119 protein-coding genes, 2 tRNA genes, 1 pseudogene and 1 riboswitch (1 of these 123 running past the window's edge) are annotated in these 112205 nt (G+C 68.2%); of the genes and pseudogenes, 45 read left to right on the top strand and 77 right to left on the bottom strand.

Annotated elements, in window-relative coordinates:
- Together BHE97_RS00995 and BHE97_RS00990 are read right to left on the bottom strand one after the other, a co-directional pair.
- Window positions 1–559 carry the 5' portion of a TIGR02206 family membrane protein gene (locus tag BHE97_RS00995; RefSeq protein WP_087622144.1) on the bottom strand. It extends 143 nt beyond the left edge of the window, so only the first 559 of its 702 coding nucleotides appear in the window; its start codon is at window positions 557–559; its stop codon lies off the left edge, out of view.
- A gap of 23 nt (window positions 560–582) precedes the next feature.
- Complete coding sequence (locus BHE97_RS00990; RefSeq protein ID WP_087622143.1) at window positions 583–2310, bottom strand: glycerol-3-phosphate dehydrogenase/oxidase; 1728 nt, start codon at window positions 2308–2310, stop codon at window positions 583–585.
- A 37-nt stretch (window positions 2311–2347) separates the two neighbouring features.
- On the opposite strand from BHE97_RS00990, the gene BHE97_RS00985 reads away from it, so the two are divergent.
- A complete protein-coding gene (locus BHE97_RS00985) occupies window positions 2348–3214 on the top strand; it encodes an alpha/beta hydrolase (RefSeq protein WP_236757465.1) in 867 nt (288 codons plus the stop codon).
- A 58-nt stretch (window positions 3215–3272) separates the two neighbouring features.
- Window positions 3273–3345, top strand: a tRNA-Lys gene (locus tag BHE97_RS00980).
- A 376-nt stretch (window positions 3346–3721) separates the two neighbouring features.
- Here BHE97_RS00980 and BHE97_RS00975 read toward each other — a convergent pair.
- A complete protein-coding gene (locus tag BHE97_RS00975) occupies window positions 3722–3928 on the bottom strand; it encodes a DUF378 domain-containing protein (RefSeq protein ID WP_087622141.1) in 207 nt (68 codons plus the stop codon).
- Window positions 3929–4403: 475 nt separating this feature from the next.
- Between BHE97_RS00975 and BHE97_RS00965 the strand changes: the two genes are divergently transcribed.
- Complete coding sequence (locus tag BHE97_RS00965) at window positions 4404–5513, top strand: N-acetylmuramoyl-L-alanine amidase (protein ID WP_087622140.1); 1110 nt, start codon at window positions 4404–4406, stop codon at window positions 5511–5513.
- Here the strand turns inward: BHE97_RS00965 and BHE97_RS00960 are convergent.
- Window positions 5510–5959: a PaaI family thioesterase gene (locus BHE97_RS00960; protein WP_087622139.1), complete on the bottom strand. Its 450-nt coding sequence runs from the start codon at window positions 5957–5959 to the stop codon at window positions 5510–5512. The genes BHE97_RS00965 and BHE97_RS00960 overlap by 4 nt on opposite strands.
- A 60-nt stretch (window positions 5960–6019) precedes the next feature.
- Between BHE97_RS00960 and BHE97_RS00955 the strand changes: the two genes are divergently transcribed.
- The 6 genes from BHE97_RS00955 to BHE97_RS00930 all read left to right on the top strand — a co-directional run bounded on the left by BHE97_RS00955 (window position 6020) and on the right by BHE97_RS00930 (window position 11518).
- Window positions 6020–6550 carry a TetR/AcrR family transcriptional regulator gene (locus BHE97_RS00955; RefSeq protein ID WP_087622138.1) on the top strand — a complete coding sequence of 177 codons (531 nt, stop codon included), beginning with the start codon at window positions 6020–6022 and terminating at the stop codon, window positions 6548–6550.
- A gap of 28 nt (window positions 6551–6578) precedes the next feature.
- Window positions 6579–7433, top strand: coding sequence for an NAD-dependent epimerase/dehydratase family protein (locus tag BHE97_RS00950; RefSeq protein ID WP_087622137.1), 855 nt, complete (start codon window positions 6579–6581; stop codon window positions 7431–7433).
- Window positions 7434–7539: 106 nt separating this feature from the next.
- Window positions 7540–7860, top strand: coding sequence for a DUF503 domain-containing protein (locus tag BHE97_RS00945; protein ID WP_087622136.1), 321 nt, complete (start codon window positions 7540–7542; stop codon window positions 7858–7860).
- A 59-nt stretch (window positions 7861–7919) separates the two neighbouring features.
- Entirely contained in the window at window positions 7920–9485 is a 1566-nt protein-coding gene (locus BHE97_RS00940; protein ID WP_087622135.1) for a DASS family sodium-coupled anion symporter, read from the top strand.
- Between the two features lie 82 nt (window positions 9486–9567).
- The gene (locus BHE97_RS00935; protein WP_087622134.1) at window positions 9568–10632 is read left to right on the top strand and encodes a CoA ester lyase; all 1065 of its coding nucleotides are present in this window, start codon (window positions 9568–9570) and stop codon (window positions 10630–10632) included.
- A gap of 10 nt (window positions 10633–10642) precedes the next feature.
- Window positions 10643–11518 (top strand): CoA ester lyase, encoded by an 876-nt coding sequence (locus BHE97_RS00930; protein ID WP_087622133.1) that lies wholly within the window; start codon window positions 10643–10645, stop codon window positions 11516–11518.
- Between the two features lie 15 nt (window positions 11519–11533).
- Here BHE97_RS00930 and BHE97_RS00925 read toward each other — a convergent pair whose 3' ends face one another.
- The 12 genes and pseudogenes from BHE97_RS00925 to BHE97_RS00875 all read right to left on the bottom strand — a co-directional run bounded on the left by BHE97_RS00925 (window position 11534) and on the right by BHE97_RS00875 (window position 20107).
- Entirely contained in the window at window positions 11534–12730 is a 1197-nt protein-coding gene (locus tag BHE97_RS00925; RefSeq protein WP_087622132.1) for an ABC transporter permease, read from the bottom strand.
- Window positions 12727–13647, bottom strand: a complete 921-nt coding sequence (locus BHE97_RS00920) for an ATP-binding cassette domain-containing protein (RefSeq protein ID WP_087622131.1) — start codon at window positions 13645–13647, stop codon at window positions 12727–12729. The genes BHE97_RS00925 and BHE97_RS00920 overlap by 4 nt, the downstream gene beginning before the upstream one ends.
- Before the next feature lie 29 nt (window positions 13648–13676).
- A complete protein-coding gene (locus tag BHE97_RS00915) occupies window positions 13677–14204 on the bottom strand; it encodes an ethanolamine ammonia-lyase light chain EutC (protein WP_272896886.1) in 528 nt (175 codons plus the stop codon).
- A gap of 73 nt (window positions 14205–14277) precedes the next feature.
- Window positions 14278–14385 (bottom strand): annotated as a pseudogene (locus tag BHE97_RS20930) (ethanolamine ammonia-lyase light chain EutC); the annotation flags it as partial.
- Window positions 14386–14399: 14 nt separating this feature from the next.
- Window positions 14400–15812 carry an ethanolamine ammonia-lyase subunit EutB gene (locus BHE97_RS00910; RefSeq protein ID WP_087622130.1) on the bottom strand — a complete coding sequence of 471 codons (1413 nt, stop codon included), beginning with the start codon at window positions 15810–15812 and terminating at the stop codon, window positions 14400–14402.
- 74 nt (window positions 15813–15886) lie between these two features.
- Window positions 15887–16162, bottom strand: a complete 276-nt coding sequence (locus BHE97_RS00905; protein WP_060747593.1) for a hypothetical protein — start codon at window positions 16160–16162, stop codon at window positions 15887–15889.
- Between the two features lie 279 nt (window positions 16163–16441).
- Window positions 16442–16801, bottom strand: a complete 360-nt coding sequence (locus BHE97_RS00900) for a hypothetical protein (protein ID WP_087622129.1) — start codon at window positions 16799–16801, stop codon at window positions 16442–16444.
- Window positions 16798–17868, bottom strand: a complete 1071-nt coding sequence (locus BHE97_RS00895; RefSeq protein ID WP_087622128.1) for a serine hydrolase domain-containing protein — start codon at window positions 17866–17868, stop codon at window positions 16798–16800. The genes BHE97_RS00900 and BHE97_RS00895 overlap by 4 nt, the downstream gene beginning before the upstream one ends.
- Window positions 17865–18353 (bottom strand): ArsR family transcriptional regulator, encoded by a 489-nt coding sequence (locus BHE97_RS00890; RefSeq protein ID WP_087622127.1) that lies wholly within the window; start codon window positions 18351–18353, stop codon window positions 17865–17867. Before BHE97_RS00890 ends, BHE97_RS00895 begins: the two co-directional genes overlap by 4 nt.
- A 43-nt stretch (window positions 18354–18396) precedes the next feature.
- Window positions 18397–19506: an FUSC family protein gene (locus BHE97_RS00885; protein ID WP_140399923.1), complete on the bottom strand. Its 1110-nt coding sequence runs from the start codon at window positions 19504–19506 to the stop codon at window positions 18397–18399.
- Entirely contained in the window at window positions 19503–19826 is a 324-nt protein-coding gene (locus BHE97_RS00880) for a co-chaperone GroES (protein WP_087622125.1), read from the bottom strand. The genes BHE97_RS00885 and BHE97_RS00880 overlap by 4 nt, the downstream gene beginning before the upstream one ends.
- Window positions 19827–19828: 2 nt before the next feature.
- Window positions 19829–20107: a DUF3618 domain-containing protein gene (locus BHE97_RS00875; RefSeq protein ID WP_087622124.1), complete on the bottom strand. Its 279-nt coding sequence runs from the start codon at window positions 20105–20107 to the stop codon at window positions 19829–19831.
- A gap of 17 nt (window positions 20108–20124) precedes the next feature.
- Between BHE97_RS00875 and bcp the strand changes: the two genes are divergently transcribed.
- Both bcp and BHE97_RS00865 read left to right on the top strand, forming a co-directional pair.
- The gene (gene bcp / locus BHE97_RS00870; protein WP_087622123.1) at window positions 20125–20595 is read left to right on the top strand and encodes a thioredoxin-dependent thiol peroxidase; all 471 of its coding nucleotides are present in this window, start codon (window positions 20125–20127) and stop codon (window positions 20593–20595) included.
- A gap of 167 nt (window positions 20596–20762) precedes the next feature.
- Window positions 20763–20844: transfer RNA gene (locus tag BHE97_RS00865), tRNA-Leu, on the top strand.
- Between the two features lie 153 nt (window positions 20845–20997).
- Here the strand turns inward: BHE97_RS00865 and BHE97_RS00860 are convergent.
- Window positions 20998–21915: a TetR/AcrR family transcriptional regulator gene (locus BHE97_RS00860; protein WP_087622122.1), complete on the bottom strand. Its 918-nt coding sequence runs from the start codon at window positions 21913–21915 to the stop codon at window positions 20998–21000.
- 85 nt (window positions 21916–22000) lie between these two features.
- On the opposite strand from BHE97_RS00860, the gene BHE97_RS00855 reads away from it, so the two are divergent.
- From BHE97_RS00855 to dapD, 4 genes are all read left to right on the top strand, one after another.
- Window positions 22001–22903 carry an ATP-binding cassette domain-containing protein gene (locus tag BHE97_RS00855; protein ID WP_236757464.1) on the top strand — a complete coding sequence of 301 codons (903 nt, stop codon included), beginning with the start codon at window positions 22001–22003 and terminating at the stop codon, window positions 22901–22903.
- Complete coding sequence (locus BHE97_RS00850; protein ID WP_087622121.1) at window positions 22900–23688, top strand: ABC transporter permease; 789 nt, start codon at window positions 22900–22902, stop codon at window positions 23686–23688. Before BHE97_RS00855 ends, BHE97_RS00850 begins: the two co-directional genes overlap by 4 nt.
- A gap of 16 nt (window positions 23689–23704) precedes the next feature.
- The gene (locus tag BHE97_RS00845) at window positions 23705–24166 is read left to right on the top strand and encodes a tRNA (cytidine(34)-2'-O)-methyltransferase (RefSeq protein ID WP_087622120.1); all 462 of its coding nucleotides are present in this window, start codon (window positions 23705–23707) and stop codon (window positions 24164–24166) included.
- A 96-nt stretch (window positions 24167–24262) separates the two neighbouring features.
- A complete protein-coding gene (gene dapD / locus BHE97_RS00840) occupies window positions 24263–25207 on the top strand; it encodes a 2,3,4,5-tetrahydropyridine-2,6-dicarboxylate N-succinyltransferase (RefSeq protein ID WP_087622119.1) in 945 nt (314 codons plus the stop codon).
- A 120-nt stretch (window positions 25208–25327) separates the two neighbouring features.
- On the opposite strand, the gene BHE97_RS00835 is transcribed toward dapD, so the two are convergent.
- From BHE97_RS00835 to fdxA, 5 genes are all read right to left on the bottom strand, one after another.
- Entirely contained in the window at window positions 25328–26152 is an 825-nt protein-coding gene (locus tag BHE97_RS00835) for an ABC transporter permease (RefSeq protein WP_087622118.1), read from the bottom strand.
- Window positions 26149–27060, bottom strand: coding sequence for an ABC transporter ATP-binding protein (locus BHE97_RS00830; RefSeq protein ID WP_087622117.1), 912 nt, complete (start codon window positions 27058–27060; stop codon window positions 26149–26151). The genes BHE97_RS00835 and BHE97_RS00830 overlap by 4 nt, the downstream gene beginning before the upstream one ends.
- 81 nt (window positions 27061–27141) lie before the next feature.
- Entirely contained in the window at window positions 27142–27357 is a 216-nt protein-coding gene (locus BHE97_RS00825; protein ID WP_087622116.1) for a hypothetical protein, read from the bottom strand.
- A gap of 42 nt (window positions 27358–27399) precedes the next feature.
- Window positions 27400–28497: a succinyldiaminopimelate transaminase gene (dapC, locus tag BHE97_RS00820; RefSeq protein ID WP_236757463.1), complete on the bottom strand. Its 1098-nt coding sequence runs from the start codon at window positions 28495–28497 to the stop codon at window positions 27400–27402.
- 7 nt (window positions 28498–28504) lie between these two features.
- Window positions 28505–28828 carry a ferredoxin gene (gene fdxA / locus BHE97_RS00815; protein ID WP_087622114.1) on the bottom strand — a complete coding sequence of 108 codons (324 nt, stop codon included), beginning with the start codon at window positions 28826–28828 and terminating at the stop codon, window positions 28505–28507.
- 117 nt (window positions 28829–28945) lie between these two features.
- On the opposite strand from fdxA, the gene BHE97_RS00810 reads away from it, so the two are divergent.
- Complete coding sequence (locus tag BHE97_RS00810) at window positions 28946–29896, top strand: GNAT family N-acetyltransferase (RefSeq protein WP_170931181.1); 951 nt, start codon at window positions 28946–28948, stop codon at window positions 29894–29896.
- A gap of 5 nt (window positions 29897–29901) precedes the next feature.
- On the opposite strand, the gene BHE97_RS00805 is transcribed toward BHE97_RS00810, so the two are convergent.
- The 4 genes from BHE97_RS00805 to mshB are packed head-to-tail and all read right to left on the bottom strand — an operon-like array spanning window position 29902 to window position 33428.
- The gene (locus tag BHE97_RS00805; RefSeq protein WP_087622112.1) at window positions 29902–31638 is read right to left on the bottom strand and encodes a VanW family protein; all 1737 of its coding nucleotides are present in this window, start codon (window positions 31636–31638) and stop codon (window positions 29902–29904) included.
- Window positions 31635–32168 (bottom strand): flavin reductase family protein, encoded by a 534-nt coding sequence (locus tag BHE97_RS00800; RefSeq protein ID WP_236757462.1) that lies wholly within the window; start codon window positions 32166–32168, stop codon window positions 31635–31637. Before BHE97_RS00800 ends, BHE97_RS00805 begins: the two co-directional genes overlap by 4 nt.
- Window positions 32169–32178: 10 nt before the next feature.
- Window positions 32179–32523, bottom strand: a complete 345-nt coding sequence (locus BHE97_RS00795; protein ID WP_087622110.1) for a hypothetical protein — start codon at window positions 32521–32523, stop codon at window positions 32179–32181.
- Window positions 32520–33428, bottom strand: a complete 909-nt coding sequence (gene mshB, locus BHE97_RS00790; RefSeq protein WP_087622109.1) for an N-acetyl-1-D-myo-inositol-2-amino-2-deoxy-alpha-D-glucopyranoside deacetylase — start codon at window positions 33426–33428, stop codon at window positions 32520–32522. Before mshB ends, BHE97_RS00795 begins: the two co-directional genes overlap by 4 nt.
- 122 nt (window positions 33429–33550) lie before the next feature.
- Here mshB and BHE97_RS00785 point away from each other — a divergent pair, with 122 nt between their 5' ends.
- Window positions 33551–35632 carry a prolyl oligopeptidase family serine peptidase gene (locus tag BHE97_RS00785; protein ID WP_087622108.1) on the top strand — a complete coding sequence of 694 codons (2082 nt, stop codon included), beginning with the start codon at window positions 33551–33553 and terminating at the stop codon, window positions 35630–35632.
- A gap of 100 nt (window positions 35633–35732) precedes the next feature.
- Here BHE97_RS00785 and BHE97_RS00780 read toward each other — a convergent pair whose 3' ends face one another.
- The 3 genes from BHE97_RS00780 to BHE97_RS20925 all read right to left on the bottom strand — a co-directional run bounded on the left by BHE97_RS00780 (window position 35733) and on the right by BHE97_RS20925 (window position 40660).
- Window positions 35733–36017, bottom strand: a complete 285-nt coding sequence (locus tag BHE97_RS00780) for a hypothetical protein (RefSeq protein ID WP_087622107.1) — start codon at window positions 36015–36017, stop codon at window positions 35733–35735.
- Window positions 36014–36424 carry a cupin domain-containing protein gene (locus tag BHE97_RS00775; RefSeq protein ID WP_087622106.1) on the bottom strand — a complete coding sequence of 137 codons (411 nt, stop codon included), beginning with the start codon at window positions 36422–36424 and terminating at the stop codon, window positions 36014–36016. Before BHE97_RS00775 ends, BHE97_RS00780 begins: the two co-directional genes overlap by 4 nt.
- A gap of 66 nt (window positions 36425–36490) precedes the next feature.
- A complete protein-coding gene (locus tag BHE97_RS20925; protein ID WP_087622105.1) occupies window positions 36491–40660 on the bottom strand; it encodes a lamin tail domain-containing protein in 4170 nt (1389 codons plus the stop codon).
- Between the two features lie 320 nt (window positions 40661–40980).
- Here BHE97_RS20925 and BHE97_RS00765 point away from each other — a divergent pair, with 320 nt between their 5' ends.
- Both BHE97_RS00765 and BHE97_RS00760 read left to right on the top strand, forming a co-directional pair.
- On the top strand, window positions 40981–42552 hold the full coding sequence (locus tag BHE97_RS00765) for an ABC-F family ATP-binding cassette domain-containing protein (protein WP_236757461.1): 1572 nt from the start codon (window positions 40981–40983) through the stop codon (window positions 42550–42552).
- A 3-nt stretch (window positions 42553–42555) separates the two neighbouring features.
- On the top strand, window positions 42556–42846 hold the full coding sequence (locus BHE97_RS00760) for a DUF2277 domain-containing protein (protein ID WP_087622103.1): 291 nt from the start codon (window positions 42556–42558) through the stop codon (window positions 42844–42846).
- Here BHE97_RS00760 and BHE97_RS00755 read toward each other — a convergent pair.
- Both BHE97_RS00755 and BHE97_RS00750 read right to left on the bottom strand, forming a co-directional pair.
- Entirely contained in the window at window positions 42791–43672 is an 882-nt protein-coding gene (locus BHE97_RS00755; protein ID WP_087622102.1) for a bile acid:sodium symporter family protein, read from the bottom strand. The two genes, BHE97_RS00760 and BHE97_RS00755, sit on opposite strands and share 56 nt — an antisense overlap.
- Before the next feature lie 52 nt (window positions 43673–43724).
- Window positions 43725–44492: a phosphotransferase gene (locus tag BHE97_RS00750; protein WP_236757460.1), complete on the bottom strand. Its 768-nt coding sequence runs from the start codon at window positions 44490–44492 to the stop codon at window positions 43725–43727.
- 9 nt (window positions 44493–44501) lie between these two features.
- On the opposite strand from BHE97_RS00750, the gene BHE97_RS00745 reads away from it, so the two are divergent.
- Window positions 44502–45758, top strand: a complete 1257-nt coding sequence (locus tag BHE97_RS00745; protein WP_087622100.1) for a YibE/F family protein — start codon at window positions 44502–44504, stop codon at window positions 45756–45758.
- 9 nt (window positions 45759–45767) lie between these two features.
- On the top strand, window positions 45768–47159 hold the full coding sequence (locus BHE97_RS00740; RefSeq protein WP_272896885.1) for an amino acid permease: 1392 nt from the start codon (window positions 45768–45770) through the stop codon (window positions 47157–47159).
- Between the two features lie 84 nt (window positions 47160–47243).
- Here BHE97_RS00740 and BHE97_RS00735 read toward each other — a convergent pair whose 3' ends face one another.
- On the bottom strand, window positions 47244–47648 hold the full coding sequence (locus BHE97_RS00735; RefSeq protein WP_087622099.1) for a DUF4870 domain-containing protein: 405 nt from the start codon (window positions 47646–47648) through the stop codon (window positions 47244–47246).
- Window positions 47645–48940, bottom strand: a complete 1296-nt coding sequence (locus BHE97_RS00730; RefSeq protein ID WP_140399922.1) for a peptide synthetase — start codon at window positions 48938–48940, stop codon at window positions 47645–47647. Before BHE97_RS00730 ends, BHE97_RS00735 begins: the two co-directional genes overlap by 4 nt.
- A 44-nt stretch (window positions 48941–48984) precedes the next feature.
- Here BHE97_RS00730 and BHE97_RS00725 point away from each other — a divergent pair, with 44 nt between their 5' ends.
- A complete protein-coding gene (locus BHE97_RS00725; RefSeq protein WP_087622098.1) occupies window positions 48985–49761 on the top strand; it encodes an alpha/beta fold hydrolase in 777 nt (258 codons plus the stop codon).
- Here BHE97_RS00725 and BHE97_RS00720 read toward each other — a convergent pair.
- The 4 genes from BHE97_RS00720 to thiO form a co-directional block, all read right to left on the bottom strand.
- Window positions 49758–50081 (bottom strand): YchJ family metal-binding protein, encoded by a 324-nt coding sequence (locus tag BHE97_RS00720; RefSeq protein ID WP_236757459.1) that lies wholly within the window; start codon window positions 50079–50081, stop codon window positions 49758–49760. The genes BHE97_RS00725 and BHE97_RS00720 overlap by 4 nt on opposite strands.
- Entirely contained in the window at window positions 50078–50851 is a 774-nt protein-coding gene (locus BHE97_RS00715; RefSeq protein WP_087622097.1) for a thiazole synthase, read from the bottom strand. Before BHE97_RS00715 ends, BHE97_RS00720 begins: the two co-directional genes overlap by 4 nt.
- Before the next feature lies 1 nt (window position 50852).
- Complete coding sequence (gene thiS, locus BHE97_RS00710) at window positions 50853–51104, bottom strand: sulfur carrier protein ThiS (RefSeq protein ID WP_087622096.1); 252 nt, start codon at window positions 51102–51104, stop codon at window positions 50853–50855.
- Window positions 51101–52252 carry a glycine oxidase ThiO gene (thiO, locus tag BHE97_RS00705; RefSeq protein WP_236757458.1) on the bottom strand — a complete coding sequence of 384 codons (1152 nt, stop codon included), beginning with the start codon at window positions 52250–52252 and terminating at the stop codon, window positions 51101–51103. Before thiO ends, thiS begins: the two co-directional genes overlap by 4 nt.
- Window positions 52220–52322, bottom strand: a riboswitch (TPP riboswitch). It overlaps the preceding gene by 33 nt.
- 12 nt (window positions 52323–52334) lie before the next feature.
- Here thiO and thiE point away from each other — a divergent pair.
- Window positions 52335–53018 carry a thiamine phosphate synthase gene (thiE, locus tag BHE97_RS00700; RefSeq protein WP_087622095.1) on the top strand — a complete coding sequence of 228 codons (684 nt, stop codon included), beginning with the start codon at window positions 52335–52337 and terminating at the stop codon, window positions 53016–53018.
- A gap of 6 nt (window positions 53019–53024) precedes the next feature.
- Here thiE and BHE97_RS00695 read toward each other — a convergent pair whose 3' ends face one another.
- From BHE97_RS00695 to BHE97_RS00605, 18 genes are all read right to left on the bottom strand, one after another.
- Complete coding sequence (locus tag BHE97_RS00695; RefSeq protein WP_236757457.1) at window positions 53025–53498, bottom strand: isoprenylcysteine carboxylmethyltransferase family protein; 474 nt, start codon at window positions 53496–53498, stop codon at window positions 53025–53027.
- Between the two features lie 87 nt (window positions 53499–53585).
- The gene (locus tag BHE97_RS00690) at window positions 53586–53957 is read right to left on the bottom strand and encodes a hypothetical protein (RefSeq protein WP_087622093.1); all 372 of its coding nucleotides are present in this window, start codon (window positions 53955–53957) and stop codon (window positions 53586–53588) included.
- Window positions 53958–54008: 51 nt separating this feature from the next.
- Window positions 54009–54368: a VOC family protein gene (locus BHE97_RS00685; RefSeq protein WP_087622092.1), complete on the bottom strand. Its 360-nt coding sequence runs from the start codon at window positions 54366–54368 to the stop codon at window positions 54009–54011.
- A 140-nt stretch (window positions 54369–54508) separates the two neighbouring features.
- Complete coding sequence (locus BHE97_RS00680; RefSeq protein WP_087622091.1) at window positions 54509–56062, bottom strand: long-chain fatty acid--CoA ligase; 1554 nt, start codon at window positions 56060–56062, stop codon at window positions 54509–54511.
- A 14-nt stretch (window positions 56063–56076) separates the two neighbouring features.
- On the bottom strand, window positions 56077–57513 hold the full coding sequence (locus tag BHE97_RS00675) for an MmgE/PrpD family protein (RefSeq protein ID WP_087622090.1): 1437 nt from the start codon (window positions 57511–57513) through the stop codon (window positions 56077–56079).
- Window positions 57510–58316 carry an ABC transporter permease subunit gene (locus BHE97_RS00670; RefSeq protein ID WP_087622089.1) on the bottom strand — a complete coding sequence of 269 codons (807 nt, stop codon included), beginning with the start codon at window positions 58314–58316 and terminating at the stop codon, window positions 57510–57512. The genes BHE97_RS00675 and BHE97_RS00670 overlap by 4 nt, the downstream gene beginning before the upstream one ends.
- Window positions 58313–59119 carry an ABC transporter permease gene (locus BHE97_RS00665; protein WP_236757456.1) on the bottom strand — a complete coding sequence of 269 codons (807 nt, stop codon included), beginning with the start codon at window positions 59117–59119 and terminating at the stop codon, window positions 58313–58315. Before BHE97_RS00665 ends, BHE97_RS00670 begins: the two co-directional genes overlap by 4 nt.
- Window positions 59116–59934: an ABC transporter ATP-binding protein gene (locus BHE97_RS00660; RefSeq protein WP_087622088.1), complete on the bottom strand. Its 819-nt coding sequence runs from the start codon at window positions 59932–59934 to the stop codon at window positions 59116–59118. Before BHE97_RS00660 ends, BHE97_RS00665 begins: the two co-directional genes overlap by 4 nt.
- 7 nt (window positions 59935–59941) lie before the next feature.
- The gene (locus BHE97_RS00655) at window positions 59942–60934 is read right to left on the bottom strand and encodes an ABC transporter substrate-binding protein (RefSeq protein ID WP_087622087.1); all 993 of its coding nucleotides are present in this window, start codon (window positions 60932–60934) and stop codon (window positions 59942–59944) included.
- Complete coding sequence (locus BHE97_RS00650; RefSeq protein ID WP_087622086.1) at window positions 60931–61470, bottom strand: 3-isopropylmalate dehydratase; 540 nt, start codon at window positions 61468–61470, stop codon at window positions 60931–60933. The genes BHE97_RS00655 and BHE97_RS00650 overlap by 4 nt, the downstream gene beginning before the upstream one ends.
- The gene (locus BHE97_RS00645) at window positions 61467–62729 is read right to left on the bottom strand and encodes an aconitase/3-isopropylmalate dehydratase large subunit family protein (protein WP_087622085.1); all 1263 of its coding nucleotides are present in this window, start codon (window positions 62727–62729) and stop codon (window positions 61467–61469) included. The genes BHE97_RS00650 and BHE97_RS00645 overlap by 4 nt, the downstream gene beginning before the upstream one ends.
- Entirely contained in the window at window positions 62722–63579 is an 858-nt protein-coding gene (locus BHE97_RS00640) for an isocitrate lyase/PEP mutase family protein (protein ID WP_087622084.1), read from the bottom strand. The genes BHE97_RS00645 and BHE97_RS00640 overlap by 8 nt, the downstream gene beginning before the upstream one ends.
- Window positions 63572–64345 carry an IclR family transcriptional regulator gene (locus BHE97_RS00635; RefSeq protein WP_087622083.1) on the bottom strand — a complete coding sequence of 258 codons (774 nt, stop codon included), beginning with the start codon at window positions 64343–64345 and terminating at the stop codon, window positions 63572–63574. The genes BHE97_RS00640 and BHE97_RS00635 overlap by 8 nt, the downstream gene beginning before the upstream one ends.
- 901 nt (window positions 64346–65246) lie before the next feature.
- Window positions 65247–66551 (bottom strand): APC family permease, encoded by a 1305-nt coding sequence (locus tag BHE97_RS00625; RefSeq protein WP_087622081.1) that lies wholly within the window; start codon window positions 66549–66551, stop codon window positions 65247–65249.
- A gap of 319 nt (window positions 66552–66870) precedes the next feature.
- Window positions 66871–67047, bottom strand: coding sequence for a HigA family addiction module antitoxin (locus tag BHE97_RS20305; protein WP_201791259.1), 177 nt, complete (start codon window positions 67045–67047; stop codon window positions 66871–66873).
- Window positions 67034–67174: a type II toxin-antitoxin system RelE/ParE family toxin gene (locus BHE97_RS00615; protein WP_236757455.1), complete on the bottom strand. Its 141-nt coding sequence runs from the start codon at window positions 67172–67174 to the stop codon at window positions 67034–67036. Before BHE97_RS00615 ends, BHE97_RS20305 begins: the two co-directional genes overlap by 14 nt.
- A 39-nt stretch (window positions 67175–67213) precedes the next feature.
- Window positions 67214–68302, bottom strand: coding sequence for a redox-regulated ATPase YchF (gene ychF / locus BHE97_RS00610; RefSeq protein WP_087622079.1), 1089 nt, complete (start codon window positions 68300–68302; stop codon window positions 67214–67216).
- Between the two features lie 11 nt (window positions 68303–68313).
- Window positions 68314–68856 (bottom strand): GNAT family N-acetyltransferase, encoded by a 543-nt coding sequence (locus BHE97_RS00605; protein WP_087622181.1) that lies wholly within the window; start codon window positions 68854–68856, stop codon window positions 68314–68316.
- A gap of 18 nt (window positions 68857–68874) precedes the next feature.
- Between BHE97_RS00605 and BHE97_RS00600 the strand changes: the two genes are divergently transcribed.
- The 5 genes from BHE97_RS00600 (at window position 68875) to BHE97_RS00580 (ending at window position 73007) form a co-directional block, all read left to right on the top strand.
- On the top strand, window positions 68875–69636 hold the full coding sequence (locus BHE97_RS00600) for a methyltransferase (protein WP_170931179.1): 762 nt from the start codon (window positions 68875–68877) through the stop codon (window positions 69634–69636).
- Window positions 69637–69741: 105 nt separating this feature from the next.
- Window positions 69742–70068 (top strand): antibiotic biosynthesis monooxygenase, encoded by a 327-nt coding sequence (locus BHE97_RS00595; RefSeq protein ID WP_087622077.1) that lies wholly within the window; start codon window positions 69742–69744, stop codon window positions 70066–70068.
- Between the two features lie 234 nt (window positions 70069–70302).
- Window positions 70303–71361, top strand: a complete 1059-nt coding sequence (locus BHE97_RS00590) for a DNA recombination protein RmuC (protein ID WP_087622076.1) — start codon at window positions 70303–70305, stop codon at window positions 71359–71361.
- A complete protein-coding gene (locus BHE97_RS00585; protein WP_140399920.1) occupies window positions 71358–71792 on the top strand; it encodes a DUF6542 domain-containing protein in 435 nt (144 codons plus the stop codon). Before BHE97_RS00590 ends, BHE97_RS00585 begins: the two co-directional genes overlap by 4 nt.
- A gap of 123 nt (window positions 71793–71915) precedes the next feature.
- The gene (locus tag BHE97_RS00580; RefSeq protein WP_087622074.1) at window positions 71916–73007 is read left to right on the top strand and encodes a hypothetical protein; all 1092 of its coding nucleotides are present in this window, start codon (window positions 71916–71918) and stop codon (window positions 73005–73007) included.
- A gap of 9 nt (window positions 73008–73016) precedes the next feature.
- Here the strand turns inward: BHE97_RS00580 and BHE97_RS00575 are convergent, their stop codons facing one another.
- Window positions 73017–74006, bottom strand: coding sequence for a 4-hydroxy-3-methylbut-2-enyl diphosphate reductase (locus BHE97_RS00575; protein ID WP_087622073.1), 990 nt, complete (start codon window positions 74004–74006; stop codon window positions 73017–73019).
- Window positions 74007–74130: 124 nt separating this feature from the next.
- Between BHE97_RS00575 and xseA the strand changes: the two genes are divergently transcribed.
- The gene (xseA, locus tag BHE97_RS00570) at window positions 74131–75357 is read left to right on the top strand and encodes an exodeoxyribonuclease VII large subunit (RefSeq protein WP_087622072.1); all 1227 of its coding nucleotides are present in this window, start codon (window positions 74131–74133) and stop codon (window positions 75355–75357) included.
- Entirely contained in the window at window positions 75347–75586 is a 240-nt protein-coding gene (locus tag BHE97_RS00565; protein ID WP_087622071.1) for an exodeoxyribonuclease VII small subunit, read from the top strand. The genes xseA and BHE97_RS00565 overlap by 11 nt, the downstream gene beginning before the upstream one ends.
- Here the strand turns inward: BHE97_RS00565 and BHE97_RS00560 are convergent.
- On the bottom strand, window positions 75529–76071 hold the full coding sequence (locus BHE97_RS00560; RefSeq protein WP_087622070.1) for a DUF4245 family protein: 543 nt from the start codon (window positions 76069–76071) through the stop codon (window positions 75529–75531). The genes BHE97_RS00565 and BHE97_RS00560 overlap by 58 nt on opposite strands.
- Window positions 76072–76143: 72 nt before the next feature.
- Here BHE97_RS00560 and glpX point away from each other — a divergent pair, with 72 nt between their 5' ends.
- Window positions 76144–77151, top strand: coding sequence for a class II fructose-bisphosphatase (gene glpX, locus BHE97_RS00555; protein ID WP_087622069.1), 1008 nt, complete (start codon window positions 76144–76146; stop codon window positions 77149–77151).
- Between the two features lie 25 nt (window positions 77152–77176).
- Complete coding sequence (locus BHE97_RS00550; RefSeq protein WP_087622068.1) at window positions 77177–77794, top strand: hypothetical protein; 618 nt, start codon at window positions 77177–77179, stop codon at window positions 77792–77794.
- Here the strand turns inward: BHE97_RS00550 and BHE97_RS00545 are convergent.
- A complete protein-coding gene (locus tag BHE97_RS00545; RefSeq protein ID WP_087622067.1) occupies window positions 77736–78665 on the bottom strand; it encodes a LysR family transcriptional regulator in 930 nt (309 codons plus the stop codon). The genes BHE97_RS00550 and BHE97_RS00545 overlap by 59 nt on opposite strands.
- 82 nt (window positions 78666–78747) lie before the next feature.
- Here BHE97_RS00545 and BHE97_RS00540 point away from each other — a divergent pair, with 82 nt between their 5' ends.
- From BHE97_RS00540 to BHE97_RS00530, 3 genes are all read left to right on the top strand, one after another.
- Window positions 78748–82161 (top strand): bifunctional proline dehydrogenase/L-glutamate gamma-semialdehyde dehydrogenase, encoded by a 3414-nt coding sequence (locus BHE97_RS00540; protein WP_087622066.1) that lies wholly within the window; start codon window positions 78748–78750, stop codon window positions 82159–82161.
- 79 nt (window positions 82162–82240) lie between these two features.
- Window positions 82241–82447, top strand: a complete 207-nt coding sequence (locus tag BHE97_RS00535) for a hypothetical protein (RefSeq protein WP_087622065.1) — start codon at window positions 82241–82243, stop codon at window positions 82445–82447.
- A gap of 9 nt (window positions 82448–82456) precedes the next feature.
- Complete coding sequence (locus BHE97_RS00530; RefSeq protein ID WP_087622064.1) at window positions 82457–83854, top strand: class II fumarate hydratase; 1398 nt, start codon at window positions 82457–82459, stop codon at window positions 83852–83854.
- Window positions 83855–83932: 78 nt separating this feature from the next.
- Here BHE97_RS00530 and BHE97_RS00525 read toward each other — a convergent pair whose 3' ends face one another.
- On the bottom strand, window positions 83933–85240 hold the full coding sequence (locus BHE97_RS00525; RefSeq protein ID WP_087622063.1) for a DUF2079 domain-containing protein: 1308 nt from the start codon (window positions 85238–85240) through the stop codon (window positions 83933–83935).
- Between the two features lie 69 nt (window positions 85241–85309).
- Between BHE97_RS00525 and BHE97_RS00520 the strand changes: the two genes are divergently transcribed.
- Window positions 85310–86776 (top strand): hypothetical protein, encoded by a 1467-nt coding sequence (locus BHE97_RS00520; protein WP_087622062.1) that lies wholly within the window; start codon window positions 85310–85312, stop codon window positions 86774–86776.
- 15 nt (window positions 86777–86791) lie between these two features.
- Here BHE97_RS00520 and BHE97_RS00515 read toward each other — a convergent pair whose 3' ends face one another.
- A complete protein-coding gene (locus tag BHE97_RS00515; protein ID WP_087622180.1) occupies window positions 86792–88102 on the bottom strand; it encodes a PhoH family protein in 1311 nt (436 codons plus the stop codon).
- Between the two features lie 206 nt (window positions 88103–88308).
- Complete coding sequence (locus BHE97_RS00510) at window positions 88309–89070, bottom strand: isoprenyl transferase (protein WP_087622061.1); 762 nt, start codon at window positions 89068–89070, stop codon at window positions 88309–88311.
- 90 nt (window positions 89071–89160) lie between these two features.
- Here BHE97_RS00510 and BHE97_RS00505 point away from each other — a divergent pair, with 90 nt between their 5' ends.
- The gene (locus BHE97_RS00505; RefSeq protein WP_087622060.1) at window positions 89161–89856 is read left to right on the top strand and encodes a hemolysin III family protein; all 696 of its coding nucleotides are present in this window, start codon (window positions 89161–89163) and stop codon (window positions 89854–89856) included.
- A 14-nt stretch (window positions 89857–89870) separates the two neighbouring features.
- Here BHE97_RS00505 and BHE97_RS00500 read toward each other — a convergent pair whose 3' ends face one another.
- The gene (locus BHE97_RS00500; protein ID WP_087622059.1) at window positions 89871–91829 is read right to left on the bottom strand and encodes a thioredoxin domain-containing protein; all 1959 of its coding nucleotides are present in this window, start codon (window positions 91827–91829) and stop codon (window positions 89871–89873) included.
- Between the two features lie 103 nt (window positions 91830–91932).
- Here BHE97_RS00500 and BHE97_RS00495 point away from each other — a divergent pair, with 103 nt between their 5' ends.
- Window positions 91933–92826, top strand: coding sequence for an exodeoxyribonuclease III (locus BHE97_RS00495; RefSeq protein ID WP_087622058.1), 894 nt, complete (start codon window positions 91933–91935; stop codon window positions 92824–92826).
- Between the two features lie 3 nt (window positions 92827–92829).
- Here the strand turns inward: BHE97_RS00495 and BHE97_RS00490 are convergent, their stop codons facing one another.
- The 3 genes from BHE97_RS00490 to BHE97_RS00480 are packed head-to-tail and all read right to left on the bottom strand — an operon-like array spanning window position 92830 to window position 94628.
- Window positions 92830–93654 carry a DUF1206 domain-containing protein gene (locus BHE97_RS00490; RefSeq protein WP_087622057.1) on the bottom strand — a complete coding sequence of 275 codons (825 nt, stop codon included), beginning with the start codon at window positions 93652–93654 and terminating at the stop codon, window positions 92830–92832.
- A 36-nt stretch (window positions 93655–93690) separates the two neighbouring features.
- A complete protein-coding gene (locus BHE97_RS00485; protein ID WP_087622056.1) occupies window positions 93691–94116 on the bottom strand; it encodes a rhodanese-like domain-containing protein in 426 nt (141 codons plus the stop codon).
- Window positions 94113–94628 (bottom strand): cysteine dioxygenase family protein, encoded by a 516-nt coding sequence (locus tag BHE97_RS00480; protein ID WP_087622055.1) that lies wholly within the window; start codon window positions 94626–94628, stop codon window positions 94113–94115. The genes BHE97_RS00485 and BHE97_RS00480 overlap by 4 nt, the downstream gene beginning before the upstream one ends.
- Window positions 94629–94755: 127 nt before the next feature.
- Between BHE97_RS00480 and BHE97_RS00475 the strand changes: the two genes are divergently transcribed.
- The gene (locus tag BHE97_RS00475; RefSeq protein ID WP_087622054.1) at window positions 94756–94983 is read left to right on the top strand and encodes a hypothetical protein; all 228 of its coding nucleotides are present in this window, start codon (window positions 94756–94758) and stop codon (window positions 94981–94983) included.
- Window positions 94980–95414 (top strand): ASCH domain-containing protein, encoded by a 435-nt coding sequence (locus BHE97_RS00470; protein ID WP_087622053.1) that lies wholly within the window; start codon window positions 94980–94982, stop codon window positions 95412–95414. Before BHE97_RS00475 ends, BHE97_RS00470 begins: the two co-directional genes overlap by 4 nt.
- A 3-nt stretch (window positions 95415–95417) precedes the next feature.
- Here BHE97_RS00470 and mca read toward each other — a convergent pair whose 3' ends face one another.
- Complete coding sequence (mca, locus tag BHE97_RS00465) at window positions 95418–96266, bottom strand: mycothiol conjugate amidase Mca (protein WP_236757471.1); 849 nt, start codon at window positions 96264–96266, stop codon at window positions 95418–95420.
- 85 nt (window positions 96267–96351) lie between these two features.
- On the opposite strand from mca, the gene BHE97_RS00460 reads away from it, so the two are divergent.
- On the top strand, window positions 96352–96729 hold the full coding sequence (locus BHE97_RS00460; protein ID WP_170931178.1) for a DUF4307 domain-containing protein: 378 nt from the start codon (window positions 96352–96354) through the stop codon (window positions 96727–96729).
- Window positions 96730–96795: 66 nt separating this feature from the next.
- Window positions 96796–97296, top strand: a complete 501-nt coding sequence (gene greA / locus BHE97_RS00455) for a transcription elongation factor GreA (RefSeq protein ID WP_087622051.1) — start codon at window positions 96796–96798, stop codon at window positions 97294–97296.
- 155 nt (window positions 97297–97451) lie between these two features.
- On the opposite strand, the gene ilvA is transcribed toward greA, so the two are convergent.
- The 5 genes from ilvA to BHE97_RS00430 all read right to left on the bottom strand — a co-directional run bounded on the left by ilvA (window position 97452) and on the right by BHE97_RS00430 (window position 103393).
- On the bottom strand, window positions 97452–98642 hold the full coding sequence (ilvA, locus tag BHE97_RS00450) for a threonine ammonia-lyase (protein ID WP_087622050.1): 1191 nt from the start codon (window positions 98640–98642) through the stop codon (window positions 97452–97454).
- Window positions 98643–98870: 228 nt separating this feature from the next.
- The gene (locus BHE97_RS00445) at window positions 98871–99779 is read right to left on the bottom strand and encodes a glycine betaine ABC transporter substrate-binding protein (protein WP_087622049.1); all 909 of its coding nucleotides are present in this window, start codon (window positions 99777–99779) and stop codon (window positions 98871–98873) included.
- Window positions 99780–99839: 60 nt separating this feature from the next.
- The gene (locus tag BHE97_RS00440) at window positions 99840–100784 is read right to left on the bottom strand and encodes an ABC transporter permease subunit (protein WP_236757454.1); all 945 of its coding nucleotides are present in this window, start codon (window positions 100782–100784) and stop codon (window positions 99840–99842) included.
- Window positions 100785–100854: 70 nt separating this feature from the next.
- Window positions 100855–102096, bottom strand: a complete 1242-nt coding sequence (locus tag BHE97_RS00435) for a betaine/proline/choline family ABC transporter ATP-binding protein (protein WP_170931177.1) — start codon at window positions 102094–102096, stop codon at window positions 100855–100857.
- Window positions 102097–102277: 181 nt separating this feature from the next.
- Window positions 102278–103393 carry an AI-2E family transporter gene (locus BHE97_RS00430; protein WP_087622046.1) on the bottom strand — a complete coding sequence of 372 codons (1116 nt, stop codon included), beginning with the start codon at window positions 103391–103393 and terminating at the stop codon, window positions 102278–102280.
- Window positions 103394–103666: 273 nt separating this feature from the next.
- Here BHE97_RS00430 and msrA point away from each other — a divergent pair, with 273 nt between their 5' ends.
- The 3 genes from msrA to BHE97_RS00415 all read left to right on the top strand — a co-directional run bounded on the left by msrA (window position 103667) and on the right by BHE97_RS00415 (window position 105407).
- A complete protein-coding gene (gene msrA, locus BHE97_RS00425; RefSeq protein WP_087622177.1) occupies window positions 103667–104302 on the top strand; it encodes a peptide-methionine (S)-S-oxide reductase MsrA in 636 nt (211 codons plus the stop codon).
- On the top strand, window positions 104299–104865 hold the full coding sequence (locus BHE97_RS00420) for a mismatch-specific DNA-glycosylase (protein ID WP_236757453.1): 567 nt from the start codon (window positions 104299–104301) through the stop codon (window positions 104863–104865). The genes msrA and BHE97_RS00420 overlap by 4 nt, the downstream gene beginning before the upstream one ends.
- An 86-nt stretch (window positions 104866–104951) precedes the next feature.
- Entirely contained in the window at window positions 104952–105407 is a 456-nt protein-coding gene (locus BHE97_RS00415; RefSeq protein WP_087622045.1) for an Hsp20/alpha crystallin family protein, read from the top strand.
- Between the two features lie 79 nt (window positions 105408–105486).
- Here the strand turns inward: BHE97_RS00415 and BHE97_RS00410 are convergent, their stop codons facing one another.
- The 6 genes from BHE97_RS00410 to BHE97_RS00385 form a co-directional block, all read right to left on the bottom strand.
- Window positions 105487–106449 (bottom strand): TIGR03885 family FMN-dependent LLM class oxidoreductase, encoded by a 963-nt coding sequence (locus tag BHE97_RS00410; RefSeq protein ID WP_087622044.1) that lies wholly within the window; start codon window positions 106447–106449, stop codon window positions 105487–105489.
- Window positions 106450–106451: 2 nt separating this feature from the next.
- A complete protein-coding gene (locus BHE97_RS00405; protein WP_087622043.1) occupies window positions 106452–108278 on the bottom strand; it encodes a glycoside hydrolase family 15 protein in 1827 nt (608 codons plus the stop codon).
- Window positions 108262–109722: a cytochrome P450 gene (locus BHE97_RS00400; RefSeq protein ID WP_087622042.1), complete on the bottom strand. Its 1461-nt coding sequence runs from the start codon at window positions 109720–109722 to the stop codon at window positions 108262–108264. Before BHE97_RS00400 ends, BHE97_RS00405 begins: the two co-directional genes overlap by 17 nt.
- Complete coding sequence (locus BHE97_RS00395) at window positions 109722–110540, bottom strand: SDR family NAD(P)-dependent oxidoreductase (RefSeq protein WP_087622041.1); 819 nt, start codon at window positions 110538–110540, stop codon at window positions 109722–109724. The genes BHE97_RS00400 and BHE97_RS00395 overlap by 1 nt, the downstream gene beginning before the upstream one ends.
- Window positions 110541–110619: 79 nt before the next feature.
- Window positions 110620–111516 carry a pirin family protein gene (locus tag BHE97_RS00390; RefSeq protein ID WP_087622040.1) on the bottom strand — a complete coding sequence of 299 codons (897 nt, stop codon included), beginning with the start codon at window positions 111514–111516 and terminating at the stop codon, window positions 110620–110622.
- On the bottom strand, window positions 111513–112193 hold the full coding sequence (locus tag BHE97_RS00385; protein ID WP_170931176.1) for a tyrosine-protein phosphatase: 681 nt from the start codon (window positions 112191–112193) through the stop codon (window positions 111513–111515). The genes BHE97_RS00390 and BHE97_RS00385 overlap by 4 nt, the downstream gene beginning before the upstream one ends.
- Between the last annotated feature and the right edge of the window lie 12 nt (window positions 112194–112205).

Raw genomic sequence — 112205 nt, 5'->3', positions numbered from 1 at the left:
GATAGCCGTAGTTCGTGCCGAGTACCGCATTGGCACCGGCCGTGACCACAGCCCAGACGATCGTCGCGGCCACCGTGATCGCATAGTCACGCCAGCGCGGCCGGATGCCGAGACCAAGCACCAGGAAGAGCCCGGCCCAGACGACGAGCCAATGCATGAGCCAGAACATGAGGAACCGGGGCTCAGGGAAAGGCGCCGCCAGGTCCGGCGTGATCATCGCCTGCGTGGTGAGCACGATCCCCCACAAGAAGGTGATAGCGGCCCACGTCCGGTGCCGCGTCCAGAGAGCCACGACGGCGACCACCCAACCGCTGTCGCACAGATGGAGCGGCAGCGAGGTCTGCAGGTCCCACTCGGCGGGGGTGAACTGCAGCAACTGGAGAGGGACTCCCAGCAGGAGAATCGTCACCGCTGCTGCGCGGCTGACCACGTCCTCGACTGGCCGTCCGCGCCATTGCCGACCGCACCAGACGACGGACAGCGCGCCGATCAGGAAGAGTGCTAAGGCGATCTGATGCTCCACGCCGAAGGGCTCGAAGCGGTGGGCCTCGGCTCCCATCGGACGAGCCAGCGTGTCAGCGGTCAGCGCTCGACGACCGGAACGACGTCGGGTGCGCCCTTGCGCGCGGCATCGGCCGTCTCGTCATCGGGCATCGTCTGACTCTCGCGCTCGGCCTCGACCCGCTTGACGTAGTGGTCGACCTCGCGCTCTCGCTGCTCGGCGCTCCAGCCGAGCTCCTCGCCCATGAGCTCGGCGACCTCTTCCGCGACCCCTGTGCCGCGGTCGAAGGTCTCGATCGACAACCGAGTACGACGCGCGATGATGTCGTCCAGGTGCCGGGCGCCCTCATGGGTGACCCCGTAGACGACCTCGGCCCGCAGATAGTCGTCGCCGCCGGTCAACGCCTGGCCGAGATCGGGCCGCTCGGCGATCAGGTCGAGGACCTCCAAAGTCAGCGACCCGTAGCGGTTCAACAAGTGCTCGATACGTCCGACGCCGATACCGTGTCGAGCGGCAAGCGCCGTGCGCTGGTTCCACATCGCCTCATAGCCGTCCGCCCCGAGCAGCGGCACGTCCTCGGTGCAGCTGGCGGGCACCTTGCGATCCAATTGCACCGCCATCGCATCGACCGCGGCGTCGACGGCGTCCTTCGCCATGACGCGATAGGTCGTGTACTTGCCGCCCGCGATGACGACGAGACCCTTGGTGGCGGTCGACACCGCATGCTCACGCGAGAGCTTGCTCGTAGCATCGGACTCGCCGGCCAACAGTGGGCGCAGGCCCGCGTAGACGCCCTCGACATCATCGTGAGTGAGCGGCTCGACCAGGACCCGGTTGACGTGCTCGAGCAGGTAGTCGATGTCCTTGGCGCTCGCGGCCGGATGGTCCTTGCTGAGGTCCCAGTCGGTATCGGTGGTGCCAATGATCCAGTGCCGTCCCCACGGGATGACGAAGAGCACCGAGGTCTCGGTGCGCAGGATCAACCCCGATTCGCCGCGGATGCGGTCGCGAGGCACCACGAGGTGGATGCCCTTGCTCGCCCGAACGTGGAACTGGCCGCGCTCCCCCGCCATGCCCTGGGTCTCGTCGGTCCACACACCGGTGGCGTTGATGATCTGCTTGGCGCGCGCCTCGTGCGTCTCGCCACTCTCCAGGTCCTTGATGTGAGCCCCCACAACCCGGTCACCCTCGCGTACGAGGTCGACTACGCGGGTCCGGCTGGCGACGTGCGCGCCGTAAGCCGCGGCCGTGCGGGAGAGGAACATGGTGTGCCGGGCATCGTCGACCTGGCCGTCGTAGTAGTGGAGGGCACCGACGAGCGCGTCCTTGCGCAGCGCGGGCATCCGCTTGCGGGCACCGCGCCGGGTCAGGTGGGTGTGGTGCGGCACGCCCCGCGAGCGGCCCGACAGCGCGGCCATCGAGTCGTACATGAGGACGCCGGTCCCCGCGTACACCCGCTCCCACACGTGATGCGTGAGCGGGTAGATGAAGGGCACGGGCTTGACCAGATGCGGCGCGAGACGCTCGATGAGCAGTCCTCGCTCCGCGAGCGCCTCAGCGACGAGGCGGAAGTCGAGCATCTCCAAGTAGCGCAGGCCGCCGTGGATGAGCTTGCTGGAACGGCTCGAGGTGCCGGAGGCGAAGTCGCGGGCCTCGACCAGGCCCACGCTCAGACCGCGAGTGGCGGCATCCAGGGCCGCACCGCCGCCGACGACACCTCCACCGATCACCAACACGTCCAGCGGTTCCTCCGCCATCGCGCGGATCGCATCACGTCGCTGCTGGGGGGACAAGGCAACCGATCGCATGCCCTCCAGTGAACCAGGAATCGGCTACTTTGTCGGTGTGAGCCCATTGACCTCCAGCTTTCTCTCCGATCAGGACGGCCTGCGGGTCGCCACCACCACGTGGACCACGGGGGCCGACCGGCCCCGCGGTGTGGTGCAGATCTCCCACGGACTCGCCGAACACGTGGCCCGCTACGGGCGATTCGCCGAGGCGCTCAACGCCGCCGGCTTCCATGTGGTCGGCTCCGATCACCGCGGACACGGACGCACCATCGCCGATGTGCCCGGTGACTTCGGCGAGGCGGGCTTCGAAGGGCTGTGGCGCGATGTCGTCCAGCTCGGTGAGGGCATCCGTGCGGAGTACACGGGGCTCCCGGTCTTCCTCTTCGGCCATTCGATGGGCTCCTTCGCCGGCCAGCACGTTCTCGTCGAACGCTCGGACCTGTACGACGGGGTCATCCTGTCGGGGTCGACCGCGATCGACGTGATCGCTGCCGGGATGGCCGGTGCTCCGGCGGGTGACCTCAGCGTCTTCAATGCCGCCTTCGAGCACCGCACCGGCTACGAGTGGCTGAGCCGTGACGAGGCGGAGGTCGACCTCTACGTGGCGGACCCGCTGTGCGGCTTCGATCTGCCTGAGACGACGGTGCCCGCGCTCTTCGCCGGTGGATCACACCTGGCCGATCCCGAGGTGCTCGGACACATCCGCCCGGACCTGCCGCTGCTCATCGCATCGGGCTCCGACGACCCCCTCGCGGGTGGCGGTGACCTCATCGAGCTGATCGGCTCCCGCTATCGCGAGGCAGGTCTCCAGGACGTCACCGTCATCCTCTATCCCGGTGCCCGACACGAGATCCTGAACGAGACCAATCGCGACGAAGTGACCCGCGACATCCTCGCGTGGCTGGACGATCACACGGGCTGACCCGATTGGCATGGCGTTGGCGCGATGCGGTAGTGTTCTATCTCGCGCACAGCGCACTGCACCCCTAGCTCAATTGGCAGAGCAGCTGACTCTTAATCAGCGGGTTCAGGGTTCGAGTCCCTGGGGGTGTACTCTCCATCCGGCCCCGGTCCATCGACCGGGGCCGTTCCCGTTTCAATGACCTCGACCGTGACCTGATGGTCTGGTGGCGGTGCTCCGCGAACGCCCACAGAACCTCGAGCCTGACCGATCCCCGATGACGTGGACGACCTGGAACGCGCCCGACGCACCTGGGTGAAGCTCTCGCAGGGGCGCGGCGGGCAGCTCCGCCCGACCGGGCGGCACGACCATGAGATCACCGGATGGACAGGACAGGCCTACAACGGCGCCGGCGACCGCACCAAGGTCCTCTGGTGCAACTTCCGCCCGGCGCGGGACGACCTATCACCGAAAAGGCGGAGTCCGATGAGTGACGAGCCGACCGGCTACCCGCCGACGCGTGAGCAGCTAGGCGCGCTCGCGCTCATCCACCACGAAGAGATTCCAGATCGCGATGACTGCGGAAATGCCGACGAGCACGTATACGGTCCGCGAGAGCGCGCTTCCCTCGCCAAAAAGCTCATCGACGAGATTCCACTCGAAAGCGCCCACGAGGCCCCAATTCAGGCCGCCGATGATCGTGAGGACGGTTGCAATGCGACGAATCCATAACATGACTGATTCCTCCAGATACGACTTTCCACCCTTCCTACCCCAACTCGACGCCCCCTGCACGATGAACAGGAAAAACCGCGCCGACCAACACGAGAGGCAGCAAGCATGAGTGACCTGCGCACGTGGGCGTCACCGGTCGTCCGCCACGCGATCCGCCGAGCGGTCGTGTCGGGTGCTCAAGCTCTCCCGCCAGCCTTACTACCGGTGGCTGGCGAATCCCCTCACCGACGCGCACCGAGATGAACCGGAGTTCGGGCATCGACTGCTGGCCGACGAGGCGTGGCGGATCGCATCGAGCAACGGCTGGTTCAGCGTGTTCGGGAGCCCATGCGCGGCACGGGCCGTCGGCACCGATCGAGTAGACGGACGAACCCGTCTCGGGACGGCACGAATTTGATCCGGGAGCCGAGGCGTGTCGCAGGGTCACACCGATCCTCGCGTGGACAGGAGCACGCGGACATTGTGGACTCAAGACATGCGTCCTGCCCGATCTCGCCTCTCGCCCACGACCTTCGCCATCGCCGCCTCGGCCGTGGCGCTGACCGCACCATTCGTCGCCGCCGGGCCGGCAGCGGCCGAGCCCACAGCCCCCGGCCCGCCCGCTGCGGAGCCGCTCACCGATGCCCGCTTCGGCGACGATGTCTCCGTCGAGCAGACCGACCTCGGAGCCGGCCTGACGGCCTACTCCGGCGAACCCACCGAGATCGAACAGACCGCGCTCAGCGCCTTCCACATGGCAGCCGTGACCTGGGAGGGCGAGTTCGATCCGGAGGCCGGGCTGGAACTGCGCCTCCGTACCGGCGACGGGTGGGGCGAATGGCAGCCGCTCGAACGGACCGATGGTGAGGACGCGCCGCGTTCGACCGAGCCGATGTGGTCCAGCGACGCCGCCGATGCCGTCGCCATCCGCCTCGGCTCGGGGCAGGCCGCGCCCGAGGGACTGAGGATCGTTACGGTCGATCCGGGCGAGTCATCCGAGCCACCCGGCGCGCAGTCGTATGCGGCCGGTCAACCCGACATCATTCCGCGCAGCGGCTGGGGCGCCGCGCCCGCGGAATCCTGCGATGCCACCATCGGCTCGATGCAGGGCGTTGTCCTGCATCACACGGCGGGAGCCAATTCCTACTCCAAGGAAGAGTCCGCTGGCATCGTCCGCTCCTATCAGACGATGCACATGGTCACCAACGACTGGTGCGATCTCGGTTACAACTTCCTGGTCGACAAGTACGGGCAGATCTTCGAGGGACGCGCCGGCAGCCTCGATGACCACGTCCGCGGCGCCCACGCGGGCGTACGCGAGGTCAACGACAACACCACCGGCGTCGCGATGATGGGCAATTTCGAGAGCTCGAACATCTGGAACACCGAGTGGGACACACTGCGCGATGCCACTACCCGACTCATCGCCTGGCGACTCGACGACTACGGCCTGCGCCCGCTGCAGACACTCGCCCTCAACGGGCAGACCGAGTTCCGCGTCTCCGGCCACCGCAACTGGCTCGCGACCGCATGCCCCGGCCAGTACGGCCAGGACTGGCTCGATGCCGGCAACGGCCTGCGCGCCGACCTCGACGCCATGCTCTAGCGGTAGATCATGCAGGTCGTGGTCGCGTGGGCAACGAGACGGCCCTCGGCGTCCACGACCTTCCCCTCGGCCGTCGCGACCTGACGTCCCACATGGATCGTGGTGCCGGTACCGCTCAGTCTCCGGCCGTCGACGGGCACGGTGCGGATGTAGTTGACCTTGAGCTCCAGCGTCCCGTAGCCCACCCCGGCGTCGAGCGTCGTGTGCACTGCGCAACCCATCACCGAGTCCAGCAGCGTGGCGCAGGTTCCACCGTGCAGCGAGCCGAGCGGATTCGCGAAGGCCGGGTCGGACGGCAAGGAGAACACGACCCGGCCGTGCTCGATCTCGTCGATCGAGAACTTGAACAGATCGCCGATGATCGGTGCGCGCTCGGCCGCCGGCAACGCCGTGGCATAGCGCAGGAGCTCCAGACCGGACATCTCGCGGGGATCGGTCGTGGTCATCACGGGGTCCTCTCGGATAGACTGAGGCCAATATAGACCGTTCGGTCTAGGGGAGGGATCATGGCCGCACCGGTTCGACAGCGCCTGCTGACCAGCACGATCGACCTGCTGCGTCGACACGGGGTCCACGGCACCGGCATCGCCGACGTGCTCCGGGAGTCGGGAGTCGCCCGTCAATCGATCTATCACCACTTCCCCGACGGCAAGGACGAGCTCGTCGCCGCCGCGACTCAGGCGGCCGGTGAGCATGTCCGGCGGGTCGCCCAGGGGGGTCACGTCGATGCACTCCTCGCGTGGTGGGAGCGCACACTGATCGAGCACGACTACGACATCGGCTGCCCGGTCGCCGCGGCCGCGTTGGCCGGTCCGGATTGTCCCGCCAGCACACGGGCCGCTCGGGAGGTGTTCGCCACCTGGCGCGAGGACCTGGCCTCCGCCCTGCGCCTCGACGGCGTCGCCGATCCCGAGCTGCTCGCGGGAGTGCTCGTGAGCGCCTTCGAGGGCGCGATCATGCAGGCCCGCGTGGAGCGTAGCGTCACTCCCCTGCGCGATGTCGCGATCGTCATGGGCCGGCTCATCGTGCCGGAATAGCACGACGACCTGACCACGTTAACCGGACATGCGCGTCTTGCTCACCGGAGGAACCGGTTTCATCGGAGCGGCCGTACTGCGCCGCCTGCGCGAGGCCGGCCACGAGGTGCTCGCGGTCGTGCGATCGCAGAGATCGGAACATGCCGTCACCGAGGCTGGCGCGACCGGCCTGCTCGGTGATCTCCGCGATGAGGACTGGCTGGTCGCGTCTCTACGCGGTGTCGATGCCGCCGTCCATGCCGCAGCTGCGGGCGACGGCACCGACCCCGCGATGAACACCGCGGTCGTCGATGCCGCCATAGAGGCCTTCGCCGGCACGGATAAGCCCTTCATCCTCACCGGCGGCATCTGGACCTATGGCGACAACACCGCCATCGTCGAGGACTCCCCCGACGATCCTCCGGCCCTCACCCGCTGGCGCGTGCCCTTGGAGCACCGGCTCCTTGATGACGCCGCACGGGGGATCGCGATCCGTCCCGGCATCGTCTACGGCCACGGCCAGGGGATCCCCGCCCTGCTCGCGAACGGGCCCCGCGACGACTCCGGCGCTCTGCTCGTCCCGGGAGGCGAACAGCACTGGACCACCGTCCATGTCGACGATCTCGCCGAGCTGTATCTGCTCGCCCTCCAGCACGGCACCGCGGGAGCGATCTACCTCGGAACCGATGACGGTTCCCCCACCGTGAGCGAGCTCGGCACCGCGCTCGGCAAGAGGGTCGCCCACGAGACCGCGGACGCCTCCCGCGCCCGACTGGGCGCCGACTTCGCCGGTGCGCTGCTGCTCGACCAGATCGCCGACTCCACGCGGACCCGCGAGGCTCTCGGATGGAGCCCCGTGCACCCGCCGCTCATCGAGGACCCGACCTTCACCAGCGCCGGCTGACGCAGACGATTCGCAGATCCCCTGCCCAGTGCCGAGTCGCATGCCGCCCTCGCGGTCCCTGACACGATGCGCTGGGTGGCCTGACGAACATGGCAGACTACCGGGCATGTGGATCGGCTGGATCGAGTTCGACATCCGCCTCGGCGATGTCCATTCGCTGAAGGAGAAGCGCAGCATCGTCCGGCCGATCGTCGCCGAGCTGCAGCGTCGTTTCGCACTGGCTGCCGCCGAGACCGACAGCGTCGATCTCTATCGACGCGCCGGGATCGGCGGCAGTCTCGTCTCGATCGATCGTCACCATGTGATCGAGGTCCTCGACTCGGTGGAGCGTTTCATGGCCGACCGGCCCGAGATCGAGCTGCTCTCGGCCCACCGGCACCTCTCCTCCAGTGATGACGACGAACAGGACGAGCTGCCCTTCGGTTGACCGATCACCGCCAACTCCCCCTTAGGATGTGACATACATCACGATCCAAGGGGGATTCCATGTCCGAACCGCGCCGTCCGGCGACCTACCGCACCTTCGACGAGGTCAAGGAGACCCTGAGTCCGGCCGAGCAGCGCTTCGAGCGCGGCCGTCGCACGATCGGCCTCTTCGCCGGACCGGTCATCGGCATCGTGACCTATCTGCTGTGCGCACCCCTCGACGAGCCCGCCCAGCGGCTCGCCGGCCTCCTGGCCTGGGTCGTCGTCTACTGGATCAGCGAGGCCATCCCGATCCCCGTCACCGCCATGGCCGCCATGGCCGCGACCATCATGATGGACATCGCAGGCGCGGAGGAGGTCTTCGGCGCCTTCGGCAACAGCACGATCTTCGTGTTCATCGGTGGCTTCATCATCGCCGAGGCGATGCGCAAGCACGGCCTGGACCGCCGCTTCGCCTTCGGCATCCTCAGCCTGCCCGGCGTCGCCCGCTCGACGACCCGCATCATCATCGCCTTCGGTGCCATCACCGCCCTGCTGAGCGGCTTCGTGTCGAACACCGCCACGGCGGCGATGATGATGCCGATCGCCGCCGGCATCGTCGGCTTCCTCGCCTCGGCGCTCAGCCGCGACGCCGAGGAGGAGGTGGACCCCCAGCGGCTCCACTTCGCCACCGCGCTCATGCTGATGGTCGCCTATGGGGCCAGCATCGGCGGGCTCCTCACCCCCGTCGGCAGCCCACCGAACCTCATCGGCAGGGCATATCTGGAGGAGGAGCTCGACATCATCGTGCCCTTCTTCCAGTGGATGGTGCTCGCCTTCCCCCTGGTCATCGTGATGTTCGCGGTCCTGTGCCTGCTGCTGGTGCGCCTGAACCGTCCCGAGGTGAAGCGGGTCGAGGGAGTCGACGGCTACATCAAGGAGGAGCGCGACAAGCTCGGACGGATGGGTGCGGGAGGACGCAACACCCTCATCGCCTTCGGCGTCGCCGTCACCCTCTGGATCTTCCCCGGCGCCGTGGGACTCGTGACCGGTGGCGAGTCCTCCTTCTACGACGCCACGCTGAGCCGGCTCGACGAGGGCGCTGTCGCCATCGTGGCGGCCTCCCTGCTGTTCCTGCTTCCCACGAACTGGTCAGAGCGCTCGTTCACGCTGACCTGGAACGACGCGACCAAGATCGACTGGGGCACGATCATCCTCTTCGGCAGCGGCATCACCCTCGGCGGGCTGCTCTCGTCCACGGGACTGGCCGCAACGATGGGCACCTCGCTGTCGGACCTCCTCGGCGCGAGCCAGCTGCTGAGCATCACGATCCTCGCCACCGTCATCGCCGTCATCATCAGCGAGACCACCAGCAACACCGCGAGCGTCGTGGTGGTCGCGCCGATCGCCGCACAACTGGCACTCGCCGTCGACGTCAATCCTGCCGTGCCGGTGCTCGCCGCCATCTTCGGTGCCTCCTTCGGCTTCATGCTGCCGGTGTCCACGCCGCCGAATGCCATCGTCTACGGCACCGGCATGGTCCCGATCACCAAGATGGTGCGATCGGGCATCGTCTTCGACCTCGTCGGGATCGTCATCATCGTCACCGGAGTCACCGCGATGGCCTCCCTGCTCGGCATCGGGTGATGCTCCCGAGGGGGACCGGCTCCGCCCGCGGAGCCACTTGGGCATACTGAGCGGTAATCAGACGACTCCAGAAGGGTTCAACGTGCGTAGTCCCCGAGCGTTCTTCCGTCCTCTCGCCGTCGGCGCCCCGGCGCCCGCCACCGATGTCCCGTTCCGCCCCAGCCGGATGATCCACTTCTTCGATCCGAGCAACGAGAAGATGGCGGCCAAGGTCCCGGACATCGCGGCCAAGGTCGACATCCTCCTGGGCAACCTCGAGGACGCGGTCAAGACCGAGAAGAAGGAGGCGGCGCGTCAGGGCCTCGTCGACATCGCGAAGGCCAATGCCGGCCTGTTCGGGCATGGCGGCGACACCCAGCTCTGGACCCGCGTCAACAGCCTCGACTCCCCCTGGGTGCTCGACGACCTCATCACCCTCGTCACCGAGATCGGCCACCAGCTCGACGTCATCATGGTGCCCAAGGTCGAGGGACCGCAGGACATCCACTACGTCGACCGGTTGCTCGCCCAGCTGGAGGCGCGCGCCGGACTGGACCGCCCGATCCTCGTGCACGCGATCCTCGAGACCGCCGAGGGCGTCGCCAATGTCGAACAGATCGCCGCGGCCAGCCCGCGCATGCAGGGCATCAGCCTCGGCCCGGCCGACCTTGCCGCCAGCCGCCGGATGAAGACCACCCGCGTCGGGGGCGGTCACCCCGGCTATCTCGTGCGCCAGGACCCCACGGGCGAGGACCTCACCGAAGGACGTACCACCTACCAGCAGGACCTCTGGCACTACACCATCGCGCGCATGGTCGACGCCTGCGCGATGAACGACATCCTCCCCTTCTACGGTCCCTTCGGAGACATCAAGGACGTCGTGGCCTGTGAGGACCAGTTCCGCAACGCCTTCCTCCTCGGCTGCGTCGGCGCCTGGAGCCTGCACCCCGTGCAGATCGACATCGCCAAGAAGGTCTTCTCCCCCAGCCCCGAGGATGTCGCGCACGCCAAGCGGGTCGTCGAGGCGATGGGCGACGGTTCCGGAGCCGTCATGATCGACGGCAAGATGGAGGACGACGCTTCCTGCAAACAGTGCATCGTGATGCTGGACCTCGCCCGCGAGCTGGCCGCCAGCGATCCCGAGCTGGCCGCGGCCTACGACCTCTGAGGAGACCGATATGACCGACACCACCCTGCGCCCGCGCCGCTCCGTCCTCTACATGCCCGGCGCCAACGAGCGTGCCCTGGAGAAGGCCAAGACGATCGCCGCCGATGCGCTCATCCTCGACCTGGAGGACTCCGTCTCCCCCGATGCCAAGGAGCAGGGCCGCGAGAACGTCTGCGCGGCCGTCCGCTCGGGCGAGTACGGACACCGTGAGCTGGCCATCCGGGTCAACTCGATCGGCACGCAATGGCACGACGACGACATCCGCGCCGCCGCGACGGCGGGACCGGACGCGATCCTCGTACCGAAGGTCGAGTCCGCCGAGCAGGTCCGTTCGCTCGTGGCGGCGCTCGACGAGGCCGGGGCTCCGGCCTCCACCCAGCTGTGGGCGATGATCGAGACACCGGTCGCGCTGCTCCACGCCGAGGAGATCGCCGCCGCGCACGAGCGCCTGACGGTCATCGTCATGGGCACCAATGACATCGTCAACGAGACCTTCGGTCTGCACGTCCCCGGGCGTAACCCGCTCGTGCTCACAGCGCTCTCGTGGACCCTGCTTGCCGTCCGCGCGGCCGGCAAGGTCATCATCGACGGCGTCTACAACAACGTCAAGGACGCCGAGGGCTTCGACGCCGAGGCCCGGCAGGGCCGTGAGATGGGCTTCGACGGCAAGACCCTCATCCACCCGAGCCAGGTCGAGCCGGCCAATCTGGCCTTCTCCCCCTCCGAGGAGGACGTCACCCGCGCCGCCGAGATGATCGAGACCTTCAACGAGGCCAAGGCCGCGGGCAAGGGTGTCGTCACCTACAACGGCAAGATGGTCGAGGAGCTGCACATCCGCGACGCACAGCGCATCCTCGCATTCCACGAGGCTCTCAGCGCCCGCTGAGCCCCACCCTCACGGTCAGGTGTCGGCCTTGAGGGCCTGGCGGAGGGAGACACGGGCGCCGGTGCGCAAAATGGCGCCGGAGTAGATGCGCCCGGCCAGCCAGATCAGCAGCGGGATCAGCACCACCGAGAGTCCGATCGAGAGCAGCACCTCCGGCATCGTGGCCGTGCCGAGGGCGATGCGGATCGGCATGATGAACGGCGAGCAGAACGGGATATACGACAAAGTCTCGACGAGCGTGCTCTCCGGGTCCCACGGAGCGATCGAGACACCGATGATGTAGGGCACCATCATGATGCCGATGACCGGCGAGATCACCGATCCCACGTCCTCCTGACGCGACACGAGCGCGGCCAGGCTCGCCAGGACCAGCGCGTACATCACGAAGCCGACCAGGAACCACACCAGCACCCAGAGAGCGACGGTTCCCACGGCCAGCGAACTCGTGTCGAGCAGCTCGAAACCCCACGCGGTGCCCACCGCCGCCGCGGCGATGATGCCCACCTCGAGGACGCCGACGACGATATTGCCGAGCACCTTGCCGGCCATCAGCTGCCACGGACGCATCGTCGCGAGCAGCAGCTCCACGACCCGGCTCGCCTTCTCCTCCACGACCCCCTGCGCCACACGCTGACCACCGCCCATCAGGGCGATGAAGATGAGGATGCCGGACACGAATCCGGCGATGATCTGGGCCGGATCCCGCTCCTCGCCGCCGTCGAGCGACGTCACCTGAGGTTCGGCTCCGGCGACCTGTTGGGCTACTGCGGCGGGGTCGCCGCCGAGGTCGCTGATCTGCTCACCAAGCGCCTCCTGCTGCACCACGGTCGTGATGACGGTCCGCAGAGTGCCGTCGAGCTCGTCCTCGACCACCACCTCGACATTCGGGAGGGGACCGTCGACGAGCGCGTCGAGGTCACCGTCGGACACCTGCTTCTCGCCCTGCTCGCGATCCACCTCGCTCACCGTGATGTCCGTGCCGAGACCGTCGCCCACGGCCTCGATCGTCAGCGCGAGGGGCGTGACCTCGCTGGTGACGCCCACAGTCTGCTCGTTCTGTCCATCGGGCGCGAAGAAGTGGAAGAAGGCGCCGCCACCGACGATCGCCACGATGAAGAGGCCCGAGGTGAGGACGAAGACCTTGGAGTAGATGCGGGTGCGGATCTCACGGCTCGCGACGAGCGCGATCATCGACCAGGCTGACTGCTTCATCGGGTCCCCTCCCCTTCCCCGGGGTCCTCGGAGCTGACGACATGGCGATACAGGTCGGTCAACGACGGACGCGAGAGGCTGAACTCGCGAACCGGACCGAGCCTCAGGGCAGCCTGCAGCACCGGCTGCTCATCCCCGTCGGCCTCGACCTCGACGACCGTGCGGGTGCCCTCCCGCGACACGATCCGTGCTCGCCGCACCTCGCCGAGCCAGTCGTCACCGGGTGGTCCGTCGATGATCCACCGAGGTTTGTCGGTGCGGCGCAGCTCGTCGAGCGTGCCGACGGCCACCATGCGGCCGTTCTTGATGATGCCGACCCGGTCGCACAGGCGCTCCACGAGGTCGAGCTGATGCGAGGAGAACAGCACCGGCGCTCCGCGCTCGGACTCCTCGGCCAGAACGTGGCTCATGACCTCCACCGCGACCGGGTCGAGTCCCGAGAAGGGCTCATCGAGCACGAGGAGATCCGGCGAGTGGGTGAGTGCCGCGGCGAGCTGCACGCGCTGCTGATTGCCGAGGGAGAGCTTCTGGACCTCGTCGTCGACCCGCTCTGCGACACCGAGTCGCTCGGTCCACCGGGCCATGGCCTCCTTCGCGTCCGCACCGCTGAGTCCGTAGAGCCGGGCGAGATAGGTGAGCTGGTCGCCGACTTTCATCTTCGGGTACAGGCCGCGCTCCTCGGGCATGTACCCGATCCGACGACGCACCGCTGCGTCGACCGGCTGTCCGTCCCAGCGCACCTCGCCGTCATCGGCGGTCAGGACGCCCAGGATGATGCGCATGGTGGTGGTCTTGCCCGATCCATTGGAGCCGACGAAGCCGAAGACCTCCCCCGCGGCGACCGAGAACGTGGTGCCGGTCAGAGCCTGCACAGTGCCATAGGACTTGGACAGAGCATCGACGTCGAGTCTGGGCATGGCTGACAGGCTACCGTCAACGCGGACCCTCAGCCGGGCAGGGAATGTGAGCCGTCCTTGAGACGTACACCGGATGCACCGAGCGTGCGGGCACCGTCCACCAGGGCAGCCAGGGTGCGAGCCGCGGCGCGGTACCCGAGGCCCTCAGGGGGATGGATGTTCGAGACACAGTTGCGGTCGCTGTCGCGACGACCGGGACGTGGACGGTGCGTCAGATAGGCCCCCAGGCTGTCATCGACCGACAGCCCCGGCCGCTCGCCGACGAGCACGAGCACCGCCGTCACCCCGAGATGGTGACCGATCGCATCACCGATCGCGACGCGCGCTTGACGTGCGATCACGACCGGCGCGATGGCGAGCCGGCTGTCGAACACCTCGTTGAGAGCCTCGATCATGGGCACCGCGTGTGCTGCCACCGCCGTGGTCGACAGTCCGTCCGCCACCACGATGCCGATGTCGGCTCCCGACCCGGCGGGAATATGGGCCAGCGTGCGCGGCTCTCGCCCCAGATCCGGACGCCGAAGGAACTCGGCGCGGTCCGACACCCTGCTGTCCACGACGCCCCCCTACCTCGTTTCCCAGCGAGGCGATCCGCTCAGCCAGGCTCTCGCTCTCCAGTGGCAGGTGGACGGCGTCGCGAGCCGCCGCGTGCGCGGCCCGAAAGCGCAGCACCTCATCGATCCTGACCGTCTCACCGACCCGCGGCTGCCCGATGCGCGCCTGGGTGACCGTCCGCACGTGGTCCCAGGTGCTCACGCGCTCGCCCCAAGCCCGCGCAACACCGAGTGATCGATATCCCGCGGCTGGACCCGGCCTTCGGCGTCAGCCATGCCCTGCTGGATCAGCCACCGCTCGAACTCGGGAGCGGGCCGCAGCCCTAGCGCCCGACGTGCGTAGAGGACGTCGTGGAAGGACAGACTCTGATAGCCCAGCATGACGTCATCGGCCCCAGGGACCGCGATCACGAAAGCGGCTCCTGCGACCCCCAGGAGCGTCAGCAGCGCGTCCATGTCGTCCTGATCGGCCTCGGCGTGATTGGTGTAGCAGACGTCGACGCCCATGGGCAGTCCCATGAGCTTGGCGCAGAAGTGGTCCTCCAGACCGGCGCGCATGATCTGCTTCCCGTCGTAGAGGTACTCCGGTCCGATGAACCCGACCACCGTGTTGACCAGGAACGGGTCGAAGGCGCGAGCCACGGCATAGGCACGTGTCTCCAGCGTCTGTTGATCGATGGGCACACCGCCGATGCCCCGATGGGCGTCGGCGCTGAGGGCCGATCCCTGGCCGGTCTCGAAGTACATCACCTGATCGCCGATGGTCCCCCGGCCGAGCGACCGGCCGGCCTCCATCCCCTCCTGGAGGACCGCCAGGTCGACTCCGAATCCCTCGTTCGCCGCCTGGCTTCCGGCGATGGACTGGAAGACGAGGTCAACCGGCGCTCCCTTCTCGCACAGCTCGATCGTGGTCGTCACATGGCTGAGGACGCAAGACTGGGTGGGGATCTCGTAGCGTGTACGGATCTCATCGACCAGACGCAGCAGCTCCCCGGTCGCGTGGACCGAGTCGGAGGCCGGATTGATGCCGATGACCGCGTCGCCGGCGCCGAGCAGGAGTCCATCGAGGATCGCGGCGCTGACCCCGCGTGGATCATCGGTGGGATGATTGGGTTGCAGCCGCGTCGCCAGCCGGCCCGGCTGCCCGACGGTGGTGCGGAAACGGCTGGTGACCTCGCAGGCGCGGGCCACGGCGATCAGGTCCTGATTGCGCATCAGCTTGCTGACCGCCGCGACCATCTCGGCCGTCAGTCCCGGTCCGAGCTCCCTCAACCGCGTGGCAGCATCGGAACGCGTCACACAGTCCAGCAGCCAGTCCCGCAGTCCGCCGACCGTGAAGGTGCTGATCTCGGCGAAGGCAGCAGCATCGTGCGAGTCGAGGATCAGCCGCGACACCTCATCGACATCGGGATCGATGAGGTGCTCGGTCAGGAAGGTGGCCAGCGGGAGATCGGCCAGGATCCACTGTGCCGCGACTCGCTCGGCATCGGTGTGCGCGGCGCACCCGGCGAGCACGTCGCCCGAGCGCAGCGGGGTGGCCTTGGCCATCACCTCCGCCAACCCGTCGAACTCGTAGGTGCGATCGGCGAGGATCTGGCGATATCGAGACATGGCCCACCAGCCTAGGGCCGGCGCTTTACGGTCAGGTAAAGCGCCGGCCCCCGCCGGACATGAGGTGGCTCACCTCAGCGCATCAACCGCGCGCGGTAGATCTGTTCATACACCGACCGTTGGACGGCCCGACTGCGGCGCACCGCCTCGATGACGATCTCTCGATCCAGCTCCCGCTCGACGAGGTCGCGCTCACGGCGACGACGTTCCCGGAACTTCATCGCATTCACCTCCCCTCGGGCCTCGTGGCGAGCGGCCGGGGTGGCCGGTGTCGCCGGAGTCGAGAGGGAGTCGAAAAGGTCGGAATCGATCGTTGCGGGCATCTGGTCGGTGTCGTTCAGGGTGATCATGTGCGCGCCTCCTTTCTGCGTAAACGGGTGGGATGACAAAGAGAAAGCCTCTCCGGCTCGGGCCGGAGAGGCTGTGATGACGTGTGCTCAGCGAAGGCTGATCACGTGCGATGACAGACGGGACTCTCGGCGCGGTGAACCGTGACGAAGCTGCGGCTACGGGCCGCCGTGTTCGTGAAGAACGTCGCCATGGGGTTCACCTCCGTCGAGTCATCTGTACGTCCGCACCGTGCGGACTCCGGAACACTATCGGATGTCGCACGACGATGTCGAACACCCTCACCGGAATGTCGACGCGACCAGCACGCCGATGCCCACGAGAACCATGAGCTGGATCCCCGAGGCCACCGTCCTGGTGGCACTGACACCCGGCTGGACCGCCGGGAGCCGGGACCAGCGGTGGGCCGCGAGCGCCAGCCCCGCGGCCGTGCCGGTGACGGCGACGACCCAGATCCATTGCGTGAGGTGATTCCAGGGGACGAGGGCCCGCGTCACGATGACCACCATGACAGCCTCCACGGCCACCACGGCGAGCCGCATCCGCGAGGGGGCGTGCGGCGCGCCGAGACCCGCCCTGATCAGGGACACCACCTCGATAGTCAGCCAGAGGCTCAGGGCCACGACGATGACGGTGCTCATTGGCCGGCCTCTTTCAGGAGGGCCAGGCCGATCGCGTCGAGATCGGCGGACGTGGCACCGGCGACATAGGCGGCGGTGCCACGTTCGCGATCGAAGCCGATCCAGCTGCGGAAGCCGCCGGTACCGCCGTTGTGCCAGGTGATGGCCCGTCCGTCGATCTCCTCGGTGATCCACGCCGCGCCGATGCGCTGACCGTCCGTGAAGTCGGCGGCCGGGTCGAGCGCCGTCATGCCCGGTGCCTGTCCCCTGAGGATCGCGGTCGCCAACCGCGCCATGTCCGCAGCGCTCGCCCGGATCCCGCCGGCGGGCGCCGAGCCGGGATCGGCCCACGCCTCCTGCGCTCGTCCCGCGGCGTCGCGACCCTGCATGGCGTGCGGTCCCAGCTCATCGGCCGATGAAGGCACGGTGAGCGACTCGAGGCCGAGGGGCTCGGCGATGCGGTCGCGCACCAGCTCGGGGTAGGTCGTGTCCGCCGCCGCGGCGAGAGCGTGGCCGAGCACCGCGAAGCCGAGATTCGAGTAGAGCGGCTCCTTCTCCCCGAGCTCGACCTCGGCGAGCGCGGCGATCGTCTCCTCGACACTGTCCCGGTAGGGATTGCGGGCGAGCAGTGAGGAGATCGCGGCACGCACGAACATGCTCGCCCCACCGCCCAGCCGCGGGAGACCCGAGCGCTGCTGGGCCAGCTCTTCGAGGGTGATGTCCGCGGCCGGGACGTCGCCGATATCGAGCAGCTCGCCGATACGGGCATCTGGGCGGGTCTCCCCGCGCTCCACCATGTCCGCATAGATCATCCCGGTGATGCCCTTGGTGATCGATCCGATCTCGAAGGTGGCATCCAGCGGCGCGCCGACGGTCGCCGTCCGCCCGCCATCGGGTCCGACGACGGCGACCGACAGAGCATGAACACCTGTCGCCGGGAGCCGCTCGGCGGCATTGCGCGCCAAGGTCTCGTCCCCGTGCGCGGGGCTGCCCGCTCCGATCGACCCCGCCCCGGGACGCAGCCACGCCCCGAGGACCAGACCGGCGGCAGCGGCAGTGATGACCGTGACGACGACGCTTCGTCTCATATCGTGACCCCCATGGCGACGAGGACGGGCACGACGCGCTCGGGTGGCACCGTGACGTGGCCGCGCGCCGCCTGACGCAGCCATCCGGCGGCACTGAGTGCCTTGATGTGGTGGTAGACCTGCCCGGTCGAGGCGAGCTCGAGGTGCTCGGCCAGGTCGGTGACCTTGGTAGTCCCCCGGATGACCGCCACAAGCAGCGCCAGACGCACCGGGTGTCCGAGCGCGGCGAGCCGGTCGGCCGCGATATCGAGGTCGTCGGCGTGCAGCAGCTCATCGGCCATCCGGCCCATCTGCCAGTCGACGGGCCCCTCAGCCGTCCGTACGGTGCCGGCCCAGAGCACGATGCCCTCCGTACCCTCGGCGGCCGGCCGCAGCCCGTCGAGCACCCAGAGATCGCCGCTCGACGGCGACGGGGAGGTCGACCGCGCCGCCTCCAGCTCGGTCAGCCGCCGTTCGACGGCAGCCAGGCGTTCCTCGATCGTCATTAATCCAGAATGACGGAATTACGTAATTTCTACAACTTTGCGATCAATCGACGTCGAGGCGTTTGTCCAGCTCCGCCCGGCTCGCCCCGCTGGCGAGCATCAGATCGGCCGAGAGGGAGCGGATCTGCGCTACCACCGAGGCGGTGTTGACCGTGATGATCTCCGGCAGCGAGGCCATCGCGATCCGGGTCGCCTCGACCAGCTCTTCGCGGGCGTTCTCGAAATCGGCGTCCTGGGAGAGATCATCCGAGAAGGTGCCCACCGCCACCACGAGCCGGTCGACGGCCTCGTCGAGGCCCGGGGGCGCGGTCTCGTGATGACGCAGCATCGCCGCAACCCGCCGCGCGAGCACGCGGGCGTCGCGCATCGCATTGTCGAGATCGGTGACCGAGGAGACATAACGCGCCACATCGCTGCGCTGCCGCCAGCGCATCGGCGACATGCGCGCGATCTCGGCGACATTCGAGGCGGTCTCCGAGACGGAATCGATGAGCCCCTGCGTGGCCCGTGCCTCCTCCAGGGCGAGATCGGCCAGCGAGGGATCATCGGTCCGCAGGGCCTGGGCGATGCGGCTGAGGACGCCACCGAGACGGCGGAGCAGCTTCTGCACGTCGCCGTCGATATCGCGCACCGGATTGCGCGGGAGAAGCAGCACGACCGCCAACCCGAAGAGGCCGCCGACGAGCGAGTCGAGGAAGCGGGTCAGGGCGGGATCGGTCGCCCCCGGCAGGGGCACCACCGCCGCCAGCAGGACCCCCGAGTTGATGGCCTGGGTCATGGCCATGCCCTTGATGCCGACCAGCGTCGAGACGATGACCATCAACGCCGCGACCAGGGTGATCTGCCAGGCCCCTCGCCCGATGCCGAGGATCAGGAGCTCCCCGACGAGCACGCCCACCGCGACGCCCAGGACGATCTCGAAGGCGACACGCGCCCGGAGACCGGGACCGGCCATGATCGCCAGCACCGCCGCGATCGGCGCGAAAAAGGCCTGCTGGTGCCCCAACACATGCGTGGCGAAGCCGAAGGCTCCGCCGGTGGCCACGCCGATGCGCAGGATCATGCGCCACTGGTGCCTCAGCGATCGGACCCGGTCGGCGAAGGTCGTCTGCGGACGGGGCATCCGCAGGCGCCGGAACGGCACCTCTCTCACAGGTAGAGTCCAGTCTGCCCCTCATCGAGCCGCTCGGCCGCGACGGCGTGCAGGTCCCGCTCGCGCAACAGCACGAAACTCTCCCCGCGCAGCTCGACCTCGCCCCGATCCTCCGGATCGAAGAGGACGCGATCACCGACCTCGACGGCCCGCACCTGGGAGCCGGCGGCCTCGACACGGGCCCAGGCGAGCCGGCGACCCATCGCGGCCGTGGCAGGGATGACGATACCGCCGGACGAGCGCCTGTCACCGGCCTCGTTGTCGAGCGCCACGAGCAGCCGGTCGTGCAGCATCCGGATGGGGAGCTTGGCCTCGGACATCGTCAGCTCAGCAGTCGACGGACCACGACGATGCCGCCGACGACCGCCACCGTGATCGCCACGACCGGCACGACATTCTCGACGCGCACCGATCCATCCGGCGCAACGAAGCGGGCCTTCACCTTGGCGAGCTGGCGGCGTGCCACATTCTTCGGATTGGACCGATCGATGAGCTCATCGATGGTGCCGGCGAGTCGGATCCGGATGTCCTCGATCTCGTCGACGAGCTGGTCGGGGCTGGCCTCGGACACGTCATGCCTCTCGTTCGGTCCATCAGTCATGAGTCAGGATAGTGCCCATGAGTACCCGCCTGCAGCCCGGTGACGCCGCACCCGATTTCACCCTCCCGTCCGATACCGGCGAGGAGGTGACGCTCTCATCGCTGCGGGGTCGGCGCGTGATCGTGTACTTCTACCCCGCCGCCATGACGCCGGGCTGCACCAAGCAGGCATGCGACTTCAGCGATTCCATCGAGCGGCTGCGCTCGGAGGGATTCGAGGTGCTGGGCATCTCCCCGGACAAGCCCGAGAAGCTGGCGAAGTTCCGTGAGCGCGACGGCCTGACGATCACCCTTCTCTCGGACCCGGACAAGACGGTGCTCACCGAGTACGGGGCCTTCGGCGAGAAGAAACTGTACGGCAAGGTCGTCGAGGGCGTCATCCGCTCGACCTTCGTCATCGACCCCGAGGGCACGATCGAGCTCGCCCAGTACAACGTCAAGGCCACCGGCCACGTCGCCAAGCTGCGCCGCGACCTCGGCCTGGACTGAATCTCTCGCCCGCAGCACACGCTCAGCGAGCGACCATCGTCTCGCGATCGTCGCAGCGATCTACGGGGATTTCGCGCGGCTCCCCTTGTGCCGGTACGTCGCCTCAGACCCAGATGGGTGACGGTGCCACCAGTCCCTGGTGGCACCTCGCCTATTCTTGGGTTCGGGCCGGTGTGGTGGAACTGGTAGACACGCAGGATTTAGGTTCCTGTGTCTTCGGACGTGCAGGTTCGAGTCCTGTCACCGGCACCCGATTGCAGCGGTAGTCCATCAACGTCATCGCCTGCGATGACGTTGATGACGTATCGCCGGTCCCGAGCTACCGCGGCTACTCGATCGAGACGACGATGTTGCTCCGTAGAACAAGCGCCACACCGGCGATGTCGACGTCGTTGCGCATATTCATCCCTGGAGTCGTTCGCGAGCCTCGCGTAGCGCCTGGCGCTCGGCCTTGCGGGCGGCGCGAAGCGCCTTCTCCGCCTGGAGCACGGCGCGCTGGGCCTCCCGATAACGCTGGTCGCCAGCCACTTCGACGTCATCGAGTATCACCCCACCTGCCTTCTCTTCATGCGATGCACCGGCGTCGAGACCGGCGATATAGTGCTCCACACCGTCGAAGATCCGCTCGATCCCGAAGAGGAACGGATCACTGACACTCACGAACACCCCCGCATCGATCGCGCGGCGCAGCGCCGGAAACTCATCGGCCACGATCACCAGGTCATACAGGGCACTTTCTCGTTCGGAGATCTCCTCCGCCGATGCGCCGCCCTCTCGGGCCGCCTCACTGTAGCCGGCGAGCACCGTGCCGTACCAGCGCGCATGACCAGACACCAGTAGCGACACGGCGATGCGCTCCTCCTGACTCAGCGGTGTCCCGGCGAGCGATTCGAGCAGGGCATCCAACCACGCCGAGCTATTCGGCGTGATCGGCGAGCCGGAGATCGGCAGCGACAGAATCCACGGATGGCGCAAGTAGATCTCCACCTGCGCCCCGAAGAGCACACCCAGCCGCGCCCGCCAACCCCCCTCGGCGCGAAATTCCTCCGGCGGCAAGCCCGTGGCCTCCTCCTGCATCAACAGCAGCAGATCGTCTTTGGCGCTGACATACCGATAGAGCGACATCGGCGTGAAACCCAGCCGAGAGGCCACCGCCGACATCGACACCGCCCCGATTCCCTCGACATCGGCCAACTCCACCGCGGTCTCCACGATCCGTTCGACGCTCATCTCGCGTTTGGGCCCCCGTTGGGGGGCCGCAGCGATCCCCCAGGCCAGCGCGATTCCACGGGGAAGCTCGGGTAGCTGTTCATCTGGCATATTCCCCATCGTAGGCCATTTGTATAAGCCATAAACAATTTGTTACTGTCGTAAACAGTTTTATGCATACACAGAAGGAGCCGCCGTGACCACAACTGCCTCCGACGACATCATCACGCTGCGATCGATCGGCAAAAACTCCGGTCAACACACAGTGCTCGACGCGCTCGACCTGACCGTGCGACGAGGCGAGGTCTTCGCGCTGCTCGGGCCCAATGGCTCGGGCAAGACCACCACGATCAACGTGCTCACCACCTTGATCCGCCCGGACCGCGGTGAGGCCACGATCGCCGGCTACGACGTGGTCGCCGAGCCGGACGAGATCAAGCGACGGATCAGTCTCACCGGGCAAGCGGCCGCGGTCGATGAGGCACTGTCGGCGACCGAGAACCTGGTGATGTTCGGCCGGCTCGCCGGACTGGGACGTCGCGGCGCCGCCAGCCGCGCCACGGAGCTCCTGGCGCGTTTCGACCTGACCGAGGCGGCCGGACGCCGGGTCCGCACCTTCTCCGGCGGGATGCGCCGTCGCCTCGACCTCGCACTCAGTTTCGTCCTCGTCCCCGAGGTGCTGTTCCTCGACGAACCGACCACCGGCCTGGACACCCGCAGCCGTCGCGGGCTATGGGAGGTCATCCGGACCCTGGTGGAGGCCGGGACGACGGTCTTTCTGACCACCCAGTATCTGGAGGAAGCCGATCAGCTCGCCGATCGCATCGCCGTGCTTCATCAGGGCCGCATCGTCGGCCTCGGCACGGCGGACGAGCTCAAAGCCCAGGTCGGCGGTGACAGCGTGCGGCTGCACGATGCCGACGGCACGCTGCTGCGGGAGGTCCCCACCGACGGCACGATCTCCGACCTGCGCGCGGCACTAGATCAGCTCGACGAATCCGGCGCCGCCGGGACGGTATCGCTCCACCAGCCCACCCTCGACGATGTCTTCCTTGCCCTCACCCAGACCACTGGACCAGACCTTCAGGAGCAGCGATGACTACCACGATCCAGCCACGCCCCCGGCTGAGCGGGCTCACCGCCGAGAGCGTCTTCATCAGCCGCAGCCTGCGCCATTCGCTACGCGACGGCGAATCCCTGCTGATGGCGATCCTGTTGCCGATCTTCATGATGTTGGCGTTCACTTGGGTGTTCGGCGGCGCGATCGACGGCACCGGCGCCTATGTCGATTTCGTGGTACCGGCCATCATCCTCACCTGTGCCGGATTCGGCGCCTCGTCAGCGGCCGTGCAGGTCGCCGGTGACATGCAGACCGGCATCATCGATCGGTTCCGGACGATGCCGCTGCGCACCGGTGCGGTGTTGACCGGCCACGTGATCGCGAGCCTGATCCGCAATCTGGTCGCCACCGCGGTGGTGATCGCGGTGGCTCTGCTGGTCGGGTTCCGGCCTACCGCCAGTCTGCCCGCATGGCTGCTGATGACCGGCCTCATCACCCTGTACATCCTCGCGCTCACCTACCTGTTCGCCGCGATCGGGCTGGCGGCCTCCAGCCCCGAGGCCGCCAATGGCTACGGCTTCTTGCTGCTGTTCCTGCCTTATCTGTCGAGCGGTTTCGTTCCGGTGGAGACCATGCCCGCCTGGCTGCAGCCGATAGCCGAACACCAGCCGCTGACTCCGATCATCGACACCATCCGCGGTCTACTGACCGGGACCCCGCTGGACGACCAGCCCTGGTGGGCCATCGCCTGGTGCGTGGTCGCCCTGGCGATCGCGGTCGCCTGGGGCAGCTGGCTGTTCCGACGCAAGGCCGGGCGGCGCTGAGGCGTAGGCTGCCGGGGTGTTCCGCATCCTGTTCTTCGAGCCGCGTATCGCCGGCAACACCGGTAACGCGATCCGCCTCGCGGCGGCCACGGGCTCCGAGCTGCATCTGGTCGATCCGCTCTTCGATCTCGAGGACACCAAGCTCAAGCGCGCCGGGCTGGACTATCACGACCTGGCGGTGGTGACGGTGCACCAGACCCTCGACGCCGCCCTCGATCAGCTCCTCCCTGCCAGGCTCTTCGCATTCACCACCCAGGCCACGACGCGGTACACCGACATCTCCTACGTGCCCGGCGACATCCTGATGTTCGGGCCCGAGCCGACGGGTCTGCCCGCCGAGGTGCTCGACGACGCCCGGGTCACCGACCAGCTGCGCCTGCCGATGCTGGCATCGCGTCGGTCGATGAATCTCGCCAACTGCGCATCGATCGCGGTGTATGAGGCCTGGCGCCAGCACGATTTCGCCGACGGCATCTGATCTCCCGACTTTTGCCGGGTTCTGGCCCTCCTGCGGCGCCAGAAAGGGCCAGAACCCGGCAGAACTTGCACCGGGCGGCCCGCTAGATTGGTGGACATGACGACTCCCGAGCATCCCGGCGCGTTCGGCTACGGCCTCGCCACCGTGACCCCCGACGGCACTGTCCTCGATGTCTGGTACCCGGAGCCGCAGCTCGGTGCGGCTCCGGACGCGCTGAGCGAGCCAGAGGAACTCACGCGCGCCACGGGCGACGACGAGATCCGTCAGGTCACCCGCGCCGTGGTCTTCACCCAGATCGATGATCTACAGGCTCCGCCCCAGGACGCCTACGACGTCTACCTGCGACTCCACCTGCTCTCGCACCGCCTCGTGCGTCCGCACGGCCAGAACCTCGACGGCATCTTCGGTCTGCTCGCCAATGTCGTCTGGACCACTGTCGGTCCGTGCGCCGTCGACGGCTTCGAGCTCACCCGCGCTCGTGCGCGCGCGGCCGGACACCATGTCAGCGTCACCAGCATCGACAAGTTCCCGCGCATGACCGACTACGTCGTACCCACCGGTGTGCGCATCGGCGATGCCGACCGCGTCCGCCTCGGGGCACACCTCGCCGAGGGCACCACGGTCATGCACGAGGGCTTCGTGAACTTCAATGCCGGAACCCTCGGCACCGCCATGGTGGAGGGTCGCATCTCGGCCGGCGTCGTCGTCGGCAATGGCTCGGATGTCGGTGGCGGCGCGTCCATCATGGGCACGCTCTCCGGCGGCGGCAAGGAGACCATCAGCGTCGGCGAGGGCTGCCTGCTGGGCGCCAACTCCGGTATCGGCATCTCCCTCGGCGATGACTGCGTCGTGGCCGCCGGCACCTATGTGACGGCCGGCAGCAAGGTGACACTGCCCGACGGATCGGTGGTCAAGGGGGCCGAGCTGTCCGGCTCGAACGGCATCCTCTTCCTCGTCGACAGCCGCACCGGTGTCCTCGAGGCCCGTCCCCGCGAAGGACGGACCTCCGTCGAGCTGAACTCAGCCCTCCACGCCAACTGACCCCACCCAGCGAAACACGTTGAGTGTGGGGGCACCTCCCACGAGCGCAGCGAGTAGGGGGAACGTTTGGACGGTGAAAACCTCGTTTCAGCCGTCCAAACGTCACACTCAACGGGAACGTCAGCCGATGTCGCGGCGCAAGGTGATGAGGCGGGAGCCGACCGCGAAGACCGCGATGTAGATCCCCAGCACGAGGGCACCGGCCCAGCGCGGCAGCATGTCGCCCTCGCCCATCGCGCCGAAGAAGCTCGTACCGAGTACCGCATCGGCCGCCGCGCCCGGCAGATAGGCGCCGATGCCCTCGAGCCAGTCGACAGCGCTCGCCACGACACGGGCGATCGGCTCGATGAACTGCGTGAAGCCGATGATGACGATGATCGCCGCCACCTGATTGGTCAGCAGCCCGCCGATCGAGACTCCCAGGACCGTCCAGATCGCCATCACGACGACCGACCAGCCCAACAACTCCCACACGGCGCCGGATCCCAGATAGGCGCCATCCCCGAGCAGGGACAGGATCGGCGCAGCGCCCGCGACGGTGCCGAGGGTGGCCAGCAGGCCGATCGCGAGACCGAAGATCGCCGCCACGATGAGCTTGGCGGCGACGAGCAGAGTACGGCGCGGCTCGACGAGCAGCGTCGGCGTGATCGTCTTATGGCGGAACTCATTGGTGAACAACAGGCTGCCGATGATCAGCGGGAACACATAGCCGAGCGGGCTAGTGACCGAGTAGGCCATCTTCGCGGCGTCGACGCCGAGGGGCAGCACCGTGCCGGACTCGGCCGCGTCGGCCAGGTCCTGCTGCGACATGGAGCTGGCCTGGGCGAAGCTGAACGCCATGACCAGGCCGATGAAGGCCAGGTAGGCGAACATGCCCAGCGCGAGGATCCACCACATGCGCGTAGAGAGGAACTTGCGGAACTCACTGCGAATAGCGGCGGTCATGCTGTCACCTCTTGCGTCGGCTCTCCGGTGAGTCTCAAGAAGACCTCCTCCAGGCCGACACCTACGTCGGCCAGACGATGCAGCTCGATGCCGTCAGCGAAGGCCGCGGCCCCGATCGTGGCCTCGTCGACACCGTGAATGCGCAGCGCACCCTGGGTATCCTCGATATTCCACTGCCGGCGCTGCGCGAGGTCGCGCAACCGATCGGGCGTGGGCGTGACGATCTCGGTCGTGGTCTCGGTGAGATCGCGCAGACCGGCGAGCGAGGACTCGTGCACGAGACGTCCCTTGGCCACGATGACGACATCGTCCACCGTGCTCTGCACCTCGCTCAGCACGTGGCTGGACACCAACACCGTCTTGCCCTCGTCGGCGAAGGCCCGCAGCAGCTGGCGCAGCCACACGATCCCCTGCGGGTCGAGGCCGTTCGCGGGCTCGTCGAGGATCACGACCGAAGGGTCGCCGAGCATCGCGTACGCCAGCGCGAGGCGCTGGCGCATGCCCATCGAGTAGCCGCCGACTCGTCGCTTCTTCGCCTCGGCGAGGCCGACCAGTTCGAGCAGCTCATGGCAGCGGGAGTCCGGCACGCCGACCTGCGGTGCGTATATGCGCAGGTGATCCAGGCCGGACCGGCCGGGATGGAAGGACGACGCCTCCAGGGTTGCGCCCACGGTCTGCGCGGGGTGACGCAACTCGGTATAGCTCTGGTCGCCGATGAGCGCGCGACCCGAGGTGGGCCGCATCAAGCCCAGCAGCATCCGAAGGGTCGTGGTCTTGCCGGCACCGTTCGGGCCGAGGAAGCCGGTCACGGCACCCGGACGGACCGCAAAGGAGAGGTCATCGACCGCCTTCACCTGCCCGAAGTGCTTGCTGAGTCGATCTACGGTCACGGCGGCGGGCGCGGCCATGGGCGTCCTTTCGGTCGTCGTCCAGGGGCGGTCTCGACCCTATCGTCCAGAACGGCGACCAGCACAGCCGGGCGGGACGCGCTAGCCGAGCACCTCCGCGACGTCAACGACGCCACGATCGTCGATGGCATCGACCAGCGTCGCCAGATCCCCGTCGCTCAGGGCCACGCCGGCCTCTTCCATGCCGTCGCGGAGCTCCTTCGCTGTATCGCGGTCGGGTGCCGTCTCCTGGTACGCGCCGACCCTTTCGACCACGGCCTGGGCTGCCTTCAGATGCTCGTCACTGAGATGTGCCATGTCTCCACCGTAGGCACGGTCTCGGTGTCGCGCAGTGCGGCATCAGGCGAGACGTTCGGCGGCGGCGGCGACCCGCTCGTCGGTCGCGGTGAAGGCGACCCGCACGTGCTGAGCGCCCGCGGGCCCGTAGAAGTCCCCGGGCGCGACGAGGATGCCGCGCTGGGCGAGCCACCCGACGGTGCTGCGACACGACTCGCCACGAGTCGCCCACAGGTACAGCGAGCCCTCCGAATGGGAGATCTCGAAACCGGCGCCCTCCAACGCCGCACGCAGGATCCGGCGGCGCGCGGCATAACGCGCACGCTGCTCGTCGACGTGCGTGTCGTCGCCGAGGGCCGCCTCCATCGCCACAGCCACCGGTCGCGGCAGCATGAAGCCCAGATGCTTGCGCAGCGTCAGCAGCTCGGCGATGATCCCGCGGTCTCCCACGACGAAGGCGTCGCGATAACCCGCCAGATTCGAGCGCTTGGACAGCGAGTGCACCGCGAGGATGCCGTCGAGCGAACCCCCGTTGATCTCCGGGTGCAGGATCGAGGCCGGCTCGCCCTCCCAGACGAATTCCAGATAGCACTCGTCGCTGACCAGCAGCGTGCCACGCTCCCGGCACCACTCGACGACCTTGCGCAGATGCTCGGTGCCGAGCACCTGTCCGTGCGGATTAGCCGGGGAGTTGAGGTACAGCAGCTGCGGCGCCGCCGGCCCGAACGCGACGGTGCTGTCCGCGGCGACCGGCGTACACCCGGCGTAGCGCGCTCCCACCTCATAGGTCGGATACGCGAGGGTCGGGAACGCCACCGTGTCACCGGGACCGAAGCCCAGCTGCAGCGGCAGATTGCCGATGAACTCCTTGGAGCCGACCGTCGGCAGGATCGCATCGGGCGTCACCCCGGTGATCGCGAACCGACGTTCCAGCCAGCCCGCGGCCGCCTGACGCAGGGACTCCGGACCGAGGACAGTGGGGTACCCCGGCGAGTTCGAGGCCGAACACAGCGCGTCCTGGGCGAGCCGGGGCGCGTCATCGACCGGTGTGCCGACCGAGAGATCGACGATCCCACCCGGATGCGCCGCGGCAGCCGCCTTGGCATCGACGATCGTGTCCCAGGGGAAGTCCGGGAAGCGCGAGGAGACCGGTGCGGGCACCCCGGGATCAGTCCTGGTTCTGCGGAGGCAGCGCCTCGATGAACGGATGATCGGCATGGATCACGCCCATCTTCGCGGCCCCTCCCGGCGATCCGAGCTTGTCGAAGAAGTGCACGTTCGCGTCGTAGTACTCCTTCCACTCCTCCGGGGTGTCGTCCTCGTAGAAGATGGCCTCGACCGGGCACACCGGCTCGCAGGCACCACAGTCGACACACTCGTCGGGGTGGATATAGAGCATGCGGTTGCCCTCGTAGATGCAGTCGACAGGACACTCGTCCACACAGGCACGGTCCTTGATGTCGACACACGGCTGGGCAATCACGTAAGTCACGGAAACTCCTTCGGAACAGTCCCCACCAGTATCGCGCGGACGCCATGGGCCCCGCAGCACAGGTCCACCTAATGGATACCCGCCGGTCACGTAGGCCGGCCTGTCATGGTGGGGACCGTGCGGAACTCCCTCGGACGCGAGCAGATCGGACAGCGCCTCAGTGTGCGCAGTCTCACAGGGGGCCGGGGTCCCAGCGGGGGCCCCGAGGCCACCGACACGATCGGCGTGCTGGTGGCGGTCGATGCCGACAGCGTGGTCCTCGAACGCCGCGACGGCCACCGGATCCGCCTGATCACCGATCGGATCGTCGCGGCGCGCACCGTGCCCCTGCGCCCGCGCCGCCGCCAGCCGGCGACGGCGATCGATGCCGAGGAGCTGACGCGGATCACCTCACGGGGCTGGCCGGCCGTCGTGAGCGAATCCCTCGGCGACTGGGAACTGCGGGTCGCCGGCGGCTTCACCGGACGCGCCAACTCCGCGGCCGTGCACGGTGACCCGGGAGTCCCCTTCCCCGAGGCCGCGGCGCGGGTGATCGACTTCGCCGTGCGACACGAGATCGCCCCGCTCGCGCAGGTCGTGGTGGCCTCGACCTGGGAACGACGGTTCGCCGAGGCCGGATGGGAGCCGATCGGAGGCTCGCGGCCCGGCGCGATCGTGCAGGTCGCCGATATCGGCGAGGTCGAGCACGACCCGGCGATCGACTTCTCATCCACCGCGGATGACACCTGGCTGCGCCACTACGGACGCGTCGAGGATCCCTCACTCGCCCGTACCGTGCTCGAGGGACCGGACCGCGTCGCCTTCGCGACCCTGGACGACGTCGCCATCGCCCGGGTGGTCGTCACCGGACTCTGGGCCGGCCTGTCCGCCGTGGAGGTCGATCCCCGCCATCGGCGCCGCGGCCTCGCGCGTCGGCTGATGCGCGGGTGCCTGGCGTGGGCGGCCGAACGCGGGGCGGACAAGGCCTACCTGCAGACCATGCAGGACAATGCCCCGGCGCTAGCCCTCTACGCGCCGCTCGGCTTCACGACCCATCACGCGTACGTGTACCTGCGACCGCCCGCCTGACACACTCACTCGCCCTCGGGCTTCGGACCGCACACCACCCGGTCGGACGCCTGGTACCTGGCGGTGTTGGTCTCCCGCTTCACTTCCTCGCCGTTCTGGCGGAAGATCCGGATGATGTCGATGTCGAAGCCTTGTACCGGTGCTTGCGCGACACACGCACCCGTGTCGTCATAGCGCGTGCCGGGCTGACGGAAGTTGCGGCGCGGCGACTCCCCCGCCTCGATGTCATACTGCTTGGTGCCCCACATCTCCACGGTGATCGTGCCCTGCGAACCCGGACCGCTCGGTGAGATATAGGAACGGATCAGAACGCCGTTGTCCAGCGAGTTTTTGAACCGCAGATCCAGGCTTCCGTAGTACACGGTCGCCTCGCGACCGACCGGATAGCGATCGATGTAGAAGGCGTGCGGGTGGTGCTCGACATCCTCCAGGCCGGCGAAGAAGGCGGCGTTGTAGGTCGTGGTCACCACCTGGGAGACGCCGCCGCCCATCTCCTCACGGAACACGCCTCCGTTGATGACGATGCCGCTGGCAAAGCCGTTCGCCGTGGTGCGCTCGCCGACCGTGTCGTTGAAGCTGAACGTTTCCCCCGGCTTCAGCAGCGTGCCGTCGATGATCTCGGCCGCACGACCCTGGTTGATGTTGCGGTAGTCCGCATGCGGGTAATTGGTGCTGAAGGTGGAGATCTTCTCCGTGATGCCGAGTGCCTCGGCATCCTCGGTGGTGAACTGCGGCTCGACGGGCGTCGCCTCGACCGTGATCGCCCGGGCCTCGCCCTCCTCGGTGAGGACGGGCAGGAGCTCCGCGGCCATCGTCTCCGGATCCAGTCCGAGGCCGGGCTGGCTCGGGGTGATCACGGGCGTGTCGTTCTCGATGGAGATCACCGCGTCCACGGCCTTCTCGCCGATCCCGGTGGTGGAGTCCGTCAATGGCTCGGCCAAGGCCTCCTCGTCGATCTTGGCGACCATCGCGCCGTCCTCGACCTCCACGGTGAGCGCCGGCGTGTACGCGGTGACCGGCAGGTCGATCGACTGCTCCCCGACATTCAATGTCACCGGTGCGCTGACCGCGGGCTCGGCGATCGTGCGCATCGCCTCGGCGAGGCCGTCGCTGTCGACCTGCGGCTCGACGGTCTCGACCGGGATGTCGACGGGATCGTCGCTCATCAGGTACGCATCGCGGATCGCCTCGGCCAGGGTCTCGCGCTCGACGACCTCGCCGGCCTCGGGCTCACGCGGCTCGGGCGCGCCCTCGGGGAAGGAGATGAAGGCCTCGACCACGGGACGGTCGACGGTCTCGGCGATCGTGTCGACGGAGCTCGTGAGCTTGTCCTCGTCGACCGTCAGCACGGGGTGGTAGTCGCGATCCCCGAACACCAGCGCCACCATGCGTCGCGGATCCCACGAGCGACCGCCTCCGGCACGCTCGATACTGGCCTCGGCATCGAGGACCAGGCCGACATCGGCGGGGACGAGCTCGAAGGTCTGATCCTCCCGGGAGGCGACGAGGGGTTCGTCGAGCCGGTCGGCGGTCCCTTCCTCCAGAGCCGCGACGGCATCCGAGGGTGTCTTGCCGCCGACATCGACCTTCGCCACGGTCGTATTGGCCGGCATGCGCGATCCAGTCAGGAAGTAGCCCGCGATGTAAACGGCGGCGAGGAGAGCGAACACTCCCCCGAGCGTCCACCAGGGCCACCGGCGGCGACGTTTCGTCGAGGCGGTGGTCGTGGTCTTCTTCGTCACTGGGGTCCTCCGTAGACCGACTTCTCCGACTCCGAGGATCGCACGATCGTGCCATAGTGGGAGCGATAATAGAGCAGCGGGTCGTCCGGTCCCTCGTTGACGCGGGCATCCACAACCCGCCCGAAGAGGATCGTGTGATCCCCGGTGACCGTCGTCTCAGCCGTTTCGCACTCCAACCACGCGAGCGAGGCATCGAGCAGCACGACGCCCGTCGAGCCGCGATGGTGCTTGACCTCCTCGAACTGCGTGTCCAGCTCTCGGCCCCGGTGCGCGAACCAGGCGGAGTCCTCGCGTCCCTCCTCCGCGAGGATTGACACACCCCAGACCCGGGCCCGCGTGACGGCTTCGTGGAAGCGGTTGCGGTGGTCGACACAGACGAGCACCAGGGGCGGATCGAGCGACACGGAGGTGAACGCACTCGCCGTCATCGCGTGATCGACACCGTCGACCACGGTCGAGATCACCGTCACCCCGCTGGCGAATCGCGAGAGCGCGCCGCGGAATGCGCTGGGGTCGACGGGTGTGGACACGCCACCCAGCCTAAGGCGTGGAACCTGACGTCCGGTACGCCGTCCACCCCGTGACGACGGCGCCGATCACCAGACCGCCGCCGAGGAAGCTCCATCCCAGGGCGTCACCCTGGATCCAGACATCGCGTCCCGTCTGCACCACCAGCACCACGAGGATCCACGCCCCGCCCGCCCAGGCCGCTCCGAGCGGGAGCAGGTCGGCGGCCGCCAGCACCGCCACCAGCAGGACGAACCAGGCGACGAGCACACCCCAGGGGACGGTCGACTCGAACCACACATCACGCTGACGATGGACGACCACGCCGATCGCACCGGCCCAGGCACCGAGCCCGGCGGCGACGGCGCGGCCGATCATTCGATGCCGGCGAAGAGATCGTCCTCGAAACCGTCTTCGCCGACGGGTCCGCGCTGCCCCACGGCCAGTCGATAGAACTCGCTGCCCCAGACCTGGTTGCCGATGTTATTGGAGAGGGCGAAGAAGGGACCGTCGACGGCGATCTGCGAGGCATGCGCCCGCATGGCGGCCAGCTTGGCATCGACCCAGCGGTTGCCGTCGACGCGGGCGTCGAGGTCGGCATCGGCGAGTGCGAAGGGCGGCATCTGATCGGGGTCCCAGCCCTCGAAGGCCGTCTCACCATTCTCGCGCAGCTGGATGAGGCCCTCGCGCATATGGGAGGCCGACATCGCGGTCCAGTAGATCTTGTCGATCTCCCAGCGGGCGCCGAGATCGCGGCGGTAGGAGCGGGTTCCCGCGAGCTGTGCGGCGTACATGGCCACGCGGTGAGCCTGGATGTGATCGGGATGTCCGTAGTTGCCGAACTCGTCGTAGGTGACGAGGACCTGCGGGCGGACCTCGCGGATGACCTCGACCAGCAGATTGGCGGCCTCGGTCAGATCGGCGGCCCAGAACGCATCGGGGCGCACGTTTTCGCCCGCGGCGGCATTGCCGTCCTCACCCCAGACCATGCCCGAGTCGCGGAACCGGCCCGGTCCGCCCAGGAAACGATGGTCGGTGACGCCGAGTTCCTTCATCGCATCGGCGAGCTCGCCGATGCGATGCTCGCCCAACCGGTCCTCGGCATCGGCCGCGTAGTGCGCGATCTCGGGGGTGAGGATCTCGCCCTCCTCGCCGAGCGTGCACGTGATGAGCGTGACATGCGCACCCTCGGCAATGTACTTGGCCATCGTCGCCCCGTTGTTGATCGACTCGTCATCGGGATGGGCGTGGACGAGCAGAAGGCGGCGGTCGGGCAGCGACATGGACCCCAGAGTACCGAGCACTCCCCCACCCGTTGAGTGGGACGTTTGGACGGTCGATTCCCGGATTCTGCCGTCCAAACGTCCCACTCAACGGGTCAGGGGCGATGCGGGAGGATGGGGGCATGACCGTCTCCTATCCGCGCCTGGCCGCTCGTACCGTCCGCTTCACCCTCGGCGTCCCCCGCAACCTGACGGTCGCACCTGACGGCCGGACCGTGCGCTTCGTCCGCACACCCGATGGCGTCACCCGCACGGGCCAGATCTGGGAGTACGACATCGCGACGCGGACCGAGAGTCTGCTGGTCGACCCGGTCGCGCTGCTCGGCGACGGAGGCGAGGAGCTGTCGGCGGAGGAGAGGTCGCGCCGTGAGCGCAGCCGCGAGTCCGCCGCAGGCATCATCGGCTACGACGTCGACGCGACCGGCCGCTGGCTGTGCTTCCCGCTGTCCGGACGGCTCTGGGCCACGCACCTGGGTGCCCGATCGACGCGCGAGCTTCCCGCACACGGGTCGGTCATCGACCCACGGCTGGACCCGACCGGGCGACGCATCGCCTACGCCTCGGGGGGATCACTGCGCGTCATCGGCGTCGACGGCGACGACGATCGTCCGCTCGCCGAGCCGGAGTCTCCCACGCAGGTCTGGGGACAGGCCGAGTTCATCGCCGCCGAGGAGATGGACCGCTTCCGCGGCTTCTGGTGGGCGCCCGACGGCCAGTCCCTGCTCGTGGAGCGCTTCGACGACTCGTCGGTGCCGGTGTGGCACATCGGCGACCCCGAACACCCGGAGCGTGCAGCCGTTCAGCAGCGCTACCCGGCCGCGGGCGCCGCCAACGCCGAGGTGACCCTGTGGCACATCGACCTGGGCGGCTCGCGGACGCCGATCGAGTGGGACCGCGATGCCTTCGAGTACCTCGGCCGGGTCTCCTGGACCGAGCACGGCGGCCCGGTGATCCAGCTGCTGAGCCGCGACCAGCGCCGCAGCCACATCCTGTCGGTCGACGTCACGACCGGCGTGACGACGCTACTGGCCGAACTCGCGGACGACGCGTGGGTGGACCTCACCATCGCTCCCCAACACGGGCCGGGCGGACGGCTGGTCTGGGCCGAGGACCGCGAGGACCGGCGTCGCATCGTCGTCGACGGCGAGCCGATCAGCGATGCCGCCTGGCAGGTGCGCGGGCTCGTGGGCCTCGACGACAATGCCGTGATCGCGACCGCCTCACAGGAGCCCACCGAGGTGCAGGTCGTGCGCTTCGGCTACGACGGGTCGGTCACACCGCTGACGGAGGGCCGGGGTGTGCACGGTGCGGTCGTGGGCGGCGACACCACGGTCATCACCCGCGCGTCGCTGGACTCGACACGTCCCGAGGTCCTCGTGCACGCAGGTGCCGACGCGCCCGGCCGTATCGAGGTGGCGATGGAGGAGCCGCCCTTCCATCCCGAGGTCGAGCTCGTACGACTCGGGGAACGGGAGCTACGCGCCGCCGTCCTCTTCCCTCGTGAGCACGACGGATCCGCCCTGCCGATCCTGATGGACCCGTACGGCGGTCCGCACGCGCAGCGGGTGATGGCCTCGGCACGGATGTTCCTCGAAGCCCAGTGGCTCGCGGACCAAGGATTCTGCGTCGTGGTCGCGGATGGCCGCGGGACCGGTGGGCGCGGCCACGGCTGGGACCGGGCGATCCTCGATTCCTTCGCCGAGGTGACCCTCGCCGATCAGATCGACGCCGTCCAGGCCGTGGCCGAGCGCTACGGCGAACGGGTCGACCCCTCGCGGGTCGGGATCACCGGCTGGTCCTACGGCGGCTATCTGTCCGCGCTGGCGGTGCTGGCCCGTCCCGATGTCTTCCACGTCGCCGTGGCGGGTGCGCCGGTGACCGAGTGGCGCCTCTACGACACCTGCTACACCGAGCGGTACCTCGGCGATCCGTCAGCGCGGCCCGAGGTCTACGACGCCAATTCGCTGCTGCCCCTGGCCGGCCGGCTGGAACGTCCGCTCATGCTCATCCACGGCCTCGCCGATGACAATGTCGTGGCGGCGCACACCCTGCGGCTGAGTTCAGCGCTGCTCGCGGCCGGCAAACCGCACACCGTACTACCGCTCTCGGGGGTCACGCATATGACGCCGCAGGAGGTCGTGGCGGAGAATCTGAAGCTGCTGCAGGTCGACTTCCTGCGCACGCATCTCGCGCGGGAGCGGTGACATACGCACCTCTCACAGCCGTGGGCGGTGGGCTACGCACCACTCACAGCACCTGTGACGTGCGTAGCCCACCGCTCGCCCCACACGAGGGGTGCGTAAGTCACCGCCCTCGGGAGGGGTCAGGGTTCTTGAGGCGTCGGGGCGCGGCGGGGAGGTCGAGGGGCTCGGCCGGCGCGACCGGCACCTCCGCCTCCGGCACCCAGCCGCCGAGCTCATCGGCGCGCTTCATCACCTCGGCATCAGGATGGTCGAGGAGGACGACCCAGGCGTGGTCCTCGTCATCCTCCTCGCCGGCGAACCCAACACGTCGCGGCTCAGTCTCCAGCTCGAGTCCCTCGAGAAAGGTCTCGGCGTCGTCGCGCTCGTCGAACCAGATCTCGGTCATGCGAGCTCGAAGTCCTCGAAGTCGAAACCGGGCGAGACGAGACAGCTGACGAGCGCCTCGGCGGGTCCGGGCAGGGTCCGCTGCCAGACGCCGGCCGGCACGAGCACCTGGGTCTCACTCGATGTGGACACCCGGGCCACTTCGCCTGCCGCCGGCTGATCGCCGTCCCCACCGAACTGCAGCTCCACGATGCCGTCATGGGCGAGCCAGATCTCATCGGATGCCACTCGATGCCAGGCCGAGGACTCCCCGGCCGGCAGCAGGAACCAGATCAAGGTCGCGGTGGGGCGCACCCGGCCATCCGGCAAGGTCACCTCGACCTCGCTCCTCCAGGTCTGGCGGAACCAACCGCCCTCCGGATGCGGTTCGAGGCCGAGTTCGCGGGCGCGGGCAGGACGATCGGTCATGCTCCAGATCGTAGGAGACACACGGTGGGGGCGGAGCGGTCTCGCGCTCCGCCCCCACCATCTCGTTCAGGCCTGCCGGCGACGCCAGGCCCAGGCGCCGCAGCCCACGGCGCCCACGCCCAGCGCGATCAGCAACGGACCCACCGGACTGCCGGTGCCCGGCAGCAGCGCACGCACGCCGATCCGTTCGCCCGACCGGCTCGCCCGATCCGCGGCGGTTGTGTCATCCGCGGCCGGAGTCGCACCGGGACCTCCGGGACCTCCGGTACCGCCGGGGACTGACGTGCCGGGGTCCTGTCCGGGATCGTCCGGGCCACCGGGCTCACCGGGCACGCCCGGATCGACCGGAGGTCCGGGCTCACCGTCGGTGCCCAGGAGAAGCGGCACCGTGGCCACGATCGGGCCCGCCGCGGAGGCGGGTTCCACCAGAGACTGCGTCCGTTCCTCTGCCGACCCAGCCGGCGCCGCCGGCTCGTCCTCCGTGGCAGACGGCTCGGGCTCAGGCGTCGCTTCTGCCTCCGGTGTCACCTCGGGCTCAGGCGTCGCCTCCGCCTCCGGTGTCACCTCGGGCTCAGGCGTCGCCTCCGGCTCGGGAGCCGCCTCGGGTTCGGGGACCGCCTCCTGCGAGGGCGCCGGGAGCGCCGACCGTTGCGCCGGATACGGATCGGGCTGCGCCAGCGGCACGATCTGCTCCTCCACCCGCTCCTCCAGCAGCGCACCCTCCGCGGCGCGTTCGCGGGCGTCGAATGCCGAGCTGCCCTCGGCCTGCCGCTCGGCGACCGAGCTGACCGCGTACCAGTTCAGGCCAGCCTTCTCCGGCTCCCACACATGCTCCACGATCTCTCCGGCACGGACCTTCTCACGGCTCTCCTCGCTCGAGGTGCCCTGGACCAGCCAATTCGTGGTCGAGAACGACGTGGGCCGCGTCAGCGACAACTGCACGACGAACTCGTCGTCCTCGGGCCCGTAGCGCGCGTTCTCACCCCGGAAGTCCGGCTCGTCGTACTTCCAGGCATCGAAGCTCTCCAGGGTGGGCGAGTAGGCGTTCACCCCCATGAGCCCGGCGTCGAGGTCAAGCTGCAGAAGCCGCTGGAACCCGGTGTCGCGATCGTGCAGATCCGTGCGCGCCTCGGGCTGGGTGGAGCGGTAGCCCTGGTAGTCGGCCAGCATCTCCACCACGCGACGCTTGCCCTGGCCGACTCCGTCGACGACGACCGTGGACTCGTTGAGCTCTGTCACGTCGACTCGGTCGCCGGTCACGGGATCGGCCAGATTGGTCGCCACCCCGTGGTAGTGCCCGCCGATGACGAGGAACACATTGTCATTCGGTGCCACGACGGTGTCCCAGATGGCACGCCCCCGTGCGGTGTGACGTCGGTCGACATCCTCGACCGTCCCGTCGGTGTAGAGATACGAGTGGGTCGCGAGCACCACGTTGTACGACGGATTGGCCCGCGCGACCGAGGAGGCCCAGGACATCTGCTCGTCCGACGGCCGGTACGGCAGGTTCACGACGAGGAACTTCGTTCCGTCGTGCTCGAACCAGTCGTAGTGCGCGCTGTTGTCGCCGGGGCGCCAGGAATTGCCCCACCACGGCTGGCCCTCGAACATCCCCGGGCCGAAGTACTCGTTGTAGAGGTCGTTATTGCGACCCCACAGGTTGTCGTGATTGCCCGGCAGCACGCCGTTCGGCACTCCGGCCGTGTTCATCAACCCCACGATCCGCGCCGCGTCGTCGAACTCGCGACGGGCGCGCACCGGATCGGAGTTGCCCCCGATCCAGTTCTCGATGATGTCGCCGGTCAGCGAGTTGTAGGCGATCTTGCGGGCATCGGCATTCGCGACGACCCATGCGACCATGTCGGTGAAGACACCCACGAAGCCCTCGGAGTAGAACTGCGTGTCGGTCATGTGGTTGATCGCCGCGTCGTAGATCCCGGGATCGGCGAAGGCGCCGTCGGTGACGCTGACCTCGTCGAACAGACCGCCGCTCGTGCGGGGACCGTCCATCACCAGGATGTCGGCGCGGTTCTCGACCACCATCGCCTCGGGGATGCGGCCGACGAGCGCCACATCGCCATCGGCGGAGGGCTCGCCCGCGGTCACCAGCTCCCACTGATCGCCGGACGGATTCCATCCGTACAGCTGGATCTCGTTGCGGTCCTGTGTGCGGCCGTTCCAGACCACTTCGAGCCCCTCGACCGGCACCTCCTCGACCGCGATCTCGAAACGTTGGAAGGGATAGTCGCCGGTGCCGCCCTCGGTCACCAGCTCATCGGTCGGCGCGAGTTGCCGCTCCCCGTCGATCTCCCGGGCCGGCGGCGGGATCTCGCCCGTCGTACCCGCCCAGATACGCGTCGCCGCGGTGTCGAGGACGACGGGTGTGGCCGACCGGAAGCTGACGTCGAGCTCGGCACTGGTCGCATGCTCCGTCCGCACCGCGGTGCGCAGGGTGCCGTCTTCCTGGGGCTCGGCGCCGTCGGCCGTGGTGACCGGGGTCCCCGGACGGTAGGAGCGCTCGACGGTGGCGGGATCGAGCTGGCCCGCACGGGGAGTCGCCGGATCATGCCAGACGTGATCGACGTACTCGCCGGGACTGCGCTCGGCCTTGACGAAGTCGTCATAGCTGCCGCCGGTCGAACGGGCGCGCTGATAGGTCTCGCCGGTGTCGGCCTTGAGGTTGTTCTGAGCGGTCAGCCCGCGTCCGCAGTGATCCTGCCGGATGGTGTCGTAGACCCCGACCCCGTCGACCCGGGCTCCGTCGGCATCGAAGACCACGGCTCCATAGCCGTCGGTCTCGTTGAGTCCGGTCTGGTAGGTCGCATCGGGCGCGTCGATGGTCGAGGACCGGTGCGCCGCGACGAAGGTCTCGCCGGGAGCGAGGACGCGGCCGAGGTCCGCGACCTGCGGGTCGGGTGCCATGCGGCCGGTGCCCTCGCACCGGTGGAGCCGCCATCCGCTGAGATCCACCGGGGCCGCGCCGAGATTCGTCAACTCGATGAACTCGTCGCTTCCACCGGCGGGACCACTGCCGGTGATCTCCGTGATCTGCAGCGAGCCCGCATGCGGAGAATCGGCGATCACGACATCCGCGAGCTCCTCGGGGGCCGGCCACTCACCGGGTGTGCGCTGCGCGGCACGGAAGTCCTCGGCATTGTTGCCGGTGTGTCCCACGCGCTGGTAGCTCTCACCGTCCAGGACCGAGATGTCCATCGCCTTCGCGGTGCCGTCGGTGCACGGCGAGACCCGATCCGCGTACATGCTGAAGCGGTCCACGATGCGCTCGTCGGGGGTGAGCACCATCGCCCCGGAGTTGATCCAGTGCACGCTGGTCGAGTAACGGAGATCCGCCGGTGTCGGAGAGCCGGACCGACCGAGCGTGAAGACCTCCCCCGGTTCGAGCACCGTACCCTCGGGCAGGCCGTTGGACTGCGCGTAGGTCTGCGCGTTGTCCCCGCAGCGCCACACCTTCCAGCCGCTGATATCGGCGGGACGATCGCCGGCATTGGCCAGTTCGATGAAGTCGTCGTTGTAGCCGGCCGGCCCGCCCGGCGCGTATTCGCTGATGACGATGTCGCCATCGGTGGTGATGTCCTCCCACTCGGCAGCGTTCTTCTCACCCGGCGTACGGCCCGCGACGATCCAGTCCTTCGTGACATCACCACTGAGCCCGACCCGCTGATGGGACTGGCCGTGCGCCCAGCTCGCCTGATGCTGCAGGCTCACCGGATTGCGGCAGTCACTGTCGATGTTCTCGTGGTAGAAGCCGACCCTGTCGAGCGTGCGGCCACGCGCATCCTGCAGGAAGGCACCGAACCCGAAGGAGTGCAGACTCGTCGGATAGGTGATGTCGCCGGTACGGCCGTCATCGAGGTCTCCGCCCTCTCGCACGGCGGTGAACTGCTCACCCGGTGCGAGCATCGTGCCGTCGGGGATGACCGCCTGGGGGCCGTAGCCGTCACCGGTCTGGCCGCAGCGGAAGATCTTCCAGCCCGACACGTCCGTGGGGGCCGTGCCGTAGTTGGTGATCTCGATGAAGTTCTCCGCCGAGCCCGGCCCGCCGGAGGCGACCTCGCTGACGAGGACACCTGACAGCGGGGCTGCCGGTGGCGGGGGCGGAAGCTCGATGGACGGTGGTGGCGGAGGCTCGGCCGGCGCGGCGGTGGCCACGCTCGGCACGAGCGCCATCAGGACCGCCGCGGACGCCAGGACCGCGGCACGCCGTTGGGACAACACGAAGGGTGCTCCTAGAGAGAGGGGTTGGCAAAGATCGAACTCACTCTGGTCAGCCCCTGTGTCCCTGGTGGGGCCACATGCCTACGTCCGCACGAACCTTCGGTGTCTCCTCGGTGAACCGCGGCACGCCTCGTCGCCGGTTCCGTTACACTGGCCGAGAACCGTTCCCGATCACGAGGTATCCATCACCGTGAAGCTCTAGGTCCGAGACCTGTGCCGCGATCCGCCGGCGCGCTCGTCGACCTCTGCTCACGACCGGTTCATCACCGCGCAGCGTCTCCTCGCGTCCCCTCTTCTCTCCGGACCCTTCGAGGATGCCCGTGCGCCCCATTTCCCTCACCGCTACCCATCTCACCTTCACCTGGCCCGACGGGACTCCCGTCGTCGCGGATCTCGACCTCGCGCTCGGCCCCGGCCGGCACGGACTCATCGGCCGCAACGGATCGGGCAAGTCGACCCTGCTGAGGCTCCTGGCCGGGGAGCTGTCTCCGAGCTCCGGGCACGTGCAGGCCGCCGGCGAGCTCGCCTACCTGCCCCAGGATCCTGCCGTCGATCCCACGCGGAGCGTGGCCGAACTGCTGGGCGTCGAGGCGACGCTCAAGGCCATCGCCGCGATCGAGGCCGGTTCGGTCGACCCTGCCCACTTCGACGCTGTCGGCGACGACTGGGACATCGCCGGACGGATCGAGGCCACGCTCGGTCGCGTCGGACTCGACCATCTCGGCCTCGACCGATCCGTGGGAACGCTCTCGGGCGGCGAACTGGTGCTGCTGTCACTCACTGCCCTGTTGCTGCGCCGACCGTCGGTGTTGCTGCTCGACGAGCCCACCAATAATCTCGATCGCCGGACGCGCGGGCGTCTCTACGATGTCGTCGACGGCTTCACCGGCGCCCTCGTCGTCATCAGCCACGATCGCGAGTTGCTGGAGCGCGTGGACGACATCGGTGAACTGCGCGAGGGTGAGCTGCGCTGGTTCGGTGGCGGCTATAGCGACTACGAGGCCGCGATCGAGATCGAGCAGGAGGCCGCCTCCCGGGCCGTGGCGGCGGCTGCCTCGGATGTCCGGCGCCAGCAGCGGGAGCTCGCCGACCAGCAGATCAAGCAGGCTCGGCACGATCGCCACGGCAGGCAGCACAATCGCAACCTCCCGCCGATCGTCGCCAATGAGTACAAGCGGCGTGCCGAGGTGACCGCAGGCCGCTTACGCGGACTGCACGAGGATCGCCTGACAGAAGCCCGATCGACCCTTGACGATGCCGAGGGCCGGGTACGCAACGACCGGGAGATCAGTGTCGACCTGCCCGCGACCCGCGTACCTCCACGTCGGTGGGTGCTGGTCGCGGAGGGGCTTCGGGCGGAACACGGCGACGCCGAGCTCCACCTCGATCTGCGCGGTCCCGAGAGGATCGCGCTGACCGGTCCGAATGGCATCGGGAAGACCTCGCTGCTCCGCGTCCTCGTCGGCGTGGACGAGCCCGCGGAGGGAACCTGCGGGGTATTCGTCCCGGTGCGCTATCTCCCACAGGATCTGCGCCTGCTCGACCCGGGAATGTCGGTGGTCGACAATGTGCGACGCTTCGCGCCGGAGGCCGATCAGACCACGATTCGGTCCCAGCTCGCGCGATTCCTCTTCCGCGGCCGGGCGGCCGACCACCCCGCGGCGACCCTCTCCGGGGGTGAACGCTGGCGTGCGACCCTGGCCTGCTTGCTGCTGGCCGATCCCGCACCGCAGCTGCTCATCCTGGACGAGCCGACCAATAGCCTCGACCTCACCAGCGCCCACCACCTCGTGGAGGCTCTCGACTCCTATGAGGGCGCGCTCCTGGTGGTGAGCCACGACGAACGGTTCCTCGACGACCTCGCCTTGGACCGCCGAGTGGATCTACAGTGAGGCATGTGCCGGAACATCCGAACTCTCCACAATTTCGCACCAGCTGCCACTGACGACGAGGTCGACGCCGCGGCGCTGCAGTACGTCCGCAAGATCAGCGGAAGCACCAAGCCGTCGAAGGCCAACCAGGAGGCCTTCGACCGCGCGGTCCGCGAGATCGCCCATGTGACGCGGCATCTCCTCGACGATCTGGTCACCACCGCTCCGCCGAAGGATCGTGCCGTCGAGGCCGAGAAGGCTAAGGCACGCTCGGCTGCCCGCTTCGGCGCGGCAGAATCCAGCGTGTCAGCATGAGCCCCCACAGCGCGGCGTAGACGAACATCAGCAGCCCGTACACCGCACCTGGGATCGACATCTCGACGCTGCCCAGCACCTCGACCGCGACGTAGATCGCGAGCGTGGCATTGTGCACGCCGATCTCGAAGGAGCAGGCGATCGCCTGACGGTCGGTCACGCCCAGGGCGCGCGGCACGAAGAACCCGGCCAGCAAGCTCGCGAAGCAGAACAGCGTGGTGACGAGTCCGACCTGGCCGAGATAACCCAGCGCCTGGTCTCGCTGGTCGAACAGGACTCCCAGCACCAAGACCGACAAGATGACGGCGGAGGCGGTACGCACCGGACGGTCCATGTTCGCGGCGAAGGCAGGGCGTCGCGAGCGCACGAGCATCCCGAGGAGCACCGGACCGAGGACCACGATGAATACCTCCACCACCTTGCGGAACTGCAGATCAACCGACTCGCTCAGCCCGAAGTAGTTGATCGAGAGGTTGGTGATGAAGGGAAGGGTGATGATCGCGAGGACGGAGTTGACCGCCGTCAAGGTCACGTTCAAGGCGACATCGCCCCGGAACAGGTGGCTGTACAGATTAGCGATCGTGCCGCCCGGGGACGCTGCCAGCAGCATCATCCCCACCGCCAGGACCGGCGGCAGATCCAGCAGGATCACCAACCCGAAACAGACCGCCGGCAGGAGCGTGAGCTGACACAGCAAGGCCACGATGACCGCTTTCGGTTGTCGCCTGACGTCGCGGAAGTCCTGGACGGTGAGCGAGAGTCCCAGCCCGAACATGATGATGCCCAGGGCGATCGGGAGTCCGATCGTGGTGAGCGCCGAATCCATGCCACACCCTAACGTGACTCAGCCCACTCCCGGGGCGACTTCGACGATCCCGTCAGCCAAGGGCCTCGCGCAGCGCCGGAAGTCGCGCCTCGAAGGCCGCGACGCGGTCACGGGTGCGCTGGGGCTCTCCCTTGCGCTGCAGGTTGAGCATGCCGGGATCGCCGCGCTCGATGCCGGCGGCGATGCGCTCGGTCGCGGTGGTCATGCGGCGGACCACCGCGTCGAGCAAGGTCATCGGGCCCCATTCGCCGTAGGCGTCGACGACGAGGTCGATCCGCCGGGCGGCGTCCTCCACCGGGATCTCACGGTAGAGCGGGATGCCGGTCCAGCACAGGAAGGCGAGGTCGTCGATCGGGTCGCCGGGGCCGGCGAGGTCCCAGTCGATCATGGCGACGAAGTGGCCGCTCTGGATGATCCAGTTGTAGGCGCCCGGATCGTTGTGGCAGATGATCTGCCCCGGTTCGAGCTCGACCTCACCCGCTTGGCGCCAGGTGCGCGGGCCGTCCGGGCGGAAGCCCTCGACGATGTCGTGGAAGTCGCGCAGCCAGGTCGCCGCCTCGACCAGGACCTCGTCGAGCACCACCTCGTCGTCGACGGGGACGCCCCGCCCCTCGATATAGGAGACGACCTCGCGGCCGTCCTCGTCGATGCCGCCGACGTTCGGGATCCCGCCGAGACCCTCGCGGCTCAGCCAGGCCAGCAGCTCGTGGACGGCCGGCGTCCACGGTCCGGTCGGGCGCCGGACGGTGCGGCCGACTTTCCAGACCCCGCCGGAACCGCCGGGGAGGTGTTCGGGTGCAGTGTCGTCATCGCATGGCACCCTGTCATCGTGGCACATTCGCACGCGCACTCCTTCGAGGAACCTCGTCGTCCCCGGCTCGCCGCCGCGCTGGCCGTCGTCGTCGGCATCGTCGCCGTCGTCTCGGTGCTGGGCATGGTCCTGCTCTGGCCCAGCAGCGACGACGTCCCCACGGGGGCGGGCCCGTTGTCGAATCCCGGTGTCTCGCTCGTAGACGCCACGGTCACGGGGGTCGAACCCTTCGACTGCGGAAGCACCGGCATCGGCCCCGACAACACGCCGATGGTCGAGGGCGACTGTGCGCAGATCACCGCCACCACCGATGACGGCGAGGACGCCGAGTTCACCCTCGACCCGACGCGTTATGTCGGGGCGGGCATGAACGACGGCGACGCCATCCAGCTGATCCGCGACGCCCCCGACGGCCAGGAGGTCGTCTTCCAGTTCTACGACTACCAGCGCGGCAACCAGCTCTTCGTCATGGCCGCGGTGTTCGCGATCCTCGTGGTGGCGATCGCCCGCTGGCGCGGTCTTTTCGGTCTCCTCGGCATCGGCGTGGCGATGCTGGTGCTGCTGCAGTTCATCCTGCCCGCGCTGCTCGCGGGGGGACCGGCGCTCGCGATCGCCGTGGTCGGATCGATCGTCATCATGCTGGTGGTGCTGTATCTGGCCCACGGGGTGTCGATCCGGACCACGGCCGCATTGTTGGGCACCCTGTTCGGCGTCGGATTCACCGCACTCGCCGGCGCCTGGGCCACCAACTGGGCCCATCTGACCGGTGTGGGTAGTGAGGACGACCACCTGCTCGTGGCCAGCGCCCCGGGCATGAGCCTGTCGGGAGTCGTCGCGGCGACGATGGTCATCGCGGGTCTCGGCGTCCTGAACGACGTCACCGTCACGCAGGCCTCGGCGGTCTGGGAGATGCGGGGGCTCCAGCCGAGCGCCGGGCCTGCGCAGCTGTTCAAGTCCGCCATGCGCATCGGCCGCGACCACATCGCGTCGAGCGTCTACACGCTGGTGTTCGCCTACGCCGGGTCCGCCATGACGGTCCTGCTGCTGCTCACCGTCTATCGACAAGACCTCATGCAGTTCATCACCACCGAGCAGATCGGGCAGGAGATCGTCCGCACGCTCATCGGGGCCGTCGGCCTCGTCCTGGCCGTGCCCGCGACGACGGCGATCGCGGTCGCTCTCGCCCCCGCGGCCCGGACGGAGACCGACATCGACGGTGGCGATCATCGTCGTGAGCCGCACGCCGGTGGCGCGCACGCGACCGACCCCTCCTAGCCTGTTCCGGTGTCTGACTCCCTCTCCCCCGCGCCGCGTTCCGATCGCCTCGGCAGCGGTCTGCGGACCCGCCATCTGACGATGATGGGGCTCGGCTCGGCCATCGGCGCCGGGCTGTTCCTCGGCTCGGGCAGGGGCATCGCCATCGCCGGCCCCGCGGTCCTCGTGTCCTATGCGGTCGCGGGCGTCATCGTCGTGCTCGTGATGCGGATGCTCGCCGAGATGGCCAGCGCGCGGCCGGCGAGCGGCTCGTTCTCGGTCTACGCGGAGGAGGCACTCGGACCATGGGCCGGGTTCCTGCTCGGCTGGCTCTACTGGTTCATGCTCATCATGGTGCTCGGCGCGGAGATCACCGGTGCCGCCCAGATCGTCACCGGCTGGGCACCCGCTCTCCCCCAGTGGGCCGTCGCGCTGGTGTTCGTGGCGGTCTTCGCCGTGGTCAACCTGTGGGGTGTGCGGCAGTTCGGCGAGTTCGAGTTCTGGTTCGCCTTCATCAAGGTCGCCGCCATCATCGCCTTCCTGGTGACCGGGGTCGCGATGGCCTTCGGCTGGCTGCCCGGGACCTCAGCCGTCGGCACCGAGAACTTCCTCGGTCAGGGCGGTTTCGCCCCGCAAGGCTGGAGCGGGATCGCGGCCGGCCTGCTGGTCGTGGCCTTCGCCTTCGGTGGCATCGAGATCGTCACGATCGCCTCCGCCGAGGCCGAGGATCCGCAGACCGCGGTGGGCCGTGCCACCCGGAGCATCGTGTGGCGGATCCTGGTGTTCTACCTGGGCTCGATCGCAGTGATGGTGTTCGTGCTGCCGTGGGACTCTCCGGCTCTCGAGGCGAGTCCCTTCGCGTCCGTGCTCGACCTCGCCGGACTGCCGGTCGCGGCGACTGTGATGGAGATCGTCGTCGTCATCGCCTTGTTGTCGGCCTTCAACGCCCAGCTGTACGGCACATCGCGGATGGCCTACTCCCTCGCACGACGCGGCGACGGCCCCCGGGTGCTCACCCGGGTCTCCCGGGCCGATGTCCCCTGGGCCTCGGTGCTGGTCTCGATCTTCTTCGGTGTGGTCGCCGCCGGCCTCAATTGGCTGCTGCCCGAGACCCTGCTCGGCATCCTGCTCAATGCCGTGGGGGCGGCCCTCCTGGTCGTCTGGGTGCTCATCGCGCTCTCGCAGCTGCGTCTACGACCGATCCTCGTGGCGGAGGCCCAGGCGAGCGGGGAGCCCCTGCGCTTGCGGGCCTGGGGATACCCGTGGCTGACCTGGGGCGTACTGGTGGCGCTCGCGGCACTTACCGCGCTGATGCTGACCGACACGGCGGCACGCAACCAGCTCTTCTCGACCGCCGGTCTGGTCGCGGTGATCCTCGCGATCTACGCCCTCAGCGTCCAGCGCCAGCACGCGTCCCGCTGACCTCCGAACTCGTTGAGTGTGACGTTCGGACGGCGAAAACAGCCGATCAGCCGTCCAAACGTCACACTCAACGAGTTCCGGGCATCAGCGAAAGAAGGGGATGCCGTTGATGCGAACCGGTTGTCGGCGGCTGGCGCGCACGAGGCCGATGATCGTCAGCACGATGTGCAGGATCGTCACACCCAGCCAGGTGAGGATGATGAGCCCGAAGGGGAAGAAGCCCTCTATCGTCCGCTGCACGAAGAGGATGCTGAAGTGCGCCCCCACCAGCACGAAGGTCGCGATCAGATAGGTGAGCCCCCAGTTCGCGGCCCGGTTGGCATTCTCTCGGGCGAGGCCGCCGTACTTGATCTGGGATGCGGATGAGATGACCATCGCGATCCCGGCGATCACCGAGCCGATGAACGGGATCGGGAAGAAGACGAACAGTCCCAGCCCCCAGGGCAGGGCCCCGGTGGGAAGCTCACGCGGGTAGGGCGGTTGCGTCATCGGTGCTCCTCTTCTCGGGCGGCGGCCTGCACCCGGGCCACGAGCGTATCGAGCCAGGTTCCGACATTCCGCCTGGCCTCCGGGGTGTCGGGGTAGCGGCAGCGCAGGTGAAGACCGGTCTCGTCCAGCACGAACCAGAGCATCACGCCGTCGGTCCGGATCGCCGCGCTCACATACTGCGCTTCCAGACCATGCGTGTCCACGCGTACCGGCAGCCGCCGCAGGTCGAGCCAGGAGATCGCGAACATTCCGGGCGCCTCGGGCATACCGCCCCAGGCGCTCAGCACGTCGTCCATGGGCCAGGACCCGAGCCGCACCGCCTCTTTGACCGCCGCGGCGGCGCTGGGAGGGTCGGGGTCCGTGGACTCGATGACGGCATTGGTGATGAACCAGCCGACGGCATCGTGCCAGGCGGCGTCGTAGCGGCTGTGGACCGGGAAGACCGCTCGCAGCGGCACACCGGCCAGATCTCGCGTCACGTCGGTCATCGCGGAGACCATCAGGGCGAGGGTTGAGACACCGTACGCGCGAGCGCGGACCGAGTAGGCCGCGCTGTCCTCCACTCCGAGCACATCACGCACCTCCACCCGCTCCGGCTGCGGGCTCGGGTCGCCGAGCGGCAGCGGGAACCGCGGCATCACATCGCCACCGGCGGCCAGGATCTCGGCCCATCGGCGGCCGATGTCATCGGGAGCGCGGTCACGGTCCCGCAGAGCGCGCGTGTGGTCGGCGAAAGCCGGAACCGGGACCACCGGTCCCCCGGCATCGGAGGCCGCGAGGGCCGCCATGAAGTCGCGCAGGATCACCAGCATCGACCACATGTCCACGTGTGCGTGATCGGCGGCGATGGTCACCGTCGGGCCCGCCGCGGTCTCCAGCACACATAGGCGGTGCGATGGCCGGGCATAGGGGGTGCAGGCGAGGTCGAGGGCGTCACGTAGAGCGTCGTTGACCGCCTGGCCGGGCGCGATGGGGTGCTCGACCCAGTCCCCGGCACCGATCTCGACCTCGAAGGAACGCGGCAGGCCATCGTCTCCGGGGACGAAGACCGACCGCAGGGTGCCGTGCCGCGCGATCACCGCCAGCCAAGCGTCCGCGAGCGCGGCGCGCGGCACTGGCCCCGGCAGCCGGAAGGACAGCGCCATCCACGAGCCCGGCCGATCCCCCGCACCGACATGGCGGCGCTGGTCGAAGGAGACCGGCAGCTCCCGGCCTGGCGCGGAGACCCTCACGTCGTAGCCCAGCAGACGTCCGAACGGGAGTCGTAGATGCGCGACATTGGTGAGTCGCATGGCGGTACCCTAGCCCCGATCACCGAGCGACGTGAGGAGCCGCCATGCCGAGATTCGCCGTGCCGGGAGCGGATCTCGCCGTGGAGCTCAGCGATGAAGGCGGTCCTCCCGTCGTGCAGCTCCACGGCCTCACGTCGAGTCGCTCCCGTGATCGTGTCCTCAATCTCGATCTGGGCCGGGGCCTGAGCGGCACGCGGCTCCTGCGCTATGACGCCAGGGGCCACGGAGGATCATCGGGACGCGCGGTCGCCGAGGACTACCGCTGGCCGTCGTTGGCCGATGATCTGCTGAGGCTGATGGACCACTGGTTCCCAGGCGAGCAAGTCCACGGCGTCGGCCCCTCGATGGGCGCCGCGACCCTGCTGCACGCCGCCGTACGCGCGCCCGACCGATTCAGTGGACTGACGCTGCTCGTGCCGCCCACAGCCTGGGAGACACGACCGGCGAAGGCCGAGGAGTACCGGAAAGCCGCGCTGGTCGTCGAGGAGTACGGAGTCGAGGGCTTCGTCACCGCCGGGCGCGAGCAGCCTCGGCCCCCGGCGACGGCGGACGCGCCCGAGACCCGCCCCGATGTCCCTGAACGGCTCCTGCCCCCCGTCCTCCGCGGCGCCGCGCTGAGCGATCTCCCCGGTCACGATGACATCGCCCGTCTCGACATCCCCACGACGGTGCTGGCCTGGATCGACGATCCCTCGCATCCTGTCTCGACCGCCCGGAACCTGGTCGAGCTGCTGCCGAGTGCGACCATGGAGGTCGCGTCCACGCCCAGCGAGGTGCTCCGGTGGCCGGACAGGCTGCGCGACGACGTCGCGCGGATCTAGTCCGTGCGCAGCTCACCGTCGACATACCGCCAGTGCCCGTCCTCCCGGGCGAAACGGGACCGTTCGTGCACGATGCCGAGCTCTCCCCCGACCAGATAGGTGGCGCGGAACTCCACGATGCCCGTGACATCGTCCGGTCCCCCGCCGATCGCCTCGACGATCTGCAGGCCTCGCCATCGGGGATTGTCGGAGAGATCGATCTCGACCGGTCGGGTCGACGAGTGCCAGCTCGCGAGCAGCCAGTCGGCGTCGCCGCGCCGGAAGGCTTCGAATCTCGACCGCATCAGCTCCTCGGCCGTGGCGGGCCAGGCCCCGGTCACGGGACCGCGATCCTTCCCTCGGCGGGTGAGGAGGCCCGCGCGAGGGAGCGCCGGGGAATGCGTCCCGCCCGATAGGCGTCCCGCCCCGCCCGCACCGCGGCGCTCATCGCACGGGCCATCAGCGGGGCGTCGTGTGCGCGGGTCACCGCGCTGGCCAGGAGCACGGCATCGCATCCCAGCTCCATGGCGAGCGCGGCATCCGATGCGGTGCCCACCCCGGCATCGAGAACCACCGGGACGTGCGCGGCCTCGGCGATCATCGAGATGTTGTGCGGATTGAGGATTCCCAGGCCGGTGCCGATCGGAGCACCGGCTGGCATCACCGCCGCGACGCCGACATCCTCCAGTCGACGCGCGAGGATGGGATCGTCATTCGTGTACGCGAAGACCGAGAAGCCATCGGCCACGAGCTCGTCCGCGGCGGTCAGCAGCTCCAACGGATCGGGCAGCAGCGTGTCCTCGTCGGCCACGACCTCGAGCTTGATCCACTCCGTCTCCAGGGCCTCCCTCGCCAACTGTGCGGTCAGCACGGCATCGCGGGCGGTGAAGCAACCGGCGGTATTGGGCAGTGCATGGACCCCGAGACGTTCCAGCATCGCGAAGACCGAATTGCCTCCGGCGGCGGCATAGCGACGGATGGCCACGGTCGTCACCTGGGTGCCGGAGGCGACGAGCGCCTCCTCCAGCGTGGCGAGCGAGGTCGCGCCGCCGGTCCCCATGATGAGCCGGCTGTCGAGCTCGACTCCCGCGATGTTCACGGTGTCGTCCATGTCAGCCTCCTTGCGTCGCCGTCACGACGTCGACGGCGGCGCCGTCGACCATCAGGTGGTCGTGCCAGTCGCCGCGCGGGACGACCATGCCGTCGACCGCCACCGCGACGCCGAGGCGGCCTCCGTCGATCGGTGCGCTGGAGGCGTCCAGCTCGCGGTCGATGTGGCGGGCGATCGTCTCTCGCAGGGTGCTGCCCGCGGGCACCTTTGTCGGTGTCCCGTCGAGGACGATGGAGATGTGGCCGGCGGTCATGGTGCGCCTCCTGCGGTCGGATGTGGACGGTCGAAGCGGTGCGGGTCCAGCGTGGCGAGCGTCACAGGGTCCACCGGCGCCCGATCGACGAGATCGGCGGTCACCTTGCTGCCGAGCGGAGCCAGGAGGATCCCGTGGCGGAAGTAGCCCGTGGATACCACTAGGCCCGGGTCGAGACGGCCCACGAGGGGGATGTCGTCCGGTGTCCCCGGGCGTGCTCGGGTCATGGTCTCGACGAGGCGGGTGTCGAGCACTCCCGGCACGAGGCGCCACGCGTCGTCGAGGAGGCGGTGGACGCCCTCGGTGCTCGGACGCGGGTCGTCGTCCTCGCGGGTCGTGGCGCCGACCACGAGGCTCCCGTCACGTCGCGGCACGAGGTAGACCGGTCGACCGCGCACGAGGCCGCGGACGGTGCGGGTCAGCAGGGGCCGCGTGCCGCGGGACGGTTCGAGGCGGAGGATGTCGCCGTAGACCGGCCGCAGCGCCAGGGACGGAACGCCGGGCAGAGAGGTGAGACCGGTGCAGAGCACCACCTGGCCGGAACGATGCTCGGCGCCGTCGGCGAGCCGGACGCCCGTCGTGATGTCCTCCTCCCGGAGTATCCCGGCGACCTCGGAACGGATGACCCGATCGCCCAGCACCTCGAGCAGTGCCGCGCACAGCGCGCGCGGATCGATCTGGTGATCGTCCGGGAGGCTGACTCCGCCGGCGATACCGGGTGCCAGGGCGCTCTCGAGCCGTCGGGCGGCGAGTGAGGACACGCGGACGGCGCGCAGACCGAGCGAGGCCTGGAGGGCGGTGAGCTCGTCGAGGGCGGCGCGGTCCGCGTGATCGAAGGCCACGACGAGGGTCTCGGTCGGGAGATAGCCGACATCCGCGGCGCGGCCCGGCACGAGACGCTCCACGAGATCGGCGTAGCGTCGCGCGGACTCGACCATGAGCGGATAGAGGGACGGCTGACCCCAGACGATCTCCGAAGCCGGTGCGAGCATCCCGGCCGCCGCACGCGTCGCGCCGGAAGCGGGCGCGGGATCGTAGACCGTGACATCCCAGCCTCGCTCGACGAGGCGCCAGGCGGTGGTGAGGCCGATGATCCCGGCCCCGACGACGATGACGTCGGCCAACGGTGTCCCTTCCTCCGGCGGCATGATCCGCATCAGGTCTGGCGGTCGGCACATGGCCCTCTCAGCCCCCTCCGGGGCTCCCGCGAACACGACTAGCCTAGAGGACATGACCGACGCTCCTCCGTTCGCCGTTGCCTCATCCGCCTCGCTCAGCGGCGCCGAGCGACGCCGGCGTCTCGCCGATGCGCGCCTCTATGTGTGCACGGATGCGCGACCTGGTGAGGACATCGCGGAGTTCGCGAGCGCCGCTTTCGGCGGCGGCGTCGACATCATCCAGGTGCGAGACAAGACGATCGAGGCGGCAGACGAGATCGCGGCCCTCACCGCGGTGGCCGCAGCGGCACGCGGTCATGGAGCGATGTTCGCGGTCAATGACCGAGCGGACGTGGCCGCGCTGGTGGGGGCGGATGTCTTCCACATCGGGCAGCGCGATCTCACCCCGGGCCAGGCGCGGGGCCTACTGGGCCCCGATGTGCTGATCGGACGGTCGACCCATGCGGTGGAGCAGATCGATGCCGCCGAATCCGATCCCGATGTGGACTACTTCTGCGTCGGCCCGGTCTGGGAGACCCCGACCAAGCCCGGCCGGGACGCGGTCGGCATCGACGTGCTCCGCTACGCGGCCGCGATGGCGACGAAGCCGTGGTTCGCGATCGGCGGCATCGCCGCGGGGGATCGTCTCGATGCGGTGCTCGCGGCCGGTGCGGAACGGGTCGTCGTGGTGCGTGCGGTCACGCGGGCCGATGATCCCGCTGCCGCGGCCCGCGAGCTCCGTGCCCGCTTGGGCTGAGATGTCTCAGCGGCTCCGGCGACGCAGCGACCGCAGGTCCAGCCAGCGTGGGACGCGGCGTGCGTAGGCGTCGTAGTCCGAGCCGAAGGCGACGCGGAGGGCCTGCTCCTCGGCGGGAATCTGCAAGCGGTCGATCATGCCCACGTAGAGGACGACCGGAAGTCCGGCTGTCCAGGACCGTCGGCCCACCGCGTGGGCGAGCAGAAGTCCTGCCATTCCCACATACATGGGGTTGCGCGTCAGACGGTAGGGGCCGGTCTCGACCAATGCGCTCACCCGGTCGACCTCGACCGGGTTGACGGTGGTGTCCTGCTGACGGAACCGGGCGACCGACCCCGTCAGCATCCAGGCGGAGCCGGCGGCCAGCGCCGCGGCACCGGCGAGGGAGGCGCGTGTGGGCGCTGAACGTCTGGCGCCGACCGCCTGCAGGATGGCGGCGATTCCCGTGAGCAGGAGAGGCGGGACCCGCGGCACACTCACGATGGTGCCTCCGAGGCCGACCGCCATTGCAAAGCGCCTGCTGCGGCATCGACGAGGAGGAGGGACCGTGTATCGAGCACCGCGTTCTCAGCCCATCTGTCCGGTCACCTGGGAGCGCAGCGCGGCGGCATCTCTCGCGTCCACACCGAATCCGAGGCCCATGATCTTCTTGCCGTCGGAAGCCTGACGCAGGGACTTGCCATCGATCCGCAGGTCGGCCGGTGATGCGATGGCGTAGCGCTTGAGCGTCATCCCGAGCGGGTTGCGGATCTGGATCTCACCCGGCTCGACCTTGGCCATGGGGTTGACCAGCATCAGCACCCCGAGCGCGACGAGGATGCCACCGGCTGCGGTCCCGATTCCCTGACCGGTCAGGATCGAGGTGAGCGCCAGCAGTGCCCCGATCACCAGCTCAGCGACCGCGAGGCCCCGGTGGTAGCGAATCGTCATCGGCGTCATGGCCACACCCTATGTGGACCCGGCCTCGCCCTCGATCCCGGCCAGGCGGTGTCATGAATCAGCGAAGACACCCAGTCGATTCCCGCTCGGGTCGATGAACTCGAACCGTCGCCCGCCCGGGAAGTCATAGGGTCCCGCCGCGATCGTTCCGCCTGCGTCCCGAACGGCTTCGACCGTGGAATCCAGGTCGTCGGAGAACAGCAGCACGAGAGGGCCGTCGCCACCGGGCGTCGAGGTGGCATTCAAGCCACCGATCTCGCTTTCCCCCTCGGGTGACCTGATCCCGCTGTACGACGGGCCGTAGTCGTTGAACTCCCAGCCGAAAGCCGCCGTGTAGAAGTCGCGGGTCGCGGTGAGGTCGCTGACCCCGAACTCGATATAGCTGATCACATGATGCGTCGGTACGGGCATATCGCGACGTTACTGGTCTTTCCTCGCTGACCACCAGCCCGACGAGGCACGGCTCAGCTCACCTTCCACGAGATCGTCGTGAACTCCGGTGACGGAGCCCGTCACCGGGTCCGCGCGACGGCACGCAGACACCTTTGTGGTCAGCTGAGTTCGCGTTTGAGGATTTTGCCGGTGGAGGTCATCGGGAGTTCATCGCGGAACTCCACGATGCGCGGATACTTGTATGCCGCGAACTGTTCCTTGCCCCAGGCGATCAGCTCGTCCTCGGTGATCTCGGCACCGGGCTCGCGGACCACGACGGCCTTGATCTCCTCACCATGGGACTCGTGCGGCACACCGATGACCGCGACCAGCGAGACCGCCGGATGCGTCATCAACACCTCCTCGAGCTCACGCGGGTACACGTTGTAGCCGCCACGGATGATCATGTCCTTACTACGATCGACGATGAAGTAGTAGCCGTTCTCGTCACGGCGGGCGAGGTCACCAGAGCGGAACCACTCACCGCGGATGGCCTCCTCAGTGGCGGCAGGACGCTTGTAGTAGCCCTTCATGATGCCGTGACCCTTGATCGCGATCTCACCAATAGCCTCAGGATCATCGGGGATCTCGTTCCAGTCGTTATCGATGAGCTTCATCTCCACCCCCGGGACCGGCTTACCGATCGAACCCACCACCGGCGGCTCGCCCCACGGCGAGAAGGAGGCCACCGGCGAGGTCTCCGACAACCCATAACCCTCCAGGATCGTCACACCAAACTTCTCGGCGAACTGCCGGTGAATATCGCCAGGCAGCGCCGCACCACCGGCCGCGGCCACCCGCAGATTCCTGGCGATCTCGGCGACATCGACCGTCTCATCGAGCGCCCCGAGCAGACCCCAGTACATCGTCGGGACACCCGCGAAGAAAGTGACCTTCTCGCTCAACAACAGCTTGATAGCCGACGCGGCGTCAAAACGCGGCAACATCACCATCGTGCCGCCATAGAGCAGGCAGCCGTTCTGGATCACACTCTGACCAAAGATGTGGAACAGCGGCAGCACCGCCAGATAGATGTCGGGATTGTTCTCATCGGCCTCGAACAAGGCCTCCCCGAGGGCCGCATTATCGTACAGATTGCGGTGCCGCAGCTCCGCTCCCTTCGGCTGACCCGTCGTACCCGAGGTGTAGAGGATCACCGCCGTGTCATCATCATCGCGCTCCACAGTCTCAAAGACCGGCGACTGCTCGGCCACCAACGGCGCATAATACTCCGGCCCCTCCAACGGAGCCGGAGCCGCAGAATCCAACTTGATCAAGAAGAAATCCTCGACCCCCTCGACCTGCTGGAAACCCTCCCACGCGTTATCACCGATCGGCACACCAGGCGCACCCTCAAACGCGAAATACACCTTCGCATCAGAATCATCCAGATGATAAGCCACCTCACGGGCCGTCAGCAGGATGTTCAACGGCACCACCGTGGCACCCGCCTTGAGAATCCCGAAATAGACGATCGTGAAATACGGCAGATTCGGGATCGAGATCGCGACCTTATCACCCGGCTCAATACCCCGGCTCACCAGCAGATTCGCGACCCGACTAGCCGCGCCGTCAACCTGCGCGTAAGACAGACGCGTATCGCCGAACACGATCGCAGTCCGCTCAGGATACTTCGCGGTGATCTCATCGAGCAGGCTGGCGAGGTTGGACATGCGGGACCTTTCCGTCACAGAGCGATGGGGAGTGCGGGAACGGGTGCGGTGAGCTCGTCGATGAGCACCGACACGTCCGGGAGAGAATCGAGACCGAGCACCAGATCCTCGATACGCGCCCACCGGTCGACGATGTCGATGGAGGCAGCGAGGCGACGAGCCTTGGCGACCACGTCGGCATTCGACAACGGGCGCGTCGGACCGCCGAGCGGGCCGGCCACCTCGATCTCGACGGACTCGCCCGAGCGCAACGCGATGACCATCCGAGTGCGGAAACGATCCTCGGGGCCGTCGAACGCCGGGCAGTGATGGACGTCGATGCGATCGAGGAGGCTCCAGACATCGTCGGCACCAACCCGGTCATGCGTGAACTGTTCGGCGAGCACCTGGCCGTCGAGGAGCGCGACGCAGACGGCATAGCCGATGTTCATCTGGGCGCCGATCGTCTCCAACGGCCGCTCGGGGCGCCACCAGCCGTGGTGGTAGGCCGCGTGCGATACCTCGACGGAGATGGACTCGACATCGTCGCCCGCGATCCCCCGAGAACGTGCTTCCAGGGCGCAGTCGATGGGCGCGTGCGTGGCGGCCATGGCCGCATACGCCTTCACGCCCGTGTCCATGAGCGCCCACTCACGGCCGAGAGCGTCGACGATCAGATCGGCCCGCGGATCGTGCCCTTCCCCGAAGGTGGCGAGGAATCCGCCGTATTCGCGCTCATACACGCGCTTGATGCCCGTGTATCCGGCCTCGGCGAGCGCCGCGGCGTACAGGCCGTTGCGGGAGGAGAATCCGTGGTGCATGCGCTTGGACATCGCCTCGTACTGCGCCGCCATCAGCCCGGCGGACTGTGTGCCTGCGAGGCCGAGAGCGTCCTCGACCCTCGCTGGATCGAGCCGACGCAAGCGCGCCGAGGTCGCGGCGCTCGCGTGTGTGCCGAAGACCGCGCCCGAGTGCCACCCACGGGACAACATCTCGGCACCGTGCAGAGCCAGCCCCACGCGCGGCCCCACCTCGTACCCCGCGATAAGAGCGGTGAGCGTCTCCTCCCCCGACACGGTCCAGCCGAGCGCCGAGATCGTGCTGAGCGCGCTCGGCACCACCAGGGAATTGCTATGCAGCGGTGCACGGACGTGATAGTCGTCCAGCTCGAAGCCCTGGATGAAGGTCCCGTTGAGCAGGCACGCCGCCGGACCCGAGGTGGTCAGACCCCACCCGATGACGGGGACGTCACCTTTCCCCTCGAGCGCCACGACGGTGTCGACCGCGCGCTCGGACCAGGGCAGCCGGGCACCGACCAGCGCACAGATCAATCCGTCGAGGACGAGGTGGCGGGCACGCTCACGGACGGGCTGGGGCACGTCATCGTGCTGGAGCCCGGCCACCCAGGTGGCCAACCGACCGGTGACCCCAGCAGCATCGGTCGGCTGTTCTGCGGGCGAGTAGGTCGTCATGCCGTCACCTCGTAACGTCGGCGGATACGCAGCTCCAGCTGCTGGAGCGCGAGAGTGGGAACCAGCGCGAGCACCCCGATGAGAAGGACCTGACCCATGATGTTCTCCACGCGGGCCAGCGACAGGTTGCGCAGCAGCTCATAGCCCAGACCGGAGGATCCGGAGAACATCTCGGCCAGCAGCAACCCGATCAGGGTCAGCCCGAAGCACAGTCGCATGCCGGCAGCCAGCGACGGCAGGACACTCGGCACCACGATGCGTCGGATCAGCGACCACCGCGACATGCCCAGGCTCGCGGACATCTTCAGGTGGAGCCGGCTGACCCCGGCGGTTGCCTCGACCATGATCAGGAACATCGGCAGAACGCCGGAGACGAAGGCGAAGGACCCGCGGCTCATATCGCCGATACCCAGGAAGAGCAGGAAGATCGGGTACAGCACGATCTTCGGGATGCTGTTGAGCGCGTAGACCAGAGGCAGCGCGGCACCGGACCAGAAAGCGCTGAGGCCCAGCATCATCCCGGCGACCGATCCGATGACGACGGCAGCCCCGTAGGACAGCAGCAGTACCCGAGCCGTGTCGACGACGCTCCCGAGGAATCGCGAGCTCGACAGATCGGACCATAGACTCTCCAGTGCCTCGGCCGGGCCTGGGTACACCGCGCTGTCAGCCAGCGACGACGAGACCGCCCAGGCGATCACGATGAGTCCGGCGAGGACGAGGGGCGGAGCCCAGGCAGGAGATCCCGGGTGCCGGTCGGTGCTGGCGCCTCGGTGGCTCTCACGTACGCTACGGGCGTTCATCGGCGCCTCCAGTCGAACGAGCTCAGGGCGGCGCTCAGTGTGAGATTCGCCAGGAGGGCGAAGACGCTCACGAAGACGATGCCCGCGTACATGTCGACGGTGTTGAAGTTGTTGTAGGCCCTGTTGACGACCTGGCCCAGCCCGGTCGTGGCCAGGATGAACTCCGTGGCGAGGACGGCGATGATGGCATAGCCGAGACCGAGCTTGAGGCCCGCCAGGATGTCGGGCAGCGCCGATGGCAGGAGGATCTTGCGCAACTGCTGAGACGGCGTCATCTCCAGCGATCGCGCGAGTTTGGTGACGATCGGGGGCGTCGACTCGAACCCGACCAGGGAGTTGGCGATGACGATCACCACGCTGAAAAGCGTCGCCAGCAGGATGATCGGCACCATCCCCGTCCCGAACATCACGACCATGACGGGGTAGAGCGCGAAGATCGGCAGCGCGTAGAACACGTTCACATAGGGCTTCATCGCCCGGTGGATCCATCGATAGCGCGACATCGCATAGGCGACGCCCACGCCCACGAGGGCCGAGGCCACGAAGCTCACGCAGATCAGGAGCGCGCTACGGAGCAGGGCGTCGACGACGAAGTCACGGTCGCCGAGCAGCTCGATGGATCGCGTCGCCATCTCGCTCACGGGGATGAGATCGAGGCGGGACACCGCACCGGATCGAGCGTAGAGCTCCAGCGACGCCACCATCACGACGAGGAGCACGAGCGTCCACCCCCGAGCCGGCATCCCCGCCACCCGCGCCGGCGTGGGGCGCACATAGGCGGGGACGACCGAACGCGCCGTCACCGCTCGCTCCGCATGGCAACTTCGGCCTCACTGCGGATCTGCGCCCAGATCCGCTCCTGCGCCTCGGTCGCCGACTGTTCCGACAGCGCCACATGCGACCTCGGACGAGGCAAGTCGATCGGCACCTCGTCGATGAAGGTGCCCGGCCTGCGGCCCATTACCAGAACACGATCCGACAGCAGCACGGCCTCCTGGATGCTGTGCGTGATGAACAGGACGCCGCAGCCGATCGTGTCGACCACACGGAGCAGCTCCTCCGCCATCAGCATGCGGGTCTGCTCGTCGAGAGCACCGAACGGCTCGTCGGCCAGGATCAGGTCCGGCTCTGTCGACATCGCGCGCGCCATGGCCACGCGCTGCCGCATGCCGCCGGACAGCTGCGCGGGATAGTGGTCCTCGAAGCCGGCCAGACCGACGATCTGAACGAGCTCGCGCGCCTTGTCACGGCGTTCCTTGCGTCCGATCCCTCGCACCTCGAGCGCGAAGGCGACATTGTCGAGGACGGTCCGCCACGGAAGCGTCGCGGACTCCTGGAACACGATCGCGGTCCGCCGGCGGGGGCCGTCCACCGGGGCGCCGTCGATCTCGACCGTGCCCGAGGCAGGATCCTGCAAGGCGCCGACGATCTCCAGCAAAGTGGACTTGCCGCATCCGCTGGGACCGACGATCGAGACGAACTCTCCTCGTTCGATCCGCAGATCGACCGGGCCGAGGGCGTGGACGGGACCGAAGTGCTGTTCGACCTGCGTCGCCCGCACGATGGGCGTCGTGGCGCTGCTCATGGGCACGTTCTCCTGGACGGTCTGGGTACTCATCGGCCAGTCACCCGCACTCGGAGGGAAGGGCGTCCGAGACACCGGCCGGCAGGAAGTCGTCCTGGAACAGGTCGCAGAACTCGAGCTCCTCGGAATCCATCGCGATGCGCTGGGCCTCCACCGCCTGTTCGATGGCCTCGGCATCGAACCCGGCTCCCCAGTTGTCGTAGTCGAGCGCATGGTCGACGATCGTCTTCGCCGCGGCAGGATCGATATCGATGTACTCGGCGTACAGGTCGGCGGCCTCCTGGGGGTTCTCGCGGATGAACTCGACGGCCTCGGCATACCCGGCCACCACGGCCTCGACCGTCTCCGGGTTCTGCTCCGCGAACTCGGGTGTCGTGGCGATGACGCTCTGCTGGAACTTCTCGAGGTAGTCGGCGCTGGAGACCACCACACGGAACTTGTCGCTCTTGGCGACGACCGACGGCGGCACCACCGCGACATCGACGTCACTGGCCTCCAGCAGCGCGACCCCCTCGCCGACGCCACCCGATGAGGTGCGCTCGACGGTCTTCTCTACCCCGGCGACCTGCGGGAGCATGAAGGTGAGCGCCTGTGTCACCGACTGGGGATTGGTATAGGCCCAGGTGCCGATGTCCTCGATGGAACGCACCTCGGTGTTGGCATCGAGGGCATAGAAGTCGAGCCCATAGACACTCTGCGTGGCACCGCCCACCACCGTCAGGGGCGCCCCGGCCTCGCTGGACTCCAGCACGGAAGTGAATCCGACATCGGCGATCGGCAGATCGCCGCTGAGCATGTTGCGGACCGTCGTGCCGCCGCCCTTACCGGGCACGATATCGCCGATCGTCACGCCGCGGTCCTCGAAGAAGCCTTGGTCCTTGCCGACCAGCCATGGGATCGAATATGGCTCGGAGGCATTGCTGACGGCGATGTCGAATGAGGTGACTTCGCGTGCGTCGCCACCGCCGCCGCACGCGCTCAACGACAGCGCCGAGGCGACCGCACCGGCGATCAGGATATTGCTGGACTTCATGACTTTCCTCCTGTGGTGCTGGTCGCGTCGACGCGATCCAGATATCCCCCGGCTTCCAGACGGCTGATGAGTCCGCCGCCCTCGATCAGCTCGGTGACGAACTCCGGCAGCGGCTCGACCTGATGGTCGACCCCACGGGTCTCGTTGCGCAGCAGGCCCGCCGCCGCATCGACGGCCAGGACATCGCCCTCGTCGATCAGCTGCCGGGCCATCGGGACGACGAGCGCCGGCAGGCCGTAGTTGAGTGCGTTGCGATGGAAGAGCGAGTTGTACTGCTCGGCGATCAGGCACGAGATCCCGAGATGGACGAACAGCTCGGCGCAGGCGCGGCTCGATCCGAGGCCGAAGTTGCGTCCGGCGACGACGATGTCGCCGGGCTCCACCAGCCGGGGCCAGCCCGGACGCGTGGCATCGAACATGTGCTGTGCCGCCTCAGGCACCGGCAGCTTCATCGCGAAGCCCGGGTACATGTCGTCGGTGTTGATCTCATCGCCGAAGACCCAGGCGCGACCGCGGACACGAAGTGGCGATGTCATGCGGCGACCTCCGCCAGCTCGTCGGGGCTCGCGATGCGTCCGATCAACGCCGATGCGGCCACGGTGGCCGGCGACCCCATGTAGACGTGCGCCTCGGTGCTGCCCATACGGCCGCGGAAGTTGCGGGTGCTGGAGGTGACGCAGACCTCGCCCGGTGCGAGCACGCCCATGTGGTAGCCGAAGCAGGCACCGCACGTCGAGTTGGTCACCACCGCTCCCGCCTCCACGAGGGTGGCGACGTAGCCGAGCCTGACGGCGTCGAGGTACACCTGCTGCGAGGCCGGTGTCACGATCAGCCGCACCCCCGGCGCCACCCGCCGTCCTGCGACGATGCGTGCGGCGACCTCGAGGTCAGCGAGCTGGCCGTTGGCGCAGGATCCGATGAACGCCTGGTCGATCGTGACCGACTCGAGCCGGCTCAACGGAACCGCGTTGTTGATGACCGTCCCCGGCAGCGCGACCATCGGCTCGATTGTCGAGAGATCGATCGTGCGTACGTCGGCGTACTCAGCATCCGCGTCGGCGTTGCTCGGCACGTACGTGGTGTCCGGCGCGACCTCCGCCAAGAACGCCTCGGTCAGGTCGTCGCACGGGAACAGCGTGAAGTCTGCTCCGATCTCCGCGCCCTGCGTGGCGATGGTGCGACGGTCCGACATCGGCACCGAGGCGAGTCCCGGTCCGCCGAACTCCAGTGCGTGGTCCGTGGCATCGCCGTAGGCGCCCGCGATGGCGAGGAAGATGTCCTTCCCGTTGACATGTGCCGGCTTGGCGCCCGTGAGCTCGTAACGGATGGTGGGCGGGACGCGGTACCAGGTCTGGCCGGTGCAGATCATCTGGAGGATCTCCAGTGGTCCGAGACCACGGGCGGCCGAGTTGAGCGCGCCGCCCGCGCAGGTGTGTGAATCGGTGCAGCAGACCACCGTGCCGGGGAGGACGAGGCCCTGCTCGGCTATGACCTGGTGCACGATGCCGTGACGCCCCACGTCATAGAAGCGGTCGATGTCGTGCTTGGCCACGAAATCGCGTGCCTTGGTGCCGTGCTCGGCGTCGCGCGGTGTCGGGGCGGGGACGGCGTGGTCGAGGACGACCGCGATCTTGTCGGGGTCGTGGACGGCACGCACGTCGCCGAGCCGGTCGTGGGCGAATTGCACGTCGATGACGACGGTCATGTCGACATCGCTGGTGACGATCTGCCCGGGGCGGACCTCGGACATGCCCGACGAACGGGCGAGGATCTTCTCGATGATGGTGTCAGGCATGGGTGGGCACCTCGCTGGAGCGGCGTCCGAGCCACGCGTCGAGGCCGACGGCCTCGAAAAGGACCCGCGGAGCGACCGCGGGTCCTGACGACAGCCGGCCGTCGGCGATATCGGCCATCGCCGCGGTCATCGCCGAAAAAGCGGCACCGACGGTCGCGGCCGGAAGGATGGCGCCGGCGTAGCCGAACTCCTCGAGCTGTTCTCGTGAGACATCGGGCGACTTGCCCCCGGGCACCACATTGAAGATGACCGGAACATCGACGGCGCCGGGGATGTCGGCGATCTGCTCGATCGTCTGAGGGGCTTCGACGAAGATCACGTCGGCTCCGGCCTCGGCATAGCGCCGGGCGCGTCGGAGGGCCGCGTCGATCCCCTCGACCGCGACGGCATCGGTCCGTGCGACGATCAGCGCCGTCGATCGGGCGGCTGTGGCGGCCTCGATTTTGAGACAGAACTCGTCGGCCTCGACGAGCGCCTTGTCGTCGAGGTGACCGCACCGCTTCGGGAAGACCTGGTCCTCCAGCTGCACCGCGGCGGCGCCGGCGATTTCATAGGTCTGCACCGTGCGGAAGGTGTTGGTCTCGTCGCCGAAGCCGGTATCGCCGTCGGCGATGATCGGCAGGCCGGCGAGGTGGCGGCGCGCCACGGAGATCGCGCGCGCGACCTCCGTGACGGTCGTCAGGCCGATATCGGGCAGTCCCTCCGAGGCCGAGACGGCGGCTCCGGAGACGTAGGCTGCCTTGACTCCCGCGCGAGCGGCGACCGCCGCCGACAGTCCGTCGTAGACGCCGGGGGCCGCGAGCAGCCGATCGGCCCGCAGCAGGTCCGACAGCACCTGGGCGTCAGACATCGACACGCTCCTCCGCCGGAATGTGACCCATACGGGCCGCGATCGCGTTCGCCGTAGCTGCGACGATCGGGCCGACCCGCTCGGCAGCCTCCTGATCGAGCCGGGTCGACGGACCGCCGATCGCCAGCACAGCCTCCGGTCGTCCGCCGAATCCGATGATCGGCGCACCGACCGAGTTCAGGCCGACTTCGCGCTCGCTCTCGCTGTAAGCCCAGCCGCGTTCGCGCACCAGGGCGAGCTGCTCGTCCAGCCGATCACGCTCGACGACCGTCGAGTCCGTGTACCGCTCGAACCCCGCTGTGGCCGCAGCGGCGAGCGCCTGATCGTCGAAGGCCATGAAGCACTTGCCCGCGGCGCCCGCGTGCAGCGGCAGGACCTGCCCGACGTACCCCCGGTAGATGACCGAGTGGTGGGACGACGCGGCCTCCACGAGGACGCGGGTGTGGTCCTGGCGGACATACAACCCGGCGCTCTCGCCGGTGACGTCCCTCAGCTGCTCCACAAAGGGGCGGGCGACGCCGAGAAGACTCGAGCCCGACCGGGCGGGGGCGCTCCAGACCAGGACCCTCAGGCCGACGCGATAGTCATCGCCCTCGCGGACCAGCAGTCCCTCCTGCACGAGCGTCGTGACGATGCGCGCGACCGTCGTGGCCGGCAGGCCCGTTCGCTGACGGATGTCCGCCACGCCCAAGCACGGCTCCGCCTCGGTGAAGCAGTCGAGCACGGCGCAGGCTCGACCGAGCACGCGCACTCCAGGTTCCGACATTGACCCTCCATAAACCGTTCTACGGTTTCTAAAACCGTCTAGCGGTTGTGACCGTACACACGTGACGTGGGCCACGTCAAGCGAGATGTCGGTGCCGACCATCGGCGCACCCGACGAAACGCCGCTGGGCACCGCACCGGAGGCAACTGTTCTCAGCGCCCCACTCGTCGGCCGCCGCGGCGATAAGCCGCCTAGGCCCGGCGGGTTCCTTACCAACACGCTTTGCCGTCTGCCTGAGCCGGTCCGCGGATGAGCGGTGAAGGTCCGGCATCGCGCTCGCCCCCTCCACGCTGAGGAGGTCGGCGACCCGCTGACGAATGCCCTCGTGTTCCTGCCTCTCGGGATCGGAATACTGATCCCGGTTGCTCCTCGCGCACCCGTCGCGGTGGAAGGTCCACATCGCCGATCTCAACGACTCCATGTCCAACACCGCCGGCGGCTCTCGAGCATGCCGTCTTCGTCGTCCTGACGAGCATTCCGGGACTGCCCTCACTAGTCGCCCGCTTCCATTGGGCGCGGCCGGCGCCCTCCTGACCATCGCACCACTCACGGGTGGGCGATGGCTCGGCTTGACGGCTACCGGCATCAAGCGCGGGCGCGCCCTCGGAGCTGCAGACCTCGTCCTCAGCGCCACGATCATCGCCGGCCGGCCGTCTTGCCGGCGATGGCATGTCGTGGGTACGCGAGCTCTGCTCCACTTGTTATCGCGCGCGAGCACAGGCGAAACGGCCGCCGCCGCAACGCCACCGCGATGGGTGCACTGTTCGTCATCGACGCAGGGATCGCCATCGGACTCCGGGAAGAAGATCGCTCAGCCTGAGCGCGCGAAATGCGCCACGGGGTCCTCTACGCGGTCGAGTTCGTCGTGGCTCTGCCGGAAGACCTCGTCACGTCGCTGCGATCACAGCTGGTCCTGAGGCTCATCGGTGCCGGTCTTGCGGCCGCGGCCACGACGCTTGAGCACCACGAATCGGCCGAGGAGTCCGATCACGAACATGAGCAGTCCGGCGACGGCGGATTGCCACGGGAGCGTCGCGACCAGGACGAGGCAGCCGGCGGCACCGAGGAGGTTCAGCCACCGCGGCCACCGGCGGTCCGACGGCGGCTGAGTGAAGGCCGAGGCATTGGCGATGCCGTAGTAGACGAGCACACCGAACGAGGAGAACCCGATCACCTCGCGCAGGTCGACGGTCAGCACCACTACCGAGACGACCACGGCCAGCGCCAGTTCGGCGTGGTGAGGGACCCTGTAGCGCGAGTGGACCGCCGCCAGCCAGGAGGGCAGGTCCCGCTGACGGGCCATCGCCAGGCTGGTCCGCCCGATCCCGGCCATGAGTGCGAGCAGAGCGCCGAGGCTGGCGAGTGCCCCACCGATGCGGACGACCGGTGCCAGAGAGTCCACCCCCGCGGCCTCGACCGCCTCGGTGAGCGGTGCCGCCGCGACGGCGATGCGTTCGGGGCCGGCGGCCAGCAGCACAGCGACGCCGACCACTAGGTACACGGCGACGGCGATCATGAGCGCGAGCGGGATCGCGCGGGGAATGGTGCGCCGCGGATCGCGGACCTCTTCGCCCATCGTGGCGATCCGGGCATAGCCGGCGAAGGCGAAGAACAGCAGTCCGGCCGATTGCAGGATCCCATAAGGGCCGGCGGCGATCAGATCGTCCCAGCCGCCGAGTTGCGATGTCGAGGCGTTCCCGCCGACGATGATGCCGATCACGAGCACCGCCAACGCCGCGAGAGTGGCTGCGACGAGGACGCGGGTCAGCGCTACGGTCTTCGTCACACCGCGGTAGTTGAGCAGCGCCAGCCCGATGACGCCGCAGACAGCGACCGCGCGCTGGGCCCACTCCGGGCCGGGCACGGCGTAGGCGGAGAAGGTGAGCGCCATGGCGGCGCACGACGCCGTCTTGCCGACCACGAATCCCCAGCCGGCGGTGAAGCCGAACCAGTCGCCGAGGCGTTCACGGCCGTAGACGTACGTGCCGCCGGACGTCGGATACGCGGCGGCGAGCTGGGCCGAGGCGGTGGCATTGCAGTAGGCGATCACAGCGGCGATGGCCAGTCCGATCAGCAGTCCGGTGCCGGCGGCCCGGGCTGCCGGGGCGAAAGCGGCGAACACCCCAGCACCGATCATCGATCCCAGGCCGATGACGACGGCATCCCGGGTGCCCAGGCGTCGTTCCAGACGGCCTGATGCACTCACTCGGCCTCCTCGATGTGCGACCGTTCGTCGGGAAAGGCCGGCAGGACCTGCTCACCCATGCGGTGCAGGGCGAGGTGAATCCGATCGCATGCCTGCGCATAAGGCTATCTGGGTCAGTAGCGGAGCGGGTCTGCAGGATCACGAGGTCCCTGTCGTCCACGAGGTCGACCAGAGATGACGACCAGGTGGCCGGTCACGCCACCTGGAGCGGAGTGATCGCCGCGATCTTCTCCCCCACGAGGTCCTCTGCACGGTCGAGCTCGTAGTGGCTCTGCAGACTGATCCAGAACTCGACCGAGGTCCCGAAGTACCTCGCCAGTCACAGTGCGGTGTCCGCGGTGATGCCCCTCTTGCCGTGCACGATCTCATTGATGCGGCGCGGTGGCACACCGATCGATACCGCAAGCTTGTTCTGTGTGATGCCGAAGCCCTCGATGAAGTCCTCCATGAGGACCTCTCCAGGGCGGATCGGGTCGGTCTTGTCAGTGGTAGTCAACGATCTCCACCTCCTCCGGTCCGGCGTCCGTCCATCTGAAACCGATCCGCCACTGGTCGTTGATCCCGATGCTGTACTGCCCGACCCGGTCATCCTTCAAGGCTTCAAGCCGGTCATCTGGAGGCACCCGCACGTCGTCGAGCGACTCCGCGGATCCCAATTGACGCTAGACGTTGAAGCGGAACTCCACGACATCACCATCGGACATGACATAGTCCTTGCCCTCCATGCGGACCTTGCCGGCGGCCTTGGCCGCATTCATGGAGCCGGCCTCGACGAGATCGTCGAAGGAGACGATCTCGGCCTTGATGAAGCCACGCTGGAAGTCGGTGTGGATGACACCGGCCGCCTCGGGAGCGGTGGCACCCTTCTTGATGGTCCAGGCGCGGGCCTCCTTGGGTCCGGCCGTGAGATAGGTCTGCAGGCCGAGGGTGTCGAAGCCGACGCGAGCCAAGGCGTCGAGTCCCGGCTCGGTCACCCCCATCTCGGCGAGCAGCTCGGCGCGCATCTCCTCGGCCTCCTCGTCGTCGCCGAGTCCGGCGAGCTCGGCCTCGGCGAGCGCATCGAGGAAGATCGCCTCGGCCGGGGCCACGAGGTCGCGCATCTTCGCCTTCAGATCCTCGTCAGCCAGCTCGTCCGCATCGCAGTTGAAGACATAGAGGAAGCGCTTGGCCGTCATCAGGTGCAGATCGCGCAACAGTTCCAGGTCGAGGCCGGCGGCGAAGACACCGTCACCGGCCTCCAGCACCTCTTGGGCCTTGCGAACCTCGTCGAGCTGCGGCACGAGGGACTTGTCCTTGCGCGACTCCTTCTCGAGGCGCGTGATCGCCTTCTCGACCGTCTGCAGGTCGGCGAGGATCAGCTCGGTCGAAATGGTCCCGATGTCGCTGGACGGATTGACCTCGCCGTCGACATGCGTGACATCCTCGTCGCGGAACACGCGGGTCACCTGGCAGATGGCATCGGACTCGCGAATATGGGACAGGAAGGCATTGCCCATCCCCTCTCCCTCGGACGCGCCACGCACGATGCCCGCGATATCGACGAACTGCACAGTGGCGGGCAGGATCTTGGCCGAGCCGAAGATCTCCGCCAGCTTCTCCAGCCGGGAGTCGGGGACCCCGACCACGCCGACATTCGGCTCGATCGTCGCGAACGGGTAGTTCGCCGCGAGGACGTCGTTCTTGGTCAGGGCGTTGAAGAGGGTCGACTTGCCCGCATTGGGGAGTCCAACGATGCCGATGGTGAGTGCCACGGGGCACTAGCCTACTGGTCGCGCCCCGGCCGCGACGCCGCGGCGAGCACGAAGGCCCGGGTGGTCGTGTCGTACCAGTCGTCCCGCAATCCGAGGTCGGTCATGCCGAGGCGCCTGCAGACGGCCTGTGAGCGCTCGTTGACCGGATCGGTGACCGCATACAACTCCTCGAACCCCGCCGAGAAGCCGCGGTCGACGACCGCGTGCCCGGCCTCCGTCGCATACCCGTGACCCCACGCATCGGGATGGAGATGCCAGCCGATCTCGACATCCTCGCGCGCACCTCCCCCGCTCGACGGCAACGGCACGAGCATCGCGATGCCCACGAGCGCATCATCGACGGCGATCCCGAAGACCCCACAGGCGGGATGGTCGCCCGCGCGGGCGGGTTGCGCCTCGATGCGCGCGACGGCCTGCCCGCGCTCGGTCATCGGCTCCCCCGAGCCGCTCCACCGGGCCACCTCCGGCCGCGAGAACAGATCGAAGACGAAGTCCGCGTCGTCGGGGGTCATCGAGCGCAGCAGGAGGCGTTCGGTCCTGATCGTGGCGTCCATGGCCCGTACTCTACGAAGGTGAGCGACGGGCTGGTGGAGCGTCTGCGCGCCGCGGGCTGTGTCTTCGCCGAAGACGAGGCGACCGCCTTGCGATCGGCCTTCGAGAGCCAGGCCCTGGCGACGGCCATCGCACAGCGCATCGCGGGAACACCTTTGGAGCAGGTCCTCGGCTTCACCGAGATCGGTGGCGTTCGGGTCGATCTCGGACCCGGGGTGTTCGTCCCGCGGGCGCGGTCCACCGCGATCGCCGAGACCGCCGCGGCACGCCATCCCGACGCACGCATCGCCGCCGATCTGGGGTGTGGCGCCGGGACCCTGGCGGCGATCCTATCCACCCGGCTCCCCGCAGCCCGCATCGTCGGCACCGAGATCGATCCCGTCGCCGCCATCTCCGCGCGACGCACTGGGGAGCGTCACGGATTCGAGGTGGCCGAGGGGTCCTGGTGGTCACCCCTTCCGCCCTCCTGGCGCGGTCGCATCGACCTTGCGGTGGCCTACCTGCCCCATGTGCCGACCGGAGAGCTTTCCTGGATCCATGCGGACTTCCGGGCACACGAGCCCGATTTCTGTGTCGCCGGTGGACCGGACGGACTCGATCCCTGGCGGGCGGTCGCGCGCGATGCCATCGGATGGCTCGCCCCCGGCAGCCTCTTCGTCACTTTGGTCGCGCGGGAACAGCGCGCCGAGGCCGGCCGCATCGGCGAGGACGCCGGCCTGGAGATCGACTACGAGGAGTCCGAGGACGATCTCCTCCTTCTCGCCAGCCCGTCCGGGCGGTGAATAGGCGTCCGTCTGTCTGTCTGTCGGAACAGACGCTGCCGCACCGCCGTTCGCTCAGAATGGACGCTGTCTCACCGACCAGGGGTCAGGTGGGAGGATGGCGGCATGAGCATCATCAAGATCAACGCGATCACGGTCCCCAAGGACAGCGGCGACGAGCTGGCCCACCGCTTCGCCAAGCGTGCGGGTGCCGTCGACGGCCAGGAGGGGTTCGAGGGTTTCGAGCTCTTGAAGCCCACGGATGACCGCGAGCAGTGGCTCGTCGTCACCCGCTGGCGCGACGAGGAGTCCTTCCAGGCCTGGATGAACTCGGCTGCCTTCGGCCACGGGCACCGCTCGGAAAGCGAGCGCGAGGGCGGCGAGCCGCAGAAGCCGGTCGGCACCCACAGCGAACTCTGGTCCTATGAGGTCGCCGGCGGCTCCGGGAACTGACGCCCCGGGCCGCCGCGGCACGTCGAGCCGTCCCTTCCACCGTCGTCGACATCGACCGGGCCAGCCCCATCTCGGGAGTGAAGGTACGTCATGAAACGAATCCGCCCGCCTGATCAGGTTGGCGACGTACCGCCACCGGTCCGCCCGGCGCGAGGTGAGGTTGATGGGCTACCGCCCGAGCCCGGGTGGGAGGACGTGCCCGGTTTTGTCGGTGGGTGAGGTCAGAGTGGGGCTATGGACGCCTTCGCACTCCTGATCGTCGCCCTCCTGGCCCTCGCGCTGGGGTTCATCGCCGGGCAGCTCACGGCATCTCGTCGTGCCCCCGCCCCGGTGGACGCCGACTCCGCACGACTGGCGATGGAACCTGTCACGCGGAGCATCGAGCGCTTCGACTCGCGGTTACGCGACCTCGAATCCCAGGGCACGGCCTGGCAGGCGCAGTTGCGCGAACAGGTCGACTCCGTGCGCTTCACCAGCGAACAGCTCCGGAGGGAGACGGCCTCGCTGTCCACGGCGCTGCGCCGGCCGCAGGTACGCGGGCGCTGGGGTGAGATGCATCTGCGGCGCACCGCCGAGCTCGCCGGCATGGTCGAGCGTTGTGATTTCGACCTGCAGGTGAGCACCAGCGGCGATGACGGCCGGCTACGCCCCGACATGCTCGTCCATCTCGCCGGAGGCAAGTCCGTCGTCGTCGACGCCAAGGTGCCGCTCGACGCCTATCTGGACGTCGCCCAGGCCGAGGACGACGACGAAGCCGCCGCCCACCTGCGGCGCCATGCCCGCCAGGTGCGCACCCATGTCGATCAGCTGGCCGCCAAGACCTACTGGCGTCAGTTCGACAACGCCCCCGAGTTCGTGGTGCTCTTCGTCCCCGGCGAGTCCTTCCTCTCCGCGGCGCTCGAGGGCGATGCCTCGTTACTGGAGTACGCGGCGAGCCGGCAGGTCATCCTCGCCACCCCCACGACCCTCGTCGCGCTGTTGCGCACGGTCGCCTTCGCCTGGACACAGGAGCAGCTCGCCGAGAACGCGAGGGACATCCATCACGCCGCTCGGGAACTCTACGAGAGGCTGGGCACCGCGGCGGGCCACCTCGACCGGGTCGGCGGCGCCCTCGACAAGGCGGTCCGCTCCTACAACGACGCCATCGCCTCGATCGAATCGCGGGTTCTCGTCAGCGCCCGACGCCTCCAGGACCTCCAGGTCAGCGAGGCGCCCCTCGATCCACCGCGACTCATCGACACGACACCCCGTCAGATGACCGCATCCGAGCTCACGGATCGGTTAACGTCATGACCATGGCCTCGGCGCTGCTGCGCGCACCCCGCACCCTGGCGAGTCACGATCTGACCGCCCGGCAGGCCATCGTGCTGGCCATCGTCGCCCTGACCTTCGTCATCTCCCTCGATCTGCTCGACCATCGCCTCGGTCTGCCGTTCTCCCTCGGCTTCGTCCTGATCGTGGCGACACTCCCCCTCGCGGTCCGTCCCGACGCGCTCTTCGCCGCCGGCGTCGCCCCGCCGGTGATCTTCGCCGCCGCGATGGTGCTCGTCTCGGCCTTCTTCGGCTCGGCGCTCGTCCTGGACGGGACGCCCGAGGATGTCGGCATCCTCGGGCGGGCCCTGTCCGGCACGATCGCCTTCGGTGTCCCCTTGTTGATCGGTCACGCGCTGGCGCTGCTGATCATCGTCGCGCGGATCGTCAACAGTCCCGCGCCCGCCCGCTGATCTCGCTCGAAGGCGGCCAACGCCCTTCATGTCACCGCTCCATGACGGCTCCGGTGGTGGCATACCGAAGCTCCTGCGAAGCTGAAGGTCCCCTGCCCCGACCCGCTGTCCAGGAGATGATGCATGACCGACGAGACCGCGCGTGGGGTCAATGTCCTGGTCGTTGCCGACCCGGGCCTGCCGAGCCGCCGCGTCGACTCGATCAAGGACGAGCTTCGGACCCAGCTGGAGACGACTTTCAGTCCGCCGGTGGAGCTGTATACCCAGACCGAGACCATCCGTCTGCGACCCGACAACTCCCTCGACTTCGATGTCGCGAGCCGCATCGCCGAGAAGTACGAGCGCATCGATGTCGTGCTCCTGCTCACCGAGATCCCCCGGCATCGCGGCAGTCGGCCGCTGATCGCGGAGATCTTCCCAGACGAGAAGGTAGGCGTCATCTCCTGCCCCACCCTTGGCGCGGTGACCACCAAGCGACGCATCCTCACCGTCCTCATGGCCTGCGCGCTGCGTCTCGTGCCGGTGGACGGCGATCTGGATCCCGATGCCCACCGGTTGCGCTGGGGTCACTGGGGGGAGGTGCTCGACGAGTCCGGACACCGCGAGCTCACCTCCAACCAGACGGCCGGAGGTCTACGCATGGTCCTGGGCATGACGATGGCGAACGACCCCTGGCGCACGGCACCTCGACTCTCCAGCGCCCTGGCGGCAGCTTCGGCCACCGGCGCCTTCGGCATCTTCTACAACTCCATCTGGCAGATGTCGAACTACCTGTCCACCGCGCGTCTGCTGCTGATCGGCCTGTTGGCAATGACGGTGATGGTCGCGTGGCTGATCGTCAGCAACCGGCTCTGGGACAAGCCCGTCCAGGAACGTCTGTCCACCGTGGTGCTGCTCTACAACCTCTCGACGATCGCTACGCTGTTCCTGTGCGTACTGGTGCTGTACGCCGTGCTGGTGGTGCTGATCCTCTTGACCAGTCTCGTCGTCATCGACCCCGAATTCATGAGCGTGATCCTCGACCAGGATGCGAGCTTCGTGAACTATCTCGACATCGCCTGGCTCAGCGCCGCGATGGGCGTCGTGGCCGGCGGGCTCGGCTCGAGCTTCGATTCGGAGACGGATCTGCGCCGGCTGACGCACGGTCAGCGCGAACGGCAGCGTCGATACAGCGAGGACGAGGACGACTCCGATCAGGACACCATCTCGTCCTGATCGGGGCGGTCAGCTCTGGCCGGCGGCCTTCAGATCGCGGCGCAGCTCGGGCGGCAGGGCGAACATGAGCGACTCCTCGGCGGTGCGGATGGCCCGCGCGTCGCCGATTCCGCGCTCGGCGAGGTAGCCCAGCACGTCCTGCACGAGGTCATCGGGCACCGACGCGCCGGAGGTGACACCCACGGTGGTCACGCCGTCCAGCCACGCGTCGTCGATCTCGCTGATGTCGTCGATCCGGTAGGCGGCACGGGCACCGCCTTCCAGGGCCACCTCGACCAGGCGCACCGAGTTCGATGAATTGGCCGAGCCGACGACGATGACGAGCTCGGCGTCCTTGGCGATCTCCTTGACCGCGACCTGGCGATTCTGGGTGGCATAGCAGATGTCGTCGCTCGGCGGATCCTCCAGCTGCGGGAACTTCTCGCGCAACCGGCGGACGGTCTCCATCGTCTCGTCGACACTCAGCGTCGTCTGCGAGAGCCACGAGAGCCGGGTGCCCTCCTCGAACTCCAGGGCATCGACGTCATCGGGGTGCTCCACGAGGGTGATGTGCTCGGGAGCCTCGCCCGCCGTGCCCTCGACCTCCTCGTGACCGGCGTGCCCGATCAGCAGGATGCGGTAGTCCTCCTTGGCGAAACGCTTCGCCTCATGGTGGACCTTGGTCACCAGCGGGCAGGTGGCGTCGATCGTCTTGAGATCACGCTCGGCGGCCTGGGCATGGACGGCCGGCGAGACTCCGTGCGCCGAGAAGACCACCGTGGAGCCCTCGGGGACCTCGTCGAGCTCCTCCACGAAGATCGCGCCCCGTGCGGCGAGGTTCTGCACCACATGCTTGTTGTGCACGATCTGCTTGCGGACATAGACAGGCGCACCATAGAGATCGAGTGCCTTCTCGACCGTGATCACGGCACGGTCCACCCCCGCGCAGTAGCCGCGAGGATCGGCCAGGAGGACCGAGCCACCCATCGAGGGCATGCCGAGTTCGACCGAGGACGTCATGACCCTCATCCTAAGAGGTTCCACCAATGGGGGTGGCGCGCAGTAGTCTCCCCTATCGGTGGAACCTCTAACTGCCCGCGAAACCGCCGGCGGGACTGTCGGTCGCGCTGGGTAAGGTCGCCCCATGGCCCTCGAGACCAGTCCGGACGCTCCCGCACCGTTGCGGCAGATCTCTGGGCTGATCGGCACTTATATCGGGCGCTTGGGGGCCGTGTGGGTCGAGGCGGAGATCGCCCAGCTCAACCGTCGCCGCGGAGTCTGCTTCCTGACACTGCGCGATCTCGAGGCCACCATGAGCATCCAGGCGACCTGCCACGCCAGCGTGCTCGACTCCTCCCCGGCGCCCGTGACGGAGGGGGCCCGCGTCGTCGTGCACGCCAAACCCGACTTCTACCAGCCCAGCGGCCGCCTCTCGCTCGCCATCCGGGAGATCCGCCCGGCCGGTGAGGGCGAATTGCTGGCCCAGCTCGAGCGTCGCAAGCAGCTGCTCGCCGCCGAGGGGTTGTTCGATCCCCGGCTCAAACGGGCCCTGCCGCTCCTGCCCGGGGGCATCGGCCTCATCACGGGCAAGGCTTCGGCCGCCGAGCGCGATGTCGTCGAGAATGTCCGGCTCCGGTGGGCCGGCGCTCCTCTCCGGGTCCGATATGCGCTGATGCAGGGGCCGCAGAGCGCCGCCCAGGTCATCGCTGAGCTGCGGGCTCTCGATGCGGACCCGGAGATCGACCTCATCGTCATCGCGCGCGGCGGGGGCAGCGTCGAGGATCTGCTGCCCTTCTCCGATGAGTCGTTGATCCGCGCGGTACATGCCGTCACCACGCCGGTCGTGAGCGCCATCGGCCACGAGCCCGATATCCCTCTGCTCGATCTCGTCGCCGATCTGCGCGCCTCCACCCCCACGGACGCTGCCAAGCGCATCGTGCCCGATGTGGCCGACGAGCTGAACGGGCTCGTCCAGATGCGCGCCCGCGGGCGTCAAGCACTGCGGTCCCTCATCGACCGCGAATCCCACGCGCTGACCACCCTGCGCACCCGTCCGGTGCTGGCCACCCCCACCACCGTGGTCGATGTCCAGCAGGCCCTCGTCGACCAGCATCGCGAACGGGTACGCCGCGCGGTCGGCATGAGACTCGATCGCGCCCACGACGAGATCAGCCACCATCTGGCCCGCGTCCGGGCGCTGTCGCCCCTGAACACCCTGCAACGCGGGTACGCCGTGGCGCTCGGCGCCGACGGCCATCCGGTCACGAGCACCGAGCAGGTCGTCGCGGGCGACCACCTCACCATCCACGTCACCGACGGGCTGCTCACCGCCCGCATCGAGACCATCGAGGAGCACCGCCATGAGCACTGACGCCCTGCCCGGCACCGGCCCGGAGCTGAGCTACGAGCAGGCCCGCGACGAACTCATCGGCATCGTCCAAAAACTCGAGACGGGCGGCACCACGCTCGAGGAGTCCCTGGCGCTGTGGGAACGCGGCGAGGAGCTCGCCGAGATCTGCCAGACGTGGCTCGACGGTGCCCGTCAGCGGCTCGCATCCGCCGAGGCGAGCTCGGAGAACCGCACCAGCGACGACACATAGTCACGGGTCACATCGGCTGAGGTCGTCGACCTCACGACCGTCGTCACATCGTTCTCAGTAGTGGCGTAGACGAGCTCGTCACCCGACTCTCCCACGTGCCACACCACGCCGTTCACGGTCTCCTCGCGAGGGTCGTCGTCGATCGCCCGGCCGAGGGCCTCGCCCTCGCCGTCGAGCAGCTGGCGGATTCCGATGAACTCGTCATCATCGGTGACAACCCCCATCTCCCAGGTGCTGGCGTCGATCCGCGCGGAATTGGCCATCCAGCCGTCGGGCAGCTGCTCGGGCAGCCAGGGATCGAAGCCCGCGGTCGGCTCCACACCCTCGGCGGCGGTGACGTAGTCGACCTCCGAGACAGGACGGTCCGGTTCGACGGTGAAGAAGAGCCGGCCGATGACGAACACCACGAGCACACCCGCGGTCAGCAGCAGGACACTGCGCAGGACGTCGCTCATCTTGGCATTCGCGCCGCCGTAGCCGCTCATCGTTCTCCTGGATCGTGGTACCCGAACGACCGCCACCCTAGCGACCCCCGCGAACCCCGTTAGGATGCCGGTGTGGAGACTCTCACGCCTGCCGTCGATGCCCCTGACCGCAATCTCGCCCTCGATCTGGTCCGGGTGACCGAGGCCGGTGCCCTGGCCGCGGGACGCTGGGTGGGCCGCGGCGACAAGAACGGCGCGGACGGGGTCGCCGTCAACGCGATGCGCAGTCTCGTCAACACCGTGGCGATGGACGGCGTGGTCGTGATCGGCGAGGGCGAGAAGGACAATGCCCCCATGCTGTACAACGGCGAACACGTGGGCGACGGCCACGGTCCGGAGTGCGATGTCGCGGTCGATCCGATCGACGGCACCACCCTGACGGCCAAGAGCATGCCGAACTCCATCTCCGTCATGGCGGTGGCGCCACGCGGCGCCATGTACGATCCCTCAGCCGTCTTCTACATGGAGAAGCTGGTGGCCGGTCCTGAGGCGGCCGACTCGGTCGACATCCGCCTTCCTGTCTCGGAGAACATCGCGATCGTCGCCAAGGCCAAGGGCATCCAGGTCGCGGACGTGACCGTCTGTCTGCTGGACCGGCCGCGCCACCAGCACCTCGTCGACGAGATCCGGTCGACCGGCGCCCGCATCAAGTTCATCACCGATGGTGATATCGCCGGCGCCATCATGGCGGCCCGTCCCGCCACCGGCGTGGATCTGCTCGTCGGGATCGGCGGTACTCCCGAGGGCATCATCACCGCCTGCGCCATGAAGGCCATCGGCGGCGTCATCCAGGGTCGTCTGACCCCCAAGGACGATGAGGAGCGCCAGCAGGCCCTCGATGCCGGGCACGACCTCGACCGGGTGCTCTCCACGGATGATCTGGTCAGCGCCGATGACTGCTTCTTCGTGGCGACCGGCATCACCGATGGCGAGCTCATGCAGGGTGTCCGCTATGCCGGTCCCGTCGCCTACACCGAATCGATCGTCATGCGGTCGCGCTCGGGAACCATCCGCAAGATCTTCAGCGAGCACCGTCTGAGCAAGCTGCGCGCCTACTCGGCGGTCGACTACGACCAGTGAGCGTCGCGCCCTGGGCCACGATGGCATGACCGCCCACCTGCGTCGCCGTGTGGACGGCGCGCTCGAGCTCCGCGTCAACGGCGTCTTCGTGATGGACGACGCCGAGGCCAGCTCCGAGCGGCTGCTCGCCCAGGTGGTGCTCGATCTGGGGGCCCGCGATGTCCTCGTCGGTGGTCTGGGGCTCGGTTACACGCTCCGAGCTCTGCTCGACGGAGGTGCCGGTCGGGTGATCGTCGCCGAGGTGGAGCCCGATGTCGTGCGGTGGTTCGCCGATGACACCATCCCGGGTGGCCGTGAGCTGGCGGCGGATCCTCGGACCGCGATCGAGACCGGGGACGTCCGCGACATCGTGGCCGCGCAGTCGGGGATGAGTCTCGATGCCATCGTGCTCGATGTCGACAACGGGCCGGACTTCCTCGTGCACGATGCCAATGCGCAGGTCTACGAGGAGGACTTCATCCAGCAGTGCGCAGTGCGTCTGCGCCCGGACGGCCACCTCTGTGTCTGGTCGATGGCCGACTCCCCCGCCGTACGCGGCAGGCTGCGCCAGCACTTCGAACGGGTCGAGACGCACGAGGTCCCGGTCAGGCTGCAGGGACGCCAGGAGTCGTACTGGGTTCTTCGAGGCTCGCGGCCACGCTGATCAGCGTCTCCCGACAGGCCACGATCGCCGGGCTCTGCGTCACGGACGGCCGCGTGGCGGTGAAGACCTGTCGGCGCGGATCACCCTCGAGGCCATGGAGTCGCACGTCGGCCTCGCGTCCGAGCCACATGAGATCCGGGATGAGCGCCACAGCGATACCAGCCTCGACGAGGTCGATCTGGGCCTGGAGATCGGGAGTCTCGTAGCGCACATCCGGTTCGAATCCGGCGACGCGACACCGTTGCTCCGCCCAGTGCCGGGAGGCGACGTCATCGGGCTCCATGGTCCACGGTGCCGTGGCCGCCTCCTCCACCGCGGTGATCTCGGCCAGCGGACCCACCCGGGGAGTCACGAGCCGGATGCGGTCGGCGAACAGCGGCACCCGATCGAGCTCGGCATGCCACGGCGCGGCATGTCCGGGGTACTGCTCGGCCACCACGAGGTCGACATCGCCGATCGAGGTCGCCCCGAGCGCGGCGGCCGGTTCGCGCTGCTGCATCTCGACCCGCACGAAGGGGTGGGTGTCGCGCAGGCTCACGAGCATCCGCGGCATGAGCGCGAGCGCCGCAGACTGGAAGATGCCGATCCGCACGGTGCCGACAGCGGCGTCAAGCGACTCTTCCAGCTCGGTCTCCGCCAGCTCCAGACGCGCCACGATCGCCTCGGTGTGGCCGACGAGGATCTCCGCCTGCGGGGTGAGCGTCAACCGCCGGCCCGTACGGCGCAGCAGCGGGACACCGACCTCGCGTTCGAGGATGGTCAGCTGCTGCGACACCGACGAGGGCGACTGGTGGAGCGCGGCGGCGACCTCCACGATCGTCCCGCGATGGTGGAGCTCGCGCAGCAGGGTGAGGCGACGCACGTCGAGCATCGGTAATCCTTCACGTGAACCGAATGATATCGATAAGGAAACGTCACTTTACCTGAAGTGTCATGGTTCTCATACTGGTGTCATGACCGCTCCCCTCCCGCTTCCCGACTCGCTTGCCGACGATGCTGTCGCCCTCGTGCGCACCTGGCTCCAGGCCGCCGAGAAAGAACCGGTCGACCGCTCCGCAGCCCAGCTCGCCGGCCTGCTGAAGGACCCCAAGGGCCTCGACTTCACGGTGGGCTTCATCGACGGCGTGATCCGTCCCGAGGACGAACGCATCGCGGCGCGGAAGTTCGCCGAGCTCGCCCGCGACGTGCCCGGCTTCCTGCAGTGGTATCTCAAGGTCGCCGTCAAGGTCGGTGCCGTCGCCGGCCGGGTGGCGCCCAAGCTGGTCATCCCGATCGTGCGGCGCGTGCTGCGCCAGATGGTCGGCCACCTCGTCATCGACGCGCGCGATGAGCAGCTCGGACAAGCGATCGACAAGATCCGCAAGCCCGGCACCCGACTCAACATGAACCTCCTCGGCGAGGCCGTCCTCGGTGAGGAGGAGGCCGCCAAGCGACTCGAGGGCACGCACAAGCTCCTGGCACGCGAGGACGTCGACTACGTCTCCATCAAGGTCTCCTCGACCGTCGCCCCGCACAACCGGTGGGCCTTCGACGCCGCCGCGGACCACATCGTCGAGAGACTGATCCCGCTCTACGAGCGCGCCGCGGCCGCCCCCACGCCGAAGTTCATCAACCTCGACATGGAGGAGTACCACGACCTCGATCTGACCATCGAGGTCTTCACGCGCATCCTGGACATGCCGCAGTTCGAGAAGCTGCAGGGGGGCATCGTGCTCCAGGCCTACCTGCCGGACGCCCTCGGCGCGATGCAGCGCGTACAGGACTGGGCGGCGAAGCGCGTCGCGCGCGGTGGCGCCCCGGTCAAGGTGCGCGTCGTCAAGGGGGCGAACCTGCCGATGGAGCAGGTGGAGGCCTCGCTGCACGGCTGGCCGCTCGCGACCTGGTCGAGCAAGGCCGAGTCGGATGCGAGCTATAAGAGCGTCATCGACTACGCGCTGACCCCGGACCGCATCGCCCACGTGCGCGTCGGCGTCGCCGGGCACAATCTCTTCGACCTCGCGTGGTCGTGGCTGCTGGCCGGCGAGCGCGGTGTCCGCGAAGGAGTCGACTTCGAGATGCTGCTCGGCATGGCCCCCGGCCAGGCCGCCGCCGTGCGTCGCGACGTAGGCGAGCTCCTGCTGTACACGCCCGTCGTGCATCCTCGCGAGTTCGATGTCGCGATCGCCTATCTCATCCGGCGCCTCGAAGAGGGCGCCAGCTCCGAGAACTTCATGTCGGCGGTCTTCGAGCTCTCGGCGAATGAGGAGCTGTTCCGCCGCGAGGAGCAGCGTTTCCGCACCTCACTGGGCATGATGTTCACCGAGGCACCCCTGCCGAACCGCGCCCAGGACCGGCGAGCCGATCCCGAGCCCTTCCCCGCGGAGTTCGCCAACACGCCCGATACCGACCCCTCGCTGCCGGCCAACCTGGAGTGGGCCCGCGGGATCTTCGCCCGCATCGAGGGCTCAGTCCTGGGCGAGGACATCGTGGCCGAGCACACCATCGCCCATCCGCGCGATCTCGACGACCAGATCGCCGGAGCCGTCGGCGCGTCGGCCTCATGGGGTGCGCTGAGCGGGGCCGAGCGGGCGGATATCCTGGTTCGCGCCGCGCACAGCCTCGAGAAGAGCCGCGCCCGCCTGCTGGAGGTCATGGCCTCCGAGTGCGGCAAGACCCTCGACCAGTCCGACCCGGAGGTCTCGGAGGCCATCGACTTCGCCCTCCACTACGCCGAGCTCGCCCGTGAGCTCGACGAGATCGACGGCGCGCAGTTCCAGCCGGTCGGCCTGACCCTGGTGGTGCCACCGTGGAACTTCCCGGTCGCCATCCCGGCCGGGTCGACCCTGGCCGCCCTCGCGGCAGGCTCATCGGTCATCATCAAGCCAGCGCCGCAGGCCCGGCGCTGCGGCGCGATCATGGTGCAGGCGCTCTGGGAGGCCGGCGTGCCGCGCGATGTTCTGCGCCTCGTCAACGTCGGAGAGGACCAGCTCGGCCGCCAGCTCATCAGCGACCCACGTGTCGACCGGCTGATCCTGACCGGCGCCTTCGAGACCGCCGAGCTGTTCCGCAGCTTCCGCCCGGATCTGCCGCTCTTCGGCGAGACGAGCGGCAAGAACTCGATCATCGTCGCGGAGAGCGCCGATCTCGATCTCGCCGTCAAGGACGTCGTCTACTCGGCCTTCGGCCACGCGGGACAGAAGTGCTCGGCCGCGTCGTTGGTGATCCTCGTCGGCTCGGTCGCGACGTCGCCGCGCTTCCGCCGCCAGCTGCTCGACGCCGTCCGCTCCCTCAAGGTCGCCTGGCCGTCCGATCCGACCGCACAGATGGGCCCGGTCATCGAGCCCGCGGAGGGCAAGCTGCTGCGCGGCCTGACCAAACTCGGCTCGACCGAGACCTGGCTGGTGCGTCCCCAGCAGCTCGACGACACCGGACGGCTGTGGAGCCCGGGCGTCCGCGACGGTGTCGCCCCGGGCTCGGAGTACCACCTCACCGAGTACTTCGGCCCGATACTCGGCATCATGACCGCCGAGACCCTCGACGAGGCGATCGAGTTGCAGAACCGGGTCGAGTACGGGCTCACCGCCGGCCTCCACTCCCTCGACGCCGACGACATCGAGTTGTGGCTGAAGAACGTGCAGGCGGGCAATGTCTACGTCAACCGCGGCATCACCGGGGCGATCGTGCGCCGCCAGCCCTTCGGCGGCTGGAAGAAGTCGGCGGTCGGACCGGGCGCCAAGGCGGGCGGACCGAACTATCTGATCGCGCTCGGCGACTGGACGTCGAGCGAGGCCGCCGCCCAGGACAGCCCCGCCGATGATGTCGCCGGATTCGTGCAGGAGGCCGCGAAGGTCACCGGGCTCGATGACGCGGCCCGCGAGCGACTGACTCGCGCGACGCACAGCGATGCCGCGATGCTGCGGTCGGAGTTCGGCATCCGCAAGGACGTCAGCGAGCTGACCGCCGAGCGCAATGTCTTCCGCTACCTGCCGTGTCCGGCCGTGATCCGTTTCGCCGCCGATGGCGAGGTGGCCGATCTCGTGCGGGTCGCGGCAGCGGCGATCTCGGTCGACGCGCCGGTGACCGTCTCGCTCCCCGACCGGCGCTATGCGGCGCTCTTCGAGGGCACAGGGCTGAATATCGAGGTGCTCGCCGACGAGGCGTGGCTTCGCGCCCTCGCCTCGGGCCCTGCTCTGCGGGTGCGCCTCGTGGGCGGGTCGGCTGCCTCGGTCTACCCGGCGATCGGTGGCCGGCCCGATATCGCGGTCTACGACCACGAGGTCACTGAGGCCGGACGCATCGAGCTGCTGCCCTTCCTGCACGAGCAGGCGATCAGCATCACGGCGCATCGCTTCGGCACGCCCAACCACCTCACCGACGCCATCGTGTAGAACACCAGGGTCCGCTCAGGGTGGATCAGGGGGTGTTCCCTGATCCACTCGGCACTGCTCCGCCGCGAGAGTGGAGCGCATGATCAGGATCCCGCTGGGCTTCGCGTTCGCACTGGCCGGCGCGGGCCTCGCCGCCAGTGGGATCCTCGATCATCCTCGGCTCATCGTGATGGCCGTGCTCATCGCCATCACCATCGTCGGATGGCGTGCCGTCTCGCGCTCGCGTCGCCGCCGCTGCCCACCAACGAATCGTCCTGAGACTCGGTACACGACGACTGACCGATAGGGTGCGAGCATGACCGACAACACCACCGAATGGCGTATCGAGCACGACACCATGGGCGAGGTCCGAGTCCCGGCCGACGCCCTGTGGCGGGCGCAGACCCAGCGTGCCGTCGAGAACTTCCCGATCTCCGGCACGCCGATCGAGTCGGCGCAGATCCGCGCCCTGGCGCAGATCAAGTCCGCCTGCGCGCAGGCGAATGCCGAGCTCGGCATCATCGACCAGGACGAGGCCGACGCGATCTCCGCCGCAGCCGCCGAGGTCGCCGCCGGTCAGCACGACGATCAGTTCCCGATCGACGTCTTCCAGACCGGCTCGGGCACGTCGAGCAATATGAACACCAATGAGGTCATCGCGACGATCGCGAGCAAGAGCCTCGGCCGCGAGGTGCATCCCAACGACAAGGTCAACGCCTCGCAGTCCAGCAACGACGTCTTCCCGACCTCGATCCACGTCGCCGCGACCGAGGCGGCCATCAAGCAGCTCATCCCCGGCCTCGATCACCTGGCCACGACGCTGGAGCGCAAGGCCGACGAGTTCGCGGAGGTCGTCAAGTCCGGCCGCACGCATCTCATGGACGCCACTCCGGTCACCCTCGGCCAGGAGTTCGCGGGTTATGCCGCCCAGATCCGCAAGGGCATCCGCCGGGTCGAGTCGGCGCTTCCCGCCACCGCTGAGGTCCCCCTCGGCGGTACCGCCGTCGGCACCGGCATCAACACCCCGCAGGGCTTCCCGCAGCGGGTCATCGAGATCCTGGCCGAGTCCACCGGCCTGCCGATCACCGAGGCCACGGATCACTTCGAGGCGCAGGGCGCCCGCGACGGCCTGGTCGAGATGAGCGGCGCGCTCAAGACCATCGCCGTCAGCCTCACCAAGATCTGCAATGACCTGCGCTGGATGGGCTCGGGCCCGCGCACCGGTCTCGCCGAGATCAATCTCCCCGACCTGCAGCCCGGGTCCAGCATCATGCCGGGCAAGGTCAACCCGGTCCTGCCCGAGGCGACCCTCATGGTCGCCGCGCAGGTCATCGGCAATGACACGACGATCACCGTCGCCGGCGCCTCGGGCTCCTTCGAGCTCAATGTGATGCTGCCGGTCATCGGCCGCAACCTGTTGGAGTCGATGCGTCTGCTCGCCACCTCCTCGGTCACCCTCGCGGACCGTTGCATCGACGGCATCACGGCGAATGCCGATCGCTGCCGCGAGTACGCCGAGTCGAGCCCGTCGGTCGTGACACCGCTCAATCGGCACATCGGCTATGAGAACGCCGCCGCGATCGCCAAGAAGGCGGTCAAGGAGCGCAAGACGATCCGCGAGGTCGTCATCGAGGACGGTTATGTCGAGCGCGGAGACATCTCCGAGGCCGATCTGGACCACGCCCTCGACGTCATGAGCATGACTCACCCGTGACACCACCCCGTTGAGTGTGACGTTTGGACGCCTGATAGCCGCTTTTCACCGTCCAAACGTCACACTCAACGGGTTCTCTCAGGCTCCGCGGCGGGCGACGGTGTAGCCACCCTCGTCGTAGACGACGGTGTAGTCGGTGCCATGGGCCTTGCGGCCATACTCTTCGATGTCCTCGGGAGAGATGGCGCTGTCGAAGACGATGTAGTCGGGCACCACGGCGCCGACGGTCCCGCGCCAATAGAGATCGTAGTCGGTGGCCAGGTGCGTGAGCAGTCCGAGATCGGACTCGACGGTCGCACCGCGGGGAAGCAGATCGATGGCACCCTCAGCGGCCTCAGCGCGGGGCGACTCGCGCCAGGTCTCGGGATCCACGAGGGTCGTGAGGGGCGACCCGATCAGGGTGTAGACGGTCGCGGCTCCGCCGAGGACCAGGGCCGGCCACATGAGCCGATGCCGGCGGGCGACGACGTCGACCATGGCCACGAAGACCACCGGCATGACGATCAGCGAGTAATGCCACTCCGTGCCCCAGTAGAACGGATTGTCCCCTACGAACCGCCACGCGAAGGTCGGGACCACCAGTAGTGCCCAGGGGGAGAGAAGCGCGACGACACCCGCGATCGCGAAGGTCAGGGCGAGTGTCAGCAGCTTGCGGCCGGGGTCGGCGGCCAGCGTGGCCAGGATCCCCGACTCCCCGCCCAGCGTGCCGGCATAGTCGTACCCGTCCCCGGCGTTGAAGGAAGGGATCACGATGCCGACCACGATCGCGACCGCGGCCATCCCGACGAGGCCGAGGGTGACACCCTTGCGCCGCTCCCCCGCCAGCCACAGAGCGGCCCCGACGGCGGCCACCGTGAACCCCATGTCCTCCTTGACCAGCAGCAAGGGCAGCGACCACCACACGACGCGGTCGTAGCGGGCCTCCACGAATGCGGCCCCAGCGAGCGCCAGGAGGGGAACCGCGAAGGCCACCTCGTGGAAGTCGGCCACCACCGCTGACTGGACACCGAAGGACACCGCGTACAACACGCCGACGATCGTGCCGGCGAGCGAACCGAGATGACGCACCGCGAGGCCGGTGATCACGACCACGGAGAGTCCGATGAGGACCGCCTGAGCCACCAGCAGCGTCTGCGCGTGCGGGAACACTCGGTACACCGGCGCCAGGATCGCGTAGATCGGCGAGAAGTGGTCGCCCAGGATGTGATAGTCCGGCCCCTTCACGGTGACGATCGGCGCTTCGAAGCGGGCATAGGCCGCCAGCGCCTGCTCGAAGATGGCGTTGTCCCACGACGTCACGGTGAAGCGCCGGAAACGCAGCACGCCGAGCACCGAGTAGACGAGGGCGGTGACGATCCCGAGGATCCAGGCAGGGCGGCGGTCCATGGCGATCCGACACTAGCCGAACGGTCCGATGGCACGGCGGCAGGTGGTCCCGCCCGTTACCGTGACAGCGTGACCCGCCCGCGCCTGCTGTTCGTGGCTCTCGCGATCGTCGTCGCTGTTGCCAGCCGCCTTCCCCGGCTCAGCCACCCGCTCACGCCTGATGAGGCCGGTTTCCTCATCGTCGGTCGGGGATGGAGCTCCGCCGGTGCCCAGCTCTACGGGGCGCAATGGGTCGACCGCCCTCCGGTGCTGATCGCGATATTCCGGTTCGCCGAGCAGGCCGGGGGCATGTACGCCCTGCGCCTCATCGGCGTGGTGGCGGCGGCTCTGACCGTGCTGCTCGCGGCGCGGGTCGCGGTACGGATCGCCGGGCACGCGGCCGCCATTCCCGCGGCCTGGGCGGCGGCGCTCATGGTGGCGACACCGGTGGTGGCGAACGGCCGAGTCGACGGCGAGCTGCTGGCCGCGCCGTTCGTGCTCGCGGGGCTCTCGGCCGCCGTCGCGGCACTCGCACCCGGCGTCTCGCGCCGGACGGCGTTCCTACGTGCCTGTCTGGCCGGCGTGGCGGGAATCACCGCGATGATGATCAAGCAGAACTTCGTCGATGTGGCGGTGTTCGCCGCGGTCGCGGGCCTCGTCGCGCTCCTCCGGCGCGAGATCGACTGGCCGAAGGCCCGTGTGCTGATGCTCGGCTTCCTCGGGGGTGCCGCGGCTGCCCTGGCGGTCATCCTGCTCTGGTCGTGGAGCCGGGGGACCTCGCCCGCCGAGTTGTACGAGGCGCTCTACCCGTTCCGGATCGAGGCATCACGCGTCATCGACGAGGGGGCGGCATCGGTCATCGAGCGCCGCTCTAGGCTCCGCCTCGCCCTCGTCCTCGGCGGTGCCGTGCCGCTCACGATCATCGCGCTGCCGCTGCTCTGGCGCCGTGGATCGGCGGCCGTCTGGGGCTTGGTCGCCGTCGTGGCCTTCGGTCTCTTCTCGGTCGCGGCCGGAGGCAGCGCCTGGCTGCACTACCTGATTCAGCTGTGTGGGCCGGTCGCGGTCCTGACCGGCGTGGCCGCCGCGACCTACCGGCTCCGGGGCCGTCTCGTGGTCGCCGGCGGGCTGGCCCTGGTCCTGGTCGCCGGAGTGGTGGCGCAGGTCCAGCAGCCCGACAGGCCCACGCAGCTGACACGCGAGCGATCCGGTGAGGCGATCGCCGCCGTCTCCGAGCCGACCGACTCGATCGTCGTCTTCCCCTACGGCTCGAATATCGCGTACGCGAGCGGTTTGGACACTCCGTACCCCTATCTGTGGATGCTGCCCGCGATCGTGCGCGATACCGATCTGTCGACCCTCGGCGGGCTGGTCCGGGGCGAGGATCCGCCCACCTGGATCGTGCTCACCACCCAACCGGATCGCTGGCCGAGCTACGGCTTCACCGGCTCGACCGATCTGCTCGAGGATCGCTACACCGAGGTCGGCGAGCTGTGCGGCCGGCCCGTCTACCTGCTGCGTGAGACCGATCGCGAGACTCCGGCCGACCCCTGCGCGTGACCACCCCTTCGGCGCTCAGAGGGTGATGTCCTCGAGCATCTCGGTGACGAGTGCGGCCACCGGGGAGCGCTCAGACCGGGTCAGCGTGACGTGGCTGAACAGCGGATGACCCTTGAGCTTCTCCACCACCGCCACCACGCCGTCGTGCCGTCCCACGCGCAGGTTGTCGCGCTGAGCGACATCGTGTGTGAGGACGACCTTGGAGTTGGCACCGATGCGCGAGAGCACGGTCAGCAGCACATTGCGCTCCAGCGACTGCGCCTCGTCGACGATCACGAAGGCATCGTGCAGCGAGCGCCCGCGGATGTGTGTCAGGGGAAGGACCTCGAGCATGTCTCGATCGAGGATCTCCTCGATGACCGGCGGCGATGTGACGGCTCCGAGGGTGTCGAACACCGCCTGCGCCCAGGGACCCATCTTCTCGGACTCGCTTCCCGGCAGATAACCGAGTTCCTGCCCGCCGACGGCATAGAGCGGACGGAACACCACGACCTTCTTGTGCTGCCCGCGTTCGAGGACCGCCTCCAGCCCGGCGCAGATGGCGAGGGCCGACTTACCGGTGCCTGCACGGCCGCCGAGGGAGACGATGCCGACGCTCGGATCCAGCAGCAGGTCGAGCGCGACCCGTTGCTCGGCGGAACGGCCGTGCAACCCGAAGGCCTCGCGGTCGCCGCGCACCAGCTGCACCTGTTTGTCGGGGGTGACGCGTGCGAGTCCGCTGCCCTTGGTCGACAACAGCACCAGTCCGGTGTGACAGGGAAGATCGCGTGCCGTCTCCAGATCGATCGTGCCGCGCTCGTAGAGGTCGTCCAGATCGAGTGCGTCGATCTCGAGCTCCTGCATGCCGGTCCATCCCGACTCCAGCGCCCATTCCGCCCGGTACTCCTCGGCGCGCAGGCCCACGGCTGATGCCTTGACGCGCATCGGGAGGTCCTTGGAGACGAGGGTGACCTCGCGCCCCTCGTTCGCGAGATTGCGGGCGACGGCGAGGATGCGGGTGTCGTTGTCTCCCAGCCGGAACCCGGCCGGCAGCGAGGCGGCATCGGTGTGATTGAGCTCGACGCGCAGGGTGCCGCCCTCGTCCCCGATCGGGAGAGGGGAGGCGAGTGTTCCGTGCTCGACGCGGAGGTCGTCGAGGAACCGCAGGGCGCTCCGTGCGAAGTAGCCGAGCTCGGGATGATGTCTCTTGCCCTCGAGCTCGCTGATCACGACGACGGGGATGACGACTTCGTGTTCGTGGAACCGCTGCATCGCGGCCGGATCGGCCAGCAGGACGCTGGTGTCCAGGACATAGGTCCGGCATGAGGCACTGCTCTGTGTAGCCACGGCTGTCTCCTCGAGAGCCACGCACGCACCCTGCACCCGGCCCTCACATCATCGATCTGACCAAGGGCACCTTTGTCTCAGGGGCGAGCTTCGGCACATCTCGAAACTACGCCCGCGGGGCGCCGGCTCGCGGCCGACACGCCAGGACGCGGGTGACGCTCAGATCAATTCCCGGTGACGGGCAGATGACAGGTCGAGGGCCGCGATCAGGCGCCGAAGCGACGCTCACGCGAGGCATAGGAACGCATCGCGCGCAGGAAGTCCACCCGCCGGAAGGCCGGCCACAGCGCATCGGAGAAGTAGAACTCCGAATGGACGCTCTGCCACAGCAGGAAACCGCTGAGCCGCTGCTCACCGGAGGTGCGGATGACGAGGTCGGGGTCGGGCTGGCCCTTGGTATAGAGATGCTCGGCGATGTCATCGACGTCGAGGGTGGAGGCGATGTCGTCGAGTGTGCGGCCCTTGGCGGCTTGGTCGAGCAGCAGCGAGCGCATGGCATCAGTCAACTCCTGGCGTCCGCCATAGCCGACACACACGTTGACGTGCAGGCCGGTGATATCGGAGGTCGCGTCGGCGGATGCCTTCAGCCGGGCGGCGGACTCCTGCGGCAGCATGTCCAGGTTGCCGATGAGCCGCACATGCCAGCGCCGCGATGCGGCGAGCGAGTCGACCATCTGCTCGATGACGGCGAGGAGCGCGGAGAGCTCCTCAGGTGAGCGCCGCAGGTTGTCGGTGCTCAGCACCCACAACGTGACGATCTTGACGCCGAGCTCATCGCACCAGCCGAGGAACTCGGTGATCTTCTCGGCACCCGCCTGATAGCCGTGGTCGACGCCGGTGCCCGCGCCTCGCGCCCATCGGCGATTGCCGTCGACGATCGCGCCGACATGATGCGGGAGCCGCGCGGGGTCGAGTCCGTTCATCAGCCGGCGTTCATACACGCCGTACAGCAGGTCGCTCATCCCCATGCGGGTCAGCCTACGCTCCCCTTCCGGCAGATCGCGTGAGAGCGCACACAAGGTCTCCGCCGAGGTGGGTGCCCGGACTATCCTCAGAACGTGACCCGACGATCCCCCGACACGCTCCTCGACGATGTCTCCGAGCGCTTCCAAGCCGGAGTCGAGGTGATCAAGCCCAAGCTGCGTGGCTGGCTGCACCTGGCGACCGCGCCGCTGGCCTTCTTCTCCTTCATCGTCATGTTGGTCATCGCCGACGATCCGCTCGCCCGCGTGGGTGCAGCGGTGTTCATGGTGAGCTCGCTGGCCTTGTTCGTGGTGTCGGCGGTCTATCACACCGGGCGCTGGCACGAAAACGTCCAGCGGGCGCTCAAACGCATCGACCACTCGAATATCTTCATCATGATCGCGGGCTCGTATACGCCCTTCTCGCTGCTGCTGCTCTCGGGACGACACGCGGCGATCATGCTCTCTCTGGTGTGGGGCGGGGCACTGCTGGGCGTACTGTTCAAGGTCTTCTGGCTGAGCGCGCCACGGTGGATCTACGTGCCGCTGTATCTGCTGCTGGGGTGGGCGGCGGTCCTCTACTGGCCGGAGTTCGTCGATGCCGCACCCACAACGGTGCTCGTGCTGATGATCGTGGGCGGCGTCCTCTACACGCTCGGCGCCCTCGTCTACGGCTTCAAGCGCCCCAACCCGTTCCCGCACTGGTACGGGTTCCACGAGGTGTTCCACAGCCTGACGATCGCCGCCTTCATCGTTCACTATGTGGGTGTCAGCATCCTCGTCTACGGCTAGTCCCGAAGTTCAGGCTAGAGCTCCTCGGGGATAGTGACGGGGCGCTGGCAGACGTGGTCGCGGCAGACATAGACCGCCGTCGCGCCGTCGATCCGCGTCTTGCCCTCGAAGAGCGGAACCGCCAGGCCCTCCTCGCCACGCACTACCACCGCTCCTGGGCTGGAGAGTCCCAGGGCGGCCCGATACAGGGCATCGTCGTTGCCGACGACCGCGATCTCGGCCGGGCCCGCGAACAGTGCCTCCGATGCGGCGAGCGTCCATCCGGCGTAGCGCGGGACTTGACGCGCGAGCGGACCGGCGGCATCCACCGACAGCTCGGCCGCGTCCCGATAGCGGTCCTCCCCCGTCACCGCCGCGAGCGCGAGCATGGCGTGGGCGACGGCCGACGTCCCCGACGGGGTGACATTGTCGGAGATGTCCTTGGGGCGCACGAGCAGCTGCTCGGCGTCGTCGGCGGTGTCGAACCAGCCGCCCTCCGGATCGGTGAAGTGCGCGAGGATGCGGTCACCGAGAAGAACCGCGCGTTCGAGCCAGACGGCATCGCCGGTGACCCCGAGGACGGAGACGAAGGCTTCCGCGACCAGTGCGTAGTCGTCCAACACGCCCGCATTGCGCGAGGCGGTGCCGTCGCGTGAGGTGCGGATGAGGCGGCCGTCGACCACGTGCACATCCCAGAGCAGTGTGGCGGCTCGGACCGCGGCGTCGACCAGCTCGGGCTCCTCGAACAGCACTCCGGCCTCGGCCAGCGCGGTGACAGCCAACGCGTTCCACGACGCGACGACCTTGTCATCGCGGGCCGGGCGCGTCCGCTCCGAACGGGCGTCGAGCAGCCTGTGGCGAACGGCTGCCCAGCGCTCGGGATCATCGGGATCGGCGGGCAGCTGGAGCGTCGAGAAGCCCCGCTCGAAGGTGCCCGACGCCGTCACGCCGAGCAAGCCCGACGCCCAGGCGCCGTCGGCGGCACCGAGGGTTCGCATGAGCTGGTTGGGGTTCCAGACGTAGTAGGTGCCCTCGTGCCCGTCGCTGTCGGCATCCAAGGCCGACGCGAAACCGCCCTCGGCGGTACGGAGCTCGTCGAGCAGGAAGTGCGCGGTCTCCCGAGCGATGCGCTCCCCCAGCTCAGAGCCGGTCTGCCGCCACCAGTGCGTGTAGAGGCGCAGCAGGAGGGCATTGTCGTAGAGCATCTTCTCGAAGTGCGGCACCCGCCAGTAACGATCGACGCTGTAGCGGGCGAAGCCCCCGCCGAGCTGGTCGTAGATGCCGCCGCGGGCCATCGCCTCGCAGGTGCGTTCGACCATCGTCAGAGCGGTCTCGTCGCCGGTCCGCGCGGCGTGGCGGAGTAGGAACTCCAGCACCATCGAGGGCGGGAACTTGGGCGCAGCACCGAAGCCCGCGGCCTCCTCGTCGAAGTCCTTGCCGAGGGCCGCGACGGCGGCGCTCAGATGCTCGGGCGTGAGGCTCCCGCCCGAGGCGATACCCGTGTCCGCGAGGTACTCGCGCACCTGCTCGCCCGCCTGATGGATCTCGTCGCGGCGCTCGCGCCAGGCATCGGCCAGCGCCTGCAGCACCTGGGTGAACGCCGGATGCCCGCCACGCGGCTCGGGCGGGAAGTAGGTACCGGCGAAGAAGGGCACGCCGTCGGGCGTCATGACGCAGGTCATCGGCCAGCCGCCTTGCCCGGTCATCGCCTGCGTGGCGCGCATGTAGATGGCGTCGACATCGGGTCGTTCCTCGCGATCGACCTTGATGTTGACGAAGTGCTCGTTCATGAACGCGGCGGTCGCGGGGTCCTCGAAGGACTCGTGGGCCATGACGTGGCACCAGTGGCAGGCGGCGTACCCGACGCTCAGCAGGATCGGCCGATCGAGCGTCCTGGCCACCTCCAGAGCCTCAGGCCCCCACTCCCACCAGTCGACGGGATTATCGGCGTGCTGCTGGAGGTACGGGCTCGTTGCGGACGCGAGACGGTTCATGTCCTCCATCCTCCCGTGCGCCTGGTGAGACGGCGAAGGTCGGAGATCTCGCCCTCCGGAGCCGCGTCGGTCCTGTCAGTGCCGCTCGATATCGTGGAGCACCATGCGCATCGGTACTCACAACGTCAACGGCATCCGTGCCGCGCTCCGGCGCGGGTTCACCGATTTCTGGGCTGATGCGGGGGCCGATGTGATCGCCCTGCAGGAGGTGCGGTGCCGGGTCGAGGACCTGCCCAGCGGTGCCTTCGGGGACTACCACGCCACCTGGGACGCCGGACAGAAGGCGGGACGCAACGGGGTCGCCGTCCTCACCCGCCGGGCCCCCGCGCAGATCCGCGCATTGGACGACTTCGCCCACACCGTCGCCCCTGACGGCAGCCCCGAACAGCTGCCGGTCACCCGCATCGTCAACCGCGACCTCGCCGCCTTCCGTGACGAGGGCCGCTACGTGGAGGTCGACCTCGCCGACGCACCGCTGCGCGTCGCCTCGCTCTATCTGCCCAAGGGTGCGGCCTGGCCCTATGAGGAGAACTCCAAGGAGAAGTACGACCGCAAGATGCGCTTCCTGCGCGGCCTGGCGCGGCAGATCACCGCATCACGACGCGAGGCGGCGCAGGACGGGCGCGAGTTCCTCATCATGGGCGACTTCAACATCGCCCACACCAAACAGGACCTGAAGAACTGGCGCAGCAACCAGAAGTCCGAGGGTTTCCTGCCCGAGGAGCGCGAGTGGCTCGACAGCGTCATCTCCCCGCGCCGGATGATCGACGTGGTCCGCACTCTTCATCCAGATCAGGACGGCCCCTACTCGTGGTGGTCGTGGCGTGGACAGGCCTTCGCCAACGACTCGGGGTGGCGCATCGACTACCACCTGGCATCGCCGAACCTGGCCCATCAGGCCACGGCCGCGTGGTCGGCCCGCGAGGACTCCTACGATGCCCGCCTCAGCGACCACTGCCCCGTCATCGCCGACTACCACCTCGACGGGCTCGGCTGAGCGCTAGCGCGAGAGGTGCTTGGCCTGGGCGAAGCAGAACAGACCGTAGGAGGCGATCCCGGCAGCCATCGCGATCAGCAGGTACGGGCCGAAGGGCTGCTCCAACAGCTGACGCAGCGCCTGATCGGTGCTCCCGGACTCCGAGGGCTCCTGCTGGATCGCCGAGACACCGAACAGCACGCCGACGATCGCGATCGTCGCCCCCTTGGCGAGATAGCCGATCTTGCCGAGGATCCGATAGGCGCGCGCATCGTGCCCACGGTGACCATCGGTGTCGAGGTTCGTCATGTACGACTCGCTCAGCCCCTGCCAGACGAGCCCGACCGCGACGGCGATGATCCCCAGGCCGATGGCACCGACGATCCACTGACCGCCCGGCAACTCGAAGACCCGCGCCGTCAACGTCTCCGAACTGTCCTCACTCGATGACGACGAACCCAGCACGGTCGATACCGCCGAATATGCCAGCACGCCGTAGACGACGGCCATGCCGATGTCCGAGATCCGGCGCCGCCACAGGGAGAAACCCTCATCACGCTGGTGCCCCAGTACGGCATCGAGAAGCCGCCAGAGCACCATCAGGACCATCCCGGCCGCGATCAGCCACAGGACCACCCCGCCCAGCGGCTGCTCCGCCAGCTCCTGGAGGGCACCGGTACCGCTGGCCTCCCCCGAGCTGTCCCCGAAGGCCAGCTGGACCGCCAACCACCCGAAGGTCAGATGGACGACGCCGTAGACCACCAGCCCGAAGCGGACCGCGTGATCGAGGCCCCGGCTGTTTTCAGCTCGTCGCCCCGCACGATCGGCCTTCGACGCCATCTCTCCCATCGCGCCAGCCTAGGCGCGATCGCGGAGCTCGCACCCTCAGGCGACCGCGAGCTCCGGCACGACGTCCTCGACGGCCGTGACGGTGCGCGACACAGGCAGGCCCGCCGTGATCCATGCCCGCAGGCCGCCATCGATATCGGCCGCCGCGATACCGAGCGAGCACAGCGCCGCGGCAGCCAATGAGGACGTATATCCCTCCGTGCACACGACGATCCACTCATCGACACGATCCGTGAGCGCCAATGCCGCTCCCGAGCCGGGATGCAGACGCCATTCGAGGTGATTCCGTTCCACGACGAGGGCACCGGGGATCTCGCCGTCCTCCTCGCGCTGCCAGGCCGGCCGGATGTCCACCAGCTGCGACCCGTGCCGCTGACGTTCCCGCGCCTCCACCGGAGTCAACCGCTCGATCCGCGATCGTGCGTCGTCCAGCAACGCCTCAACCGAGGCGAACCGCGTCATGAGGCCCTCCTCAGATGGGCGGGAGGCGGCGCCTCCGGGTCATCGGTCCACGAATGCGCCAGCGTCACCAACCGCCGACGCCGGACTTCGTAGTAGCTCATCTGCCGCAGCGGTGGCGAATACGCATGGACGCTCACGGCCGTCTCCTCACGACGATTGCGGACATCGTGGACATAGCGCTCGCCGAAGACCACCGAGTCGCCCACCGATCTCGCCGTCTCGGTCAGTCGCCGCGTCTCGGCCTCCCACACCGCCTCGTCGAGGCTCCCCTCCACGACGGTGAAGGCTCCCGACGACGTGCCATGGTCGTGCAGCTGGGTCCCCTGATCCCGGGTCCAGGAGATGAGCCAGACATCCACCTGATCGTCGGCGTGAATTCGGGTATGCCACCGCTCGTTCGGATCGGCGCGTACCTCGTGGACGCCGGCCCGGACCTCGTCAGCGACACACTCGACGAGCTCCACCAAGGCGGGCAGGTCGAGGGCGGGTGCGGTGATGTGTCGTCTGGGCATGTCTCCATGGAAGCCCCCGCGATGCGTCATCCCATGCCGTCTCGCCAGGCGAGAGTCGCCCGTCCCGATCTGCGAGCGTGTTAGGCCCACCGGGCCACCCGAGGACAGCACGGCCTAGGCTGAGCGGGTGGACGTCAGTGCATTGACCGCGGCAGTGCTGCTCGCCGAGGAGATCGATCCCGAGGGCAATCAGGCGATCGGCTGGACCGCCGGCATCTTCACCATCGGGCTGTTCATCGTCGTCGGCCTCCTCCTCTGGTCCTTCGTGCGCATGGCCCGCCGCGCCCGCGAGCCGTGGGAGACCGAGAAGACCGACGAGGACCCCGCCCCGCCTCGTGACGACGAGACCCCATGAGCCTCTGGGCCGACTACATAGCCGCGCATCCCGAGTTCGCGGATGAGGCACCCCAGGTAGACCAGTTCGGCGACTCGCCCGCGATGGCCGACGAGCTGCTCTCACTGGTGCTCGACGGTCCCAAGAGAGCCACCGCGGGGCTCGCACAGGGCGAGATCCCCGCCGTGGGGGATCACTGGGTCATGACCGATGGCGAGGGCCGCGAACGGGCCGTGCTGCGCACACGCGAGGTGCGCGTCGGCCGCCTCGACAGCGTCGACGACGCCTTCGCCTGGGACGAGGGCGAGGGCGATCGCTCCCGGGACTCCTGGCTGCGCGGGCACCGGGCCTTCTTCCGCCGGATCGTCGACGGGCCGCTCACCGATGACGACCTCGACGCCCTTCCGGTCGTCTTCGAACGTTTCGATCTCGTCTGGCCGCCACAGCGGTAGGGGTCAGCGCAGGCCGGCGAAGAGGTCGTCCTCGGGCAGCGGGGAGTCCACGAAACTCTTCACGAGCTCGTAGTCCTCGGTGGGCCAGGCCTCCTTCTCGATCTCGCGGGGCACCGCGAACCAGAAGCCGTTGGGGTCGATCTGCGTCGCGTGGGCGATCAACGCCTGATCGCGGATGTCGAAGTAGTCGGCACACTCGACCTTCGTGGTGACCCGCTTCTCCCGCTCAGGATCGAAGGACCGCGCCAGCCGCTCGGCATACGGCGATTCCAAGCCGTGCCTCTTCATCGCCGCGTCGATCGCCTCGGTACGCGCCCGCGAGAAACCGAAGTGGTAGTACAACTTCTTTACCTGCCACGGCTCCCCCAACTCGGGGTAGCGTTCGGGATCGGCCGCGGCCTCGAAGGCGTAGACGCTGACCTCATGGCACTTGATGTGGTCCGGGTGCGGGTAACCGCCGTTCTCGTCGTACGTGGTCATCACGTGCGGACGGAACGAGCGGATGAGCCGCACGAGCGGCGCGGCTGCCTCCTCGATCGGCACCAGGGCGAAGCAGCCTTCGGGCAGCGGGGGCTTGGGGTCGCCATCGGGCCATCCCGAGTCCACGAAACCGAGCCAGTCCTGGGTCACGCCGAGGATCTCGCGCGCACGGTCCATCTCCTCACGACGAATCTCCGCGATCAGCTCGGGATTCTCCACGATCCCCGGATGCTCGAATCCCGGATTGAGGATGGAGCCGCGTTCGCCGCCCGTGCAGGTCACCACGTGCACATCGACGCCCTCGGCCACGTACTTGGCCGTGGATGCGGCGCCCTTGCTCGATTCGTCATCGGGATGGGCATGCACGTGCATGAGTCGAAGTCGTTCGTCCACGGGTCCATCCTTCCACGCAGGTGGCGGCGGCCCGGTCTCGCGGGCCATTTGTGACAATGGAGCCATGACCGACCTGACCGAGCGCTACGGCCGCAAGCGGACGGCTCCGCGCTGGACGCTGCCCCTCGTCGCGGTCATCGGCATCAGCCTCGGTGTCGCGTGGGCAGCCTGGACCGCCTGGGACGATGTGCCTCCCTACCAGTCCGAGGTCTTCGGCTACGAGGTGCAGGCCGATGACCTCACCACCATCACCATCAACGTCTACCGCAGCGAGGATGTCGCCCTCGAGTGTGAGGTCTACGCCCAGGCCGAGAGCAAGGCGATCGTCGGCGAGACCGTCGTCGAGGTGCCCGCCTCCCCGCGCAACACGAGGGTGACCGCGGAGATCATCACGGAGCATCGGGCCACCACCGCTGTCATCCGGACATGTGAACCGGCCTGATCCCTGGTAGAGTCGGTTATTCAACCCCGGGTGGTGACCCGGGGTTCCGTACGTGGAGGAGGCATCATGACGCCCACCGAGTCTGACACCATCTGGGTCACTCAGGAGGCCTACGACCGCTTGGCGGCTGAGCTCGATCACCTCAAGAACGAGGTGCGTGCCGACATCACGGCCAAGATCGCAGCCGCCCGTGACGAAGGCGATCTCAAGGAGAACGGCGGCTACCACGCCGCTCGTGAGGAGCAGGGCAAGACCGAGGCCCGCATCCGCCAGCTCGAGGACATGCTGCGCCGCGCCGAGGTCGGCGAGGCTCCCGCCGACGATGGCCTGGTCGAGCCCGGCATGAAGATCACCATCCGTTTCGAGGGGGATACGGACACCGAGACCTTCCTGCTCGGTTCGCGCGAGCTCCTCAGCATGGACTCCAGCGTCGACCTCGACATCTACTCGCCCACCTCGCCGCTCGGCGTGGCGATCTCGGGCAAGAAGGTCGGCGACAGCGCGACCTATGAGGCGCCGAACGGCAAGACCCTCTCGGTCGAGATCGTGGACGCCAAGCCCTTCTGAGCGACCCGCTCGCGCGAACGCCCCGGCCCGATGGCCGGGGCGTTCGTCGTTCCCCCCGCCTGGACGGAACGCAACCGAACCCGTTGAGTGTGACGTTTGGACGGCAAAACCCGCACTTCTGCCATCCAAACGTCACACTCAACGGGTTCCCTCGCTCAGATGAGGTCGTAGCCGAGGTCGAGCAGGTGGGCACGCAGGCTCTCGCGGTGTTCGGGACCGCGCGTCGCGACCTGCAGAGCGACCTCGACCTGGCGCACCCCGAGGGCCTCGGAGGCCCGGTCGTGATTGACGTTGAGCACGTTCACGTCGTTCTTGGCCAGCTCGGTCAGCAGCCGCATCAGCTCACCCGGACGATCGGAGATCCGCACCCGGAACATCATGAACCGACCGGCCGAGGCCAGACCGTGACGGATGACCTCCAGCAACAGCAGGGCATCGATATTGCCTCCGGACAGGACCGTGGTGACGGGGCCCTCGAAGGCATCGGGATGCTCCAGCAACGCCGCGACACCAGCGGCGCCGGCCGGCTCGACCAACAGCTTGGCGCGTTCGAGGAGTCCGATCAGCGCAGTGCTCAGGGTGTCCTCTCCCACGGTGACGATCTCGTCCACGTATTCGCGGACCACGTCGAAGGGCACCTGGCCCGGCCGGGCGACGGCGATTCCGTCGGCCATCGTCGGACCGAGGTCGGCGAGGACCGGCTCACCGCTCGCCAGCGATCCCGGCCACGCCGCAGCCGCCCCGGCCTGCACCCCGATGACTCGGATATCGGGCCTCTCGGAGCGCAGCAGCGCGATGCCCGCGGCCAGCCCTCCACCGCCGAGCGGCACCAGGATCGTGCGCACATCGGGCTGCTGCTCGAGGATCTCGAGGCCGACGGTGCCCTGTCCAGCGAGAATGTCGCGGTGGTCGAAGGGATGGATGAAGACCGCGCCCGTCTCGGCGCTGAAGGCCTCAGCCGCCTCGAGCGCGGCGGTCACATCGCGGCCGGCGAACCGCACATCAGCGCCGTAACCGAGGGTCGCCTGCACTTTGGGCAGGGCGGCACCTTCGGGCATGAAGATGGTGGCCGCCGCGCCGAGCTGTCGTGCGGCCAGCGCGACCCCCTGCGCATGGTTCCCGGCGCTCGCCGCCACCACGCCGCGCGCACGTTCCCCCTCGCTCAGCCGTGCGATGCGGACGTAGGCGCCCCGGACCTTGAAAGAACCGGCTCGCTGCAGGTTCTCGCACTTGAGGTGAACCGGTGCGCCGGCGGTCTCGGCGAGCCAGCGTGAATGTGCCAGCGGTGTGACCTCGGTGACGCCGGAGAGCAGGTCGCGTGCTGTGCGGACATCGTCGAGATTCACGCACCCACTTTAGGCAAGCGCTGGACCTTCGATGCATCGGGGCGCGACCCGGACGCCGAGCGGTGACCTACGCGCCCCACGGCCCGATGGGCGGTGAGATAGACACCGCTCGCGGCCGGTGAGGCGTGCGTGGCTCACCGCCCGAGCGGCATCGTCGGCGGAGATGACGAACGCCCGGCCGCCACCCGCCGAGGCAGGTGGCGACCGGGCGTCGGCCGTGGGCCGGACTCAGCCCTTGAGGCTGTCGATGAAGTCCGGGTTGTCCTCGAGCCAGGCCTCGATGGCCTCTTCCTCGTTGCCCTCGCCGTACTCGTTCACGACGATGTCCTCGAGTCCGCCGTACTCGTCATCGCTGAGCTTGAAGTTGCCCATCATCTCCGCGACATCCGGGAACTCCCCGGAGAAGTCCGCATTCGCGATCGCGTTCAGCGTCTCGGGGTCACCGAAGGCGCCCTCGGGGTCCTCCAGGTCCTTGACCGGGAACTCCGAGTTGGCCCAGAACGGACGCCACAGCGTGACGACGATGTCCTCTTCGTTGTCGATGGCGTCCGACAGCGCGGCCAGCATCGCGGTGGTCGAGGACTCGACCAGCGTGTAGTCGTCCTCGAGCTCGTAGGCCGGCATCACGTTGTTCTTCGTGGCATCGGTCAGACCGGCGCCCGCCTCGATGCCGACGATCTCACCGCCGAACCGATCGGCGTTGTCCTTCAGATCGGCGATCGAGTCGATATCGGTGTACTCCGGGACGGCCATGGTCAGCACCGCGCCCTCGTAGTACGCACCCAGATCCTCGAGCGCATCGCCGTGCTGCTCCATGTAGGCCGCGTGCGTCACCTCCGGCCAGGCGGACGGGTAGACGTCGATGGAGCCGTCGGCGAGGCCCTGGTACAGCAGACCGGCGTCGGCGACCTCCTCGATCTCGACGTCGTAACCCTCCTCCTCCAAGACGTTCTTCCACAGATAACCGACGCTCAGGCCATCGGTCCAGGAGGGGATGATGCCCAGCGTGATGGTTCCGCCGCCGTCGGCATTGTCATCCGAACCGCCATTGTCGTCCGATCCGCAGGCCGCGGTCGCGGTCAGTGCGAGGACGCTGGCGGCGACGCCGAGGCCCTTCAGGAATCCCTTACGCTTCATACAGTTTCTCTCCTCATCGTTACTACGTACGTCTGGTGTGTTTCGAGGGGGTCGATCGGTTCAGGGACCGGCGGTGGCAGGGACATCGGTCGGCTCGTCATCGCCCTGGGACGGGCGTGCGCGGCGGCGGCCCTTGAGGCGGCCCAGCCCGCCGGCACCGGCAGCCGCGGTGACACGGTCCAGCAGAATCGCCAGCACCACGACCGACAGGCCGGCCTCGAAGCCGAGCCCGACATTGAATCGCTGGATGGCCGTGATGACCGCGCCACCGAGGCCGCCGCCACCGACCATGCCGGCGATCACGGCCATTGACAACGCCAGCATGATCACCTGGTTGACACCGGCCATGATGGTGGGCATCGCCAGCGGCATCTGGATGCCGCCCAGGATCTGCCGCGGGGTGCCGCCGAAGGCTTGTCCGGCCTCCACGACCTCGGAGTCGACCTGACGGATGCCCAGCTCGGTGAGGCGGACTCCCGGCGGAAGGGCGAAGACGATCGTCGCGACGGTGCCGGCGGGCACGCCGAGACCGAAGAGCATGACCGTCGGGATCAGCCAGACGAAGGCGGGCATGGTCTGCATCAGATCGAGCACCGGCCGCACCACCCGGCTGACGGTCTCCGATCGAGCGGACAGGACGCCCAGCGGGATGCCGATCACCAAGGCGACCAGTGCCGCGACGAGCACCAGGGACAGCGTCGCCATCGCGTTGTCCCACTGGTCGACGCTGACGATGAACACCAGCCCCACCACGGTGCCGAGGGCGAGCTTCCAGTCCCGCACCAGCCAGGCGATCGCGGCGAGAATCACGATCGTCACGAGAACCGGGGGCCATTGCAGGAGATCGGTCAGGCCGTTGACGGCCGCCTCGATCACATCGGCGACGAAGTTGAAGAACCAGCGGAACGTGCTCTTGACCCAGTTGATGACATCTTCGATCACGTCGCCGAGCGGGATACGGGGAATGCCCCACTCGACGGTCTCCATACTGCGCAGTGCGCTCATGCCGTCACCGCCTCACAGAAGATCACCCTAGGCCGATGCCCGCATGAGGACCTGACCATTGTTCGCTCGCTCATGACGTCGCCTCCTCGAGATCCGCGGTGGAGCCGATTCCGTTGGTGCCCAGCGCTCCGTCGTCATGTCCGCCGACGGCACCGAGGGCGCTGAGCAGGGTGACGCGGGGGATGACACCGACGAGGCGCTCGCCCTCGACGACCGCCAGCGGGGCCGTGCTCTCAGCCGAGGCGCCGAACAGGTCGGCGACAGAGACATCGGGCGTCACGGTGACCGCCGGGACGATCAGGCCATCGAGCGTGTCCTGTCCTCGCTCCACGGCCGCGGCGACGTCCTTCTCCAGCACCGCACCCTTGAGATTGCGCAGCCGGTCCACGACCATCAACGACGAGATCTGGTGCTCGCGCATGAGCTTGTGCGCCGTACGCGGTCCCTGCTCGAGCCCGAGCACGGCCACGGGACGCTCCATGACCGAGGACGCGGTGAGCACACGGGTGCGGTCGACGTCCTGGATGAACTGCGCGACATAGTCGTTGGCCGGATCGTTGAGGATCTCCTCGGACGATCCGATCTGCTCGACCCGGCCGTCGCGCAGCATGGCGATGCGATCGCCCAGCCGCATAGACTCGTTGAGATCGTGGGTGATGAAGACGATCGTCTTGTCGAGATCGGACTGCAGCTCCAGGAGCTGGTCCTGCATCTCACGTCGGATGAGCGGATCGAGGGCGCTGAACGCCTCGTCCATCAGGAGGATTTCGGTGCCGGCCGCCAGGGCTCGGGCGAGACCGACGCGCTGACGCATGCCGCCGGAGAGCTCATCGGGCATCGAACCGCCCCAGCCTCCGAGGCCGACCATGCCCAGCGCCTCATCGGCGCGCCTCTCACGCTCCGCGCGGTTCATGCCGCGCAGCTTGAGTCCATAGGCGGCGTTCTCGCCGACGGTACGGTGCGGCAGCAGGGCGAAGTGCTGGAACACCATGCTGACCTTCTCACGCCGGACGCGGCGCAGACCCTGCGAGTCGAGCGCGTTGATGTCCTCGCCGTCGATCAGCACCGCGCCATCGGTCGGGGTGAGGAGTCCGTTGATCATGCGGATCAGCGTCGACTTGCCCGAGCCCGACAGGCCCATGGCCACGAAAATCTCGCCGCGCTCGACCCGGAAACTCGCATCGATGACCGCCGCGGTGATCCCATCGGCCCGCAGGTCCTCGCGTGTCTCTCCGGCCTGGAGTCGTCCGACCGCGCGCTTGGCGCCACGGCCGAACACCTTGTAGAGGTGCTCTGCTTCGATCAATGCCACGTCAGGTGCCTCGTCTTCCGGCCCGCGGTTCATCCCCCCGGTCTCTCACAGGCCTCTGCCGTTTCCTGCCTTGCCGGTCGACGGAAAGCCAACCGGCGCTCGACATTACCAGAGACTCTCAGGATCGCTTCATCCGGGCTTCAGCCTTGCTGAAGGCCCGGGGATGTCGCGAGGACAACCGTCAGGTGGGTTGCGTCTCGTCGCCGAGGAGCCCGTCCGTGTTGGGGGGCTCCCCCTCGGCGAGGTGTCTGACGACGCTGTTCGCGCAGGCAGCGAAGGGCACGGCCAGCAACGCGCCGACGATGCCCGCCACCACGATGCCGGTGGCGATGACCAGGATGATCGCCAGCGGATGGATCGCCACGATGTGGCCCATGAGGAAGGGCTGCAGCACATGGGACTCGATCTGCTGGACGGCGATGACCCCGCCCAGCATGAGCAGCGCGGTCACCGGCCCGTGGGCGACGAGGGCGACGAGCACGGCCACGAGACCCGAGACGAGCGCCCCGACGATCGGCACGAAGGCACCGAGGAACACCAGCACCCCGATCGCGAGGGCGAGCGGCACCTGAAGGACGACGGCGACCAGCGCGATGCCTATCGCATCGGCCAGGGCGACCAGCACGGTCGCACGGACGAAGGCCGTGAGCGATCCCCACGCGGCACGCCCCGAGGACCGGACCTTGCCCCGTGCGGCGCGGGGGAAGAACCGCACGACCCAGTTCCAGATCCTGGCACCGTCGTAGAGGAAGAAGAAGGCCGCGAAGATGGCGATGAAGAAGCCCGCCACGAAGTGCGTCACACGGGTGCCCACCTCGGTCGCCTGGCTGATCACGGATGAGTCACTCGAGGCGATCGCGGACTGGAGGCGTTCGATCCACTGCGAGAGCTGCGCGTCGCTGAGATTCAGCGGTCCGCTCTTCGCCCAGTCCTGCACCCGTGAGATGCCCTCCACCACGGAGTCGCGCATCTCGTCGAACTGCGAGGACAGCTGGGTTCCCACGAGGGTCACGAGCCCGCTCAAGGCGAGGAGCATGCCGATGACGACGATGAAGGTGGCAACGATCCGCGGCACCTTGCGCCGGGTCATGGCGTCGACCATGCCGCCCGAGAGCGCGGTCAGGAGCAGTCCCACCGCGATGGGGATGGTCACTTCGGACAGGAAGCCGAGGACCCAGGCGAGGGCTAAGACGCCCGCCCCGATCACGATGAGCCGCCATGACCATGCGGTGGCGATCTCCACCCCGAGGGGCACTTCGTAACGTCGGCCCCCGGGCCGTGCATCTTCGGAGCTCACGTCTCTGAGCCTACGGCGAGAACCGGGAACCGCTCAGCATCTTGGGGTGTAGCTGGCGGCGCGGCGGTTGCACAGATCGATCGAGGCACTGCACGCCCGTCTGCGCGGCATCTCGGACGACACCGCGGGTGGCCCGCCTGCGTAGACTCGATCTGCTGGGAACCTTCGACTCCCGAGGAGAGGACCACCCATGAGCGAGCGCAGCGAGCGAACGACCAACATCGCATCATGCCGACGCCGACCTACCGTGCTGTTCTCCCAGGCGGTGGCGGCATGATCTTCGGTCGCGACAAGTCCACGCTGCCCACCGCCGAGAGCGCCCTCCCGGGACGCTCCGAGCGTCCGTTCGCGGTCGGTGATCGCCACCTCGTGACCGGCAACCCGATCGAGACCGACGGTCCCGCGGGCTTCGAGATCGCCGTGTTCGGCCTGGGGTGCTTCTGGGGCGAGGAGAAGACCTTCTGGGAGCAACCCGGGGTCTGGTCGACCTCCGTGGGCTACGCCGGGGGCATCACCCCCCATCCCACCTACGAGGAGGTCTGCACCGGTCAGACCGGCCATGCCGAGGTCGTGCGGGTGGTCTTCGACCCCTCGGTCACGAGCTATGCGGACCTGCTGAAGGTGTTCTGGGAGAACCACGACCCCACGCAGGGCATGCGCCAGGGCAATGACCGTGGCAGCCAGTACCGGTCGGTCATCCTCACCACCACACCGGAGCAGCAGCGTGCGGCCGAGGCCTCGAAGGAGGCGTACCAGCGCCAGATGACCGCCCACGGCTACGGCGAGATCACCACGCAGATCAAGCCGCTGGAGCAGTACTACTACGCCGAGGAGTACCACCAGCAGTATCTGATCAAGAATCCCTTCGGCTACTGCCCGCTGCACGCGACGGGCGTGCAGTACGCGTGACCTCGTGGACGCGAGCTGAGCTGGCGTCCTTCGCCGGGCGGACGATCCGCGATGTGATGCCCGATGAGCTGCGGTTGCTGTTCGTGGGGATCAATCCCGGCCTGGTGAGCGCCGCCACTGGGCTGCACTTCGCGCGACCCGGGAATCGCTTCTATCCCGCGCTCCGCGATGCGGGCCTGGTCGACTCGATCGACCCGGCCGAGGCGTCGACGCAGTTGAGCCGGCGAGGCGTGGGGATCACCAACCTGGTCGCCCGGGCCTCGGCACGGGCAGATGACCTCACCGCGGAGGAGCTGCGAGCCGGACGCATCCGGCTCGAGTCCCTCGTGGCCGAGCGGGCGCCACGGGTCGTCGCCGTGCTCGGCGTAACGGCCTACCGGCAGGCCTTCGGCGAACGCTCGGCGCAGACCGGTCGCCAGCAGACGGATCTCGCCGGAGCCGAACTGTGGATCGCGCCGAATCCGAGCGGGCTCAACGCCCACGCCACCCGCGAGAGCCTCGCCGCCGACTACGGGCGGATCGCCACGGCTGCGGGACTGCTATCGCAGTCGTTTCGCTCCTAGCGAACGACTTGAATCAACAAAGTTGAGTCATATACACTCAAGTCATACCGGTCATGGGGACCGGACCTGGAACGAAGGAGGACAACATGTCGACCGCTCTTTCCCTGTTCACCCGCCGTGACCCCTTCGACGATCTGATGCGCTCGGCCTTCGGGCCGTCCGCGTGGCCGGAGTCGGTCCGCACGGACTTCATGCCCGCTGCCGAGTCGCACCGCGACGGCGATGACGTCGTCGTACGCCTGGAGGTTCCGGGCATCGACGTCGCCAACGACGTCACCGTCGAGGTCGTGCAGAACCGTCTGGTCGTGCGCGGTGAGCGTCGCGATGATCGAGACGAGCAGACCGAGGGCCGCAGTATCCGCGAGATTCGCTACGGCCAGTTCGAGCGGACCTTCACACTCCCCTCGCATGTGGGAGCGGACGCGGTCAGCGCCTCGTACGACAAGGGCGTGCTGAGCATCCGCGTCGCGGGTGTCTACGCCGGTACCGAGCCGACGCGGATCACCATCGCCGAGGGACCCGCTCGCAACGAACTGGAGTGAATGAGCGCTAGGTGACGTGGCCGCTCCGGGCGGCCTCGGACTCGTCCGGAACTCCGGCGAGGACGAGGCCGCCCGCCGCTCACGCGTCCGTCAACGCGGGGAGGAGTTCTTCCTGTGCCAGGTTCAGGAAGAACTCCTGGTCCTGGCCGACGTGATGCAGGTAGATCTCGTCGAATCCCAGTTGTTCGAATGCCCGCAGCCGACCGGCTAGATCGCGGGCGGAATCGCTGATCACCACCGCATCGGCGATCTTGTCGTCGGGCACGTACCGACCCACGATGTCGAGATCCTCCGGTGTCGCCATGTCGTGCGGGACGGGTTCGTCGAGTGGATGGTTCCGCCATTGATCTCGAGCGATGCGTCGCGCCTCCGCCAGGGTGGGCGCCACCGACAGATGGACCTGAAGAGCGAGTGGCCCCACACCGCCGTTCCCGCGATACGCGTCGATGATCTCCTGTACGGTCTCCATCTCGGCGTTGATCGTGATCAGGCCATCGGCCCACTCCGCTGCCCGCGCAGCTGTGGCAGGTGTCAGCGCCGGCCCGAGGAGTCTCGGCGGGTTCGTCGGCCGGGAGTAGATCCGGGCACGCTCCACGACCACGTGCCCGCGGTGGGTCACCTCTTCCCCCGCGTGCAGCCGGCGGATGATCTCCACACATTCCTCGAGGCGCTCCTGGCGTAGGTCCTTCGTGGGCCATTTGTCGCCGGTGATGTGCTCGTTCATGTTCTGGCCCGAGCCGAGGGCCATCCAGAATCGCCCCGGGAACATCTCGGCTAGGGTCGCCGCTGCCTGCGCGATGATCGCGGGATGGTAACGCTGGCCGGGCGCGGACACCGTGCCGAGGGTCAGCTCGGTCGTCGCCAGCGCGGCACCCAACCATGACCAGGCGAAGCCCGAATGGCCCTGCCGTGTGGACCACGGCGCGAAGTGATCCGAGCACATCGCTCGGTCGAATCCCGCACGTTCTGCACGCTGAACATCGCGCAGAAGCTGGGAAGGGGCGATCTGCTCATGGGAGGCGTGGAATCCGTAGGCCGTCATGGTCACCTGCCCTCAGCATCCGCGATGGCATCCGCGGCGCGGATCAGGCCCAGGTGGCTGAAGGCCTGCGGGTAGTTTCCGGCGAGTCGGCCGGCTTGCGGGTCGTACTGCTCGGCCAACAGGCCGAGATCACTGGCCGCGCCCAGGACGGTGTCCATCAACCGTCGGGCATCCTCGACACGACCGCTGAGGGCATACTGCTCGATGAGCCAGAAGGTGCAGAGCACGAAGGGCGATTCGTCACCTTCCAGCCCATCGAAACCGGTGTCGGTGCGGTAGCGGTACACCCACCCATCGGACGTGACGAGCTCCTCCTCGAGACGAGCCACCGTCGCGAGCATGCGCGGATCATCGTAGGCGACATATCCGGTGTGCGGCAGCTGCAGGAGTGATGCATCCACCTCGCGATTGTCATAGGTCTGGGTGTAACCGCCGTGCTCTTCATCGCGTCCATGCGTCTCGATCTCTTCGGCGAGCCTCTCGCGCAGTTCCTTCCATCGCTCCACCGGACCCTCACAGCCGTGCTCCTCGACAGCGCGGATCCCCCGGTCGAAGGCCGCCCACATCATCGCTCGGCCATGGGTGAAGAAGTGCGGCTCGCCCCGTATCTCCCAGATGCCGTGATCCCGGCGCTCGAGGTTCTCCTCGCAGTAGCGCAGCAGGCTCTTCTGCAACCCCCAGGTGTAGTCGTTCTCGCCCACCCCGGCTTCGCGCAGCTCGTGCAGGGCGATCATGACCTCCCCGACGACGTCCGCCTGGAACTGATGCGCCGCGCCGTTGCCGATTCGTACGGGCCGAGAACCCTCGTAGCCGCGGAGGTGGTCGAGCTCCGACTCGGTGAGCTCTCGCTCTCCGGCTAGTCCATACATGATTCGGACGTCATCAGCGTCGCCGGCAACGGCGCGCAACAGCCAATCGCGCCAGAGTTTCGCTCCGCTGGTCAGGCCGTGGGCGACGGCGACCTCGATGGTGAACGCAGCGTCCCTGAGCCAGACATAGCGATAGTCCCAGTTGCGGGCACCCCCGAAGCTCTCGGGCAGCGAGGCGGTGGGAGCGGCGACGATCCCACCCGTGTCCAGGTGGGTGAGTGCCCGCAGGACGAGGAGCGATCGCCACACCAGCGGCCGGTGTTCGGTGCGCACTTCGCACTGCGATACCCATTGCGTCCAGAACTCGACGGTCTCGGCCAGTGCGCGGTCCGCATCGGGCGGTTCGGGCGGTTCCTGATAGGCGGGAAACCAGCTGAGATCCCAATCCAGTCGCTCACCCGCGGTGAGATCGAAGCTCCCTGTCAAGCGTGGGGCGCGTCGGCCGGCCGTCTCGTCGGCTCCGTCGGCGCCCGTCTCGTCGGCCCATGTCAACGGCGGCCCGGTGATCAGAATCCCGTCGGGCCCGGCCATCGCCAGCAGGGCTTGCGCGTCGTCGTGTCCGTCGATCCGCCGGACCCAGGGCGTGGCGCGGGCGTAGTCGAACCGCAATCGGAGATCGTGCACGAGCCGCGCCGTCCCGTCGAGACACTCGACACGACGTACCAGATCGCCGCGCGACGTGCTCGGCAGCAGGAAGTCCGTCACCCGCACCGTCCCGGTCGGGGTACGCCAGGTTGTCTCCAGCACGAAGGTCTGGGGCAGATATCTCCACTCGACGACTTCACCGTCTACGGCCGACAGCTTCCATCTGCCGTCGTCCGCGTCACCGAGCAGTGCGGTGAAGACCGCTGGAGAGTCGAAACGGGGAAGACACAGCCAGTCGATGCTGCCGTCCCGGGAGACAAGGGGGCCAGTCGTCAGGTTGGACAACAGCGCGTAGTCCTCAAGCGGAGTGCTCATCCCTTTCATTTCTAACGCGGATCCCGGCACTTCGCACGGGATGTGCGACCGAGGGCGTGCGAGGGGCGAACTCGAGGCGGAAGCACCGCGGCACGATGGTGAGCCGTTCCTCGATCTTCAACTCATAGTGGGGATCGCCGATGATCTCATAGCGGTGCAGGATCCGGGCCAGCACCAGAATCGCCTCGTGCAGGGCGAACTGCCGTCCGATGCATGCCCGTTCTCCGGTGCCGAAAGGCTTGTAGATGTTCTTGGCGCGCCCACGGCTGTTCTCGGGAAGGAACCGATCGGGGTTGAACTCCTCCGCGTCCTCACCCCAGACGGCGGGATCCCGATGCGTCAAGGGCAGGATGACGAGCGCCCAGTCATCGGGCCGCATCCGGTACTTGCCAGCCAGCATGGTCTCCTCGCGCGGACTGCGCGCGAAGGCCGGTGCCGTCGGCCAGAGCCGTAGCGCCTCGTCGAGCACGCGACGCAGATGGCGGAACTTGGGGACCTGTTCGAAGGTCGGCTCCGCATCACGTTCGTCACCCAGGATCGCGTCGGTCTCGGCGTGCGCGGCGGCCAGCGCGGACGGGTTCCGCGACAGGTAGTACAGCACGAAGCTCAGGGCACCTGACGTGGTCTCATGCCCGGCCACGAGGAAGGTCAGGATCTGATGGCGGATGTTGAGATCCGAGAGCCGCTCCCCCGACTCCGGATGCTCGGTCTGCAGCATGAGGTCGAGCAGATCGCCGCGCTCCTCTCCCCCGTCGCGACGATCGCGGATGAGCCCGTCGACGAGCTCATCGACATAGGCCATGTGATCGGCATTCTCCTCATCGATCCTGCGGGCGATGCGTTTGCCGCCCGGGATCGTGTCGAGGGAGGCCTTGCGCATGCCGGTCGTCAGCGCCGCCACCATGGCCGGCACGAAGGGATGCACCTCTCGGGAGGTGAAGGACCCGAAGTCACGGCTGAAGGCGCAGCGGCTGATCGTCTCCATCGTCAGCTTGGTCATGTCCGCCGTGACATCGACCGGCTCGTCGAGGCGATCCCACACCGCGAACATCTCGGCGGCGGTCTCGAGCATCGTCGCGTGATAGCCCCGCATGGAATCGCGCGAGAAGGCCGGCATCAGGATGTCGTGCGCCCGCTGCCAGTTCTCCTCTCCGTCATAGGCGGTGAAGAGCGCATCGCCCACGAACTCGCGCAAAGCCGCCAGTGCGGGCGACAGGGCCTTGTGGAATCGCTTCTCATCACACAGCTCGGCGGCCAGCTCGGCGCTCTGCACGAAGACGAACTTCTGCCCGAATACCTTGATCTCGAAGATTTCACCGAACTTCGGCGCCAGGCGCATGACATTGCGCAATGGCGTGCCGTCGCGCAGATGCCGAGCATCGCCGGCGATCGGCAGGCGCCCGGAGGGATGTTCGAAGGTCTGCGACCACGCGTTGCGGACCATCACAGGCCGTTCCGCGTGCCGATGGCTGCCACGAGCCGTTGGTAGGCAGGTCCGGCGATGCGAGCCAGCGCGTCGATCGCCACAGCATCGGCGCCGATCAGTACACGCGCCTTGCGCTTCTGGACGCCGGTGAGGATGATCCGGGCTGCCTTCTCCGGACTGGTGCGCGCGATGCGGTCGAAGGACGATGCCAGCGCATCGTGATCGCGACCGGCACTCTGCCCCGCGCTCCGGGCGATATTCGTCTTGATGCCGCCGGGGTGCACGCACGTGACCGAGACCGGGCGGCGCTTGGCGATCATCTCCATCCGCAAGGCCTCGGTGAATCCGCGGGTGGCGAACTTCGCCGCATTGTAGGCACCCTGGCTGGGCACGGAGATGAGACCGAAGACACTCGACAGGTTGACGACGTGTCCGTCACCGGAGGCGATCAGATGCGGCAAGAAGGCCTTCGTGCCGTTGACGACGCCCCAGTAGTCCACATCCGTGACCCGCTCGAGGTCCTTGAACTCCATCTCCTCGATGTCCCCGGTGAAGGCGATGCCCGCGTTGTTGATGACGATGTTCACGGCGCCGAACTCCTCGGCCACCGACGCCGCATAGGCGAGAACGGCATCGCGCTCCGTCACATCCAGATGATCGCTGCGCAGGTCGGCACCGCATCTCGACGCCAGGTCAGCGGTCTCGGCGAGCCCTGCCGTGTCGATATCGCTCATCGCGACCCGCGCGCCGCGTCTCGCAAGCTCGACGGCCAGTGCCCTGCCGATCCCCGAGCCAGCACCCGTGACGACGGCGACCCGCCCGGTGAAGTAGGTCATGGAGCCTCCAAGTGATTCGGATACTGACAGTATCCGAACCGCTGCAGGAGCGGAAGGGGTCGGCCGCGTCGAGGGGCCCTCAGCGAAGCTGGCGCTTGCGCGGCCTCAACCGCAGATCCGGCATGGGCGGCGCCGGGATGATCTGCCCGTCATGGCCGTCGACCTGTCCGAAACGCGCGGCCTGCGCCTGCCAGTCCTCGCGTGCCCGGACGATGTCCTCGTGGGTACGACCGATGAAGTTCCACCACATGACGAGCTCCTCGTCGAAGGGCTCACCACCGAGCAGCATCACCGTCGCTGCGCCCTCGATGGAGACCTCGACCTGGTCGCGTCCGGGCGCGAGGTAGCGCAGCAGCCGATGCTCGACCTGCTCGCCCTCGATGATCAGCGGGGAGTCGACCGCGAGCAAACCGTGCTCGAAGGCCGGATTCAGCGGCAGAACGTGGGTGCCGGCCTCGAGGCGCACCTCCGCACCCATCAGCGGTGAGAACACCGTGGCCGCCGAACGACCACCGCCGAACTCGCCCACCAGCACCGTCGCCCGCCAGCCGTCGCCCTCGACGCGGGGTAGATCGGCGTGATGCTCGAACCCGGCGCGCCCTCGGCGGTCGGCATCGGGAAGCGCCACCCACAGCTGGATACCGTGCATCGGCTCCGCGGCGTCAACCGAGAACTCCGAGTGAGACACGCCGTCCCCCGAGGTCATGAGATTGAGCTCGCCGGGCTTAAGGACGACATCGCTGCCCAGGCTGTCACGGTGGCGGATCTCACCGCTCATCGGCCAGGTGACCGTCTGCAGACCGGTGTGCGGATGCGGCAGCACCGTCATGGCCTCATCGGTGGGGCCGAAATGGTCGACGAAGCACCAGGCGCCGATCGTGGGCAGCGCTCGGCTCGGAAGCGTGCGGTGCACCGTCAGCTGACGCAGGCCACCGAGCGGGACCTCGCGGGCCGGGATCGTGTGGTCGCCGATCATCCGACGAGCCGTTCACGCAGGCGGTCCACCGCGCTCACATCGCCCCCGGCGGCCCGGAACCATCCGTGGACGCCGTCGTCGTGCGACTCCCAGGAGTCGAGGACGGCAGCGATCGCCTCGACGGGCGTGGCGAAGTACGCGGCCGGGATCTCCGCACGACGCGGGCCGAGGACCCTCCGGAAGCGCGCCTCGATCTCGTCCTCGTGCTGCGCCGTGACCAGATAGTCCTCGACGATGTCGTCGCGCCGCACGCCGAGGAGGGAGAGCGCCAGTGCCACGGAGACGCCAGTGCGGTCCTTGCCCGCGGCGCAGTGAACGAGCGTCGGGCCCTCCGCCGAGGCGATCTCGTCGATCACCTCGACCAGATACGGTGCCGAGGTCCGGAGCATCAGCAGGTAGAGCTCGGCGAGGCTCCCCGGCGGGGTCACCCCCGGACGCAGCGCGCTCAACAGCGGGAACGACAGCACGCGGGCTCCTGTGTGAGCGAGCGGGTGCTGAGGCTCGACTTCACCTGCCGATCGGAGGTCGAGCACCACACGGGGCGGCCAGGTGACACCCTCGGGGACCCGATCATCGGCCTGGGGCAGGGCGCTGCGCAGCAGCCGACCGGTGCGCAATACGCCGTCCGCGGCCACCATCCCGCCGATATCGCGCAGGTTGGGTACGAATTCACTCACACCGCCATGGTA

The organism is Aeromicrobium sp. PE09-221 (genome assembly GCF_002174305.1).
In the GTDB taxonomy this organism is placed as follows: domain Bacteria; phylum Actinomycetota; class Actinomycetes; order Propionibacteriales; family Nocardioidaceae; genus Aeromicrobium.
This window is presented reverse-complemented; position numbering and strand designations above follow the sequence as displayed.

Bases quoted from the DNA above. Each gene is read 5' to 3' on its own strand.
- BHE97_RS00445 (WP_087622049.1), bottom strand. From the start codon at position 99,779: ATGAAGCGTAAGGGATTCCTGAAGGGCCTCGGCGTCGCCGCCAGCGTC.
- BHE97_RS00670 (WP_087622089.1), bottom strand. From the start codon at position 58,316: ATGAACGCCCGTAGCGTACGTGAGAGCCACCGAGGCGCCAGCACCGAC.
- BHE97_RS00715 (WP_087622097.1), bottom strand. From the start codon at position 50,851: ATGGACGACACCGTGAACATCGCGGGAGTCGAGCTCGACAGCCGGCTC.
- BHE97_RS00490 (WP_087622057.1), bottom strand. From the start codon at position 93,654: ATGGGAGAGATGGCGTCGAAGGCCGATCGTGCGGGGCGACGAGCTGAA.
- BHE97_RS00860 (WP_087622122.1), bottom strand. From the start codon at position 21,915: ATGCCAGATGAACAGCTACCCGAGCTTCCCCGTGGAATCGCGCTGGCC.
- thiS (WP_087622096.1), bottom strand. From the start codon at position 51,104: ATGACCGCCGGCCACATCTCCATCGTCCTCGACGGGACACCGACAAAG.
- BHE97_RS00395 (WP_087622041.1), bottom strand. From the start codon at position 110,540: ATGACCTACTTCACCGGGCGGGTCGCCGTCGTCACGGGTGCTGGCTCG.
- dapD (WP_087622119.1), top strand. From the start codon at position 24,263: ATGACGACTCCCGAGCATCCCGGCGCGTTCGGCTACGGCCTCGCCACC.
- BHE97_RS00775 (WP_087622106.1), bottom strand. From the start codon at position 36,424: ATGACCGATCGTCCTGCCCGCGCCCGCGAACTCGGCCTCGAACCGCAT.
- BHE97_RS00910 (WP_087622130.1), bottom strand. From the start codon at position 15,812: ATGTCTCGATATCGCCAGATCCTCGCCGATCGCACCTACGAGTTCGAC.
- BHE97_RS00895 (WP_087622128.1), bottom strand. From the start codon at position 17,868: ATGAGACGAAGCGTCGTCGTCACGGTCATCACTGCCGCTGCCGCCGGT.
- mca (WP_236757471.1), bottom strand. From the start codon at position 96,266: ATGCACGTGCATGCCCATCCCGATGACGAATCGAGCAAGGGCGCCGCA.
- msrA (WP_087622177.1), top strand. From the start codon at position 103,667: ATGATCTTCGGTCGCGACAAGTCCACGCTGCCCACCGCCGAGAGCGCC.
- BHE97_RS00835 (WP_087622118.1), bottom strand. From the start codon at position 26,152: ATGACCGCCGCTATTCGCAGTGAGTTCCGCAAGTTCCTCTCTACGCGC.
- BHE97_RS00675 (WP_087622090.1), bottom strand. From the start codon at position 57,513: ATGACGACCTACTCGCCCGCAGAACAGCCGACCGATGCTGCTGGGGTC.
- BHE97_RS00660 (WP_087622088.1), bottom strand. From the start codon at position 59,934: ATGAGTACCCAGACCGTCCAGGAGAACGTGCCCATGAGCAGCGCCACG.
- BHE97_RS00595 (WP_087622077.1), top strand. From the start codon at position 69,742: ATGAGCATCATCAAGATCAACGCGATCACGGTCCCCAAGGACAGCGGC.
- BHE97_RS00930 (WP_087622133.1), top strand. From the start codon at position 10,643: ATGACCGACACCACCCTGCGCCCGCGCCGCTCCGTCCTCTACATGCCC.
- BHE97_RS00390 (WP_087622040.1), bottom strand. From the start codon at position 111,516: ATGATCGGCGACCACACGATCCCGGCCCGCGAGGTCCCGCTCGGTGGC.
- BHE97_RS00410 (WP_087622044.1), bottom strand. From the start codon at position 106,449: ATGACGGCCTACGGATTCCACGCCTCCCATGAGCAGATCGCCCCTTCC.
- BHE97_RS00500 (WP_087622059.1), bottom strand. From the start codon at position 91,829: ATGAACCGTCTCGCGTCCGCAACGAGCCCGTACCTCCAGCAGCACGCC.
- BHE97_RS00850 (WP_087622121.1), top strand. From the start codon at position 22,900: ATGACTACCACGATCCAGCCACGCCCCCGGCTGAGCGGGCTCACCGCC.
- mshB (WP_087622109.1), bottom strand. From the start codon at position 33,428: ATGTCGCTGCCCGACCGCCGCCTTCTGCTCGTCCACGCCCATCCCGAT.
- BHE97_RS00560 (WP_087622070.1), bottom strand. From the start codon at position 76,071: ATGAGCGGCTACGGCGGCGCGAATGCCAAGATGAGCGACGTCCTGCGC.
- BHE97_RS00485 (WP_087622056.1), bottom strand. From the start codon at position 94,116: ATGACGCGGTTCGCCTCGGTTGAGGCGTTGCTGGACGACGCACGATCG.
- BHE97_RS00530 (WP_087622064.1), top strand. From the start codon at position 82,457: ATGACCGACAACACCACCGAATGGCGTATCGAGCACGACACCATGGGC.
- BHE97_RS00405 (WP_087622043.1), bottom strand. From the start codon at position 108,278: ATGAGCACTCCGCTTGAGGACTACGCGCTGTTGTCCAACCTGACGACT.
- BHE97_RS00900 (WP_087622129.1), bottom strand. From the start codon at position 16,801: ATGAGCACCGTCATCGTCGTGGCCCTGAGCCTCTGGCTGACTATCGAG.
- BHE97_RS00525 (WP_087622063.1), bottom strand. From the start codon at position 85,240: ATGGACCGCCGCCCTGCCTGGATCCTCGGGATCGTCACCGCCCTCGTC.
- BHE97_RS00725 (WP_087622098.1), top strand. From the start codon at position 48,985: ATGCCGAGATTCGCCGTGCCGGGAGCGGATCTCGCCGTGGAGCTCAGC.
- BHE97_RS00920 (WP_087622131.1), bottom strand. From the start codon at position 13,647: ATGCCCAGACTCGACGTCGATGCTCTGTCCAAGTCCTATGGCACTGTG.
- BHE97_RS00905 (WP_060747593.1), bottom strand. From the start codon at position 16,162: ATGATCACCCTGAACGACACCGACCAGATGCCCGCAACGATCGATTCC.
- BHE97_RS00760 (WP_087622103.1), top strand. From the start codon at position 42,556: ATGTGCCGGAACATCCGAACTCTCCACAATTTCGCACCAGCTGCCACT.
- BHE97_RS00415 (WP_087622045.1), top strand. From the start codon at position 104,952: ATGTCGACCGCTCTTTCCCTGTTCACCCGCCGTGACCCCTTCGACGAT.
- BHE97_RS00470 (WP_087622053.1), top strand. From the start codon at position 94,980: ATGAGCCTCTGGGCCGACTACATAGCCGCGCATCCCGAGTTCGCGGAT.
- BHE97_RS00925 (WP_087622132.1), bottom strand. From the start codon at position 12,730: ATGAAGCAGTCAGCCTGGTCGATGATCGCGCTCGTCGCGAGCCGTGAG.
- BHE97_RS00540 (WP_087622066.1), top strand. From the start codon at position 78,748: ATGACCGCTCCCCTCCCGCTTCCCGACTCGCTTGCCGACGATGCTGTC.
- BHE97_RS00655 (WP_087622087.1), bottom strand. From the start codon at position 60,934: ATGAAGTCCAGCAATATCCTGATCGCCGGTGCGGTCGCCTCGGCGCTG.
- BHE97_RS00945 (WP_087622136.1), top strand. From the start codon at position 7,540: ATGTGGATCGGCTGGATCGAGTTCGACATCCGCCTCGGCGATGTCCAT.
- greA (WP_087622051.1), top strand. From the start codon at position 96,796: ATGACGCCCACCGAGTCTGACACCATCTGGGTCACTCAGGAGGCCTAC.
- BHE97_RS00880 (WP_087622125.1), bottom strand. From the start codon at position 19,826: ATGTCCGAGGCCAAGCTCCCCATCCGGATGCTGCACGACCGGCTGCTC.
- BHE97_RS00480 (WP_087622055.1), bottom strand. From the start codon at position 94,628: ATGCCCAGACGACACATCACCGCACCCGCCCTCGACCTGCCCGCCTTG.
- BHE97_RS00890 (WP_087622127.1), bottom strand. From the start codon at position 18,353: ATGACGATCGAGGAACGCCTGGCTGCCGTCGAACGGCGGCTGACCGAG.
- BHE97_RS00585 (WP_140399920.1), top strand. From the start codon at position 71,358: ATGACCATGGCCTCGGCGCTGCTGCGCGCACCCCGCACCCTGGCGAGT.
- BHE97_RS00735 (WP_087622099.1), bottom strand. From the start codon at position 47,648: ATGACGCAACCGCCCTACCCGCGTGAGCTTCCCACCGGGGCCCTGCCC.
- BHE97_RS00635 (WP_087622083.1), bottom strand. From the start codon at position 64,345: ATGTCGGAACCTGGAGTGCGCGTGCTCGGTCGAGCCTGCGCCGTGCTC.
- BHE97_RS00950 (WP_087622137.1), top strand. From the start codon at position 6,579: ATGCGCGTCTTGCTCACCGGAGGAACCGGTTTCATCGGAGCGGCCGTA.
- BHE97_RS00690 (WP_087622093.1), bottom strand. From the start codon at position 53,957: ATGACGCCGATGACGATTCGCTACCACCGGGGCCTCGCGGTCGCTGAG.
- BHE97_RS00550 (WP_087622068.1), top strand. From the start codon at position 77,177: ATGACCGCCCACCTGCGTCGCCGTGTGGACGGCGCGCTCGAGCTCCGC.
- BHE97_RS00965 (WP_087622140.1), top strand. From the start codon at position 4,404: ATGCGTCCTGCCCGATCTCGCCTCTCGCCCACGACCTTCGCCATCGCC.
- BHE97_RS00875 (WP_087622124.1), bottom strand. From the start codon at position 20,107: ATGACTGATGGACCGAACGAGAGGCATGACGTGTCCGAGGCCAGCCCC.
- BHE97_RS00975 (WP_087622141.1), bottom strand. From the start codon at position 3,928: ATGTTATGGATTCGTCGCATTGCAACCGTCCTCACGATCATCGGCGGC.
- BHE97_RS00785 (WP_087622108.1), top strand. From the start codon at position 33,551: ATGACCGTCTCCTATCCGCGCCTGGCCGCTCGTACCGTCCGCTTCACC.
- BHE97_RS00830 (WP_087622117.1), bottom strand. From the start codon at position 27,060: ATGGCCGCGCCCGCCGCCGTGACCGTAGATCGACTCAGCAAGCACTTC.
- thiO (WP_236757458.1), bottom strand. From the start codon at position 52,252: ATGCCGCCGGAGGAAGGGACACCGTTGGCCGACGTCATCGTCGTCGGG.
- BHE97_RS00605 (WP_087622181.1), bottom strand. From the start codon at position 68,856: ATGGACGCCACGATCAGGACCGAACGCCTCCTGCTGCGCTCGATGACC.
- BHE97_RS00640 (WP_087622084.1), bottom strand. From the start codon at position 63,579: ATGTCTGACGCCCAGGTGCTGTCGGACCTGCTGCGGGCCGATCGGCTG.
- BHE97_RS00575 (WP_087622073.1), bottom strand. From the start codon at position 74,006: ATGACGTCCTCGGTCGAACTCGGCATGCCCTCGATGGGTGGCTCGGTC.
- bcp (WP_087622123.1), top strand. From the start codon at position 20,125: ATGAGTACCCGCCTGCAGCCCGGTGACGCCGCACCCGATTTCACCCTC.
- BHE97_RS00440 (WP_236757454.1), bottom strand. From the start codon at position 100,784: ATGAGCGCACTGCGCAGTATGGAGACCGTCGAGTGGGGCATTCCCCGT.
- BHE97_RS00755 (WP_087622102.1), bottom strand. From the start codon at position 43,672: ATGGATTCGGCGCTCACCACGATCGGACTCCCGATCGCCCTGGGCATC.
- BHE97_RS00645 (WP_087622085.1), bottom strand. From the start codon at position 62,729: ATGCCTGACACCATCATCGAGAAGATCCTCGCCCGTTCGTCGGGCATG.
- BHE97_RS00680 (WP_087622091.1), bottom strand. From the start codon at position 56,062: ATGTCCAACCTCGCCAGCCTGCTCGATGAGATCACCGCGAAGTATCCT.
- BHE97_RS00590 (WP_087622076.1), top strand. From the start codon at position 70,303: ATGGACGCCTTCGCACTCCTGATCGTCGCCCTCCTGGCCCTCGCGCTG.
- BHE97_RS00545 (WP_087622067.1), bottom strand. From the start codon at position 78,665: ATGCTCGACGTGCGTCGCCTCACCCTGCTGCGCGAGCTCCACCATCGC.
- thiE (WP_087622095.1), top strand. From the start codon at position 52,335: ATGACCGACGCTCCTCCGTTCGCCGTTGCCTCATCCGCCTCGCTCAGC.
- BHE97_RS00535 (WP_087622065.1), top strand. From the start codon at position 82,241: ATGATCAGGATCCCGCTGGGCTTCGCGTTCGCACTGGCCGGCGCGGGC.
- xseA (WP_087622072.1), top strand. From the start codon at position 74,131: ATGGCCCTCGAGACCAGTCCGGACGCTCCCGCACCGTTGCGGCAGATC.
- BHE97_RS00495 (WP_087622058.1), top strand. From the start codon at position 91,933: ATGCGCATCGGTACTCACAACGTCAACGGCATCCGTGCCGCGCTCCGG.
- BHE97_RS00650 (WP_087622086.1), bottom strand. From the start codon at position 61,470: ATGACATCGCCACTTCGTGTCCGCGGTCGCGCCTGGGTCTTCGGCGAT.
- BHE97_RS00825 (WP_087622116.1), bottom strand. From the start codon at position 27,357: ATGGCACATCTCAGTGACGAGCATCTGAAGGCAGCCCAGGCCGTGGTC.
- BHE97_RS00730 (WP_140399922.1), bottom strand. From the start codon at position 48,940: ATGCGACTCACCAATGTCGCGCATCTACGACTCCCGTTCGGACGTCTG.
- BHE97_RS00940 (WP_087622135.1), top strand. From the start codon at position 7,920: ATGTCCGAACCGCGCCGTCCGGCGACCTACCGCACCTTCGACGAGGTC.
- BHE97_RS00685 (WP_087622092.1), bottom strand. From the start codon at position 54,368: ATGCCCGTACCGACGCATCATGTGATCAGCTATATCGAGTTCGGGGTC.
- BHE97_RS00960 (WP_087622139.1), bottom strand. From the start codon at position 5,959: ATGACCACGACCGATCCCCGCGAGATGTCCGGTCTGGAGCTCCTGCGC.
- BHE97_RS00510 (WP_087622061.1), bottom strand. From the start codon at position 89,070: ATGGGGATGAGCGACCTGCTGTACGGCGTGTATGAACGCCGGCTGATG.
- BHE97_RS00795 (WP_087622110.1), bottom strand. From the start codon at position 32,523: ATGATCGGCCGCGCCGTCGCCGCCGGGCTCGGTGCCTGGGCCGGTGCG.
- BHE97_RS00580 (WP_087622074.1), top strand. From the start codon at position 71,916: ATGACCGACGAGACCGCGCGTGGGGTCAATGTCCTGGTCGTTGCCGAC.
- BHE97_RS00780 (WP_087622107.1), bottom strand. From the start codon at position 36,017: ATGACCGAGATCTGGTTCGACGAGCGCGACGACGCCGAGACCTTTCTC.
- BHE97_RS00565 (WP_087622071.1), top strand. From the start codon at position 75,347: ATGAGCACTGACGCCCTGCCCGGCACCGGCCCGGAGCTGAGCTACGAG.
- BHE97_RS00990 (WP_087622143.1), bottom strand. From the start codon at position 2,310: ATGCGATCGGTTGCCTTGTCCCCCCAGCAGCGACGTGATGCGATCCGC.
- BHE97_RS00955 (WP_087622138.1), top strand. From the start codon at position 6,020: ATGGCCGCACCGGTTCGACAGCGCCTGCTGACCAGCACGATCGACCTG.
- BHE97_RS00400 (WP_087622042.1), bottom strand. From the start codon at position 109,722: ATGGTCCGCAACGCGTGGTCGCAGACCTTCGAACATCCCTCCGGGCGC.
- BHE97_RS00460 (WP_170931178.1), top strand. From the start codon at position 96,352: ATGACCGACCTGACCGAGCGCTACGGCCGCAAGCGGACGGCTCCGCGC.